Origin of the sequence: Hydrogenophaga atypica (assembly GCF_042665215.1) — a bacterium.
GTDB classification, from domain to species: domain Bacteria; phylum Pseudomonadota; class Gammaproteobacteria; order Burkholderiales; family Burkholderiaceae_C; genus Hydrogenophaga; species Hydrogenophaga defluvii_A.
On the sequence record NZ_JBHTCA010000014.1, the window covers coordinates 1 to 106,898 of the forward strand.

114 protein-coding genes and 1 pseudogene are annotated in these 106,898 nt (G+C 61.4%); 69 read left to right on the forward strand and 46 right to left on the reverse strand.

Annotation, left to right across the window (positions count from 1 at the left end; genetic code table 11):
- The 3 genes from ACFQPB_RS15685 to ACFQPB_RS15695 form a co-directional block, all read left to right on the forward strand.
- Positions 1 to 378, forward strand: a 378-nt coding sequence (locus ACFQPB_RS15685) for a TolC family protein (protein WP_382225175.1), incomplete at its 5' end; no start/stop codon positions are given.
- Positions 375 to 1,487, forward strand: a complete 1,113-nt coding sequence (locus ACFQPB_RS15690) for an efflux RND transporter periplasmic adaptor subunit (RefSeq protein WP_382225177.1) — start codon at positions 375 to 377, stop codon at positions 1,485 to 1,487. The genes ACFQPB_RS15685 and ACFQPB_RS15690, both read left to right, overlap by 4 nt.
- A gap of 9 nt (positions 1,488 to 1,496) precedes the next feature.
- Positions 1,497 to 4,643 carry an efflux RND transporter permease subunit gene (locus ACFQPB_RS15695; protein ID WP_382225180.1) on the forward strand — a complete coding sequence of 1,049 codons (3,147 nt, stop codon included), beginning with the start codon at positions 1,497 to 1,499 and terminating at the stop codon, positions 4,641 to 4,643.
- On the opposite strand, the gene ACFQPB_RS15700 is transcribed toward ACFQPB_RS15695, so the two are convergent.
- From ACFQPB_RS15700 to map, 3 genes are all read right to left on the reverse strand, one after another.
- The gene (locus ACFQPB_RS15700) at positions 4,612 to 6,177 is read right to left on the reverse strand and encodes a methyl-accepting chemotaxis protein (RefSeq protein WP_382225183.1); all 1,566 of its coding nucleotides are present in this window, start codon (positions 6,175 to 6,177) and stop codon (positions 4,612 to 4,614) included. The two genes, ACFQPB_RS15695 and ACFQPB_RS15700, sit on opposite strands and share 32 nt — an antisense overlap.
- 146 nt (positions 6,178 to 6,323) lie before the next feature.
- Positions 6,324 to 8,978 carry a [protein-PII] uridylyltransferase gene (locus ACFQPB_RS15705; protein WP_382225186.1) on the reverse strand — a complete coding sequence of 885 codons (2,655 nt, stop codon included), beginning with the start codon at positions 8,976 to 8,978 and terminating at the stop codon, positions 6,324 to 6,326.
- A 10-nt stretch (positions 8,979 to 8,988) separates the two neighbouring features.
- Positions 8,989 to 9,810, reverse strand: a complete 822-nt coding sequence (gene map, locus ACFQPB_RS15710) for a type I methionyl aminopeptidase (protein ID WP_382199419.1) — start codon at positions 9,808 to 9,810, stop codon at positions 8,989 to 8,991.
- Between the two features lie 229 nt (positions 9,811 to 10,039).
- Here map and ACFQPB_RS15715 point away from each other — a divergent pair, with 229 nt between their 5' ends.
- From ACFQPB_RS15715 to ACFQPB_RS15730, 4 genes are all read left to right on the forward strand, one after another.
- Positions 10,040 to 10,483, forward strand: coding sequence for a hypothetical protein (locus ACFQPB_RS15715; RefSeq protein WP_382225189.1), 444 nt, complete (start codon positions 10,040 to 10,042; stop codon positions 10,481 to 10,483).
- Between the two features lie 139 nt (positions 10,484 to 10,622).
- Positions 10,623 to 14,630: a phosphoribosylformylglycinamidine synthase gene (purL, locus tag ACFQPB_RS15720; RefSeq protein ID WP_382225192.1), complete on the forward strand. Its 4,008-nt coding sequence runs from the start codon at positions 10,623 to 10,625 to the stop codon at positions 14,628 to 14,630.
- Between the two features lie 101 nt (positions 14,631 to 14,731).
- The gene (locus tag ACFQPB_RS15725; protein WP_382225195.1) at positions 14,732 to 15,151 is read left to right on the forward strand and encodes a GtrA family protein; all 420 of its coding nucleotides are present in this window, start codon (positions 14,732 to 14,734) and stop codon (positions 15,149 to 15,151) included.
- A 19-nt stretch (positions 15,152 to 15,170) separates the two neighbouring features.
- Complete coding sequence (locus ACFQPB_RS15730; protein ID WP_382199423.1) at positions 15,171 to 16,088, forward strand: DUF808 domain-containing protein; 918 nt, start codon at positions 15,171 to 15,173, stop codon at positions 16,086 to 16,088.
- 6 nt (positions 16,089 to 16,094) lie between these two features.
- On the opposite strand, the gene ACFQPB_RS15735 is transcribed toward ACFQPB_RS15730, so the two are convergent.
- On the reverse strand, positions 16,095 to 18,071 hold the full coding sequence (locus ACFQPB_RS15735) for a peptidase U32 family protein (protein ID WP_382225197.1): 1,977 nt from the start codon (positions 18,069 to 18,071) through the stop codon (positions 16,095 to 16,097).
- 337 nt (positions 18,072 to 18,408) lie between these two features.
- Between ACFQPB_RS15735 and ACFQPB_RS15740 the strand changes: the two genes are divergently transcribed.
- A complete protein-coding gene (locus ACFQPB_RS15740) occupies positions 18,409 to 19,278 on the forward strand; it encodes a YbgC/FadM family acyl-CoA thioesterase (protein ID WP_382225200.1) in 870 nt (289 codons plus the stop codon).
- On the opposite strand, the gene ACFQPB_RS15745 is transcribed toward ACFQPB_RS15740, so the two are convergent.
- Both ACFQPB_RS15745 and ygfZ read right to left on the reverse strand, forming a co-directional pair.
- Positions 19,209 to 20,105 (reverse strand): NRDE family protein, encoded by an 897-nt coding sequence (locus ACFQPB_RS15745; RefSeq protein ID WP_382225203.1) that lies wholly within the window; start codon positions 20,103 to 20,105, stop codon positions 19,209 to 19,211. The genes ACFQPB_RS15740 and ACFQPB_RS15745 overlap by 70 nt on opposite strands.
- A 9-nt stretch (positions 20,106 to 20,114) precedes the next feature.
- Positions 20,115 to 21,050: a CAF17-like 4Fe-4S cluster assembly/insertion protein YgfZ gene (gene ygfZ, locus ACFQPB_RS15750; RefSeq protein ID WP_382225205.1), complete on the reverse strand. Its 936-nt coding sequence runs from the start codon at positions 21,048 to 21,050 to the stop codon at positions 20,115 to 20,117.
- Between the two features lie 68 nt (positions 21,051 to 21,118).
- On the opposite strand from ygfZ, the gene mltG reads away from it, so the two are divergent.
- The 8 genes from mltG (at position 21,119) to ACFQPB_RS15790 (ending at position 27,952) form a co-directional block, all read left to right on the forward strand.
- Positions 21,119 to 22,114, forward strand: coding sequence for an endolytic transglycosylase MltG (gene mltG / locus ACFQPB_RS15755; RefSeq protein WP_382225460.1), 996 nt, complete (start codon positions 21,119 to 21,121; stop codon positions 22,112 to 22,114).
- 5 nt (positions 22,115 to 22,119) lie between these two features.
- Positions 22,120 to 22,770 (forward strand): dTMP kinase, encoded by a 651-nt coding sequence (tmk, locus tag ACFQPB_RS15760; RefSeq protein ID WP_382225207.1) that lies wholly within the window; start codon positions 22,120 to 22,122, stop codon positions 22,768 to 22,770.
- Positions 22,767 to 23,768, forward strand: coding sequence for a DNA polymerase III subunit delta' (locus ACFQPB_RS15765; protein ID WP_382225210.1), 1,002 nt, complete (start codon positions 22,767 to 22,769; stop codon positions 23,766 to 23,768). The genes tmk and ACFQPB_RS15765 overlap by 4 nt, the downstream gene beginning before the upstream one ends.
- Positions 23,769 to 23,778: 10 nt before the next feature.
- Positions 23,779 to 24,219, forward strand: coding sequence for a PilZ domain-containing protein (locus tag ACFQPB_RS15770; RefSeq protein ID WP_382225213.1), 441 nt, complete (start codon positions 23,779 to 23,781; stop codon positions 24,217 to 24,219).
- A 45-nt stretch (positions 24,220 to 24,264) separates the two neighbouring features.
- Complete coding sequence (locus ACFQPB_RS15775; protein WP_382225216.1) at positions 24,265 to 25,062, forward strand: TatD family hydrolase; 798 nt, start codon at positions 24,265 to 24,267, stop codon at positions 25,060 to 25,062.
- A 94-nt stretch (positions 25,063 to 25,156) separates the two neighbouring features.
- A complete protein-coding gene (locus ACFQPB_RS15780; RefSeq protein WP_382199438.1) occupies positions 25,157 to 25,645 on the forward strand; it encodes a tripartite tricarboxylate transporter TctB family protein in 489 nt (162 codons plus the stop codon).
- A gap of 27 nt (positions 25,646 to 25,672) precedes the next feature.
- The gene (locus tag ACFQPB_RS15785; RefSeq protein WP_382225219.1) at positions 25,673 to 27,184 is read left to right on the forward strand and encodes a tripartite tricarboxylate transporter permease; all 1,512 of its coding nucleotides are present in this window, start codon (positions 25,673 to 25,675) and stop codon (positions 27,182 to 27,184) included.
- A 132-nt stretch (positions 27,185 to 27,316) separates the two neighbouring features.
- Positions 27,317 to 27,952 carry an ankyrin repeat domain-containing protein gene (locus tag ACFQPB_RS15790; RefSeq protein ID WP_382225222.1) on the forward strand — a complete coding sequence of 212 codons (636 nt, stop codon included), beginning with the start codon at positions 27,317 to 27,319 and terminating at the stop codon, positions 27,950 to 27,952.
- 236 nt (positions 27,953 to 28,188) lie between these two features.
- Here ACFQPB_RS15790 and mobH read toward each other — a convergent pair whose 3' ends face one another.
- Positions 28,189 to 30,672, reverse strand: coding sequence for a MobH family relaxase (gene mobH, locus ACFQPB_RS15795; protein ID WP_382225224.1), 2,484 nt, complete (start codon positions 30,670 to 30,672; stop codon positions 28,189 to 28,191).
- 39 nt (positions 30,673 to 30,711) lie between these two features.
- Complete coding sequence (locus ACFQPB_RS15800; RefSeq protein WP_382225227.1) at positions 30,712 to 31,305, reverse strand: hypothetical protein; 594 nt, start codon at positions 31,303 to 31,305, stop codon at positions 30,712 to 30,714.
- Positions 31,306 to 32,008: 703 nt separating this feature from the next.
- Between ACFQPB_RS15800 and pilL2 the strand changes: the two genes are divergently transcribed.
- From pilL2 to ACFQPB_RS15905, 21 genes are all read left to right on the forward strand, one after another.
- Positions 32,009 to 32,587, forward strand: coding sequence for a PFGI-1 class ICE element type IV pilus protein PilL2 (pilL2, locus tag ACFQPB_RS15805; RefSeq protein ID WP_382225229.1), 579 nt, complete (start codon positions 32,009 to 32,011; stop codon positions 32,585 to 32,587).
- A gap of 49 nt (positions 32,588 to 32,636) precedes the next feature.
- A complete protein-coding gene (locus ACFQPB_RS15810; protein ID WP_382225232.1) occupies positions 32,637 to 33,734 on the forward strand; it encodes a hypothetical protein in 1,098 nt (365 codons plus the stop codon).
- A gap of 2 nt (positions 33,735 to 33,736) precedes the next feature.
- Complete coding sequence (locus ACFQPB_RS15815; protein ID WP_382225234.1) at positions 33,737 to 34,279, forward strand: integrating conjugative element protein; 543 nt, start codon at positions 33,737 to 33,739, stop codon at positions 34,277 to 34,279.
- A gap of 16 nt (positions 34,280 to 34,295) precedes the next feature.
- Complete coding sequence (locus ACFQPB_RS15820; protein ID WP_382225237.1) at positions 34,296 to 35,123, forward strand: transglycosylase SLT domain-containing protein; 828 nt, start codon at positions 34,296 to 34,298, stop codon at positions 35,121 to 35,123.
- On the forward strand, positions 35,116 to 35,706 hold the full coding sequence (locus ACFQPB_RS15825) for a PFL_4695 family integrating conjugative element protein (RefSeq protein WP_382225239.1): 591 nt from the start codon (positions 35,116 to 35,118) through the stop codon (positions 35,704 to 35,706). The genes ACFQPB_RS15820 and ACFQPB_RS15825 overlap by 8 nt, the downstream gene beginning before the upstream one ends.
- A complete protein-coding gene (gene traD / locus ACFQPB_RS15830; protein ID WP_382225242.1) occupies positions 35,703 to 37,994 on the forward strand; it encodes a type IV conjugative transfer system coupling protein TraD in 2,292 nt (763 codons plus the stop codon). The genes ACFQPB_RS15825 and traD overlap by 4 nt, the downstream gene beginning before the upstream one ends.
- Positions 37,991 to 38,746, forward strand: coding sequence for a TIGR03747 family integrating conjugative element membrane protein (locus ACFQPB_RS15835; RefSeq protein ID WP_382225245.1), 756 nt, complete (start codon positions 37,991 to 37,993; stop codon positions 38,744 to 38,746). Before traD ends, ACFQPB_RS15835 begins: the two co-directional genes overlap by 4 nt.
- Before the next feature lie 47 nt (positions 38,747 to 38,793).
- Positions 38,794 to 39,174, forward strand: coding sequence for an integrative conjugative element protein, RAQPRD family (locus tag ACFQPB_RS15840; protein WP_382225248.1), 381 nt, complete (start codon positions 38,794 to 38,796; stop codon positions 39,172 to 39,174).
- A gap of 62 nt (positions 39,175 to 39,236) precedes the next feature.
- Positions 39,237 to 39,467: a DUF3262 family protein gene (locus ACFQPB_RS15845; protein WP_382225251.1), complete on the forward strand. Its 231-nt coding sequence runs from the start codon at positions 39,237 to 39,239 to the stop codon at positions 39,465 to 39,467.
- Positions 39,468 to 39,507: 40 nt separating this feature from the next.
- Positions 39,508 to 39,912, forward strand: a complete 405-nt coding sequence (locus ACFQPB_RS15850; protein WP_382225253.1) for a DUF2976 domain-containing protein — start codon at positions 39,508 to 39,510, stop codon at positions 39,910 to 39,912.
- 34 nt (positions 39,913 to 39,946) lie between these two features.
- The gene (locus ACFQPB_RS15855; protein ID WP_382225255.1) at positions 39,947 to 40,546 is read left to right on the forward strand and encodes a TIGR03750 family conjugal transfer protein; all 600 of its coding nucleotides are present in this window, start codon (positions 39,947 to 39,949) and stop codon (positions 40,544 to 40,546) included.
- A complete protein-coding gene (locus ACFQPB_RS15860; RefSeq protein WP_382225258.1) occupies positions 40,543 to 41,349 on the forward strand; it encodes a PFL_4703 family integrating conjugative element protein in 807 nt (268 codons plus the stop codon). The genes ACFQPB_RS15855 and ACFQPB_RS15860 overlap by 4 nt, the downstream gene beginning before the upstream one ends.
- A gap of 23 nt (positions 41,350 to 41,372) precedes the next feature.
- Complete coding sequence (locus ACFQPB_RS15865; RefSeq protein ID WP_382225260.1) at positions 41,373 to 42,467, forward strand: TIGR03749 family integrating conjugative element protein; 1,095 nt, start codon at positions 41,373 to 41,375, stop codon at positions 42,465 to 42,467.
- 10 nt (positions 42,468 to 42,477) lie between these two features.
- On the forward strand, positions 42,478 to 44,010 hold the full coding sequence (locus tag ACFQPB_RS15870; protein ID WP_382225263.1) for a TIGR03752 family integrating conjugative element protein: 1,533 nt from the start codon (positions 42,478 to 42,480) through the stop codon (positions 44,008 to 44,010).
- Positions 43,997 to 44,533 (forward strand): TIGR03751 family conjugal transfer lipoprotein, encoded by a 537-nt coding sequence (locus ACFQPB_RS15875; RefSeq protein ID WP_382225266.1) that lies wholly within the window; start codon positions 43,997 to 43,999, stop codon positions 44,531 to 44,533. Before ACFQPB_RS15870 ends, ACFQPB_RS15875 begins: the two co-directional genes overlap by 14 nt.
- 10 nt (positions 44,534 to 44,543) lie before the next feature.
- A complete protein-coding gene (locus ACFQPB_RS15880) occupies positions 44,544 to 47,468 on the forward strand; it encodes a conjugative transfer ATPase (protein ID WP_382225269.1) in 2,925 nt (974 codons plus the stop codon).
- Positions 47,469 to 47,502: 34 nt separating this feature from the next.
- A complete protein-coding gene (locus tag ACFQPB_RS15885; RefSeq protein WP_382225272.1) occupies positions 47,503 to 48,033 on the forward strand; it encodes a TIGR03757 family integrating conjugative element protein in 531 nt (176 codons plus the stop codon).
- Positions 48,030 to 49,334: a TraU family protein gene (locus ACFQPB_RS15890; protein ID WP_382225274.1), complete on the forward strand. Its 1,305-nt coding sequence runs from the start codon at positions 48,030 to 48,032 to the stop codon at positions 49,332 to 49,334. The genes ACFQPB_RS15885 and ACFQPB_RS15890 overlap by 4 nt, the downstream gene beginning before the upstream one ends.
- A gap of 92 nt (positions 49,335 to 49,426) precedes the next feature.
- Positions 49,427 to 50,812, forward strand: a complete 1,386-nt coding sequence (locus ACFQPB_RS15895; RefSeq protein ID WP_382225277.1) for an integrating conjugative element protein — start codon at positions 49,427 to 49,429, stop codon at positions 50,810 to 50,812.
- Between the two features lie 84 nt (positions 50,813 to 50,896).
- On the forward strand, positions 50,897 to 51,346 hold the full coding sequence (locus ACFQPB_RS15900) for a hypothetical protein (RefSeq protein ID WP_382225279.1): 450 nt from the start codon (positions 50,897 to 50,899) through the stop codon (positions 51,344 to 51,346).
- A gap of 15 nt (positions 51,347 to 51,361) precedes the next feature.
- Positions 51,362 to 52,987, forward strand: coding sequence for a conjugal transfer protein TraG N-terminal domain-containing protein (locus tag ACFQPB_RS15905; RefSeq protein ID WP_382225282.1), 1,626 nt, complete (start codon positions 51,362 to 51,364; stop codon positions 52,985 to 52,987).
- 13 nt (positions 52,988 to 53,000) lie between these two features.
- Here the strand turns inward: ACFQPB_RS15905 and ACFQPB_RS15910 are convergent, their stop codons facing one another.
- The 4 genes from ACFQPB_RS15910 to ACFQPB_RS15925 form a co-directional block, all read right to left on the reverse strand.
- Positions 53,001 to 53,315: a hypothetical protein gene (locus ACFQPB_RS15910; protein WP_382225284.1), complete on the reverse strand. Its 315-nt coding sequence runs from the start codon at positions 53,313 to 53,315 to the stop codon at positions 53,001 to 53,003.
- A gap of 142 nt (positions 53,316 to 53,457) precedes the next feature.
- Positions 53,458 to 53,877 (reverse strand): putative toxin-antitoxin system toxin component, PIN family, encoded by a 420-nt coding sequence (locus ACFQPB_RS15915; RefSeq protein ID WP_382225287.1) that lies wholly within the window; start codon positions 53,875 to 53,877, stop codon positions 53,458 to 53,460.
- Positions 53,877 to 54,116, reverse strand: coding sequence for a ribbon-helix-helix domain-containing protein (locus tag ACFQPB_RS15920; RefSeq protein ID WP_382225290.1), 240 nt, complete (start codon positions 54,114 to 54,116; stop codon positions 53,877 to 53,879). The genes ACFQPB_RS15915 and ACFQPB_RS15920 overlap by 1 nt, the downstream gene beginning before the upstream one ends.
- Before the next feature lie 87 nt (positions 54,117 to 54,203).
- Positions 54,204 to 55,016 (reverse strand): SprT-like domain-containing protein, encoded by an 813-nt coding sequence (locus tag ACFQPB_RS15925; RefSeq protein ID WP_382225292.1) that lies wholly within the window; start codon positions 55,014 to 55,016, stop codon positions 54,204 to 54,206.
- A 684-nt stretch (positions 55,017 to 55,700) separates the two neighbouring features.
- On the opposite strand from ACFQPB_RS15925, the gene ACFQPB_RS15930 reads away from it, so the two are divergent.
- The 7 genes from ACFQPB_RS15930 (at position 55,701) to ACFQPB_RS15960 (ending at position 60,128) form a co-directional block, all read left to right on the forward strand.
- Positions 55,701 to 56,246, forward strand: coding sequence for a hypothetical protein (locus tag ACFQPB_RS15930; protein WP_382225295.1), 546 nt, complete (start codon positions 55,701 to 55,703; stop codon positions 56,244 to 56,246).
- A gap of 60 nt (positions 56,247 to 56,306) precedes the next feature.
- A complete protein-coding gene (locus ACFQPB_RS15935) occupies positions 56,307 to 56,528 on the forward strand; it encodes a hypothetical protein (RefSeq protein WP_382225298.1) in 222 nt (73 codons plus the stop codon).
- Between the two features lie 151 nt (positions 56,529 to 56,679).
- Entirely contained in the window at positions 56,680 to 57,150 is a 471-nt protein-coding gene (locus tag ACFQPB_RS15940; protein ID WP_382225300.1) for a PH domain-containing protein, read from the forward strand.
- 161 nt (positions 57,151 to 57,311) lie between these two features.
- Positions 57,312 to 57,965 carry a DsbC family protein gene (locus tag ACFQPB_RS15945; protein WP_382225303.1) on the forward strand — a complete coding sequence of 218 codons (654 nt, stop codon included), beginning with the start codon at positions 57,312 to 57,314 and terminating at the stop codon, positions 57,963 to 57,965.
- Positions 57,966 to 58,005: 40 nt separating this feature from the next.
- Positions 58,006 to 58,644 carry a hypothetical protein gene (locus tag ACFQPB_RS15950; RefSeq protein WP_382225304.1) on the forward strand — a complete coding sequence of 213 codons (639 nt, stop codon included), beginning with the start codon at positions 58,006 to 58,008 and terminating at the stop codon, positions 58,642 to 58,644.
- A gap of 253 nt (positions 58,645 to 58,897) precedes the next feature.
- A complete protein-coding gene (locus ACFQPB_RS15955) occupies positions 58,898 to 59,581 on the forward strand; it encodes a hypothetical protein (protein WP_382225307.1) in 684 nt (227 codons plus the stop codon).
- Positions 59,582 to 59,651: 70 nt separating this feature from the next.
- On the forward strand, positions 59,652 to 60,128 hold the full coding sequence (locus ACFQPB_RS15960; RefSeq protein WP_382225309.1) for a hypothetical protein: 477 nt from the start codon (positions 59,652 to 59,654) through the stop codon (positions 60,126 to 60,128).
- 422 nt (positions 60,129 to 60,550) lie between these two features.
- On the opposite strand, the gene ACFQPB_RS15965 is transcribed toward ACFQPB_RS15960, so the two are convergent.
- A complete protein-coding gene (locus tag ACFQPB_RS15965; protein ID WP_382225312.1) occupies positions 60,551 to 60,997 on the reverse strand; it encodes an HAD domain-containing protein in 447 nt (148 codons plus the stop codon).
- A 113-nt stretch (positions 60,998 to 61,110) separates the two neighbouring features.
- Between ACFQPB_RS15965 and ACFQPB_RS15970 the strand changes: the two genes are divergently transcribed.
- Positions 61,111 to 61,410: a helix-turn-helix domain-containing protein gene (locus ACFQPB_RS15970; RefSeq protein ID WP_382225315.1), complete on the forward strand. Its 300-nt coding sequence runs from the start codon at positions 61,111 to 61,113 to the stop codon at positions 61,408 to 61,410.
- Here the strand turns inward: ACFQPB_RS15970 and ACFQPB_RS15975 are convergent.
- Entirely contained in the window at positions 61,407 to 61,835 is a 429-nt protein-coding gene (locus tag ACFQPB_RS15975; RefSeq protein WP_382225318.1) for a hypothetical protein, read from the reverse strand. The genes ACFQPB_RS15970 and ACFQPB_RS15975 overlap by 4 nt on opposite strands.
- Positions 61,836 to 62,182: 347 nt before the next feature.
- On the opposite strand from ACFQPB_RS15975, the gene ACFQPB_RS15980 reads away from it, so the two are divergent.
- Positions 62,183 to 62,347: a hypothetical protein gene (locus ACFQPB_RS15980; RefSeq protein WP_382225464.1), complete on the forward strand. Its 165-nt coding sequence runs from the start codon at positions 62,183 to 62,185 to the stop codon at positions 62,345 to 62,347.
- Positions 62,348 to 62,871: 524 nt separating this feature from the next.
- On the opposite strand, the gene ACFQPB_RS15985 is transcribed toward ACFQPB_RS15980, so the two are convergent.
- Complete coding sequence (locus ACFQPB_RS15985; RefSeq protein ID WP_382225320.1) at positions 62,872 to 63,294, reverse strand: Cd(II)/Pb(II)-responsive transcriptional regulator; 423 nt, start codon at positions 63,292 to 63,294, stop codon at positions 62,872 to 62,874.
- 78 nt (positions 63,295 to 63,372) lie between these two features.
- Here ACFQPB_RS15985 and ACFQPB_RS15990 point away from each other — a divergent pair, with 78 nt between their 5' ends.
- From ACFQPB_RS15990 to ACFQPB_RS16025, 8 genes are all read left to right on the forward strand, one after another.
- On the forward strand, positions 63,373 to 64,026 hold the full coding sequence (locus ACFQPB_RS15990; RefSeq protein ID WP_382225323.1) for a cation efflux transmembrane domain-containing protein: 654 nt from the start codon (positions 63,373 to 63,375) through the stop codon (positions 64,024 to 64,026).
- Complete coding sequence (locus ACFQPB_RS15995; protein ID WP_382225326.1) at positions 64,010 to 64,381, forward strand: DUF3703 domain-containing protein; 372 nt, start codon at positions 64,010 to 64,012, stop codon at positions 64,379 to 64,381. The genes ACFQPB_RS15990 and ACFQPB_RS15995 overlap by 17 nt, the downstream gene beginning before the upstream one ends.
- 25 nt (positions 64,382 to 64,406) lie before the next feature.
- Positions 64,407 to 64,781 carry a hypothetical protein gene (locus ACFQPB_RS16000; protein ID WP_382225329.1) on the forward strand — a complete coding sequence of 125 codons (375 nt, stop codon included), beginning with the start codon at positions 64,407 to 64,409 and terminating at the stop codon, positions 64,779 to 64,781.
- A 96-nt stretch (positions 64,782 to 64,877) separates the two neighbouring features.
- Positions 64,878 to 65,405, forward strand: coding sequence for a signal peptidase II (gene lspA / locus ACFQPB_RS16005; RefSeq protein WP_382225332.1), 528 nt, complete (start codon positions 64,878 to 64,880; stop codon positions 65,403 to 65,405).
- Between the two features lie 20 nt (positions 65,406 to 65,425).
- The gene (locus ACFQPB_RS16010; RefSeq protein WP_382225467.1) at positions 65,426 to 65,818 is read left to right on the forward strand and encodes a disulfide bond formation protein B; all 393 of its coding nucleotides are present in this window, start codon (positions 65,426 to 65,428) and stop codon (positions 65,816 to 65,818) included.
- Positions 65,815 to 66,471 (forward strand): DsbA family protein, encoded by a 657-nt coding sequence (locus ACFQPB_RS16015; RefSeq protein ID WP_382225335.1) that lies wholly within the window; start codon positions 65,815 to 65,817, stop codon positions 66,469 to 66,471. Before ACFQPB_RS16010 ends, ACFQPB_RS16015 begins: the two co-directional genes overlap by 4 nt.
- Complete coding sequence (locus tag ACFQPB_RS16020) at positions 66,468 to 67,100, forward strand: SCO family protein (protein WP_382225338.1); 633 nt, start codon at positions 66,468 to 66,470, stop codon at positions 67,098 to 67,100. Before ACFQPB_RS16015 ends, ACFQPB_RS16020 begins: the two co-directional genes overlap by 4 nt.
- Before the next feature lie 15 nt (positions 67,101 to 67,115).
- Positions 67,116 to 67,439 carry a YnfA family protein gene (locus ACFQPB_RS16025; protein ID WP_382225341.1) on the forward strand — a complete coding sequence of 108 codons (324 nt, stop codon included), beginning with the start codon at positions 67,116 to 67,118 and terminating at the stop codon, positions 67,437 to 67,439.
- A 59-nt stretch (positions 67,440 to 67,498) separates the two neighbouring features.
- On the opposite strand, the gene ACFQPB_RS16030 is transcribed toward ACFQPB_RS16025, so the two are convergent.
- On the reverse strand, positions 67,499 to 69,862 hold the full coding sequence (locus ACFQPB_RS16030) for a heavy metal translocating P-type ATPase (protein ID WP_382225344.1): 2,364 nt from the start codon (positions 69,860 to 69,862) through the stop codon (positions 67,499 to 67,501).
- Between ACFQPB_RS16030 and ACFQPB_RS16035 the strand changes: the two genes are divergently transcribed.
- The 5 genes from ACFQPB_RS16035 (at position 69,861) to ACFQPB_RS16055 (ending at position 77,265) form a co-directional block, all read left to right on the forward strand.
- Positions 69,861 to 70,016 carry a hypothetical protein gene (locus ACFQPB_RS16035; RefSeq protein ID WP_382225347.1) on the forward strand — a complete coding sequence of 52 codons (156 nt, stop codon included), beginning with the start codon at positions 69,861 to 69,863 and terminating at the stop codon, positions 70,014 to 70,016. The two genes, ACFQPB_RS16030 and ACFQPB_RS16035, sit on opposite strands and share 2 nt — an antisense overlap.
- Positions 70,017 to 70,642: 626 nt before the next feature.
- Positions 70,643 to 71,998 carry a TolC family protein gene (locus ACFQPB_RS16040; RefSeq protein ID WP_382225350.1) on the forward strand — a complete coding sequence of 452 codons (1,356 nt, stop codon included), beginning with the start codon at positions 70,643 to 70,645 and terminating at the stop codon, positions 71,996 to 71,998.
- Positions 71,999 to 72,000: 2 nt separating this feature from the next.
- The gene (locus tag ACFQPB_RS16045; protein ID WP_382225352.1) at positions 72,001 to 73,617 is read left to right on the forward strand and encodes an efflux RND transporter periplasmic adaptor subunit; all 1,617 of its coding nucleotides are present in this window, start codon (positions 72,001 to 72,003) and stop codon (positions 73,615 to 73,617) included.
- Between the two features lie 15 nt (positions 73,618 to 73,632).
- Positions 73,633 to 76,821: a CusA/CzcA family heavy metal efflux RND transporter gene (locus ACFQPB_RS16050; protein WP_382225355.1), complete on the forward strand. Its 3,189-nt coding sequence runs from the start codon at positions 73,633 to 73,635 to the stop codon at positions 76,819 to 76,821.
- A 63-nt stretch (positions 76,822 to 76,884) separates the two neighbouring features.
- A complete protein-coding gene (locus ACFQPB_RS16055; RefSeq protein WP_382225358.1) occupies positions 76,885 to 77,265 on the forward strand; it encodes a hypothetical protein in 381 nt (126 codons plus the stop codon).
- 44 nt (positions 77,266 to 77,309) lie between these two features.
- On the opposite strand, the pseudogene ACFQPB_RS16060 reads toward ACFQPB_RS16055, so the two are convergent.
- The 4 genes and pseudogenes from ACFQPB_RS16060 to ACFQPB_RS16075 all read right to left on the reverse strand — a co-directional run bounded on the left by ACFQPB_RS16060 (position 77,310) and on the right by ACFQPB_RS16075 (position 81,511).
- Positions 77,310 to 78,721 (reverse strand): annotated as a pseudogene (locus ACFQPB_RS16060) (IS701 family transposase).
- Positions 78,722 to 78,783: 62 nt separating this feature from the next.
- Positions 78,784 to 79,452, reverse strand: a complete 669-nt coding sequence (locus ACFQPB_RS16065) for a hypothetical protein (RefSeq protein ID WP_382225360.1) — start codon at positions 79,450 to 79,452, stop codon at positions 78,784 to 78,786.
- Between the two features lie 20 nt (positions 79,453 to 79,472).
- The gene (locus tag ACFQPB_RS16070; protein WP_382225362.1) at positions 79,473 to 80,831 is read right to left on the reverse strand and encodes a heavy metal sensor histidine kinase; all 1,359 of its coding nucleotides are present in this window, start codon (positions 80,829 to 80,831) and stop codon (positions 79,473 to 79,475) included.
- Positions 80,828 to 81,511, reverse strand: coding sequence for a heavy metal response regulator transcription factor (locus ACFQPB_RS16075; RefSeq protein WP_382225364.1), 684 nt, complete (start codon positions 81,509 to 81,511; stop codon positions 80,828 to 80,830). The genes ACFQPB_RS16070 and ACFQPB_RS16075 overlap by 4 nt, the downstream gene beginning before the upstream one ends.
- Before the next feature lie 159 nt (positions 81,512 to 81,670).
- Here ACFQPB_RS16075 and ACFQPB_RS16080 point away from each other — a divergent pair, with 159 nt between their 5' ends.
- Positions 81,671 to 81,994: a DUF4148 domain-containing protein gene (locus ACFQPB_RS16080; RefSeq protein ID WP_382225367.1), complete on the forward strand. Its 324-nt coding sequence runs from the start codon at positions 81,671 to 81,673 to the stop codon at positions 81,992 to 81,994.
- A 479-nt stretch (positions 81,995 to 82,473) separates the two neighbouring features.
- Here ACFQPB_RS16080 and ACFQPB_RS16085 read toward each other — a convergent pair whose 3' ends face one another.
- Positions 82,474 to 83,010, reverse strand: coding sequence for a hypothetical protein (locus tag ACFQPB_RS16085; protein WP_382225370.1), 537 nt, complete (start codon positions 83,008 to 83,010; stop codon positions 82,474 to 82,476).
- Entirely contained in the window at positions 83,007 to 83,774 is a 768-nt protein-coding gene (locus tag ACFQPB_RS16090; protein WP_382225373.1) for a helix-turn-helix domain-containing protein, read from the reverse strand. Before ACFQPB_RS16090 ends, ACFQPB_RS16085 begins: the two co-directional genes overlap by 4 nt.
- Between ACFQPB_RS16090 and ACFQPB_RS16095 the strand changes: the two genes are divergently transcribed.
- The 4 genes from ACFQPB_RS16095 to ACFQPB_RS16110 all read left to right on the forward strand — a co-directional run bounded on the left by ACFQPB_RS16095 (position 83,758) and on the right by ACFQPB_RS16110 (position 87,063).
- A complete protein-coding gene (locus tag ACFQPB_RS16095) occupies positions 83,758 to 84,024 on the forward strand; it encodes a helix-turn-helix domain-containing protein (protein ID WP_382225375.1) in 267 nt (88 codons plus the stop codon). The genes ACFQPB_RS16090 and ACFQPB_RS16095 overlap by 17 nt on opposite strands.
- Before the next feature lie 182 nt (positions 84,025 to 84,206).
- A complete protein-coding gene (gene istA, locus ACFQPB_RS16100; protein WP_382225377.1) occupies positions 84,207 to 85,712 on the forward strand; it encodes an IS21 family transposase in 1,506 nt (501 codons plus the stop codon).
- Between the two features lie 21 nt (positions 85,713 to 85,733).
- Positions 85,734 to 86,483: an IS21-like element helper ATPase IstB gene (gene istB / locus ACFQPB_RS16105; RefSeq protein ID WP_382225380.1), complete on the forward strand. Its 750-nt coding sequence runs from the start codon at positions 85,734 to 85,736 to the stop codon at positions 86,481 to 86,483.
- Positions 86,484 to 86,772: 289 nt separating this feature from the next.
- Complete coding sequence (locus ACFQPB_RS16110; protein ID WP_382225383.1) at positions 86,773 to 87,063, forward strand: hypothetical protein; 291 nt, start codon at positions 86,773 to 86,775, stop codon at positions 87,061 to 87,063.
- On the opposite strand, the gene ACFQPB_RS16115 is transcribed toward ACFQPB_RS16110, so the two are convergent.
- Positions 87,049 to 87,960, reverse strand: coding sequence for a tyrosine-type recombinase/integrase (locus tag ACFQPB_RS16115; RefSeq protein ID WP_382225385.1), 912 nt, complete (start codon positions 87,958 to 87,960; stop codon positions 87,049 to 87,051). The genes ACFQPB_RS16110 and ACFQPB_RS16115 overlap by 15 nt on opposite strands.
- Before the next feature lie 252 nt (positions 87,961 to 88,212).
- Here ACFQPB_RS16115 and ACFQPB_RS16120 point away from each other — a divergent pair, with 252 nt between their 5' ends.
- The 3 genes from ACFQPB_RS16120 to ACFQPB_RS16130 are packed head-to-tail and all read left to right on the forward strand — an operon-like array spanning position 88,213 to position 89,290.
- Positions 88,213 to 88,446, forward strand: a complete 234-nt coding sequence (locus ACFQPB_RS16120; protein WP_382225388.1) for a hypothetical protein — start codon at positions 88,213 to 88,215, stop codon at positions 88,444 to 88,446.
- Complete coding sequence (locus tag ACFQPB_RS16125) at positions 88,443 to 88,829, forward strand: hypothetical protein (RefSeq protein ID WP_382225391.1); 387 nt, start codon at positions 88,443 to 88,445, stop codon at positions 88,827 to 88,829. The genes ACFQPB_RS16120 and ACFQPB_RS16125 overlap by 4 nt, the downstream gene beginning before the upstream one ends.
- On the forward strand, positions 88,814 to 89,290 hold the full coding sequence (locus tag ACFQPB_RS16130) for a hypothetical protein (protein WP_382225394.1): 477 nt from the start codon (positions 88,814 to 88,816) through the stop codon (positions 89,288 to 89,290). Before ACFQPB_RS16125 ends, ACFQPB_RS16130 begins: the two co-directional genes overlap by 16 nt.
- Positions 89,291 to 89,374: 84 nt before the next feature.
- Here the strand turns inward: ACFQPB_RS16130 and ACFQPB_RS16135 are convergent, their stop codons facing one another.
- The 19 genes from ACFQPB_RS16135 to ACFQPB_RS16225 all read right to left on the reverse strand — a co-directional run bounded on the left by ACFQPB_RS16135 (position 89,375) and on the right by ACFQPB_RS16225 (position 102,196).
- Positions 89,375 to 91,699: a DEAD/DEAH box helicase family protein gene (locus tag ACFQPB_RS16135; RefSeq protein ID WP_382225397.1), complete on the reverse strand. Its 2,325-nt coding sequence runs from the start codon at positions 91,697 to 91,699 to the stop codon at positions 89,375 to 89,377.
- Between the two features lie 116 nt (positions 91,700 to 91,815).
- Complete coding sequence (locus tag ACFQPB_RS16140) at positions 91,816 to 92,043, reverse strand: hypothetical protein (protein ID WP_382225399.1); 228 nt, start codon at positions 92,041 to 92,043, stop codon at positions 91,816 to 91,818.
- Entirely contained in the window at positions 92,040 to 92,342 is a 303-nt protein-coding gene (locus tag ACFQPB_RS16145) for a hypothetical protein (protein WP_382225401.1), read from the reverse strand. Before ACFQPB_RS16145 ends, ACFQPB_RS16140 begins: the two co-directional genes overlap by 4 nt.
- Entirely contained in the window at positions 92,339 to 92,638 is a 300-nt protein-coding gene (locus ACFQPB_RS16150; protein ID WP_382225404.1) for a hypothetical protein, read from the reverse strand. The genes ACFQPB_RS16145 and ACFQPB_RS16150 overlap by 4 nt, the downstream gene beginning before the upstream one ends.
- 79 nt (positions 92,639 to 92,717) lie before the next feature.
- A complete protein-coding gene (locus ACFQPB_RS16155; protein ID WP_382225405.1) occupies positions 92,718 to 93,362 on the reverse strand; it encodes a hypothetical protein in 645 nt (214 codons plus the stop codon).
- Positions 93,363 to 93,442: 80 nt separating this feature from the next.
- Positions 93,443 to 93,658, reverse strand: coding sequence for a hypothetical protein (locus tag ACFQPB_RS16160; protein ID WP_382225408.1), 216 nt, complete (start codon positions 93,656 to 93,658; stop codon positions 93,443 to 93,445).
- Between the two features lie 7 nt (positions 93,659 to 93,665).
- Positions 93,666 to 93,854: a hypothetical protein gene (locus ACFQPB_RS16165; protein WP_382225410.1), complete on the reverse strand. Its 189-nt coding sequence runs from the start codon at positions 93,852 to 93,854 to the stop codon at positions 93,666 to 93,668.
- 23 nt (positions 93,855 to 93,877) lie between these two features.
- Positions 93,878 to 94,282, reverse strand: coding sequence for a hypothetical protein (locus ACFQPB_RS16170; RefSeq protein WP_382225413.1), 405 nt, complete (start codon positions 94,280 to 94,282; stop codon positions 93,878 to 93,880).
- A 104-nt stretch (positions 94,283 to 94,386) separates the two neighbouring features.
- The gene (locus tag ACFQPB_RS16175; protein WP_382225415.1) at positions 94,387 to 95,016 is read right to left on the reverse strand and encodes a JAB domain-containing protein; all 630 of its coding nucleotides are present in this window, start codon (positions 95,014 to 95,016) and stop codon (positions 94,387 to 94,389) included.
- 223 nt (positions 95,017 to 95,239) lie between these two features.
- A complete protein-coding gene (locus ACFQPB_RS16180) occupies positions 95,240 to 96,376 on the reverse strand; it encodes a DUF6094 domain-containing protein (RefSeq protein WP_382225417.1) in 1,137 nt (378 codons plus the stop codon).
- Between the two features lie 70 nt (positions 96,377 to 96,446).
- Entirely contained in the window at positions 96,447 to 96,941 is a 495-nt protein-coding gene (locus tag ACFQPB_RS16185; RefSeq protein WP_382225420.1) for a DUF6900 domain-containing protein, read from the reverse strand.
- Between the two features lie 35 nt (positions 96,942 to 96,976).
- Entirely contained in the window at positions 96,977 to 97,822 is an 846-nt protein-coding gene (locus tag ACFQPB_RS16190) for a hypothetical protein (RefSeq protein ID WP_382225422.1), read from the reverse strand.
- Positions 97,823 to 97,981: 159 nt separating this feature from the next.
- On the reverse strand, positions 97,982 to 98,254 hold the full coding sequence (locus ACFQPB_RS16195) for a hypothetical protein (protein WP_382225425.1): 273 nt from the start codon (positions 98,252 to 98,254) through the stop codon (positions 97,982 to 97,984).
- A gap of 77 nt (positions 98,255 to 98,331) precedes the next feature.
- The gene (locus ACFQPB_RS16200) at positions 98,332 to 98,697 is read right to left on the reverse strand and encodes a hypothetical protein (RefSeq protein ID WP_382225427.1); all 366 of its coding nucleotides are present in this window, start codon (positions 98,695 to 98,697) and stop codon (positions 98,332 to 98,334) included.
- A 531-nt stretch (positions 98,698 to 99,228) separates the two neighbouring features.
- Positions 99,229 to 99,906 carry a DUF3275 family protein gene (locus tag ACFQPB_RS16205; RefSeq protein ID WP_382225430.1) on the reverse strand — a complete coding sequence of 226 codons (678 nt, stop codon included), beginning with the start codon at positions 99,904 to 99,906 and terminating at the stop codon, positions 99,229 to 99,231.
- 424 nt (positions 99,907 to 100,330) lie between these two features.
- Positions 100,331 to 100,642, reverse strand: a complete 312-nt coding sequence (locus tag ACFQPB_RS16210; RefSeq protein WP_382225433.1) for a helix-turn-helix domain-containing transcriptional regulator — start codon at positions 100,640 to 100,642, stop codon at positions 100,331 to 100,333.
- A gap of 93 nt (positions 100,643 to 100,735) precedes the next feature.
- Positions 100,736 to 100,951, reverse strand: coding sequence for a hypothetical protein (locus tag ACFQPB_RS16215; protein WP_382225436.1), 216 nt, complete (start codon positions 100,949 to 100,951; stop codon positions 100,736 to 100,738).
- A 114-nt stretch (positions 100,952 to 101,065) separates the two neighbouring features.
- Positions 101,066 to 101,206, reverse strand: a complete 141-nt coding sequence (locus ACFQPB_RS16220; RefSeq protein WP_382225438.1) for a hypothetical protein — start codon at positions 101,204 to 101,206, stop codon at positions 101,066 to 101,068.
- Between the two features lie 318 nt (positions 101,207 to 101,524).
- Positions 101,525 to 102,196 carry a DUF3577 domain-containing protein gene (locus ACFQPB_RS16225; protein WP_382225441.1) on the reverse strand — a complete coding sequence of 224 codons (672 nt, stop codon included), beginning with the start codon at positions 102,194 to 102,196 and terminating at the stop codon, positions 101,525 to 101,527.
- Between the two features lie 335 nt (positions 102,197 to 102,531).
- Here ACFQPB_RS16225 and ACFQPB_RS16230 point away from each other — a divergent pair, with 335 nt between their 5' ends.
- The gene (locus tag ACFQPB_RS16230; protein WP_382225444.1) at positions 102,532 to 102,786 is read left to right on the forward strand and encodes a hypothetical protein; all 255 of its coding nucleotides are present in this window, start codon (positions 102,532 to 102,534) and stop codon (positions 102,784 to 102,786) included.
- A 21-nt stretch (positions 102,787 to 102,807) separates the two neighbouring features.
- Here the strand turns inward: ACFQPB_RS16230 and ACFQPB_RS16235 are convergent, their stop codons facing one another.
- From ACFQPB_RS16235 to ACFQPB_RS16250, 4 genes are all read right to left on the reverse strand, one after another.
- The gene (locus ACFQPB_RS16235) at positions 102,808 to 103,203 is read right to left on the reverse strand and encodes a DUF4156 domain-containing protein (RefSeq protein ID WP_382225447.1); all 396 of its coding nucleotides are present in this window, start codon (positions 103,201 to 103,203) and stop codon (positions 102,808 to 102,810) included.
- Between the two features lie 57 nt (positions 103,204 to 103,260).
- The gene (locus tag ACFQPB_RS16240; protein WP_382225450.1) at positions 103,261 to 103,797 is read right to left on the reverse strand and encodes a hypothetical protein; all 537 of its coding nucleotides are present in this window, start codon (positions 103,795 to 103,797) and stop codon (positions 103,261 to 103,263) included.
- Positions 103,798 to 103,939: 142 nt separating this feature from the next.
- Positions 103,940 to 105,925, reverse strand: coding sequence for a DEAD/DEAH box helicase (locus ACFQPB_RS16245; protein ID WP_382225452.1), 1,986 nt, complete (start codon positions 105,923 to 105,925; stop codon positions 103,940 to 103,942).
- A 19-nt stretch (positions 105,926 to 105,944) separates the two neighbouring features.
- A complete protein-coding gene (locus ACFQPB_RS16250) occupies positions 105,945 to 106,313 on the reverse strand; it encodes a hypothetical protein (protein ID WP_382225455.1) in 369 nt (122 codons plus the stop codon).
- Positions 106,314 to 106,606: 293 nt separating this feature from the next.
- On the opposite strand from ACFQPB_RS16250, the gene ACFQPB_RS16255 reads away from it, so the two are divergent.
- Positions 106,607 to 106,898, forward strand: a 292-nt coding sequence (locus tag ACFQPB_RS16255; protein WP_382225457.1) for a transposase, incomplete at its 3' end; no start/stop codon positions are given.

The following is a 106,898-nucleotide window of genomic DNA, read 5'->3' on the forward strand; positions in this document are numbered from 1 at the left end:
GTGGACGCTGCGCAGGCCCAGCTCGACGCAGCAGCGGTCGCGTATCAAGCCGTGGTGCGCCAGGCCGTGTCTGAGGTCGAGCAGTCCTTGGTGTCGTTGGCCGCCGTGCGTGAGCGTGTCGGGTCCGCCGCGCTGGCGGTGGAGGGCTACCGGCGCTCGCTGGACGGCACGACCTCGCGCTACCAGGCCGGCTTGGCCAGCTTGAACGAACTCGAAGACGCCCGGCGCTGGCTGCTGGCCGCCGACAACGCCGCTTTGGTGCTGCGGCAGGAACAGCTCGCCGCCTGGGTGCGGCTTTATGTGGCGCTGGGGGGCGGTTTCGAGCCCAGCTCCGCCAGCGACAAGGCCCAACAACCGATTGCCCGGGACGCTTCATGATGTTTTTTGCCCGTTCAAGCTTTCGCCAGCCTGGCTGGCCCTTCAGTGCTGTGCTGCTGGCGCTGACCTTGGCCGTGGCGGCGGTGCGCAGCCCGGCCGCCGATGCGCAGCCCGCCGCAGGCCCCGGCCCCAAACCCGCACTGACCGTGAGCGTGGCGCAACCCCTGCCGGCCAGCTTGCCCAATGGCTTGCAGGCCAATGGCAATGTGGCCGCCTGGCAAGAGGCCATCGTGGGTGCCGAAGTCAACGGCTTGCGGCTGACCGCCGTGCATGTCAACGTGGGTGACGTGGTCAAACGCGGGCAGGAGCTGGCCCGCTTTGCCGCTGAAACGGCCCAGGCCGAGCAGTTGCAGGCCCAGGCGGCGGTGATGCAGGCACAGGCTGCCCATGAAAGCGCCAAAGCCGAGGCCGACCGCGCGCGCTCCATTCAGGACAGCGGTGCCCTGTCGGCCTCTCAAATGGCCCAGTACCTCACGACCGAACGTGTGACACATGCCCAATGGGAGGCCGCACAAGCGCAACTGGCGGCGGTGCGGCTGCGGGTGGCCCACACCCGTGTGCTGGCCCCTGACGACGGGGTGGTGTCTGCCCGCGCCGCCACGGTGGGGGCGGTGGTGGGCGCGGGGCAGGAGCTGTTCCGGCTGCTGCGCCAGGGCCGCATGGAGTGGCGTGCCGAGGTCACGCCCACCGAGATCGCGCTCATCCGGCGTGGGGTGAAGGCCGAGGTCACGCTGGCAGGGGGCCAGACGCTGGCCGGCACCGTGCGTGCCATTGCGCCGACGGCCGATCCGCAGACGCGCAACATTCTGGTGTACGTGGACCTGCCGCGCCATGAGGCACTCAAAGCCAACACCTTTGCGCGTGGCCGCTTTGTGCTGCCCGCCAGCCAGGCGCTCACGGTGCCCGCGCCGGCCGTGGTGCTGCGCGATGGCCACAGCTACGTGTTTGTGGTGGATGCCCAGAACAAGGTGACGCCGCGCAAGGTGCAGACCGGCCGCCGGGTGACCGACGTGGTGGAGGTGTTGCAAGGGCTCAAGGCCGACGAGCGGGTGGCGGTACAGGGCGCCGGCTTTCTCAACGAAGGCGACCTGGTCAAAGTGGTTCGGTAAGGGTTGGCCATGAACGTTTCTGCGTGGTCCATCCGCAACCCCATCCCTGCGGCCATGTTGTTCGTCATGCTGACGCTGGCGGGCCTGTTCTCGTTCCAGGCCATGAAGGTGCAAAACTTTCCTGACCTGGACGTGCCCAACATCACCATCGTGGCCAACCTGCCCGGTGCCGCGCCCAACCAGCTCGAGAACGACGTCGCTCGCAAGATCGAGAACAGCCTGGCGTCGCTGCAGGGTTTGAAACACATCTACACCAAGGTGCAGGACGGCGCGGTGACCATCACGGCCGAATTCCGCATCGAAAAAAGCACCCAGGAGGCACTTGACGATGTGCGCTCGGCGGTGTCCAAGGTGCGGGGCGACCTGCCCGGCGACCTGCGCGACCCCATCATCAACAAGCTGGAACTGGCCGGGGGCGCGGTGCTCGCCTACACCGTGGCGTCGGACCGCATGGACGACGAGGCCATCTCGTGGTTTGTGGACAACGAGGTGTCCAAGCTGCTCTTGTCGGTGCGGGGTGTGGGGGCGATCAACCGCGTCGGCGGTGTGACGCGCGAGGTGCAGGTGCAGCTTGATCCGCTCAAGCTGCAGTCGCTCGGGGCCACGGCGGCCGATGTGTCGCGCCAACTGGCCCGGGTGCAGATCGAAAGCGCGGGTGGCAAGGCCGAGCTGGGCGGCAGCCAACAACCGCTGCGCACCTTGTCGGCCCTGGGCACGGCGCAGGAACTGGCCGGCATGCAGATTGCCCTGTCGGACGGCCGCAGCGTGCGGTTGGACCAGATCGCCAAGGTGCAAGACACCATTGCCGACCCGACCGCCGCCGCTTTCCTGGATGGCAAACCGGTGGTGGGCTTCGAGGTGGCGCGCAGCCGGGGCGCCAGCGAGGTGGAGGTGGGGCGCGGTGTGCGCCAGAAGCTGGCCGAGTTGCGCGAAGCCCGGCCCGATCTGCGCATCACCGAGTCCTTCGACTTCGTGACGCCGGTGGAGGAAGAATTCAACGCCTCGATGACCTTGCTGTACGAAGGTGCGCTGCTGGCGGTGCTGGTGGTGTGGCTGTTCCTGCGTGATCTGCGGGCCACCATCGTCTCGGCGGTGGCGCTGCCGCTGTCGGCCATTCCGGCCTTTATCGGCATGCACTACATGGGCTTCACCATCAACGTGGTGACGCTGCTGGCGCTGTCGCTGGTGATCGGCATCCTGGTGGACGACGCGATTGTCGAAGTCGAAAACATCGTGCGCCACATGCGCATGGGCAAGACACCCTACCAGGCGGCGATGGAAGCGGCCGACGAAATTGGCTTGGCGGTGATCGCCACCACCTTCACGCTGATCGCGGTGTTTCTGCCCACCGCCTTCATGTCGGGCATTCCCGGCAAGTTCTTCAAGCAGTTTGGCTGGACGGCCTCGTTTGCCGTTTTCGCCTCGCTGGTGGTGGCGCGCGCGCTCACGCCCATGATGGCGGCCTACCTGATGAAACCCGTGCTGGACGCCACACAACGCCCGGGCTGGGCCCAGCGCCACCGCCTGCTGGGCTGGGCCTGGAACTGGCTGCACAACCAGAAGGAGCCCGCCTGGCTGGACCGCTACCAAACCTGGGCCGCCTGGTGCATACGCCACCGCTGGATCACCATGATCGGTGCCGGGCTGTTTTTTGTCGGTTCGCTCATGCTGATCCCGCTGCTGCCGCAGGGCTTCATCCCGGCCGACGACAACTCGCAGACGCAGGTGTACCTGGAGCTGGCGCCCGGCGCCACCCTGGCGCAAACCGTGGCCACCTCAGAGCGCGCGCGCCTGCTGGTGGCGGCCGTGCCCCACGTCAAGTCGGTTTACACCACCATCGGCTCGGGTTCGGCGGGCACCGATCCGTTTGCGCCGCAGGGCACGGCGGAATCGCGCAAGGCGGCACTGACCATTCAGCTGGACCCGCGTGGCCAGCGCCCGCGCAAACAGGTGATCGAGAACCAGATCCGCGCGGCCATGGCCGAGCTGCCGGGCGTGCGCAGCAAGGTGGGTCTGGGCGGTTCGGGTGAGAAGTACATCCTGACGCTCACCGGCAACGACGCCACCGCCATGTTCGATGCCGCGCGTGGCATCGAGCGCGACTTGCGCACCATCCCTGGTGTGGGCAGTGTGCAATCCACCGCCGCGCTGGTGCGCACCGAAATCGTCGTGACGCCCGACCTGGCGCGCGCCGCCGACCTGGGCGTGACCAGCAGCGCCATCGCTGAAACCCTGCGCATCGCCACCGTGGGCGACTACGACAGTGCCTTGCCCAAGCTCAACCTTTCACAGCGCCAGATCCCCATTGTGGTCAAGCTGGACGAGGCGGCGCGCCACGACCTGTCCACCCTGGGCCGGCTCACCGTGCCCGGCTCACGAGGCCCCGTGATGCTGGAGCAGGTGGCCTCCCTGAGCTTCGGCGGCGGGCCGGCCGTGATCGACCGGTACGATCGCTCGCGCAACATCAATTTCGAGGTGGAGCTGGCCGGCATCGCGCTGGGCGACATGAAAACCGCGGTGGAGAAACTGCCCAGCGTGAACAACCTGCCTGCGGGCGTACAGGTCATTGAAATTGGCGACGCCGAGGTGCAGGGCGAGCTGTTTGCCAGCTTCGGCCTGGCCATGTTGACCGGCGTGTTGTGCATCTACATCGTGCTGGTGCTGCTGTTCAAGGCCTTTTTGCACCCCTTCACCATCCTCGCGGCCTTGCCGCTGTCGCTGGGCGGGGCCTTTGTGGCGCTGTTGCTGACCAACAAGAGCTTCTCCATGCCGTCGTTGATTGGGCTGATCATGCTCATGGGTGTGGCCACCAAAAATTCCATCCTGCTGGTGGAATACGCCATCGAGGCACGGCGCCTTCACGGCATGAGCCGGCTTGATGCCATTCTGGACGCCTGCCACAAACGCGCCCGGCCCATTGTGATGACCACCATCGCCATGGGCGCGGGCATGTTGCCCATTGCCGTGGGCTGGGGCGCGGCCGATGCCAGTTTTCGCTCGCCCATGGCCATCGCGGTCATCGGTGGGCTGATCACCTCCACCTTTTTGAGCCTGCTGGTCATCCCAGCGGTGTTCACCTTGGTGGACGACGTGGCACTGTTTTTTGCCCGCCTGTTCGGCGGGGTCAGAGGCGGAAGGCCGACACCCGCTCCGTGAGCTGACGCGCCTGGTCTTGCAGCGCCGACGAGGCGGCGCTGGCTTCCTCCACCAAAGCGGCATTCTGCTGAGTCACGCCGTCCATCAAGGCCACCGCGCTGTTGATCTGCGAAATGCCTTCGGACTGTTCACGGCTGGACGAGGCGATCTCGCGCATCAGCACCGTCACACGCTGGATGCTGTCCACAATTTCGCGCATGGTCTGGCCGGCCTGATCCACCTGTTCGGTGCCGCTGGTGACGTTGCGCACCGAGGTATCGATGAGCGCCTTGATTTCGCGCGCCGCAGCCGACGAGCGCTGGGCCAGCGAGCGCACTTCAGATGCCACCACCGCGAAGCCCCGGCCTTGCTCACCGGCACGCGCCGCTTCCACCGCCGCGTTCAACGCCAGGATGTTGGTCTGGAAGGCGATGCCGTCGATGACGCCAATGATGTCCACGATCTTGTGCGACGAGGTGTTGATCTCGTTCATGGTGTCCACCACCTGGGCCACCACCGCACCACCGCGCGCCGCCACTGCCGAGGCCGCTTCGGCCATGTCGTTGGCGGTGCGTGCGTGGTCCGCGTTCTGGCTCACCGTGCTGTTGAGTTCCTCTGTGGCAGAGGCGGTTTCTTCCAGGGAGCTGGCTTGCTGCTCGGTCCGCTGTGAGAGGTCCAGCGTGCCTGCTGCCACCTGGCTGGAGGCGCTGGCAATCGAGTCGGCGCCCGAGATGACTTGAGAGATCAACTGACGCAGGTTGTTCTGCATCAAGGCCATTTGTGTCAGCAGGTGCGTGATTTCGTCCGCGCCATTGGGCGAGATGTGGCGGGTCAGGTTGCCGGCTGCGATCGCGGTGGCGGTCTCGTCGGCCTCGCGGAAACCCAGTGTCATGCGGCTCAGCGTGGTCAGCATCAGCAAGGTCATGGGCACGGCGCCCAGCAGCACGATGGCGGCAAACACCAGCTTGCTGAGGCGGTAGCGGCGTTCGGCCGCCGTGGCTTCTTCGTCAGCCCGGGCGAGCTGGTGTTCGCGCAGCGCGGCGTAGGCGTTGAGCAAGGCCTGGCCCTCCGTGCGGCCGGCCACCAGAAAGGCCTGCATCACGTCGGGTGTGTACTGGTCGTTGCGCAACTGCTGCACCGTGGCCTGTATCTTGGCGCGCCACGCCTGTTGCCGGTCGGACGCTTCGGCCACCAGGGCCGATTCGGCCGCGTCCATGGGGCGCTCGCTGATGGCTTTCCACGCCACGTCGTTGGCCGCGGCGTTTTTGCCTATGGCCTCCAGATGCATGTTCAAGGGGTGATCGTGCAGGGTGGCCAGCGGGCCGTGCGGATCGTGCTGGAAGGACAACAACACGTTGAGGCGGCTGTCGTAAAAACGCTGGATCATGTCGCCCACCTGGCCGGCGGGCACCATGCGCTGCTGGTGGACATGCACCAGCGCATCGCGGGCGCTCATCATGCCCCACAAACCCACCACGATGGCGGCCAGAAACACCGCCCAATACACCACCACGCCGGCCCACACGCGGTGCGTCAGTTTGAATCGATCCAACATGTTCACGGGGCAGAGAAGTACCCCCAGGAGTTACAACGCCGGAATTATGTTTCTCGATTTGACACTTTCTGCGCCGCCAGGGGGCACCAGAACGCGCCGGGTTGACTTGCATCAACCGGTGTCAGCGTGCGGCGGTGGCGGTGGGCTCAGGCCGGGCTTTTGAGCACGTCCAGCAGCTCGGTTTCGATTTCGATCTGCGTGCGGTTGTGCTGCAGGTGCAGTCCACTGATGAGGAAGGTGTCTTCCACCCGTTCGCCCAAGGTGGTGATTTTGGCCAGTTGGAGGCTGATGCCGTGGCGTGCCAGCACGCGGGCGATGGAGTAGAGCAGGCCGGTGCGGTCGCTGGCCGACACGCTGAGCAGCCAACGCTGCGCTTTTTCGTCGGGGCGCAGGTCCACGCGGGGAATGACCGGGAAACTTTTGACCCGGCGCGACAGACGGCCGCGGCTGGGCGCAGGCAGCTCACCCCGCGCCTCGATGGCCTGGGTCAGGCCCGATTCCACCATGCTGATGAGTTCGCGGTAGTGGTCGGACAGGGTGGGCGCGACCACCTGAAAGGTGTCGAGCGCGTGGCCGTCGCGGGTGGTGTGCACCTTGGCGTCCAGGATGCTGAAACCGGCCTGATCAAAGTAACCGCAGATGCGGACAAACAGGTCGTTCTGGTCTTGCGCGTAGACCAGCACCTGCAAACCTTCGCCATCCGGGGAGATGCGCGCCCGCACCACGGTGCCGGTGAAGGGCTGGTCGGGCTGGCGCGAGAGCTCGCGCGACACCTGGCGCGTGTGCCAGGCGATGTCGCTGGCGTCGTGGCGCATGAAGTAGCTCACATCGAGCTGCTCCCACAAGGCCTTGTGGGCCATGTGGGGCAGGGCGTGCAGCGCCAGCAGGGTCAGGGCATCGCGTTTGCGGGCTTCGATCACCGCATCGGGGTCCGGTGCGCGCCCGCCCAGGGCACGCAGGGTGTAGCGGTACAGGTCCTCCAGCAGGCGCGCCTTCCAGGCGTTCCAGACCTTGGGGGAGGTGCCACGGATGTCGGCGACGGTCAGCAGGTAGAGCGCGGTCAGGCGCCGCTCGTTGCCCACGCGCTGCGCGAACGCGGCGATCACCTCGGGGTCGCTGAGATCGGCCTTTTGGGCGATCTGGCTCATGCTCAGGTGCTCCTGCACCAAAAACGCCACCAACTCGGCGTCCTCCTTGGCGATGTCGTGCTGGCGGCAGAACACGCGCACGTCCTTGGCGCCGAGGTCGGAGTGATCGCCGCCACGGCCTTTGGCGATGTCGTGGAACAGGGCGGCGATGTACAGAATCCAGGGCTTGTCCCAGCCGGCGGCCAGCTGCGAGCAAAACGGGTACTCGTGCGAGTGTTCGGCGATGAAGAAGCGGCGCACGTTGCGCAACACCATCAGGATGTGCTGGTCCACGGTGTAGACGTGGAACAGGTCGTGCTGCATCTGGCCCACGATGTGGCGGAACACCCAGAGGTAGCGGCCCAGCACCGAGGTCTGGTTCATCAGCCGCATGGCGTGGGTGATGCCCTCGGGTTCCATCAGGATGCGGCGGAAGGTGGCGCGGTTGACCGGGTCGGTGCGAAACTTCGCGTTCATCACCGGCCGGGCGTTGTAGAGCGCGCGCAGGGTGCGGGCCGACAGACCCTTGATGCCCACCGTGGTCTGGTAGAGCAAAAAGGTTTCCAGAATGGCGTGCGGTTGCTGCACATACAGGTGGTCGCTGGCCACCTCCAGCATGCCGCCACGGTCAAAAAAGCGCTCGTTGATGGGGCGCAACGCGGTCGGCCGCGCCTCGTCGCTGGACAGCCGTTCCTCGATGTTGAGCAACAGGATCTGGTTGAGCTGGCTGACCGCTTTGGCGGCCCAGTAGTAACGCCGCATCAAGGCCTCGCTGGCGCGGCGTGCACCCCGCGCGCTGGCGCTGCCTTCGGCCGGAGCCTGCGGCTTGAGGCCAAACGAGTCGGCCACCGCCGTCTGCAGGTCGAACACCAGCCGGTCTTCTCGCCGGTGGGCAATGAGGTGCAGGCGCGCTCGGATGAGGCTCAGCAAGGCTTCATTGGCCTTGATCTGGCGCGCCTCCAGCGGTGTGGCCAGGCCCTTGCGGGCCAGTTCGTCCCAGCTGCGGCCCAGGCCGGCCGCCTTCGCCACCCACAGGATGATTTGCAGGTCGCGCAGGCCGCCGGGCGACTCTTTGCAATTGGGTTCCAGCGCGTAGGGCGTGTTCTCGAACTTCTGGTGGCGCTGGCGCATTTCCAGCTGTTTCGCCACAAAAAAGGCCTTGGGGTCCATGGACTCGGCCAGGGCTTGGGACAAAGCGGCAAAACGCACCCGCTGGCCCACGATGAGCCGGCATTCCAGCAGGGAGGTCAACACCGTGACGTCTTTGCTGGCTTCGGCCACGCAGTCGGCCACAGAGCGCACGCTGGAACCGATGTCCAGACCCAAATCCCAGCAACTGCCGATGAACGCTTCGATGCGCGTTTTCAGTGTGGCGTCGGTCTCAGGACTGGCGCTGTCTGGCAACAGCAGCAGCACATCCACATCGGAGTAGGGAAACAGTTCACAGCGTCCATAGCCTCCCACGGCCACCAGGCAGAAGTCGGGGCCAAAGCCGGCCCGCGCCCAGAGGCGGGCCAAGGACTCGTCGGTCAGGCGTGCGAGTGCATGCAAGGCCGTGTGCACACCACGTGTGCTGCTGCCGCTGTGGGCCAGCCGCTCGAACAGGGCGGCCTTGTCCTGCTTGTAGCTCTGGCGCAGGGCCGCGAAATCGGTGTCGGTGACCACCTCGGACATGGGGGCGCTGTCAGGCCAGTGTTTTGGGGCCGTTGACCACGAAGGCGGGTGGCGCGGGGCAGCCTGCCGACAAGGTCATGACCTCGTAGCCACTGTCTGTCACCAGCACGGTGTGTTCCCATTGGGCAGACAAAGAGCGGTCTTTGGTGATGATGGTCCAGCCGTCGTTGCCCAGTTCCTTCACTTCACGCCGGCCCAGGTTGATCATGGGTTCGATGGTGAAGGTCATGCCCGGCACCAGCTCCACACCCGTGCCGGGGCGGCCGTAATGCAGCACCTGCGGGTCTTCGTGAAAGTTCTGGCCGATGCCGTGGCCACAGAACTCCCGCACCACGGAAAAACCGTTGCCTTCGGCAAAGGTCTGGATGGCGTGGCCGATGTCGCCCAAACGGATGCCGGGGCGCACCATGTCAATGCCTTTCCACATGGCGTCAAACGTCATCTGGCACAAACGCTTGGCCGCTATGGAGCACTCTCCCACCAGAAACATGCGGCTGGTGTCGCCGTACCAGCCGTCCTTGATGACGGTCACGTCGACGTTGACGATGTCGCCCTTTTTCAGCGGCTTGTCGTTGGGGATGCCGTGGCAGACCACGTGGTTGACCGACGTGCACAGGTGGGCGGGGTAGGGAGGGTAACCACCCGGCTGGTAGCCGATGGTCGCCGACACCGAACCCTGCTGTTTCATGACCTCGGCCGCCAGGCGGTCGATCTCCTTGGTCGTGATGCCGGGCACGATGAGCGGCGTCAGGTGGTCCAGCACCTCGGCGGCCAGTCGGCCGGCCAAGCGCATGCCGGCCACACCGGCCGCGTCCTTGTAAGTGATGTTCATGGGCGGCAATTATCGCAGTTGACATTGCCGGCTGCCTGGCGGCGGCCAGATGCCCACGCCCCGCCCGCTGCGATGGGATTCGAGGGCAGGGCAATTGACTCGTTTGACAAAATGTTGACTTATTTATTTAACTTTTATCGCCCTTCGATGGTGTAATTCTTCCCCATGAGACGCAGGGTCTGTCCATACGGCAGGCACCACAACAAGCGTCCACACAGGGAGAAGAAACATGTTCAAGGTCCGTTCAATCGTGGTGTTGGCCGCAGCGGTGGTGTTGGGGCAGCAGTTGGTGGCTTGCAGCTCGCAGGTCGCCGCCAACGAGTCTGAGCGACTGGCGTCGTTGTGGAACGGGTTCCATGCCGACGTGCGGTTGGTGGTCTATGACGACCTGAACGCCAACTTCAACCGCCGCAAGGTGGCCTACCAGACCGACATGTCGGTGGCCGGTGACGACGTCAAGGCCATGATCCATGGCCTGGCGCCCAACCACGGCAACCTGCACTGCAACGAAAGCAGCCCCGTCTACGTGCTGGAAATCACGGAAGCAGGCAAAAAGCGCAGGTACAGCAGCGACAACAACCACTGCGCACAAAACGCCAATTACGCAGGCTATGTGCCCACCCAGGCGATGGCCCAGCTGGCGCACGCATTGAGCAAAAGCCAGACCTACTGAGCCTTGCCTTGACGGGCCAGGGCAGACCTCCTTGCCCAGGCCCAACACGGCGGCGGCGGCGGATCGCGCAGGTAAAATTGCGGGTTTCCACCCATCCACGGGTGCACCCCGCGCCCCTCAGCCCCCAAGGCCACCCACTGTGACCCTGCACCTGCGCTTTTTTGACGGCGGCAATGCCGTCAGCGACTTCAAAGTCCAACAACTCCTGCCGCGCCTGCAAGCGGTGTCCGACAAGATCACCGGCCTGAGTGCGCGTTTTGTGCACTTGGCGTCCTTCGATACCGCGCCCGACACCGCCACCGAGGATCGCCTGACGCAGCTGTTGACCTACGGCGAGCCGGCAAGTGCTGCACACCTGGCGCTGGAGAAGGCCAGCGCACCGGCACTTGTGGTGATGCCACGTTTGGGCACGGTGTCACCGTGGGCCTCCAAAGCCACCGACATTGCGCACAACTGTGGCCTCGCGCTGCACCGCGTTGAACGCCTGGTCGAGTTCCGGCTTGGCCTCAAGAGCGGGCTGCTGGGCAAAGCGGCACTGTCGGACGATCAACTGCGGGCGGTGGCCGACCTGCTGCACGACCGCATGACCGAGGCCGTGAGCACCGAACGCAGCCAGGCTGAAGCCCTGTTCACGGAACTGCACCCTGCCCCGATGGAGCACGTGGACGTCCTGGCTGGCGGTCGCGCGGCGCTCGAGAAGGCCAACACCGACTGGGGTTTGGCGCTGGCCGACGATGAGATCGACTACCTGGTGAACGCCTTCAACGGCTTGAAGCGCAACCCGACCGACGTCGAGCTGATGATGTTTGCGCAGGCCAACAGCGAACACTGCCGCCACAAAATTTTCAACGCGCAGTTCACCATCGACGGTGTGGCACAGGACAAAAGCCTGTTCGGCATGATCCGACACACCCACCAGACCAGCCCGCAGCACACCATCGTGGCGTACTCGGACAACGCTTCCATCATGGAAGGCCACCAGTTGGAACGCTTCGTGGCCAAGGCCGGCGGCAACGCTTCGCCTGCCTATCAGGCGGAGGCCGCCACCCACCACATCCTGATGAAGGTGGAAACGCACAACCATCCGACCGCGATCTCGCCTTTCCCCGGCGCTTCCACCGGCGCGGGCGGCGAAATCCGCGACGAGGGTGCCACCGGCCGCGGCTCCAAGCCGAAGGCTGGCCTGACCGGCTTCACCGTGTCCAAACTGTGGGGGGGCATGAGCGACCAAGCCGGCGGCAAGCCGGAACACATTGCCAGCCCGCTGCAGATCATGACCGAGGGCCCGCTGGGTGGTGCGGCCTTCAACAACGAATTTGGCCGGCCCAACCTGCTGGGCTATTTCCGCGAATACGAACAGGACGTGGGCGGCGTGACGCGCGGCTACCACAAGCCCATCATGATCGCGGGCGGCCTGGGCCAGATCGATGCCACGCAAACCAAGAAGATCGATTTCCCCGCCGGCACGCTGCTGATCCAGCTCGGCGGCCCGGGAATGAAGATCGGCATGGGCGGCGGCGCCGCCAGCTCCATGGCCACCGGCACCAACGCCGCGTCGCTGGACTTCGACTCCGTGCAGCGCGGCAACCCCGAGATCGAGCGCCGCGCGCAGGAGGTCATCAACCACTGCTGGGCGCAGGGCGAGAAGAACCCGGTGCTTTTCATCCACGACGTGGGTGCGGGCGGCCTGTCCAACGCCTTCCCCGAGCTGGTGAACGACGCCGGCCGTGGCGCCCGCTTCGACCTGCGCGCCGTGCCGCTGGAAGAGAGTGGCCTGGCACCCAAGGAAATCTGGTGCAACGAGAGCCAAGAACGCTACGTGCTGGCCATCGCGCCCGAGTCGCTGGAGCAGTTCAAGGCCTTCTGCGAGCGTGAACGCTGCCCCTTCTCGGTCGTTGGCGTGGCCACCGAGGAACGGCACCTGTCGCTGGTGGACGAGGGCCACGAATCGCCCGTCGATATGCCCATGGATGTTCTCTTGGGCAAACCACCCAAGATGCACCGCGATGTCACCACCGTGTTGCGCCAGTTCCAGCCCATGGACCTGACGGGCGTGTCGCTGGAAAAGGCCGTCATCGACGTGCTGAGCCACCCCACCGTGGCCTCCAAGCGTTTCCTCGTCACCATCGGCGACCGCACTGTGGGTGGCCTGACCCACCGCGATCAGATGGTCGGCCCCTGGCAGGTGCCGGTGGCCGATTGCGCCGTGACCCTGGCCGACTACGTTGGCTTCGCGGGTGAGGCCATGAGCATGGGCGAACGCACCCCGCTGGCCGCCATCGACGCCGCCGCGTCGGGCCGCATGGCCGTGGCCGAAGCCATCACCAACCTGTTGGCCGCGCCCATCGAATTGCCGCGCGTCAAGCTCAGCGCCAACTGGATGGCCGCCTGCGGCGAGCCCGGTGAAGACGCCGACCTGTACGCGACCGTCAAGGCCATCGGCATGGAGCTGTGCCCGGCGTTGAATGTGTCGGTGCCCGTGGGCAAGGACAGCCTGTCCATGCGCACGCAATGGACGGCCGACGGTGAAAAGAAGAAGGTCACCTCGCCGGTGAGCCTCATCGTCACCGCCTTTGCCACCCTGGCCGACGTGCGTGGCACGCTCACGCCACAGCTCAACCGCGACACTGACGACACCACGCTGGTGCTGGTGGACTTGGGCAAGGGCCGAAACCGCATGGGCGGCAGCGTGCTGGGCCTGACACTGGACCAGCCGGGCAACGAAGTGCCCGATCTGGACAGCCCGCAGGATCTGATCAACCTGGTCAACGCCGTCAACGCCCTGCGCGCCCAGGGCCAGATCCTGGCCTACCACGACCGCTCCGACGGAGGCCTGCTGGCCGCCGTGGCCGAGATGGCCTTTGCCGGCCAGGTGGGCGTGTCGCTGAACGTGGACATGCTGGTCACCGAAGGCGATGGCATTTCCGACAGCCGCATGGACAGTGGTGACGCAAAAAACTGGGCGCAGCAGGTCAGCGCCCGGCGCGAGGAACTCACCCTCAAGGCCTTGTTCAACGAAGAACTGGGCGTGGTGCTGCAGGTGCGCACCGCCGAGCGCAACGCCGTCATGCAGACCCTGCGCGAGCACGGCCTGAGCAAACACAGCCACTTCATCGGCAAAACCCGCCCGGCGTCGTCGTCCATCGATGTGGGCAAGGGCCAACTGCAGGTCTGGCGCGACACCAAGGCCGTGTTCAGCGCCAGCCTGTCCGATCTGCAACAGGTCTGGGACAGCGTGAGCTGGAAGATCACCCAGCAGCGCGACAACCCCGCCTGCGCCGACAGCGAACACGCGGCGGCCGGCCAGCCGGCCGATCCGGGCCTGCACGTGGCCCTGACGTTCGATCCGACCGACAACGTGGCTGCCCCGTACCTTGGCTTGAGCAAGCCGAAGGTCGCCATCCTGCGCGAGCAGGGCGTGAACTCGCACGTGGAGATGGCTTACGCCTTCACCCAGGCCGGTTTCGAGGCTTACGACGTGCACATGACCGACCTGCAGTCGGGCCGCGCCCAGCTGGCCGACTTCAAGGGCGTGGTGGCCTGCGGTGGTTTCAGCTACGGTGACACGCTGGGTGCCGGCATCGGCTGGGCCCGCTCCATCACGTTCAACCCGGTGTTGTCCGAGCAGTTCCAGGCCTTCTTTGGCCGCGCCGACACCTTTGGTCTGGGCGTGTGCAACGGCTGCCAGATGTTTGCCGAACTGGCCGACATCATCCCCGGCGCCGAGGCCTGGCCGCGCTTCACCACCAACCAGAGCGAGCGCTTCGAGGCGCGGCTGTCGATGGTCGAAGTGCTGGCCTCGCCCAGCCTGTTCCTGCAAGGCATGGCCGGTAGCCGGTTGCCCATCGCGGTGGCGCACGGGGAAGGTTTTGCCAACTTCAAGCACCGAGGTAACCCGGCACAGGCCGTTGCCGCCATGCGTTTTGTGGACAACACAGGCGCCGCCACCGAACAGTACCCGTTCAACCCCAACGGCAGCCCGTCGGGTCTGACGGCGGTCACCACGCCGGACGGACGCTTCACCGCCATGATGCCCCACCCCGAGCGGGTGTTCCGCAACATCCAGATGGGCTGGACCAACGGCGACCCATCACAGCTCAGCCCGTGGATGCGCATCTGGCGCAACGCGCGCAAGTGGGTGGGGTGAGATGACCCACCTGGGCGCACAACCCGAGCGCTTGCCCGACGGCGCGCCCATGGGCGACGCCTGGTTTGCGCTGGACTGGCCAACGGCAGAGGCTGCCATTGGTGTTTGAGGCCCCACCACCACGGCCGCTGCGCACCCAGTTGTTGCGGTTTGGCGTGGCCGGTGTGCTGGGCCTTGGGGTGGACACCGCCGTTTTGTATGCGTTGATGGCGCTGGGCCTGCCGTTTGTGTGGGCGCGCGGGTTCTCGTTTGTGGCGGCGGCCAGCTTCACCTGGGCTTTCAACCGCCGGCTCACGTTTGCTGCGGGCATGTCGGTCCCGCCCACTTGGCGCGAATGGTCACACTATCTGCTGGCCATGGCCGGTGGCGGTGTGGCCAACTACACGGTGTCGGTGGCCACCTACCAGTGGTGGCCGCTGGTGCAGGCATATCCTGTGCTGGCGCTGGCCTTGGGGTCGGCGGTGGGCATGGTGTTCAATTTTGTGTCCGCGCGGTACTGGGTGTTCCGGCCGCCGCGCTAAACCTCTCAGGAAAGCTCCCATGGCCAGCAGCTTGCTCGCACTCATTGACGACATCGCCAGCGTACTGGACGACGTCGCGGTCCTCACCAAAGTTGCCACCAAAAAAACGGCCGGTGTGTTGGGCGATGACCTGGCGCTCAATGCCCAACAGGTCACTGGCGTGAATGCGGACCGCGAGTTGCCGGTGGTCTGGGCGGTGGCCAAGGGCTCCATGTTGAACAAGGCGATCCTGGTGCCGGCGGCACTGTTGATCAGCGCATTTGTGCCCTGGCTGGTAACGCCACTGCTGATGCTGGGAGGCGCGTTTCTGTGTTTTGAGGGCTTTGAAAAGTTGGCGCACAAGTTCCTGCACCGGGCTGAGGACGACAGCCAGCGCAAAGCCGAACTGGTGACCGCGCTGGCCGACGAGAAAGTGGACATGGTCGCTTTCGAGCGCGAGAAGGTCAAAGGTGCGGTGCGAACCGACTTCATCCTCTCGGCCGAGATCATTGCCATCACCCTGGGCACGGTCGCCAACGCCCCCTTTGGCACGCGCGTCGCGGTGCTGGTGGGCATTGCCATCATCATGACCGTGGGCGTCTACGGCCTGGTGGCCGGCATCGTCAAACTCGACGATGCGGGACTGCACCTGAGCCGGTCCACATCGAGCGCCGCGCAGCTTGTGGGACGTGGCATTCTGCGTGTGGCGCCCTGGCTCATGAAGGCGCTGTCGGTGGCCGGCACTGCTGCGATGTTTTTGGTCGGTGGCGGCATCTTGTCGCATGGCCTGCCGTTTCTGCACCACGCCAGCGAGGCGGCCACAGCGGCCGTGGGAACCGGCCTGGCCTGGATGGCCCCGACCTTGTTCGACGCGGTGGTGGGGATCGTGGCCGGCGCGCTGGCGGTGTTGCTCGTCAAGGCGCTCGGGGCGCTTCGCGCCAAGCCTGCGGCCACCTGATCCAGCTCAGTGCACCGGCGTCGCCGAGGGCCGGGTGCGGTAGAAGGTCAGCGGGCGTTCGGCGGCGGCGTTCAACACCGAACGCTTGATCTTGCCCACCACGTGCATTTCGCACGGCTTGCAGTCAAAACGCAGGGTGAGCTTTTCCTTGCCGTTGATCAATTGCAGCGGCTCGGCGCGCACCGTGCCTTGCACGCCGGTGACGCCCTTGGCCTGTTTGGGGCACAGGCTCAAACTGAAGCGCACGCAGTGTTTGGTGATCATGAGGCTGACTTCGCCTTCTTCCTCATGGCTTTCGTAGGCCGCCGCGATCACCTTGACGCCGTGTTTGGCGTAGAAGTCGCGCGCCTTCTGGTTGAACACGTTCGCCAGGTAGCTGAGCGTGTCTTCGGGGTAGGGCGTGGGCGGCTCGGCGGCGGGTGAGCGCACCAGGCGGGGCAGGGCGTCGAGCCGGGCCTGCTGCAACGCCGCCACCGCTTCGCGCCGCAGCGCGTTGAGTTGCGAGGCGGGCACAAACCAGGGGCGGGGCAAAGCGAGTTGGGTTTCGATGGGTTCGAATTCGGTGTCGCCCAGCCGGCCCAGGCTTTCGCGCAGTTTCGCTTCGGCCTGAGCGGCGTCTTTCGGCGCCTGCCACTCAAGCGCCAAGGTGGCGCTGGCGCTGTGGCCGTCTTCGTCGGTGAGTTGTAGTTGCAGGCCCGTTGCCGTTTCGCTCAGGCGCGGCCAGACGCCAATGCGCCGGTCAGACGACTTTTTCTCCAGCGTGCGCACCCAGTTCATGTCGCGGTTGCGGTTGACCTGGGTGCCTTTGCGCAAGTCCTTGAAACCGGCCATCGGGTCTTTGGGGAACACCTTCCAGCGACCGATGGCGCCCACCACCGGTTCGCAGCGGTTGGTTTGCAGGCCCACCAGCTCTTTCTGCAGGTCGAGGTAGCACAGGCCGTCGCCGTTGTGCAGCACGGTCTCGGGGCTCTCGGTCTCGATTTCCACATGGTCGGCCGCCACGCGCGTCACCCAGCCAATCGATCGGCCCGGGTTCTTGGGCGTGTCAAAGGCGCCGATGTCGTCCTTGCGGCCGTTGGTGAAGTAGTCGGTGAACTCGCGGTTGAAGTTCTGGTCGGGGTCGGGCGTGAAGCTGAAGGTGGTGTGGCCGCTGCTGGCGCGGGCCAACTCGGGGCGCTCTTCCAGAATCTCGTCGAACAGCTTGCGGTAGTGCGCGGTGATGTTCTTGACGTAGGCGAGGTCTTTGTAGCGGCCCTCGATCTTGAAGCAGCGCACCCCGGCATCGATCAGGGCGCGCAGGTTGTCGCTCTGGTTGTTGTCCTTCATGGACAGCACGTGTTTGTCGTGCGCCACGATGCGGCCCTGGCTGTCCTTCACCTCATAGGGCAGGCGACAGGCCTGCGAGCAGTCGCCCCGGTTGGCACTGCGCCCGGTGTGGGCGTGGCTGATAAAACACTGGCCGCTGTAGGCCACACACAAGGCGCCGTGGATGAAGTATTCAATGATGGTGCGATTGGCGTCGGTGGCGGCGCGGATGGCGGCGATCTGCTGCAGCGTCAGTTCGCGCGCCAGCACCAGGTGGGTGAGGCCCGCGTCTTGCAGAAAACGGGCCTTTTCAGGCGTGCGGATGTCGCACTGGGTGCTGGCGTGCAGCTGGATGGGCGGCAGGTCCAGCTCCAGCAGGCCCATGTCCTGCACGATGAGGGCGTCCACGCCGGCGTCGTAGAGCTGGTGGATGAGCTGACGCGCGGGCTCCAGCTCGTCGTCGCGCAGGATGGTGTTGACCGTGACGAAGATGCGGCTGTGGAAGCGGTGGGCTTCCTTGACCAGGCGGGCGATGTCGGCCAGCGAGTTGTCGGCGCTGGTGCGCGCACCAAACGACGGGCCGCCGATGTAGACGGCATCGGCGCCATGGTGGATCGCTTCAATGCCGATGTCGGCGGTGCGCGCGGGGGACAACAGTTCGAGCTGGTGGGGCAACATAATTCGCTACTTTTAAGATTGGGCCTGTTCACACTGCTTTTCCGAGATGCGTTGCGAGTCAAAAAAGCCATGCGCAAGGCGCGAAACGCCGCCGGGGTATGCCCCCGGCAAGGCTTCGCAACGCCGCCGGGGTATGCCCCCGGCAAGGCTTCGCAACGCCGCGCATGGCTTTTTTGGCCGCAACCCGAAGGGAACGGGGTGAAAACAGCGCCACCCGTCGTTGCTCTCCTAGGCCAGACGCCCAGTCTGGCCGTCGTCGTGCGCCTAGATTGGCGCTGTTTTCACCCCGTTCGCACTTGGAAAAGCAGTGTGAACAGGCCCTAACCCGCAATTGTCCATGAAACGTTCCGATTTCCGCTTTTTCCACCGCCTGCGCGTGCGCTGGGCCGAGGTGGACATGCAGAAGATTGTGTTCAACGCGCACTATCTGATGTATTTCGACACCGCCATCACCGAGTACTGGCGCGCCCTGGCCTTGCCCATGGAAGAGGTGTTTGCCCGCCTGGGCGGCGAGTTGTATGTGAAGAAGGCCACGGTGGAGTTCAACGCCTCGGCCCAGATGGACGACCTCATCGACGTGGCCCTGCGTTGCGAGCGCATCGGCAACTCGTCGATCCAGTTCATCGGCGCCATCTTCCACGGCGACAAGCACCTGATTTCGTCGGAAATCATCTACGTCTTCGCGGACCCCATCAGCCAGACCTCGCGCCCCGTGCCCGAGGCCTTGCGCAAGGCCTTCATGGCGCTGGAGGCCGGTGAGCCCATGGTGGAAATGAAAGTGGGCACCTGGGCCGAGTTGGGCCAGGACGCAGGCCAGGTCCGCAACGAGGTGTTCGTCGAGGAACAGAAAATCCCCAAAGAACTGGAGTGGGATGCGGCCGACGCCGACGCGGTGCACGCCGTGGCCTACAACCGTTTGGGCATGCCCCTGGCCACCGGGCGCTACCTGCCGTACGCGGCCGCGGGCCGAGCCGGTGTGGTGAAGGTGGGGCGCATGGCAGTCAAGCGCGTGATGCGTGGTGCGGGCGTGGGCCGCGAGGTGTTGTTCGCCCTCATGGACGCGGCCCGCAAACGCGGCGAACACGAGGTGGTGCTGCATGCGCAGCGCAGCGCCGAACCGTTTTACGCGCGCCTGGGTTACACCGTCAACGGCGAGCCGTTCGAGGAAGCCGGCATCCCGCACATCGAAATGCACATGCGCCTGTAGGTGCTGCGGGCCAGCGGCCAGCGGCTGGCCTCGGTGGCCGCCTCGGGCGGCGCGGTGCGTTCGTGGGTCCATTCCTCCATCTGCACTTCGTCGGCAGATGCACACACCAGCAGGCTGCTGCGGGTGCCGTAGCGCCGCTCGGCAAAGTCCACGAAGGGGCTGGACAAGGCCTGTTCCCACACCCGGGGTGCGCCGGTGGTGGGTAGCAATTCGGCGGCTGCTTGACGGCGGTCCAGCAACGCCGACAGCAACGGCTTGCGCCACTCGCATGTCAATGCAGATGTGCTCTGGTCCACCACCGATTGCATAGCCCGTTTGAGGCGGACCGTCTTGGGCCAGGGTGTGTCCAGTGCGGCATTGGACAGGCCATAAATCCCGGTCGCCAAAGACCGCCCCACCACGCTGCCCAGGGTGATCGCGTCGCCCGCGCCGTGCCGGCGGTTGCTGATCCAGGCCCATTCGCCGCGTGCCAAATCGCCCAACACCAGGTTGAAGCCGCTGTACAGATCGGCTTGCACGCCGTGGGCAAACGCCTGCCAGTCGGTGTCGCCTTGCAGCCAGCGCGTGACCAATTCGCCACGGCTTTGTGGTGCGTTAGGCACACTGGCCTCCCGCACATTGGTCAGCATGGCGACGCGTCCCTGGGGCGTCACGCCCAACCAGGTGCCGCCCGCGTGCTGGTCGCGCCCCGCCACCACCGGTGTGCCGTTGTCCAGCTGCCAGGCGTGCAGCGGCAGGGTGGGGCGGTCCAGGTGCTCATCGCGGTTGGCGGCGACCAACAGCGGATGCCCAGGCACCGCACCAATGGCAAAAGCGATCAGGCACATGCGGTGGGTTCAGATGTCGTCGCGCAGCGGGTAGGGCAGGGGCAGCAGTGTCAGGGTGGTGCCATCGGCGGCACCGACGGTCAGGCGGCCACCATCGGCCGAGCTGATTTGCATGGAGACGATGGCATCACAACCCGCCACCGGGTGCGCGGCCACCGCCACCACCGTGCCGGTGGGTTGTTCGGCATCGCTGGCGTGGAACACGTTGTCGCCCACCGCCATGGGGGCCTCGCCGTGCGCCAGGTAAGCCCGCCGCTTGAGCGTGCCCCGGAACTGGCTACGCGCCACCACCTCTTGCCCGGGGTAGCAGCCCTTTTTGAAGTTCACGCCGTCCACCGACTCGTAGTTCAGCATTTGTGGCACAAAGGCTTCCACCACCGGGGCGCTGACGGTGGCCACGCCGCTGTGCACGTCCAGCCATTGCCACAGGCTGGCGTCCAGCGCCGGCAGGTCAGGCACAACACCCGCCGGTGCCAGCCACAGCGCGCGGGCGCGGCCTTGCGCGTCGGGCAAACGCACCAGCGACACCTCGCCCTGATCGGTCTTGGCCCAGGTGGAGGCCGGCCAGCCTTGGCCATCGCCCACCAAGCCATACAGCGCAATCTCGCCGCTCGCGTCGCTGAGCTTGGCCTTGGCGCGCAGCACAAACATGGACAAACGCTTGAGCGTGGGTGCCAGCACATCCTGCGCGCACACCAGCCAGATTTCCTGGTGGCTGCGTTTGATGCCCACAAAGCTGGCCAACATGCGGCCCTTGGCCGAGCAGAACGCGGCCAGCCGTGCCTGCGACAGGCCCATCAGCGAGAAATCCTGCGTCAGTTGGCCATGCAGAAAGCTGGCTGCGTCTTCCCCCACCACCCGGATCACGCCCAGTTGTGGCAGCCGCACCGCACCGGCAAGGGTGCTGGCGTCAAAAGGAGCAAGGGCGGGGCGGTCGGTGGTCATGCAATGGGCCTCTTATATGATTTAGGTTGGACCATTTTCCCAAAGGCGCAAGGACCGTGCTCAGAGTGTTGAAAAGGCTTTTGCTGGCCGGGTTGTTGGGGGCGGTGCTGGCGGCGGCAGCGGGTGCCTGGTGGTGGCAACGGCCATTGCCCTTGCGCCCGCTGGCCGGGCAGACCGTGGTGGACGTGACCGTGCCGGCCGGCGCCTCGGCACGGGGTGTGGCCGAAGCCCTGGTGGCCGCGGGCGTGGACACGCCTGCCTGGCTGCTGCACCTCGGTTTTCGTGCCTCGGGCGAGTCGCGCCGCATCAAGGCGGGCAGTTACGAGTTGGAGGCCGGCGCCACGCCACAAAGTGTGCTCGACAAACTGGTGCGTGGTGACCAGGCGCTGCGGCAGGTGACGCTGGTGGAAGGCTGGACCTTTCGCCAGGTGCTGGCCGCCTTGCGCGCGGCCGAGCACCTGGAAGACGACATCGGCCGCAAGTCGCCGTCAGAGCTCATGGTGCAGCTGGGTTACGCCGGCCGCCATCCCGAGGGGCGCTTTTTCCCCGACACCTACCGCTACGCCAAGCGTTCACCGGCCTCGGTCGTGTTGCGCCAGGCCGCGCAGGCCATGCAGCAGCAACTTGACGCTGCCTGGGCACAACGCCAGCCCGGATTGCCGCTGAAAAATGCCGACGAGGCCTTGATTCTGGCCAGCATCGTCGAGAAAGAAACCGGCCAGGCGGCCGATCGTGGCCAAGTGGCCGCCGTGTTCATCAACCGCCTGCGCATCGGCATGCGCTTGCAAACCGACCCAACGGTCATCTACGGCTTGGGTGAGCGGTTTGACGGCAACCTGCGCAAACGCGACTTGCAGGCCGACACCCCCTACAACAGCTACACCCGCAGCGGCCTGCCCCCTACGCCGATTGCCATGCCGGGCAAGGCGGCGTTGCTGGCGGCAGTGCAGCCCGCGGCCAGCCAGGCCTTGTATTTTGTGGCGCGCGGCGATGGCAGCAGCCAATTCAGCGCCACACTCGACGACCACAACCGCGCCGTGCGGCAGTACCAGCTCAAGCGCTGAACACCATGCCATCTTCAGGAATTTTCATCAGCTTCGAAGGCATAGACGGTGCCGGCAAGTCCACCCACATCGAAGCCCTGGCCAGCGCCCTTCGTGCCCAGGGGCGCACCGTCGTCCTCACGCGCGAGCCAGGCGGCACCCCATTGGCCGAAAAGCTGCGTGCCTTGCTGTTGCACGACGCCATGGACCCCTTGTGCGAGGCCTTGCTCATGTTTGCCGCCCGCCGCGACCACCTGCAGCAGGTGATCGAGCCGGCCCTTGCCCGGGGCGAGGTGGTGCTGTGCGACCGTTTCACCGACGCCACATTTGCCTACCAGGGCCACGGCCGTGGTTTCGACCTGAACACGCTGGCCACACTGGAGCACTGGGTGCAGGCGCTGCCCCATGGCGGTGTACGCCAGCCAGACCTCACCTTGTGGTTCGATCTCGACCCGGCCATTGCCGCAGAGCGGCTGGCGGGCGCCCGTGTGCCCGACAAATTCGAAGCCCAGCCGGTGGCATTTTTCCGCCGTGTGGCGGCCGGCTACGCCGACAGGTTGTCCAAAGACCCTGGCCGGTTTGCCCGGGTTGACGCCCAGGGCACGCTGGAAACGGTGCGTGAAGCGGTGTTGGACGCCTGCAGAACCCGGCCCTGGTGGCAGGAGCAGGCCCCATGAGCGCCCCCGGCGTGCCCCCGTGGCAACAAAAGCAGCTGCGGGCCTTGCTGCAGCAGCGTGGCCATGCATTGCTGCTGACCGGGCCTTCAGGCCTGGGACAGTACCCGTTGGCGCTGGCCTTGGCCGCTGCATGGCTTTGTGAGCATGCCACCGCAGATGGCGCCTGCGGCCAGTGCGAGAGCTGCCACGCCATCGCCGTGCGCACCCACGCCGACCTGTGTGTGCTGATGCCCGAAACCCTGTCCATGGAACTGGGCTGGCCGCTGGACGAAAAGACCCAGGACAAGATCGACAAAAAAGAGATCAAGGCCAGCCGCATGATCCGCGTGGAGGCGGCGCGTCAGGCGGTGGCGTTCACGCAGTTCACGCGGTCACGCGGCACCACCAAGGTGGTGCTCATCTACCCCGCCGAGCGCATGAACCCAGAGGCGGCCAACACGCTGCTCAAGACGCTGGAGGAGCCCGCCGGTGCGGTGCGTTTTGTGCTGGCCACCGAGGCCGCCCACCAGCTGTTGCCCACCGTCCGCAGCCGATGCCAGAGCCACGCACTCACCTGGCCCGACGCTGCCGATGCGCTCGCGTGGCTGCAGGCCACCTGTGGCGGGGACGCAGCCCAAGCGCGGGTCTGGCTCAGTGCAGCCGGTGGCCGGCCTGACGATGCCCTGGCCTGGGCGCAGGCTGGGCTCACGGCCGACACGTGGCAGCGCTTGCCGCGTGCCTTGGCCAAGGGCGACTTTGCCGCCATGGCCGACTGGGGCCCCGCGCGGCAACTGGACGTGCAGCACAAGCTGTGTCACGACCTCATGGCGGTTGCCGCCGGTGGTGCGCCACGCTTTTTTGATGCAGGCTACCTGCCCAAACCGCCACCCATGGGCGCGCTGGCACAGTGGTCGCGCGAGTTGGCGCAAAACACGCGCACGGTGGAACACCCATTTCAGGGGCCTCTGATGATCGAGGCGTGGGCGGCGCGCGCACGCGACGTCTTGACCAAGGCTTAAACTCCGGCGAATGAACGCGTCCGATCTGCCCCTGAATTCGCCCGATCCCGCTTCGGGTGGTGGCCATGGTGCATCAACCGACGGGGTGGACGCAGGTGGCGAGGTGCCGTTTGTGCGGCCCACCGTCATCCAGTTGTCCATCAAGGAAAAGGCGGCGCTGTACGCGGCCTACATCCCCATCTTCACCGAGGGCGGCATTTTTGTCCCGTCCTCCAAAAGTTACCGCTTGGGGCAAGACGTGTACGTGTTGCTGACCCTGCCCGAGGACCCGCACCGCTACCCGATTGCCGGCAAGGTGGCCTGGATCACCCCACCCCACGCCACAGGCGCCCGAACCCAAGGCATAGGCATACGGTTTCCCAACGACGAGAAATCGGGGCTGCTCAAGAAGCGCATCGAGGAAATCCTCGGTGCCCACCTGGGCTCAGACCGCTCGACCCAAACCGTTTGATTTCCACTCGCTGCGGGCCGTCGCGCCTGCTGCGAGCAGTCAACCATGTTCACCGATTCCCACTGCCACCTGAATTTTCCCGAATTCAAAGACCGCATGCCCGAAGTGCTGACCGCCATGCGCGAGGCCCAGGTCACGCGTGCGCTTTGCATCTGCACCACGCTGGAAGAGTTTGACGACGTTCACGCGCTTGCCGAGCAGCACCCCCACCTCTGGGCCACCGTGGGTGTACATCCCGACAACGAAGGTGTGCGCGAACCCACCCTCGATGACCTGCTGCAGCGGGCTGCCTTGCCCAAGGTGGTGGGCATTGGCGAGACGGGGCTGGACTACTACCGCTTGAATGGCCGCAGCGTGGCCGACATGGCCTGGCAGCGCGAACGCTACCGTGTGCACATACAGGCGGCACGGCAAACCGGCCTGCCGCTGGTGATCCACACGCGCAGCAGCAGCGACGATACGCTGGCCATCCTGCGGGAGGAGGGCGGTGTGGGGCAGACAGATGCTGCGCGGGGCGTGTTTCATTGCTTCACCGAAACGACCGAGGTGGCGCGCGCCGCGCTGGACCTGGGTTTTTACCTTTCCTTCTCCGGCATCATCACGTTCAAGAGCGCGGCCGATCTGCGTGACGTGGTCGGTTTTGTGCCCATGGACCGATTGCTGATCGAAACCGACAGCCCTTACCTGGCGCCCGTTCCATACCGGGGCAAAACCAATTCACCGGCCTACGTGCCTTGGGTTGCCAAACAGGTGGCGGAACTCAAAGGCCTGTCCGTCGAATCGGTCGCCGAAGCGACAACGGCCAATTTCCTGTCGCTTTTTGATCGGGTGCAAGCGCCTTGAGCGACGAATACGGGCACAGGTAGGTGAAATCCACATGCAGTGCCCCCACAAAGACCCGCAAAATCAGCGGGTTCAACCATTGCAGGAGACGCGTGTGCTTATAAAAAGTCAGAAAGACTTCTATTCCGGTTTGATGTTCGCCGCCGTGGGGGTCGGATTTGCGATTGGTGCCACCAACTACACCATTGGCCAAGCATCGCGCATGGGACCGGGCTACTTCCCGTTGATTCTGGGGGTGATCCTGACCATTTTGGGTGCCGTCATCTCCCTGCAGTCTTTTGCCTCAAAGGCGCCCGACGGCGACAAGATTGGCAAGTGGGCTTGGAAGCCGCTCTTTTTTGTCCTGTCTTCCAACCTGGCCTTTGGCGCTTTGCTGGTGGGCCTTCCTTTTATTGGTTTTCCTTCTTTTGGTCTGATCGTTGCCATTTATGCGCTGGTGTTCATCGCCAGTCAGGCCGGTGAACGTGTCAGCATCAAGGAACTGTTGGTGTTGTCCACCATCTTGGCCATCGGCAGCTACCTGGCCTTCATCAAGCTGCTGAACTTGCAGTTCCCAGTCTGGCCGGCTTTTCTGGTCAATTGATAAAACAACAAGACCGGAGAGTCACAGATGGATTTGATCAACAACCTCACGCTGGGTTTTGGTGTCGCCTTCACCGTCCAGAACCTCATCTACGCCTTCATCGGCTGCCTGCTGGGCACGCTGATTGGCGTGTTGCCGGGTGTGGGCCCGGTGGCAACCATTGCGATGTTGCTGCCCGCCACCTACGCACTGCCCCCCGTGGCGGCGCTCATCATGCTGGCTGGTATTTACTACGGCGCGCAATACGGTGGCTCGACCACTGCCATCCTGGTCAACCTGCCGGGTGAAGCTTCGTCCGTGGTGACGGTGATCGACGGTCACCAGATGGCCAAAAAAGGCAGGGCAGGCCCGGCGCTGGCAGCTGCCGGCATCGGTTCCTTTTTTGCCGGGTGTGTGGGCACGCTGATCCTGGCCGCCTTCGCGCCGCCCCTGACCGAAGTGGCCTTCAAATTTGGCCCTGCCGAGTATTTCTCGCTGATGGTGCTGGGCCTCATCGGTGCCGTGGTGCTGGCCTCGGGCTCGCTGATCAAGGCCGTGGCCATGATCATCCTGGGCCTCCTGCTGGGCTTGGTGGGCACCGACGTGAACTCTGGTGTGGCGCGCTACAGCTTTGGCATTCCCGAACTGACCGACGGCATCAGCTTCATCGTGATTGCCATGGGTGTGTTCGGCTACGGTGAGATCATCCACAACCTGTCGCACCCACCCGAAACGCGCGACGTTGTCACCGGCAAGGTGGAAGGCATTTTCCCCACCGCAACCGACTTCAAGCGCATGTTCCCCGCCATCCTGCGTGGCACAGCATTGGGCTCGGCCTTGGGCATCCTGCCGGGCGGTGGTGCCTTGTTGTCGGCTTTCGCGGCCTACACCATTGAGAAGAAGACCAAGCTCAAGCCCGGTGAAGTACCCTTTGGTGAAGGCAACATCCGTGGCGTTGCTGCCCCTGAGGCGGCCAACAACGCCGGTTCGCAGACCTCCTTCATTCCGCTGCTGACGCTGGGTATTCCGCCCAATGCCGTGATGGCGCTGATGGTCGGCGCCATGACCATCCACAACATCCAGCCCGGCCCGCAGGTGATGACCAGCAACCCCGAGCTGTTCTGGGGTCTGATCGCCTCCATGTGGATTGGCAACCTGATGCTGGTGATCTTGAACCTGCCGCTGATCGGCATCTGGATCAAGCTGCTGACCGTGCCTTACCGCTGGCTCTTCCCCGCCATCGTGTTGTTCTGCGCCATCGGCGTCTACTCCACCAACAACAACACCTTCGATATCTGGATGGTGGCCATCTTTGGTTTCATCGGCTACACCTTCATCAAGCTGGGCTGCGAACCCGCGCCCTTGCTGCTGGGCTTGATTCTTGGCCCCATGATGGAAGAAAACCTGCGCCGCAGCCTGCTGTTGTCGCGGGGTGACTGGTCGGTGTTTGTCACCCGCCCGCTGTCCGCGTCCTTGCTGGCCGCTGCCGTGTTGCTGTTGGTGGTGGTGCTCAGTCCCTCCATCAAAAAGAAGAGCGAAGAGGCGTTTGTCGAAGACTGATACAGTCTGCGGATGGTCACTGATTGCACCCATCCAGATCGCAACAAGAGGCCCCGTGAGCGGGGCCTTTTTGTTCCTGTCCCTGGCAAAACGCTGTCCAGGCGGCACTGTTTTCAGCTGGGTCTGGGCGGCTTGATATGGTCTGTAATCCCGCTGGCGCGGGCCAACTCTTTTGACGAGTTTTTTCGTGCCATCGCCGCAGATTCGCCCCGCACGCTTCAGACCCTTGCCAACCGGGGGTTCGACCTCAACACCCGCAACGAAAAGTCCGACCCACCGCTGGTGCTCGCTTTGCGTCTCGACGCGCTGAAAGTCGTTGAATTTCTGCTGTCACGTCCTGAAGTGGACGTGGAGGCTCGGACCGCACAAGACGAAAGCCCACTGATGTTGGCGGCGTTGAAAGGGCGCCTTGCACAATGTGAGGCCTTGATTCAAAGAAAAGCCCACGTCAACAAGCCCGGCTGGACACCGCTGCACTACGCCGCGTCTCATCCAGGTGAACAGGCGCCAGCAGTGGTTCAACTGCTGCTGGATCACCACGCCTACATCGATGCCGCGTCGCCCAATGGATCGACCCCGCTCATGCTCGCCGCGATGTACGGCAACGCAAAGGTGGTGGCGCAGCTGCTCGACGCAGGCGCCGATGCGAGCCTCAAGAACGAGCAGGGTTTGACCGCACTCGATTTTGCACACCGTGCCGGACGGCCAACTGAGGCTGAGCGCATTGCGCGCAGCATCCGTGGCAACGCACCCAAAGGGCAATGGTGACTTGGTCGGTCGGCGCGGCAGTAGCAGGTCGTGCTGAAGTTTTTTCCTTGCTGTACATGAGTTAACATAATATACATCGTGGAATGTCAAGGGTATCAAAAAAACGCCCTTGAAGGCACGAAGTAAACAAGCTCAACCTACCGGCACCGTCCGACCTCGCCGAACGCACGGCCGCACTTTACCGCACATTTGGCAGGTGGTGTCAAACGTGTTCATCATTTGAGATAAGTTGACAATCAGAGCAGTTTCAACGCCTGATTGGCTGGCGGAACCGGCAGCACCCAGCGGTCGGGTTCGACCAGAACGACGGCTGAGAGCTTGCCGACGACAGCGTTGCCGCGTCCGATCACGCTGTACCGCAGAATGTTGACCTTGTTCGGACCCATGACGTGCCAACCGGCTTTGATGACCTCGCGCTGGACTTGAAGGCCGCGTGACTCGGCACCCGCTTCGGTTTCGCCTTCGGCCTCACGGCAGAACAGCTTGAAAATCAACGGCGACACCAGCGCCATGCCTTCGGTCGTGAAATGCACTGGTGCACCCGACTCGTTGTACTTGAGCTGACGCTGGGCCAGGCCTTGCTGCAGCCACTGCATGAAGGCTTGGGCGGTTTCACTGGGCTCAACCTTCTTGCTGGCCGATTCGTGTGGCAGTTCGGGCAGCAACGGAGCGAGCACCACGGGCACGGTCCTGGTTCTTGCAGCCATGGCAGGCAAAGCGCTCGGCGGCAACAACAGTTGACGCATGGCAGGCGAATCAACCAAAGCAGCAGGTTCCTGCTCGTCGGCGGGCATGGTGGCTGGGGCGGCCGGCTTTGGCGGCTTTGGCACTGTGGTTGCTGATGGCTTGTTGGCGGGCGGCTGGGTGCTACTTGCTGCAGGCTTCTGGATGGTGGGTGAAATTGCGGCAGCAGTCTGCTTTCGCTGGGCGGCTGGCACGCTTGCAGGTGGGGAAATTGCTGCAGGTGCCTTGTGGACCGCCTTGACCACCACCGCGCGAACATCGTCCTCGTCGCCCAGCAAATCCTCTCCATCGATCAGGTCGAAGCCGTCCACGCCGCCTGGGGCCAGTGGCGAAATATCCGCTTGCACAGCCTTAGCAATTGCAGCAGTCTTCGTGTTTGAAGTCTTTGCCGCAGCCGGTACAGCCGCAGCGGCTGAGGCAGTTTGTGCAGGCTTGTTGTCTGGCGTTGATGCAGGCTTGGGCTTGTTGAAGGCGGGCGCCTTCAGTGAAGCAACTTCATGTTCGGGTTTGCGCTTGGCTGGCTGGCCTGCAGCCTGGTGGGCGCTGGAGGACATCGCGGGCTGGGACTCGGCACCCGTGCCCTGTGGCACTTTGGTGGCAGCAACGCGCCCTTCCCTGGCGTTGCTGGCTGCAGACACGGTTGAAACTGTGGCAGTTTCCTCAGGCTCTTGCGTTGCGACAGGCGTCTGCACAGCATCGACCTCTGCGCCACGCTTTTCCTTGACCTGGATGGTGCCCATCATCTGGGGTGGATAGGCCTGGGGCGAATCAAACAGGCGCTCCAGCGGAAAACGCAGCATGGTCAAGGCATGTTCATAGGCCTCCCCTGCAGCAGCGCCCTCACCTGCCCCGCCTTTGACCACGACGTACCAGACAGCTTGCCCGGTCTGGGGGTTGGGTGTGATGCAGCCGTACTCTTGCCATGTGTCGAAAATCCGGTCGTTCTTCGCTTCACCAGGAACACTTTCATCCGGTGCGTGCTGTTTGATGTGCTGACGCACCGCATCGGCCACGCGCTTGGCCACGAACCAGACCGATCCGTCATACACCCAGCCGGCGGCGCCCGTGCGGTTGAGCGGCAGCACAGTGCCCAGGCGCAGCATGTCCCTGAGCGCCTGCATCAGGAGATCAATCAAAGGCGTGGCTGTGGCAGTGGCAAACCTCGCCCGACTGCCCTGCAGCAGCGCACGCTGTGTTGAGGCCTGGTCGGCCTTCTGAACGATCCTGGCGACCAGGCTGGTGCGATCCACGCCGCTGAGGTACTGGCTCAGCGCATCGAGCACATGCGGCCGACGTGAGAGAAACGACAAGGCGCTTGGAGGCGCGATCTGTTGCAGCAGCGTCACCGCCAGCCGCGAGTGCGCCTGGTAGTCGCGTGCTGACTTGGGAACGAACTCAACCAGGTACTCAGCGTCGGTGCCATGTGAGCGACAAACCTGCGGCAGTGATCCTGCAATCGGCACCCACTTGACCGAGTCGGCCATGCCGGGGCAGCGCCACTGAATGCGCAAGTCCGTCATCGGTTTGGCGATGTCGTGCAGGAGTGCCGCGAAAAACACCGCATAGGTCCACTCATCGCGCTCAGCGTCCATGGTCTCGACCGGCGCGTTCTCGGGCAGGAAATGACCGTTGCGCCAGGTCATCGCCGCCACCACCATCTCCAGCGTGTGCGACAGCAGACCGCCGACGTGGGCATGGTGATGGGCCTCGGAGGCTGGCATCAACTGCACAAACTCGGCGTAGCGATGAAGTGATGCCAGCAGATCGCGCTCCCAGACCACCTGCGCCAGGCGGGACTGGCGCCACATCGTCTCAATCGCCCGCTCGGCCCGCACCAAGGCGAGCAGATCGGCAGCTTGGATGACCTTCAGCCAGCCGGTGGCAGTGCCCTGGACGGAAGCCGAAGTGGGCGCAGGTGCAGCGGCAACAGGAGGGGCCTCGGGCGCGGCCTTAACTGGCTCGTTGCCTTTGCCCAACCATTTTCCCAATGACCGCCGAACCACCGAAAACATGGTTCAGGCCTCGACGCCCCACAGACGGTCTCGATGGGCCGCTCTGTCCAGCCCGGTGCTGCGCGTCACACGCAGATACACCATGCCCTGTTCGCGACTCGTGGTCAGCGATTCAACATCCTGCGTGTATGACAACCAGGACTGGTTCAGCGGATTCCAGAGATGAAGCCGATGCCCTGCGGGTTGCTGATCGGTACTTGGGGCCGAAGAATCACCTTCATGCGGTAGCCAATAGGCGATGTACTTGACGAAATCGGCATCGAGAAGGGCCGCTGTCACATCCTCCTTCAATTGGTTGCCATGGGCATCAGAGATGTGTCGGCCAGCGAGCACGAAGCTGTACAGGATTTGACGAACACAAGTCAGTGGCTCATGCTCTCGCGGGATGTGCGGCTCGATGCCATCAAATCGGGCAAGCCAGCTCAGCAGGTGGGTGGTCCAGCCACCCAAGCCCAGGGATTTGAGGTGCGCCACGATGGTGAAAGCGGCGTGTTGACGATCCAGCGCATCACGGCCAAAGTGAGGCCAGGCGGGGTCCGTCGTGTGTGTGGAGTGCTGCGCCATGGCGTCCGGCTCTTTGTAGGTCTTGTGAATCACGCGCGTAATGTAGGTGCCAAATAGCACTTTCGCTCTAAAAAAACCTGCGGCACGCAATGAGGCAATCGGCTTGCAAAGTGCGGCAGATTCTGATAGCGGACCATACTGCATCAACGTCTCCCTTTCACCAACGGCTGCTGGTTTTGTGGGCACGGTGCTGCAGGCCGCATGAACACAGGGCTGGGCGCACAGGGGGGCAGGATATCCACAGGCTTGGTCACAGAAAGCTGGGACAACTCCACCCGATGCGGGAGTCGGCCCCCGGCCGAGTCCCGCACTCATTACCCCGTAAGAGCCCTTTCCCTGTCCCAGTAGGCCCTTTGCGCGTTCGACGAACTTTGAGGAGAACGCGCGCCCTTTGGATTGGGCCATTAACCCGTAGAAAGCCTTTGCCCGTCGCCGACCGCCCCCGGTCGGCTGCATCCCGCCAGGTGATTGCTGCCAAACGGCAAGGCTCATCAAAGCCGGCTACAACTTTTTTGAAGGCTCGTCAAGCCGAAACCTGTTTTTTGTGCCGCAGGGTTTCGGCTTGAATCCGTCGCTGCCAAAAATGACACTGCTTGCACTGGTCGGTTGTGCAGCGTCAAGCCGCATGACCGTGGCCCAGTCGCTGGTTGTGCGCCCGTCCCCCTTGTAACCCTTCGTCTTGGATTGAGCCTCAGACACCAGCGTCTGGGGTGGCTTCAAATCCAATGGTGAACTAATGCAAATGCAATCGTTGCAGCGACAGGGTCTTGTGGGCACGCTGGCCCTTGTCATCGCGTCGGGCGCCTTCGCCCAGACCAAACTGGTCGATGGGGGCACACAGGTCCAGGTGGGCCGCTACACCACGCAGGCCGCACGGCCTGCACCTGGGTTGCAGGAGCCTCTGGAGGTGTACGCGCAACTGCGGTTCCCGAGATCGACGGTGCGCAGCGTTGGCGATGCCATCCAACACACGTTGATGCGCACCGGTTACCAGTTGCTCAGCACCGATTTGTTGAGCGAAGAAGCCCGGCACTTCCTGACCTTGCCGCTGCCCGAGTCGCAACGCGAACTCGGTCCCTTCGAAGTCAAAGAGATTCTCCAGGTCATCCTGGGCAAGGCCTGGCGCCTGCAGCAAGACCCCGTCAAGCGCTTGGTCTGGTTTGAACTCGCCGCCGGAACGGGCAGCACGGGCGCACATGTGAACTCGGCAACGGAGGCCGCGAGCGCCTCCCCGTCTGCACCCGCCCCCAGCAGCACGCCGAATCCGGCCCTTGAGCAGCGCTCGGATTCAACCAGCGGCCTCTACATGAATTGAGCCAGTGCGACTCGGACACACCAGCACGCACACCAGAAAGGCACCCCACATGAACGACGATCAAGAACGCGAACGCCAAGAGCAACAAGACCAGGAACGTCGCCGCGAACAGGATGAACTGGAGCGCAGTGAGATGGCGCAGCAGGCCATGGGCGCCGGTTCGCCTGCGATGCGCGAAGCTGCTGGATCGAGCGCCGCACACCGGCCAGCGTTCGGGCAAGCACCCGTCGTTGCCAGTGTGGGAGCCATGGGGCAGGACACAAAGCCTGGCCAGCAGTCCGAACAAAAGGGTGTGCTGCCCCGTGGGCGCAGCATGCTGGGTATCGGTTTGCTCGCTGTGGCGATCACGGGCGTGGCCATGGGCGCCGTGTGGTGGAAGAAGTCACGCCAGCCATTGCCGACGTTGATCGGCCAGACCGAAACGGCCGCATTGCCCGATGTCCTGGACTCGGTCAAAGCAGTAAACACAACCCCTCCCAGTGCACCGGCTCTGCCGCCATCGGAGGACACCCACGCGATGGGGGTGCCATCGTCCTCAGACGGCGAGGCACCCGCCCCAGTCGCTATCGCCCCGGTTGAGCGGGCTGCTGTTACGGCCACGCCCATGGACACAGTGGCCTCACCTGCCGGAAACAACCCACTTCAAGTCGATGAGGGAGAGCCCAAGCCGCCCAGCGCAAGCTCTGCGGTTGCCCCTCAGGTTCAGCCTGAGGCGGGGGCCAATTCCGACCTGGTCAGGCAAGACCAAGAGCAGCGCATTGCTCGGCTGGAACAGCAGGTGGCGCAACTGATGGAGTCGGCCAAGCCGCGCCAGGTCGCGCCCCGCCCTGTTTCGTCGGCTGGTCGCACGGCACAAGGCCGCAGCTCTGCGGCTGGCAGCGCCAAAGCTGACGCAACGCGTAAGTCGGCACAGAAAACCCAGGGGAGCGCAGACGCAAGCCATGGCGTGGCCTTGTTGTCGGTTGATCTGTGGGACGGCAAGCCTTCGGTGGTGGTGGGGACCACGGACCCCGCCAATCCCCAGGTGCGCGTGCTCAAACCAGGCGACAGCCTCTCTGGCGTGACGCTCAAACAGGTGGACATGTCTGGGCAAAAGGCGACGTTTGAAGTCGGTGGCCGAATCATTGAACTGTCACGGGCGAACTGAGCATGTCATTGATCCGACTCTCCCTCGCGCTCACGGCCTTGCTCGTGACCTCCTCTGTCTTGGCGCAGCGGCAAACACAGACCGAAGTGAGCGCCGTGCAGGAACGCACATCGCAGGCGGCCAGTTCGGCAAACGCCACCACGGGACTGAACGCCACGGACTTGGTTGTGGCGCAAATCTGGGGACTGACCCAGGAGGAAATGCAGCGGGCCAAGCTGTTGCTGAAGGGGCCGCGCGCCAGTTTTTCGGTAGAGCAGTTGTCCCCTGTTGAAGCGCTGGGCATCCACGCCCGCACCGACGCCGAACGGCGCAAGTACGCCGAAATGTTCGCGCGGGCCTTCCACCAGGACGTGGAGCGTTCGATTGCCTGGAACGCCGCTTTCCAGGAAGCGATGCAGCGTCTGTACCCCAACGAAGCGATGGTGGACTACCGCGGCCTGCCCAAGGTGGTTGCCCCCATCGGCTCGGCCGATGCCGCAGGTGTGCCGCGCTCGGTCGTGGCCGATCCTGCCCCTTCGGCTCGGCCGCTGCCGGCCCGCCGTTGACGTGGGAGCCTGACACATGCTGCGCCTTGCCCCTCGGCCTTGTGTTGTGCGTCTGGATCGCCGCTGCGTGATCCAGGGCCTGGCCGTTGCCTGTTGTCTGCCCCAATCCTTCGGTTCGTGGGCGCAGACCAAAGTCATCCAGCCCACGCTGACAGGGCAAGACATGGTCCGCGACCTCATGCCGCAAGGACAGGAATGGTCCGGTCTGGGCTACAAGCGGGTCGAGGCCGCGAACAACACGCCAACGGTGTCGGCGCTGACACAACCCGTCCCAACCAGCACGCAGACGCCTCGGGCCAATGTGCCGCAGGCGGCGCGTGGCAACGCCACGCCGATTTCGCAGCCGCCGCTGGCCTATCGCCGCACCGCTGACGCCATTGGCGTGCCGGCTTGGATTCTGTACGGGGTGGCCTTGCAGGAGTCGGTGTTGAAGTTTGGTCGGCTGGCTTTGCCGTATCCCTGGACCTTGTGTGTCCGTGGACAAGGGCAACGTTTTGCGTCCTACGAGCAAGCGCTCTCGGCTCTGAAGCGGCACTTGAGCCAGGGCATCACCAACGTGGACTGCGGGGCCATGCAGGTCAACTGGCATTGGCACAAACAGCGCTTGGTGTCGCTGGAGCGGGCGCTGGACCCCTACCCCAATCTGGCGATTGGCGCACAGATTCTGGCCGAGCATTTCAGCGCACACCGCAACTGGTTTCGTGCAGTGGCGCTTTACCACGCGGGCTCAATCAATCCTGCCAACAGGGCCCGTGCCACCGGGTATGCCCAGAACGTGGTGCGTCACCTTCAAAGGCAAGGGGTGGACACCCGCCGCTGGTTCGACGGAGTGACCCATGTTTAAGCGTGACCTCTGGGTGTCTCTGGCTTGCACGCTGGTTGCCGCATGGCTTGGCTTGGTGCTGGGCACCCGCCTGAGCCACGCGCAGGCGGTGCCGAGCGCAAATTCATCTGCCGTGACCGTGATTCACGACTCGGGCGAGGCGCTGCCCTTGGCGCCGTACATCTCGCACCTCCTGGCCGGCACGGACCAGCCTGGTGTGTTGCCAGGCCTTGTGTTCCCTCTGCGCACGCAGTTGCGTGCCGGTGTGCTGCCCCAGGATGAGGTGCAGGTGTTCGCGCCCCGTTGGATGACACAGGCGGTGTTTGTGGTGGGCGACGACGACGTGTCGGTGAAATGGCTGCGACACAACGAGGCCAAGCTGCGTCACATGGACGCCTGGGGTCTGGTGGTGCAGGCGCGTGATACCCGTCATTTCAAGGCCATGCAGAAGCTGTTTGAAGGCATGCCTTTGGCACCCGTGCAAAGCCCATGGCTGGAGCAACGCTTGATGGAAAAAGGCGCCGGGGTGTTTCCGTTGTTGATTCAGGCAGACGGTGTGGCTCGGCAGATCGTCCCCAGCCAGGCAGGCGGGTCCAACCCATGAAACAAGACAACAACACCGCGCTGGAGGCGATGCTGCGCCCTCCGATTGAGTTGTGGAGCACGGCCATTGCGTGGGGATGCGCCTTGGTCGCCATCACAGCGCCATGGGCCTTGATGATGCCGCCCTTGCTGGGCTGGGTGGTCGCAGTCATCGCACTGGCCTTTGGCTGGAAGCGTGCTCGTCAGGCCATGAGTGTGCTGCGCTACCAGCACGGCCTCAAGTATTACAAGGTGACGCGCATCGCACCGCACAAGATCCCGGTCGGCAAGGACGAGTATTACCTGGGCGAGGGTTTCGAGTGGAAGCAGATCCACACCCAGCGCAAACACGATGCCCGCACCAAAGATGCCGAACCCTTCGTTCGTCCGAGCGTCCAAGAAAAAGCCCTGCAGCGGCTGGGCACCCGTTGGGCCAAGTCGTTGGAGGAGCGCATCAAGGCGCAGCCCAAGCCCGGTGTGATGCCTCGGCTGTTGCAAGCAACTGTGGGCAGCAATGCCTGGTTCAACCCACTCAAGCCGCACGCTGACCTCGGTGGCACGTCCATCTTGCACGGGGTGGGTTCGCTGGATGAGGCCCCAGTCAAGATGCGCCAGTCGGCCCGCACCGGCCACATGATCGTGCTGGGCACCACCCGCGTGGGCAAGACACGCATGCTGGAGATGCTGGCCACACAGGACATCCATGCCGGCCATGTGACCATCGTCATCGACCCCAAGGGCGACGCTGAACTGATGCTGCGCCTGTATGCCGAAGCGCGCCGCGCCGGCCGTGCTGACCAGTTCTACCTGTTCCATCTGGGCTACCCGGAGATTTCTGCCCGCTACAACGGCATCGGCAACTTCTCGCGCATCACCGAAGTCGCGGCACGCGCCACCAACGCCCTGCCCTCGTCCGGCAATTCGGCGGCGTTCAAAGAGTTTTCCTGGCGTTTCACCAACATCGTCGCGCAAGCGCAGGTGGCTTTGGGTCGGGTGCCCACCTACGAGACGCTGCTGGCCGACGTGACCGGCATTGAACCCCTGTTTATGGACTACGCCCACATGGTCTATCGCCGCCTGGCGGCCGAGGGCCGATTTGTGGACTACCAGGACAAGCTGGCCACGCTGGAGGCGCAGGTGATGGCGAAGAAGGCGCCCGTGGCACGCAGCCTGAGCGACCGCGCGCCGGACATCGTGGCCATGATCCTGTGGATCAAGGAAACCCGCGTCAGCGACAAGGTGCTGACTGGTCTGGCTGCTGCCGTGTCCTACGAGCGCAGCTTCTACGAAAAGATCATTGCCAGCCTCGGCCCGTTCCTGGAGAAACTGACCTCGGGCGCGGTCGGCAAACTGATCTCGCCGGACTACTTCGACCCTGAGGACAAGCGGCCCATCTTCGACTGGATGAGCGTGATGCGCCAGGGCGGCATCGTCTACGCGGGTCTGGATGCGCTGTCCGATTCGGTGGTGTCGTCGGCGGTGGGCAACTCCATGCTGTCCGACCTGGTGTCGGTGGGCGGCAAGCTCTACAAGACCGGGCTGGACCCGCACCACCCCGAGGGCAAGATCGTATTGCCCACGGTGTGCTGCCACTTCGACGAGGTCAACGAGATTTGTGGCCCTGAGTTCGTGCCCATGGTCAACAAGCTGGGTGGCTCGGGTTTTCGGATCACGGCTTACACCCAGTCGATGTTCGACCTGGAGGCCAAGGTGGGTGACAAGGCCAAGGCCGGGCAAATCCTGGACAACTTCAACCACCTGGTGATGTTGCGGGTGCGTTCCGTGACCACGGCCAACCTGTTGGCCGAGCAAGTGCCCAAGGTTGATGTCTACAAGCTCATGCCCATGTCCGGTGTCACCGACACAGCCGCGCAAGGCACCGGGGTGGACTTCACGAGCCGCAACGACGACATCATCACCAGCACCCAGGTGCCCATGATCGAAGCGTCTGACGTGCTGGAACTGCCGCAGGGCCAGGCCTTCGCCCTCCTGGAAGGCAACCGGCGCTTCAAGATGCGCATACCGCTGGCCGACTCGACCAACGATCCGTTTGTGCCCGAGTCGCTGCTCAAGGTCGCCAACGACATGAAGGGGCGCTATCGCACCAGCGAGCACTGGGCCAAAGAAACCGACTGGCTTGGCGATCAACCGCTGGGCCTGCGCAGCGAGGGCCTGATCGACCCCAGCCTGGCGATGGTGGCGGCCATGTCCGAGGACGACACGCAGGACGCCTCCGCAGGCGACAACGAGCGCGACAGCGGCTCTGTGGGCGGCGTCATGTATGGCAACTTGATGGGGCACCAACTGTGAGCACACCTGCACCCCGTGGACCGGTGCGTCCCCGCACCCGTGGGCCGATTGAAATCGTGCTTGAAGTCACGCTGGGCTTGTTTTTCCTGGCCTTGTTCAGTTGGTTTGTCGGTCTGTTGATTGAAATCGGTGGCATGTACACCCTCTGGAAAGGGGAAGGCTCCAAGCACATCGAAAAGATCGTGCAGCAGGACCTGGAGCACATCGCCGCTGCCCCACGCAGCCTGTTGATCCGGGACACGGTGGGCTTCTCGCACAAGGTGGTGCGCTGGGTTCACAAGCCCTACGAGCGCAGCGGTCTGCTGCGCTGGTACGCCTCGCACCGCCAGAACCCGGACACGGCCCAGGTGCCCACCCTGGAGGGGCAACCGTCCGGCATCACCCGAGGCACCCGAGTGCTGGGGCGCATGTTCAGCGAGTGGGTCTACATCTCGATGTGGGTGCTCATGGATGTGCTGCTGCGCCTGTCTGTGGCGATGTTCGCCCTGCCCGCTTTCGTGTTGGCCTGCATGGTCGGTGTGGTCGATGGCCTGGTGCGGCGCGACCTGCGCCGCTGGGGCGGTGGGCGCGAGTCCTCGTTCATCTACCACCACGCCAAGCGCTACACGGGCTGGGCCTTGACCGGTGGCTTCGGTCTGTACCTGACCTGGCCCTTCGGCGGGTTCAACCCCGCTTACATGGTCCTGGTTTTCACGGTGCTGGTCGCCTTCACCCTGTCCACCACGGTCGGCGCGTTCAAGAAGTACGCATGACCCTGCCTCAGTTTCAACCTCATTCCTTGTTTTTTTCAGGAGAGCCTATGACACCCATTTGCCACACATCCTGCCAATCCCAGGATGCCGCAGCCGCTGTCCCAAAGGAGGGCAAACCCTCTGTGCACCGCGCCTGGATGCTGGCCGTGCTGCTGGCGTGCGGTGCTGTGACCACCACGGCGCATGCCGATGAGGATGTTGACCGAGAAAACCTCGCTCGCATCGCTCACGAGATTTCCCGCGTGAAGCTCATGGTCGCCGAAGCCGCCAAGGCCTCGGACCAAGGCCACCAGCCTCAGCGCATCAAGTTTCGCTACGACTGGCTTGTCCAGGATCTGCAGATGCTGCAAGACGGGGTGACCACGCATGTGGATGCCCCCCGGCAGCCCAGACCTGTGGCGCCACTGCGTGGTGACTACCGCCAGTGAAGCAGCGCAGGCAGTGGGCTGGTCCGATCTGGATCGTTGAAAAAAGCGGAGCGTAGAGCGTCATGAACAGTGACATGAGCGATGGGTTCAGGGTGGGCTCGGGGGTGGACCCTGCCAACCTCAAATTGATCCTGAGCCTGATCGGCAGCGGTGTCATCTTGCTGGTCTTTGCCGCCCTCGTGCTTCAACTATTCAACGCGTACAGCGACGGAAAGCTCACTTCCAGCGAGGCCATCTGGGGCGGCATCAAGTTGTTGGCCCTGCTCGGGGTCATCTTCGTGGCCGTCTTCTGACCTTGTGTTCTCAGTTCCTCAATTCATTCAGGGAGTTCTTATGAAAAAACAACTGCAACAGCTCAAACAGTTCCAGGCACGCGTGAGCGAGAAGATCGCCCGTGCGGCCCTTGTGCCCGCCGTGGCTCTGATGTGCAGCCCGGTCATGGCGGGGTTGCCGACCATGCCCACCCCACAAGGCGGCGGCATTGGTGGTGCCACGGTTGCGAACGACGACTGGCTCGGTCAGATGGGCGCCTGGTTCAAGGCCGGCATCACCATCCTGGCGCTGGTTCTCGCGGGTCTGGGCTTCATCTACGTCGTGATGGGCGGCCTGTCCAAGTGGCGCGCCTACTCGCAAGGTCGCGCGGAAATCGCCGACCTGAAAGAGTATTTCATCCTTGGCGCGGTGTTCGCGGTGTTCCTGGTCGTGATGGTGACCTACGCGATGCAAGTCCTTGAATAACCGTCATTGACCGCGAAAGCAGGAGCACCCATCCATGGCGAACCCAATCGACCAGCACGACGATCCCACGGTCGGCGGCAAGGCGCCGCTGACCGACCGGGTCAACGTTGAGCCACCCATTCTCAATGGCATGACCGTCACCGAGGCCCAGGTGATCGGTGGTGTGTCGATGGTGGTGTTTCTCTTGGTGGGTGCTCTTGTGTTCGCGGTCACCGGTTATTGGCAGGCCATCCTCGTGCTGGGCATGTTCGGCACGGGGGGCACCCTGTGGTTTGCCTCGCAATACCTGGCCGGGATCAAACGTGATCGACCAGACGGTTACTACACCCAGCGCATGTGGATGTGGATGTCCGACCGAGGCTTGATCAAGTCCAAGCTCATCACGCACAGCGGCTACTGGGAACTGGGGCGCTCACTGGATTTGCACCTGAGTGCCGATCTGGACGGCGAGCTGCCCGAGGCCATTTCGACCATTGCGCCCAGTGCGACCGCACCAGCCGATGAACCAGCCAACGAGCCATTGACGGCGTCCGGCTTGCCCGCACCCCATCCCACGGCGAAGTCCTCAAACAGCGCATCCAGCGCGACCACTCGCTCCCCTCTCCAACCCTCCACCCAGTGGGTGACCACATGAGTCAAAAATACCTGGACGCTCTGGCGTCCGAGCGTCAACACAACGCCGTACTGCGCAAAGTGATGCTGTTGGTGGCCGGGCTGGGCGCCATCGGCATGTTCCTCACCTACAGCCTGCCCAAGCACCTGGAGCTGCACGTTGCGCCCGACATGAAGGCCGGTGACACGGTGTCCTTCAAAGGCGGGCAGGCCCCGGTGCCGACCGTGAACGTCTACGGCTTTGCCTACTACATCTGGCAGCAGATCAACCGCTGGCAAGCCGATGGCGCGGTGGACTACGGCAAGCAGATTTACGACTTTCAGGCCTACCTGACGCCGCGTTGCCAGGCTCAGCTCCAGGGTGACATGGAGGGTCGATTCAAAAAGGGCGAACTCCGCCAGCGAACCCGCCAGATCACCGAGGTGCCGGGGTTTTCGTTTGCCGAGAACCGGGTCATCACCGAAAGCACCAGCGCCTGGACGGTCTTGCTGGACATGCAGGTGATGGAGAGCTACCGGGGTCAAGCGATCAAGGACGTGTTCATCCGGTACCCCGTGCGCGTGGTCCGTTACGACGTGGACCGTCAGCGCAACCCGTGGCGACTGGCCGTCGACTGCTTCGGCTCCAACCGGCCAGCGCGGCTGGATGCCGAGGAAATCAAGGCGGTGCAGTCCGGCAAGCCTGGTACAGCCCTGGCCCTGCCGCAAACGGTCACCCCGGCCGCGTTGCCCAAAACCACCGACCAGAGCATCGACCCGTCTTCTGAAATGCAGCCCACGCCGCTTGAGGCTCCGGCTGCGCCCAGCACGCCTGCTCAACGTTGATTCCAGATAAGGCGCATACCACCATGACCACCAACAAGCTCATGAAGTCTCCCATCCGTGCGCTGCTGCGGGTGCTGCCATTGGCCTTGGCGCTCTCGGGCATTGGCCAGGCTCCAGCGATGGCTCAAACCGTGCAGAACCTGAACCTGACCAACGTACCGCCCGACCTCATTCCTGAGGAGGCCGGTGCCCACACCACCGCTGCGCCGACCGAGGTCGATCTGGGCCAGGTGCCCACGTCCTCCAACGGTCGCGCCCCGACGCACAGCCGGGCGCCTGCGGGGGGAACCGCCCAACAAGCGGCGCGCAGCGCACGCAGCCCAACGGTGGCCAGCGCTGCGGCTGCTGCCCCCAGCGCCAAGTCGGTGCGCCCCGCTCGCGCGCAGGCCAGCGCCGGCATCGAGCGCGCGGTGTTTGAGCGTGTGCCCGTCCGTGTGGCCTTGCCTGTGGGCAAAGAACGCTTGGTCACACTGCCCGCTGTCGCTGCCCTGCACGTGCCCACCGACATCGAATCGGTGGCGCGTATCGAAGTGATCGACCGCACGATGTACGTGACCGCGCTGCTGCCCTTCGTGCCGTTGCGCATCGTGGCCGAACTGGTGGATGACGGCACACAAATCCCCTTGGATTTGGTGGCCAGCCCTGCCACGGCCGGCGCAACGTCCGAACTGCAGGTGTTTCTGAGTGGTAAACCTGGCAACGCTGGGCCCGGCGCAACCGATGCGCAAGAGCCGGCCGAAGAAAAGCCTCTGCCAGCGGCCGACATGGTCCAGCTCACCCGCCATGCAGCACAAATGATCTACGCGCCTCGTCGGCTGATCCAGCCAACGGCGGCCATCCAACAGGTGCCGGTGGCACAGGACGTTGTCTCCGGTCTGTTGCGGGGTGCCCTGGTGGAAACCGCGCCGCTGGGCCAGTGGCGATCCGGCAACCTGTTCGTGACCGCCGTGCGGGTCACCAACTTGTCAGCTCACCCCTACGAGATCGCTCTGGAGCAGATGCGTGGCCGGTGGATCGCAGCCACCACTCAGCACGGACGCCTGGGCCCCAAGGGCAGCGACCGCGACACGACCGCGGTCTACCTGGTCTGCGACCGTTCTTTCGAAGCCTGCTTGTGAGGACTCCATCATGGCTGTGACAAGAAACATGCTGATTCCGGTCCTGGGCATCTCCGGCCTGGTCATCGTTGGCACCATCCTTTACCAACAGTTCGCCACCGACGGCCCGGTCCGACCGGCCGGCGACCTCAAGGCCATCCCCACGCCGGAGGCTGCGTCGTTGCCCACACCGCGCGGCGCGGACAACGACAACCCTTCCGAGACCCTCAAAACGGTGGTGGCCAGCAACGCCGAGTTGCGCGACCAGGTGCAGCGCGTGATCGACCAGAACAACAAGCTGGTTCAAGAAAACCAGCGCCTGGCGCGGCTCAGGGGGACAGACACCCCGGTTGGGGCCACGCCGGCTGTGGAGGCCGTCCCTGCCTCGACAGGGCTGACGGAAACACCGACCCAGACCACCTCGACAAGGATTGACGAAAAGTCTCCCTTTGACAGCCTGGGCAAGGCCATCGGACAGGCCGCAACCACCGTGCAGGACATGGTGGACACCTACCCCAGTGGCGCGGGCAAACCCACTGCTGGCAAGGCGAAGCAGCCCGTGCATGAAATCGTTGAGGCAGACGCACCGGAAGTCCCCCACGGCGCCATTGCCTACAAAACCGTGGCGCCCATGGGCTTCAGTGCGCACACCGAGGAGTCGCGTGGGCGCAATGGCGGCCGAGGGCCTGCCATGACACGTTTTGTCCGCACCAGCGGCAACACCGAAGCCGCTGACCCCCAAGCGAACGGTACGGCCAGCCGCGCAGCACAAGCGGCCGTTGCAGCAAAACCGGTGGATGAACCCTACTTCACCATCCCGGAGAACGCCACCCTGGTGGGCGTGACCGCCATGACCAGCCTGATCGGCCGGGTGCCCATCGACGGCCGCGTCACCGATCCCATGCAATTCAAGGCCATGGTGGGCCGAGACAACCTGGCCGCCAACGGCTGGGAGTTGCCCGACGACCTGGCCGGCATGATCGTGACCGGTGTGGCCATCGGTGACATGGCGCTGTCCTGCAGCGAAGGCAAGGTGCGCTCGGTCACGTTTGTGTTCAACGACGGCACGATCCGCACCGTGTCGAACCGCAAACGCGGCGGCAACGCCACGGGCGGCGGTTCTTCCTCGGGGGACATCGGCTTCATCTCCGACGTGCGGGGCAACCCCTGCATCGTTGGCAAGTTCGTGACCAATGCACCCGCCTACCTGACCGACATCGTGGGCCTCAAGGCCTTGGGTGTGGCATCACAAGCGTATTCGGACGCCCAGCGCTCGATCACGCAAAACCAGACCACCGGCAACACCACGTCGCAGGTGACCGGAAGCATGAGCAAGTACGTCATGGGGCAGGCCACGGCCGGCGCCACGGACGAGGTGACCGCCTGGATGCTCAGTCGCTTGAAGAACAGCTTTGACGCCGTGGTCACCCCTGCTGGCCAGCAGCTGGTGGTGCACATCGACCAAGAGATCCAGCTCGACAAGCCGGCCAAGTCCCGCAAGCTGGTTCACAAACAACAAACCGCAAGCAACGCACAACGTGGAGACCGCCATGGCCTGGAATGACCATCCGATTCACCTGACCGTGGGCGTGGCCCTCGCAAGCGCCTTCCTGAGCGCGTGCTCGGTGACCGGCCCCCGTGAATCACCCCTGAACGAGGTCGTCCGCGATGCGCCCACCGTGGTGGACATCTACCGGGGCCACCCCGGACGAGCCGGCGCAGCCGAGGAGGCTCGCGCACGACTTGGGGCGGCTGCGCATCGCACGCCGTCCTATGACGATGCCGACACCCAACGGTATTGGTCTGCTCTGGAGCCGCTGAAACAGCAGTTCGCACGCGTGCCCAACCCCGATCTGGTGATGGTGGTCTATCCCCACCTGGCGCAGGGCCGGTATCCGGTGCCCGGCTACGTGACCACGTTCCCGATGTACGAGCAGAACCACTACGCCTTGCCTGGTGAAGCGCAGGAGAACCGTGCGCTGGACCTGGTCAAACCCAAGCAGATGGCCAGCCAGGCTCCGAAGGACAACCAGAAGGTGATCCAGGAGCGGCGATCCGCCACGTCCCGTGTCGAACTGGCCAACTGAGGAGCCACCCATGTCCATCCTCGAAAAACTCGGTCTGGGCCGCAAGACCACGGCCCCTTCCCCGCAGGCGAAGGCCCAGCGTACAGAAGCAGCCAAAGACAAGGGGGCGGCCCCCGGCCTGGAGTCGGTGTCGCAACGCCGCCGCATGGCGGGGCGTGCACCCTCCTTCACCGACATGCTGCCCTACACCAGCTACGACCTCAAGGACGATGTCTTTGTGATGAAGGACGGCGCCACCCTGGGCGCCATGTTTGAACTCTCGCCCATCCCAACCGAGGCGCAGTCCACCCAGTACCTGCTGGAGCGTGCGCGCAAGGTGCAGGAGGCGCTGCAGGCGATCCAGGAATCCGACGCCTCGCCCTGGATCGTGCAGTTCTTCGTCAACGACGACCGCAACATCGACACGCTCAACGACTACCTGGTCAACTACATCCGCCAGGTGCACAAGGCCTACCCCGAGCGCGCCGAGGCGATCCTGAACTCGCCCTTCACCCAGTCAGTCCTGAAGGAGTTTGAAAAGCACCTGGACCTGGTATCGCGCCCCCAAGGCCTGTTCGTGGACACGCTGGTGACCGGTCAACCCTGGCGCGGGCAGATGCGCCGTGTGCGCTGCTGCATCTACAAGCGCTTCAAGCGCCTGGCCGAGGAGCCGGCGCCGGCCATTTCCCAGCTCAACGCTGTGGCCATGACCTTGATGGCCACGCTCACCGAAGCCGGGGCGAGTCCGCGCCGCGCCAATGCCCGCGACCTGTACGAATGGTTGCTGCCGTTCTTCAACCGCGATGTGCCCTGGGCATCGAAGAACGCCGGCGATCTGCTGCGCCAGTTGCCTTTCCAAGACCCGTCTGCTGTCGCGGGTGAGGACGATGCGCCGGTCATGGGCTGGGATTTGGGGGAAATGCTCAACCTGTCACAACCCATGTCGGACCTGGAGGCTGGGCTGTTCGAGTTCGACGGCGTGCCCGTCAAGGCCTTGACCATGCAGGGTCTGCGCGCTCAGCCCAGCATCGGGCACTTTTCTGCGGAGCTGGCTTCGGGCAAGGAACGCTTTGCGCGTTTTGACCGCCTGCCCGAAGGGTCGATGTTGTCCATCACGGTCACCGTGGCCCCCCAGTACAAGCTGGAGCGGCACATCGAACGGATTCGGGACGCATCGCGCGCCAACACCTCGCACGCCATCGAGTCGCACGGCGAATGTGTGGGTGTGCTGCAGCGCATGGCCAAGGGCGACAAGCTCTACCCGCTGTTTCTCACGCTGTATCTCACGGGAAAGAACCGGGAAGAACTCAACGCCGGCATTGCCCAGGTCAATGCCTTGCTGATCCCCACCGGGATGCGCTTCATCGAGCACCGCCACGACCTGACCCCGCTGGACGCCTTCATGCGGGGTCTGCCCTTCAATTTCGATCCCGCCTTTGACAACAAGAGTCTGCGGCGTTCGCGCCTGGTGTTTGCCTCACACGTGGCCAGCTTGCTGCCGGTGTATGGGCGTGCGCGGGGCACGCCCAACCCCGGCATGTGGTTCTGGAACCGGGGCGGCGAGCCGATCTGGCTGGACCCGCTGAACAAAAACGACCGAAAGAAGAACGCCCACATGCTGGTGCTCGGCCCCACGGGCGCCGGCAAATCGGCCACGTTGAACTACTTGGCCATGCTCACGATGGCGGTGCACCGGCCACGCCTGGTGATTGCCGACGCCGGCAAGTCCTTCGCCCTGCTGTTGAACTACTTCAAACACATGGGCCTGAGCACCCACAGCGTTACGTTGACCAGTGAGGCCGACGTTTCGCTGCCCCCCTTCGTGCACGCCTACAAGCTGCTGGAGGACCGTGATGTGATGCAGTCCTACCACGCGGCCGAACAGCAGGCCAAGGTCAACGCAGGCCTGCCCGACGACGTGGGCATCGAGGCGCTGCTGGGCAACACCGAAGTGTTGGGCGCGCCAACGGCCAGCGCCGAAGGGGGCGACGCATCGGATGAGGATGAATCGGGCACCGACAAGCGCGACTTGCTCGGCGAGATGCTGATCGCAGCCATCATGATGATCACGGGCGGTGAACCCGATGAAGTGGCCCGCATGAGCCGGGCCGACCGCTACCTGGTCTCGCGCGCCATCATCCGCGCGGCCGTGCGCGCCCGTGCCGAGAACCGTGCCCACCCGCTGACGCAGGACGTGGCCATTGAACTCATGGGCATGCACAAGGACGGCTCCCTGTCGGCCGCGCGCCAGGCGCGCGCCGAGGAAATGGGTCAGTCCATGATGAGCTTCACCCAGGCGCTGCGCGGCAAGCTGTTCAACCGTGAGGGCAGCGACTGGCCTGACGCCGATGTCACCCTGGTGGAAATGGGCACGCTGACCCAGGACGGCTACGAGGACGCCCTGGCGGTGGCCTACACCTCGTTGATCGACTCGGTGCAGTCGCGCGGAGAACGCGCCCAGGCCGAGGACCGGCCCATGATCTTCCTGACCGACGAAGGTCACTTGATCACCACCAACGAGCTGCTGGGGCCCAAGATCGCCAAGGGCACCAAGATGTGGCGCAAGCTCAACATCTGGTTCTGGCTGGCCACCCAGAACTTGAAGGACTTCCCGGATTCCATGAGCCGCGTGCTGTCCATGTGCGAATACTGGATGCTGCTGACCATGGACCGTTCCGAGATCGAGGAAGTGGCCCGCTTTCGGTCCCTGACGACCGAGCAGCGTCACTTGATGGAGTCGGCCTGCAAGCTGCCGCCGAAGTACACCGAGGGGGTGGTGATGTCGGCAACAGGGCAGATGCTGTTTCGCAACGTGCCCCCTGCCCTGCCGATTGCCCTGGCCATGACCGAGGGCCACGAGAAGGCTCACAGGCGCCGTTTGATGGAAAAGCACGGGTGCAATGAGATGGAGGCTGCGCAAATGGTGGCCGAAGAACTCTCTCGCAGCCGGTCCTGATCCACGACAAGAAGAACGCCAGGGAGAACACAACATGAGTCAAACGCAGGGGTGGATGTCCACCCAGGTGAGCGGGCACATCACGAGGCGGGTCGGCGTTGGTGCGCTGCTCTGCAGCCTCGCACTGTCGGGTGCTGTGCAGGCACAAGGGAGTCCTCTGGGGCGGCCCCGGCCTGCGGCCACTGCAGCGGGCGGCATCACCTCTGTGGAGGTGTTTGCCAACTCCGCCATGAACGTGGTTGCGCCCACGGCCGAGGCGCCTTATCTGGTCAAGGTCTACCGTGTCGATGGCCTTGCGCTGATCGAGGGGGATCTCAAGCGGAACATGCCCAAGGACGAGAAACAGGCCCAGGCGTATTTCCAGGCCAACCAGGCCGCGATCAAGAAGCGCTACGCGCCCGTGGCCACCAACGCCGCCAACGGCATCACCCGCGCCATCCACTACAAGCTAGACCGCATCCCCGCTGTCGTCATCAACCAACGCTCTGTGGTGTACGGCGTGACCAATGTGGAGCAAGCCGTGACCTTGTACATGGATGCTCGCGAGACAGGACGGGTCAAATGAAGAAATCCAGCAAATGGACCGCTCGCGTCACGGCCATGACCTACTTGGTGGCCAGCCTGTGGGCACCCAGCCAGGCCACGGCAGGGACCAACACGTCCGCCATCGTTTCAAACACCTTCAAGGGGATTCCATCGTGCGTGTCCTTCCAGGTTGAGGGGGTGTGCTTTTTCCTGTTCTGCACCCCGTTTGGCTGCGATATCAAAACCTCGATCCGCGTCGCTCACTTCGTGCCCGATGCCGTGGTCAGCACCTACAACGAACCCATGCTGCACCCCTGGAAAGAAGTCGGGTCGGTGGTGGCCAAGACCTTGAACAAAGCCGGGTCCTCGATGCTGGGCGTGTCCCTCTCGGATTCATCGGCGGGAAGTCAAGACGAGCATTCACCCATCACCTTGTTCAAGGGCGGTGACGTGGTGGGCAATCCGGCCGGCCTGTTTGCACAGTGGCTGTCCGGCTCCTCGATGTCAGATATGGGGAGCAGTTTCAGCATACCGTCGACGGAGGAATTGCAGAAGTTTCCCTCGGAGGAGCTGCCCAACATCGTCAACGAGTGGAGCAGCGTGCCCAAGGACTTTGCGGGTGGCATCGCTGAGGAGTTCAGGGCCCTCGCGAGTTCCCCTGGAAAGTTGCTGAGTTCCATCAACAACATCGGCAGCACCCTGCAAGGCGTTCAACAGCAACTCGGGGATCTCGGAGAAGTGTTCAGTGGGGGGAGCCTGAAAGGCATCGACTCCAGCAGCCTGATGGAGCTTGCCCAGTTGGCCCAGTCGATGTCCAGCGACTCTTACTTCTGCCCAGGCGGTGCATCCATGTTCACGCTTCATTTCCAGTCGGAAGTGGATTCATATTTCTGGCGCAGTGTGATCCCGCTGGAAATGCTGTACCCGGCCTCGTGGTTGCCCGGCAGGAGTGAGATTGGCAGTGGCGCCACGCAGACCTGGGGTGGTCGGTATCCCCGCACGGGGGAATTGGTTCAGGCACATCCCGTCAAGGCCTCCGCTGTTTTGGCGGAGCGCATGGCTTCTATCGTGGGCAAGTCGGCTCAACCGCACATCTACAAAAAGATAGAAGCGGCCAATCAAGGGGGGTTTGTGTATTTCGAGACTGGACAAACACACAAGTGGCAGGCGCTCTATCCCATGGCTTCCACCGGGTGCGTGACCTTTGGCTCAAACGACAGCCTCTCGCTCGCGTCGTGGGGGGATGGCAAAACCTCGCAGGAAGACGGCTACGCCTGGAACCTTTGGCGGCGCTACAGCTGCTGCCAACGCAAAGGCGTATTCCTGTTCAGTGTTCCCTGAGCGTGGCGCCAGTGTCTCGCTGACTTGTGTCGGGTTTTAGCTTCCCGACCCAAATTTGTCAAATTTTCTCATCGTTCATGGAGATTCCGATCATGAAGCCCATGCGTTTCAGACCCACCCACACCGCACTTGCCTGCGTCTTCGCCATCACGCTGGGCTGCGTGTCCTTGGCTCCAACACCCGTTCACGCGCAGGCGGTCTCCAACTCCTCGCTCTACTACCGTCTCGGTGGTGGTGATCCGGCCGCACGGGCAAACAACAAGAGCCAGACCGCCTTGCGCCTGGGACTGAGCTTGAACATCCGGGCCAACTATTCGTGTGGCAAGTTCGATATCGGCCTGTCCTGGTCCAACGTCATGAACGGGTTTTCGCAGTTGGGGCAGACCATCGCCAACGCCATCAAGGCCGGTATCGCCTCACTGCCCCTCTACGCGTTCCAGCGCGCCCAACCAGGCCTCTACCAGCTGTTTCAGAACTTCTCGCAGAAGGCCGACGCCATGGTTTCGGCGTCACTCAAAACCTGCGAGGAGATGGAGGCCTTGATCAAGCAGGGCAAGAACCCGTATGAGGACTGGATCTCGATGGCCAAGGGTGAATCCTGGCGCGGCAAGGCTCAGGCCAGCGGTGACGTGGTTCAGGCCAAGCTGGACATCAACAAAAACGAGGAAGCCCAACGCTACGGCGTGACCTGGGTGTTTGGCCAAAAGGCCGGCGGCGCGCAGACCCCGCCGATTCAGCCGATCCGTGACCTGGCCGTGGCCGGGTACAACGCCACTTTGAACAAGCCCACGACAACCTCGGCCACCGCGACGTACACCTCAGGTGCCGAGGGCAGCACGCGCCTGGCTCAGGCATTCAAGTCCCCCGAAGAAATGGCGACCTTCGGCACCGAAGTCCTGGGCGATCAGAAGGTGGTTCTGTGCACCACCGGTTCCGACTGCCCCGAGTCCACCGCCGTGAGCACGGCATCGGGACTGGGACCGAAGTACGAGGCCGAAATCGCGCTGGTTCAGCCTACGCTGGCCACGCTGGTATCGGCACCCCGCGCCAACTACACGGACATGAAGCAGATTTCTGCGCCTGGCATGGCGGTCAGCCCTGCCTTGGTCGATTCGATCCGCAAGCTGCCACCCGATGCCCGCTCGATGGCCGTGGGCCGACTGTCGCAAGAGTTGGCCATGCACCGGGTGATCGACAAGGCCTTGGTGTTGCGCAATGCGCTGGTGACCTCTCTGAGCTTGCCCGAGGTCTCGGCTGCAGGCGATGTTTCCAAGGAAGTGCAATCCAAGATCGACCGACTGACGCAGTACATCAACGACATGATGTTTGAGTTCCGCATCCGCAAGGAGATGACGGCGGAAACGGCCCTCACCCTGATGAGCAACCAGGAAAGCCGAGACAGCGGTGCGGCCCGCGTGCGTGATGGTGGCCTGAACGATCCGATGCCACTTGAAGGTGGTCGCGTCAAGTCGCAGTGACCGTGAACGAGTGCCACAACGCCTTGCCGAGTTCACCCCATACCGCCACCACACGTCCTATCCACCCCACAGGCTCCAGACACCATGCGCCTATCCACCCGTTCGCACGCAGCCGCCTCATCGGCGGGTCTACCTGACGCCCCCGCTGAGGTGCCGGCGCCGTCCTTGCCAAGGCGCGCCTGGCGGGGCGCCTGGCGCGGCGTGGGCTGGATGTTGGTGTTCGTGGCCATCGCTGCAGCCGTGGGTGGCGTGGCATGGATCAGTGTCCAGCTCGGCGTCACCCAGTCCGACCTGTTGCGCTGGCAAGAGGTGGTGGGTCGCTGGCGGACGTGGTCGGCACTGGCCCACACCGTGGTCGTCATGCTGATCGGGTGGCGTTGGTCAGCCATCGTGGCCTGGGGCCATCGCAAGGGCATCGTCAAGGCGTCGGAGTACGAACAAGTCCTGGCTTTGCGAGACAAGGTGCTGCTGTTCCTGGCGGTGTATGTGCTGGCCGTGGTTATCGGTCCTGCCACGCTGGCCAGGCTGTTTTGATCGGGAGAAAACAACATGAGTCTGGACAGCTATCTCGAAATCTTCACCACCTTCTACGGCTGGGCCTTTGCCAACATCATTGGCGAGGTACTGGTCGGAACCGGGCTGGTGGTTCTGCCCTTCGCCATCATGGTGTTCCAGGCTTGGTACGAGGCCAAGGACCAGGGCAACGAGACCAACACCGTCATGGGCCTGATTGATCGCATCGGCTTGCGCCTGTGGTCGTGCCTGTTTGTGATGAGCGTGTGTTTTGCGAGCAACCCGGTCACCAGCCTGCACAGGGTCAACCTGACGTACACCCCACCGGCTTCGCTGGCAGATCCGAACCCTGACACGTCCAGCAGTCAGTCAGGCACAGGCTCTGGCTTCGACCAGGCCATGGCCAATGCACAGGATGGTACGGTCAGTGCTGTGGGCGAACTGACCTACGTGCCGGCGTGGTGGTATTCGGTGATGGCCATCTCCTCAGGTTTGAACCAGTCCGTCAAGGCAGGCCTGGCCAACGCAGGCGGCAACCTGCGCATGGTGGAAGAGTCGGCGCGTCAAGCGACCATCAGCGACCCGAAGCTGCGCGCGGACGTGCAGCGCTTCTACTCGGAGTGCTTCATGCCGGCGCGCAGCCAGTTCCTGCGCGCCGACGGTGCGGGCATCAGCAGCAGCGGCGCGGCCCTCCTCGCCCCCACCAACACGGCCTATGGCCCAACGGATGTGGACTGGATGGGAAGCCAGTTTTTCCGCACCGAACCGGGTTACTACATGGACAACCGGTCTTACAACCCGGTGCCTGGATTTGCCATCGACTATTCGCGTGACACCGAGTATTACAACGGCGCCCCCCCGGCCGATGGTTCTGTCATCAACCCCGAGTGGGGGCGGCCCACCTGCTCACAGTGGTGGGAGGACAGCACGCAGGGCATCCGCACCCGCCTGGTCAATCACGCTGGCACCTGGCAGGAGTTGCTTGCCCGTCTGGGCACGGTGGCCAGTGGCATGACAGATGACCAGAAAACTGACATGGTGGCGCGCCTGGCAGCCACCAAAACCAACCCGCAGTATGTCGATCCCACGGGCTTGGGCCAGGAGAGTGGCAGCGTGTCCGACTTCCTGCGCAACGCAGGGAGTGCGTTCGGTGTGTTCGGTCTGGGTATGTCGAACCTCCTGGCCTCGATCACTTTCGTTCCGCTTGTCACCGGCTTGCTGATGATGCAGGCCCTGATCCTCATGGGCATGTACATGTTCTTGCCCCTCGTGACCTTCTTCAGCGGTTTCAACCTGAAGGTGATGTTCCTGGGCGCTGTGGCCATCTTCACCGTGAAGTTCTGGGCAGTGATGTGGGCCATCGCGATCTGGGTGGATGCTCACCTGGTCAGCGCGATGTACCCGAGCCTGGTCAACTGGAGCCAGATCGCCGAGTTCTTCAGCACTGGCATCACCGCACCGCTCAACAACGGCTACAAGCGCATGCTGCTCAACCTGTTGTTGATAGGGATGCTGGTGGGCTTGCCGACGTTGTGGACCTCGATGATGGTTTGGGCTGGGGCAAAACTCGGCCATCAGATCGACGGCATGATGGGCAAAGCAGATAGCACTGCGCAGCAAATTCCTGGAAGGACACCAATTGCAGGGCGCTTTATGAAATGACGTGATGTGCTGTCTACTTGTCGCCGTAAAGGCTTTCCCAATCCGAGTGGGTAATATCTGAAGGACCATCGCACGGCCGCCATAGGGCGGAGTTGTCCGATTGGGTATCCCCATGGTCCGAATCCGGTGGTGGGTTTCTGAAGTGCCAGAGGACCATGTTGACCAGCGCCCCCAGCACCACCGGTACCAGGATGGCGGTCAGGCGCCATATGAGCTTGACCAGCTCTCGCAGCACGAGCCAAGTGGCCTTGAGCACGGTCAGCAGCGCTGCGCTGATCGCGGGCCAGGGCTCCAGTTGGGTTTCGTAGGGTGGGCGGTTGCTTTGCACGGGCTTTTCCTCTCTGGTCTTCTTGATGTTCTGGGCCCAGTGTGCAAAGGGTGTCGTGGGCAGGCCCGGTTTGTGGTGTCAATCGTAGCAGTTTGCACGCCGTGATGGACGTGGCGGTTGGTGATTCAACTGTGTCTTTGCGTCACAACATGGTTGCGCAGAAAACAGCCGGTGTCATTGTCTGAGTGCGGCCAAAACGCCGCATTTGCAGCAGGCCGGCGCGGCGGTCGCCGGTGACCAGAAAGTCTGCATCGGCAGTCAAAGCCATGGCCACCAAAAAAACGTCATTGGGATCGGCCAGATCGATGTCTTCGGGCACCGACTTGAGTTCATCCAGGACCACGGCTCGGTGCATGTTGTTGATCATCGCTCCTACGCGATGCGCGGGGACAATGCTTTTGAGTTTGGGGTAGCGACTGGCTCGCCGCAACTCATCCAGCTGGTGCCGTGAGGTCACCAACTCAAATCTCCCCGCGCGCCAAGCCCGGTAAATCGTGTCGGGGGCGCCCGAGGGCGAGATGAGTGCGCCCAGCAAGACGTTGGTGTCGAGAATGACCCGCATCAATGCTCACGCGCCCACACCACGGCCTCGTCGATCAGTTCGCTCAACTCGGTTTCGCTCATGCCTGCGGCTGCCGACTTGGCCTGCTCGGCCGCTTGTTCAAGCATGTAGGCGCGCACCGCCTCCTCAATGAAACGCGAGAGGTCCCCCTTGCGGCCCCCGCCGTTTGCAGCAATGAACATTCGGACCGACTGATCGATGTCAGGTGACACGGCCAGATTCCAGCGCACGGTACTCATGGGCATACCCTCAGTCGAAAATAGGCGCTTATGCGCTTAGGTGTATATGTGCTTATTTTAGTGGATACCCTCGCCCGTTCATACTGCCTACGTCCCGACGTCTGTGAAAGGGGCACCACACTCCGCACACAGAATGCGCAGCCCAGGTTTGCCCCACACCTGGTGGCCACAGCCACAGCGGTATTTCTGCCGGTTGGACTTGTTGACCGCTGCCGGCGCTGCGGCCGCGCCCTCGTTGTTCATGGACGTGGCCAGGCTGGCCATGACCACAGCACTCTGCGCCGGCACCGCCCCACCGCCAACGTCGGCCGCTAGGTGCATGGCCATGCTGACCTGACCGGCCTGGATGTGTTCGCGTGCCGGGAATCGGTCGAACCAGCTGATGCGAAAGTCCTCGGTGAACAGGTCTTTGCAGGCCCTCAAGAAGACACCGCCCTCGATGGCGTAGTCGGCCATCAGGTCACCAGTGCGCGCACCACCTGGTTGGCCAGTGCTCGAAGGCATCAGGCCTATGGCTTCCATCTTTTCGGCCCACTCGGCGTTGTGATACCGGCCTCGGCCAGGCTTGCCAAAGTGGTGCTGCCACAGGTGGACCATCTCGTGCACCAGTGTCTGCATGACCTCGGTCAGGGGCACTACGGCGAAGTACGAGGGGTTGATGGCGATCTCGTCAGTGGTCTGCCCATCCAGGCTGGCAAAGCGCTGTGCTGAGAAGTAGCCGCAGGTGCGCTTTTCACGCTGCAGCGTGATGAGACATGCCGGCAGTTGGCCACCAAACAGCCGCTCATTGAAAAATCCGTAGGCCTGCTGCAGCTCCGAGTACGTCTCGTGCGTCGGCCGCAGCGTTGCCACGGCCGCATGTGCTCCCCTCACGGCTTGCCCTGATGGCGCAACACCCATTGCTGATCCCCCCTGTTTTTGAATGTTTGTATTGTGCATTACAAATGAATTGCACATTACAAATTTAACCAACTTGACCGCGCCCTGGGGAGCAGCCTGGTGGTTCCATGGGGGGTACTGGTGGCCTGGACACGCGCTGAGGGCTGGCGTGATGCGCCGCCCCAAAAGCAGTTCAGGCGGGGTGTGTTGCGCCTTCCCGGATCTCTCGATCCCGCAACACACGCCCGCCCGTCTGTCTTTTCTACGTCGCTCTGTGGCGCCCTTCCCTTTTTCTCTCCCTTGGCTTCTTCTTCTCTCTGACTTCTTGTTATTGCTCCCTGCTGAGTCCGTACTGTGCCTGAGAGTGTCAGAAAACAATTCCGCCTTCGTGACATTCATGTCAATTTCAATCGTCCAATGGCTGACGTTTGAACGGGCTGCGCGACGGATGAGCTGATCGGTTGAAGGACCGGCCGAGCGACCTGTTGCCGGTTGGCATATCGCTGCTACGATTGCCCCGTGAACTGCTCTTTGAGCGCCACGCGGCATCTCGACTCTTGAAAGATGCACGGATCGACTCCCAAGGTTGGTCCCAGAGTTCCTGTCCTTTTGTAAACCCGGATAGGGAAGATTTCGCTTCCCTATCACGGCCTTCGGGCTGGGGTTTGGTTGCGTGCTTCCCATCCACCTTTGATGGAGAAACCCATGTTCGCAACCGAAAAAAACCGCCCGACCAGCCACTTCGCCCGCAATCAACAAAGCGGCGCGTCACGTGCGCAAGACAACTCACTGTGGGCACCTCTGGTGGACAACATTGGCAACCCGGACACGGCGCGCCTGATCGTTGACCTCTTTGAGCAACACCCGAGTCTGAAACAGCAAAACCCCGCTGTGTTCCTGCGGGCCCAGCACACCTTGACCCAACAGGTCAAGGTGCAAGCCAAGCCGGCAGCGGTCAGCACGGGGTACACCCTGGGCAAAGCCGCTGCCAGCCTGTTCAATGGCTTGCTCAGTATCGTGGCGGCCACCGGTCAAGGCCTCTCTGTCGTGGCCCAACTGCTGATGCAGTGGGTCCAGGACAAGAAGGTACAGATCGAAGCCCGCCGCAATGCTTCTGACAAGTCCTCATCGGCGATCCCGGCCGTGGTTGTCTCCACCACCGGAGCAGTCGCGCAGGAGGAAGTCGTTAGCGCGTGGCCGGAAATCCATCCAGCCCTGTCTACCGACGACGCACAGGCAATGCGCCACTGAGATCTTGACCTATCTGGCCACCTTCGGGTGGCCCATTCTTTTGACCAGGGAGAACCGAAGATGACAACACCCACCGTCCACATCAATGCTGCCGGCGCTACCCTCTGGGTGCGCAAGCAGGATGGGCACATGAGAGAGTTCAACAATGCCTCGGCCAAGGTTGTCGATGGCCATTTGGTCGTTCGGCAGTCCAACCGCGGCGACCCCCTTGGTGACAAGGAGGTGACCGTGATCCTGGCGCCTGGCGCCTGGGCTTCTGCGGCCTTGGACAACACGATCTGAGCCGCTTACTGAACCGCCCACCCCACCCTGCTTCGGCAGGGTGTTTTTTTTTGCTTATGTGATTTTTGTCGCGGCGTCAAGCCGAAACCCCGATGCACGTGCGCGAGGTTTCGGGCTGACTGGATGCCAGCCGGTGGATAGATTGCAGGCCATGGACAACAGCTCACTTCAAAGCATGGCCGAGTTGAATCAGGCAAGGCATGCGCCCGAGGCCCGAGAACTGTGGTCGGACACCGAGGGACAAATCTCCAACGCCGGGCTCTACTTGCTGTGCCTTCTGACGTTCTGGTTGGTGGTGCCGGTGCTGTACGCAGGCTGGCGTTATCTGTGGACGGCCCGTCATCGCTACACCCTGACGGATCAGCGGTTACTGATCGAGAGTGGCGTGCTGGTTCGGGACATGGAAAGCCTGGAGTTGTACCGGGTGCGCGATCTGAGTGTGCAGGGCACGCTCCTGCAGACCCTCGTCGGCCGAGGGCGGATCGTGCTGCAAACCACCGATGTCACCACCCCCGTCGTTTCGCTCAACGCGATTTCCAACGCGAAGGCGGTTGCGCAGCTCGTGCGCGATGCGGTGGAGCGTTGCCGGGTAGACAAAGGGGTTCGGGCATTCGATGTCTGAGCCTTGGCCACCGTTCATTGAATCATCCAGACAAGACAGGGAGTTCTCCGATGCAAGCATCCACCATTCACCCGTTCGGCCGCAGGCGGCTCATCTTGGCCACGGCCGTCGCGCTTTCACTGAGCAGCTTTGCCGCACAGGCCGCACCCGCCTCGCCGGCTGTGGCCGAGCGTTTGCGCTCGGCCATTGAATCGCAGACAGGGGGCAAGGTGCCCGTGACGAGCATCAACGACACGCCGATCAAGGGGATTTATGAGGTGGTCAGCGAGAAAGAGGTGTTCTACGTGGACGAGTCTGGCCGCTACGGCTTTGTCGATGGCCGCCTGGTGGACCTGCGCACTCAGCGAGACCTGACCGCTGCAAGACTGGACCAGATCACGGCCATTCCCTTCAACAGCTTGCCGCTGCAGCATGCGATCAAGGAGGTCCGGGGCAACGGTCAACGCCGCATGGCCGTGTTTGAAGACCCCAACTGTCCGATTTGCCGGGTGTTCAACAAGTTCGTGGCCCAGCTAGATGACGTGACCGTTTACCGCTTCATGTTCCCTGTCATCGACCCTTCTTCGGGCGCGCTGGCCCGCGTGGCCTGGTGCTCACGTGACCGCGCCGCCTCGTGGGACGCGATCATGAATGGCGCGCGTCCGCAGGGCAACGAGAACTGCGATGTTCAAGGCCTGGTCAGCATTCTCAAATTTGGTGAAACGCACCAGATGAACAACACGCCGACGGTTATTCTGCCCAATGGAAAGCGCCTGGTCGGTGCAACGCCGCCTGAGCAGTTCATTGCTGAGCTGGATGCAGCGAACAAGAAATAAGCACTACTGCACGGCCCTACAAAAGAAAAGGATGATCCCCATGATCCGCACGCTTCAAAAAAACATTCCCGCAATCGCTCTGGGTGCGCTGGTCGCCTTTGCAGCCTGGGCACCTTCGGGGGACGCAATCGCGCAAAATCAGCCGCCCAAAGTTCTTTCAGGAAATCAAGTGGTTTTTCCTGCCGGACTGAAATGGGAGCGGCTGGTTGAAACCACTACCAACTTTGACGCGAAATCTGAAAGCGCGCCAGAGAAATCTGACCTTATGTCGCTGAGTCAGCGCGTCTGGTCTGATGAAGTTCAAAAGGCACTCAAAAGCAACCCGAATACAGGCATTTTCTTTCTGACAGCCAGGCTGAATCTGATTGGCAAGAAGGGCGCAATATCGATTGCCAAATTTCCGTTCAACTACGAACTGTGTATACCTCCTGCGAATGGGAAAAATGCCTATGACATGTTCAGCATGTGTAACGCACGAGTGGCAGTGTCCAATGGAGACATCAATCAGGTATTCCAGATTTCTGAAATATGCTATCTGAATATCGATTTCGATACGAATAACCCGGTTGAAAAAAATCACACTGCTGTCGCCACTGACCCAAAGTCATCAACAATTTACCTGCGTGTGATTCAGTACGGCAAGTCCGTGCCTGGCTGCAACCGCGCCATTCGCCTCTGAGAGTGAGGCTGTCATGGTCTCCGACGCTCTGCAGCGCGTCCTGCGCTTGCTGTTGCTTGCTACCGTTTGCATCGGCTCTTGGACTTACGCCCAGACCAGCACACGTGTCACAGCCGATCAGGTGGCACAAGCCATTCTGAACTCCCCGACCGCCAGCGCTGAGCTGAAGTCATACGCGCAGGCGGTTGGCAACCTGGCCATGTTTGAGAGCGGTGGCCAACTGTCCGTCTACAACGGCTCGTGCTGCTACGGCGTGCTGCAGATGAACACAGACAACATCTATAGCACGCTCAAGATCAAGCCAGATGTATTCCGAAACCTGCCACTCCAAGATCAGGTCAACGCTTGGGCAACCGTGATGTCAGAGGCCTTGAAATACCCCGGCATCAACAAGCTGCAGGCCCTGGGCACCTTTGACGGTCGCGTGGTAGACGGCAACCTGGTGCTGGCCTGTGTGCAGTTGGGCATCGGCAACTGCGACAAGATGCGCAAATCAGGTAGCTGCTCGGGTTTTGCAGACATCAACGGCACCACCATCTGCAAGATGGCCGACAAGATCGCTGGCGGTACTGCGTCATCCACCGTGGGGTCGGTTGCACAAACCGGATCTCAAGACCCTTACTCGAACGGCGCCCTGCCTCGCCCGCCTCAGATGTTCTTCAACAACTGTGTGCGCAACTCAGCGGGAGAGTGTTCGTCTCTGACAGACGCCATCAACAGTGGTTTTCAGCAGGGCTCCAGCGTCAGCCCTGCGAGCTTGCGCTTCACCATCCAAGGGCTGACCATGGCCATCACGTTCCTGGTGGTGGCCAGCATGATGCTTTCACTTTGGCGTGGGTATAGCCGTGGTGTCATCGAGCACGGCGCATTCATCTACAGCACCAAGCGGCTTTTCCTGATCGTGATTGCGATGGTGATTGTTCTTTCAATCGCTTGACCGGGTGCATCACAATTCGATGTCTCCCTCGGGGCAATTTCAATTTGCACGCAACATGAACACGTTCCCCATGAGCACGGCAGCACTGGACGCAGAGACCTACAAGAGCACACTGAATCTTTTGGCAGAGGTGGCCGACTACTTGTCTCGCATGCCTGTGAACCACATGACCATGGCCATGCACCGCAAGCTCACCGATCACCTGGCCAGCCCACAGGTGCTGGCCATGAAGGCTCACAGCGATTGGACTGCCGATCATGAGGCGCGCGCAGCCCTGGTGCGATCAGGCTTGCAGCTCACAGGCTCCGTGTGGGGAGACAACTCGGACGGTGCGCCGCTCATCATGGCCAACCTGGTGTACCCCGAACTCCGATTGGAATCGCCGTTTTGCGCTTCAGAGGACATTGCCGCCCAGAAAAAAGAGGACGCATGGATGGACATTGGCAAGGCGATTGCCAAAGGCGTGACACTTCGACTTGGCCCTCAACCCGAGATGCCGAGTCGGGGCACTCGCCGACCCGCTGAGCACCGCCGCGCACCTGCCTGATTCCGCACGTTCGGCACCCAACATCAGCAACTACGCATCGTTTTCGCGTGCTCGCACTACCCTGGTGAACATGGACACCCAGACTTCCATGTGAAGGCTTGAATTGTTATGCACTGCGCAACGATCCTAAGGCACGCGGCAGGCGTCAGGCTGCTGGAAGAAACCAACACGAGTTGGGTTAAGTGCGTATTCCAGTGCAAAAGCACCAGCGATTCCGACTCAAAGGCGCCACTTGCTCCGATTCAAACCTGCCAGCTATTCCAGTTCAAAACCGCCATCCACTGCGTGAGGGCACCGATAACTCGACACAGACAGTCATGCGGTGGTCGCTCCAGTTCGCCTGGCCACCCGATCCGATGTCATGGTCAAAATGGACGGCGTTATCACCTATCAGAAGGTGGGGTCTTTGTGACTCGGGCCTGTCAGGAGCTTCGCAACTTGCAAAGAAGCTGCTTGCCCATTGCAGAGGTCAGACCAGTTCGGCCAACAACCAAAAACAAATTCGGGGAAAATGGCCTGAAGAGCCAAGAGCGATCATCGACCGCCAACCATGGCAAATGCGCCCGCCCATTCGCCCGCAGCCAAGCCTGGCACTCGGCTTCCCGCTCGTAGCTGAACAGTGTGTCGGGAACACTCTTGAGGTCACGGAACCGAGGCGTCGCACCAACAACTCTTGCCGCCACGTCAGATGAAAATCTCTCTCGCAGGCGGTCCAATGTCAAATCAAGACGCCAGGTACTGGAGATCACCACTTCGCAGTCCTGGAGTTGCCGTACGACTTGCTCTAAGACGGGAAGGCGACAGAAATGTCGAGACTCGTGAGAGAACTCAGGGTGAAGGACACCATCAAAGTCCAAGAACAGGATCATGATTTTTTGATACCCAGCGCGACTTGCGGCGGTAGTGAAATTTTTATATATAGCCCGCTAATGGGACCATTTGGTCGTGGCCTTTTAGGTCTCATTGCGCGGAAATCGAGGGGATGCGTCGAAACAATGTCCCTCGTCATGCCAGCTTCGGCTCCGCGCTTCAGCGACTGCGCGCTGCCCGTGGCCTGACCCAAGAGGACATGCTTATGGCCACCAGTCGGCGACACATGAGCCGCATTGAGCAGGGCCACCAGATGCCAAGCATTCGTGTCGTCGAAAGCCTAGCGGAAAACCTTCGGCTTCACCCGCTGTCGCTCCTTGCTGCAGCCTACTGCCCAGATGGAGATCTTGAGTCGGTACAGGAGCTACTTCAGACTGTGCAAGCTGATATCGCCGGGTTGATCAACAGTTAACCCAAGCTGAGCGCTTCTGCGGACGAGTGCTTTTGGTGCACGATCCCCTTCATGGTTTCCATGAGGTCCGAACCAGTGAAGCGGTCTCGGTTTTGAATCATTCGGTTCACGATCTCGTGATCTGCAGCGATGCTGAGCAGCATCATGACTTCACGCAGCATGTCCATATCGGTCACCAAATCGTGGTCGGTGGCACCAGCCTTCGACAGCAAAAGCAGCGTCATCGGTAGAGCAGCACTGCCTTTACCGCGCCCCGCATCCCACGCTCTGCCGGACAGTAGGTCTCGAAGCTGATCGGACAGTTGAAGCAACTGTTCATCCCCCAAGGCACTAGGCAGCATGGATTTCCAGCTCTTCGATTTGATCAAGGCTTTAAGCTCTTCTTCTCCAAACGGTACTAGGGTAGCTTTTTCAACGCACAGCATCAGTCGGCACTTTAGGTAGTTGCGGGACTATTTGGTCCCGTTAAGATCAGGGGAGGCGAGGATAGCCCCGCTTACGGCGGCGATGCCGGCCTCCGAGTCGTCCATCCACCAATAGAAAGTACCTGGTTGCCAGTTTTTTCCCGCCCAGCAACCCCACTGTTGTCTTCCCCTGGAAATCGCGAGCTACCTTGAAAACCCGTCTGGATCTCACCCGCTTGGCAGAACTGGATCGCCAGTTCTGCGAGTTCACCAAACTGCGGTCCCACGCCACACCTCGGTGCGGCTGGGCGAAGACCGTCCGGTTAGCGTTGGGCATGAGTTCAAAAGCTCTTGGTGATCGGCTGGGCATGACCGCACAGGGCGTACGCAAGCTGGAGCAGGCGGAGGCAGATGGCTCGATCTCCCTCCGGACCCTTGCCCGACTCGCGAACGGGATGGATGTGAGGTTCACTATGTGCTACTGCCTCGGACAAACTTGTTCAATCAAGTGCTCAAGCGGGCACAGGAGCTGACTGGCAGCACGTCTGAATTGCCCATTGAGCCTGAGATGCTGGACACTTTTGCTGCGCTTTTCGCGCAGGTGAATCGACGAGGTTTTTGGTAGGTGTTTGGCGACACTTGAGCGCTGCCTATTTCGGAGCCACTATCTGTGGTCTTCGTCTGGCGGCACCACCTACAGGGCCTACTGTCAACAGCGGTTCTGTGGTCAAGAATTTGACGAGACGCACGTACCAGCTCCGCGAAAACTCCAGCGACGCGGGTTTGACCGGAAACCAGAGGCGGTCTTGAACGTGGGTAATCTATCGCCCCAGCATCCTGCCCACCAACGCGCACAGCACCTTGCCCACGCTGGCCACCGGCAGCCGGATTTCCACAGGCTGTTTCTGCGCCGAAACCAATCCCGCCAACATCGCTTAGGAAGCGGTGGGTAGCTGCCCCGAATGGGCCAGGCCAGACGTCGCTCAGCTTTTTGGCCAACTTCAAAGTCACTTCCTTGCACTCTAAAGGAACCAAAGAAAACGTCCTTACTTCGGCATCAGCGCGAATGGCAAGCGCACGCCTCGCCGTGAGCTGCCGAAACCAGTTCATCCAATATCCCGCAGTGCCCGTCGTGCGTCCCCGAGCAACGCGCGCGCAACTGCAACAGCTGTTTTTCCAGAGCCCGCATGCTTTTGAGTCGGGCTCGAACGCGCACCAACTGTTGGTCCACCAGAACATCCACCTCACCCAAGTTCTCTTCGGACGCATCGACAAATCCAAGCAACCGCTTGACATCAAGGAGTGGCATGTCCAACGCACGGCAATGGCGGATGAACGCCAAGCGTTCTAGGTGAACGGCTTCGTAAACGCGGTACCCGTTCTCGCGCCGCGCTGGCGCAGGCAGCAAGCTTTGCTTTTCATAGAACCGAATCGTTTCTACATCCACGCCGGTGGTTCGGGATAGGTCCTTGATCTGCATTGCAAAACCTCAGTCGAAAAAGACTTGACATTGTAGTAACTACAGGGTTTTCAATAGGAGTATCGAAAGGCAAAAACCATGTCCGCCCATTGTGACCATCACGCACCTCAGACAGAGAAAATTGTCAATCTGTCCCGGTACCGCCAGATCCTTTGGATTGCACTTGTCGTCAACTTTGTCATGTTCCTGGTTGAGATAGGCGCAGGGGTTCAGGCCGGCTCGCTCTCGCTGCTGGCCGACGCTGTCGACTTTGCCGGCGACGCACTCAACTACGCGGTGTCACTTGCGGTACTTGCCTCAGCTTTGGCGTGGCGTGCCCGAGCAGCTGTCTTCAAGGCGGCCACCATGATCGGCTTCGGCCTGTATGTACTTGGTTCGACAGTTTGGTCGGTGTGGAATGGCGAGTTGCCACAAGCCGTGACAATGGGTGCGGTCGCTTTGCTCGCACTGGCCGCCAACGTGGCCGTTGCATGGATGCTTTACGCATTCAGGGAGGGGGATGCCAATATGCGAAGCGTTTGGCTGTGCTCACGAAACGACGCTATCGGAAACGTGGCGGTGTTGCTGGCTGCGCTTGGCGTGTTCGGCACTGGGTCTGCCTGGCCTGATTTGGTGGTCGCAAGCTTGATGGCGACATTGGCCCTGCATGGGGGCTGGACGGTGCTGCGGCAAGCCCGCAACGAAATTGATAACAATGCTGCTGAAGGAGATCGTCATGGGCACGTTCACTGAACCACAAACCGGTCACCAGTTCAAGCAAGCGGCATTTGCGCATCTGATCAGCGAAGCCCAGGCTGCCAGCTCGACAGAGCAAGCCTGGCTGTACCTTGAAGCAGCCCACGTTGTGGGACAGCTCTTTTTCAGGCCCCATCTGCTGACACACGCGCACATGCTGCGCTTGTCCTTTCGCACCCGCGATTGGCCGGAGATGGCAGGCCAACTGGTCAGGCTGGCCCTCGTGCCCCTGGGCCACCTGAGCGGTCGCCTGCCGCTGGGCAATCCGGGGCGGGCCAACGTGAGCGCCTTCGAGCCCCTGCCGGTGCGCCCGGAACTGGCCGCTTTGATCGCCCAGGCCCAGGAGCGGTGATCGCCGACAAACTAAAATCAAACGCATGCGCGCCTTCCTGGTCATGCTGATGCTCACCCTGCTGCCGCTTCAGTTTTCTGTTGCGGCGGCAGGTACTTGTTGCGAGCACGTCGCGGCAACGCCAGAGACACATGCCAATCATCATCAGCCCGGCCATCCCTCGGTCATCGACGCTGCTGACGCATTGGTGCCTGGGGATGTCGGCTTTGATCTGGACTGCGGCACCTGTCATGCCAACTGTGCAGCGGCCATGCTGGTGCCCGTTGTCCCCATGATGGCCCGCGCAGACACTGTACGCGTCGAACGCATCACGGCACACAACATGCCAGCGTGGCCTGCGCGACCCTACCGCCCCAAATGGCCCTCTCCGATGGATTCGGGGCGGCATGCATTCGCCTGATGCGCTGAGCGGCGCGCGACTTCCCCGATCCTCTGACCCCCAATGACCCTGTCTCGGACAGGTGTCTCCCTGGATCGTTTTTGGAAGGACTCTCACATGACCGTTCGCTGGACACAGCGGTACCCGCGATGGACTTGGCTCGTCGCCGTCGCCATCCTCTTGGCCTTGGATCAGGCAAGCAAGTCGTTTTTTTCAACCACGCTGGCGCTTGGTGAATCGGTCCCAGTGACCGACTGGCTCAACTTCGTGCATGTGCTCAACAAAGGCGCCGCCTTCTCGTTTCTCGCCGATGCAGGTGGCTGGCAGCGCTGGTTCTTCATTGGCGTGTCGACACTGGTGGTGGGCGCTGTTTCAGTGATGTGCCTGACCCAAGAAGTGGGGCCATTGGATCGCTGGGTGGGCGCCTTCGTGGCAGGAGGCGGCGGGGGCAACCTCGTGGACCGTGTCCAGATCGGCGCCGTGGTGGACTTTCTCGACTTTCACTGGCGTGGCATCCACTGGCCCGCATTCAACCTTGCTGATGTCTTCGTCGTCTGCGCAGCCCTGGTCTGGTGCATCGCGTCGATGAAAGCGCCACCCCGTCAACCCAAGCCGCAAAAGACTGCGGAGGAGTTGCACCGATGAAGCTGGGATGGTTCTGGATCATGACTGCATGGTGTGTGGCATTGATCGCCACGACAGGTGCGCTGTTCATCGGCGAGGTGATGGGCATGACGCCCTGTCTGCTCTGCTGGTATCAACGCATCTTCATGTTCCCGCTGGCTCTTATCCTGGGCATGTCCGCCTTTGCCGACGACCGCCGTGGCGCTGTCTACGCATTGCCATTGGCGCTGGGTGGCGCCGCGATGGCCGCCTACCACACGGCCTTGGTGGCTGGATGGGTGCCCAAGTGGTGGGTGCCCTGCGGGACAGGGCCGTCCTGCAGCGATCAAAACCTTGAAATCTTGGGCGGCATCCAGATCCCGTGGTTGTCCCTGCTGGCCTTCACCGCCATTGCCCTGCTGCTGTTTGTTTATTTGAGAAAGACCCGTTCATGAACACCAAAAAAATCACCGTCATTGGCCTGGTGGCCATCGTTGCCTTGTTCTTCTTCCTGGGGATGAACGCCTACCAGAAGCGTGTGCAAAGCGCGCAGGACGTGCAGGTGAGGGCCGAGCAGAGCCGGCTGGTTCGCATGCACTCTCCTGTTTTCGGACCCCAAGCGGCTCCGGTCACCATCGTCGAGTTTTTTGACCCGGCCTGCGAGACCTGCCGCGCTTTCTACCCGCTGGTCAAGGACCTGATGGCCAAGTACCCCAACGAAGTGAAACTCGTGATCCGCTACGCGCCGTTCCACCAGGGGTCGGATCAGGTGGTCAAGCTGCTGGAGGCCGCCAAGGCCCAGAGCAAGTACCAAACGGTGCTGGAAGCGGTGTTGGCGGCGCAACCAACGTGGGCCGACCATGGCCAACCCAACATCGAGATCGCTTTCAAGGTGGCCGAACAAGCCGGGCTGGACTTGGCGAAAGCAAGGCAAGACATCGAGAAGCCAGGCATGCAGTCCTTGTTGCAACAGGACATCGAAGATCTCACCGCACTGCAGGTCACCAAGACGCCCACCTTCTTTGTCAATGGCCGCAGCCTGGCGAGCTTTGGCCCAGATCAACTGACGGCGCTGGTGGCCGAAGAAGTTGCCAAGGCGAGGAAATGACGCAGTCGACACGTACGAAGGCTTTGAGTCGCCGCACAGCACTGGCAGCAGGAGCTGCTTGGCTGGGTGGAAGTGCGATTCTGATGGGTTGTTCACCTCAAGCGCCCACATTCAAAAACACCGACATCACCGGTGCCACTTTCGCTCAAGACCTGAAGCTGATCGATCACAACGGGCAGTTGCGCACTCTGGCTGACTTTCGTGGAAACGTCGCCGTCGTGTTTTTTGGTTTCACTCAGTGCCCCGACGTGTGCCCCACGTCCATGGTCACACTGGCCGAAGTCAAACGCCTCATGGGCGATCAAGGCAAGCGCTTGCAGGTGCTTTTCATCACGGTGGACCCGGAGCGCGACACGCTGCCGCTGCTCAAAGACTACATGGCGAATTTCGATCCGACATTTCTGGCACTGCGCCCCACATCGGAAGAGCTCAAAGCCGTGGCAGATAACTTCAAAATTCACTACAACAAAGTGGAAGGTGCCACACCGACCTCGTACACGATGGACCATTCGGCAGGTAAGTACGTGTTCGACACCGCTGGCGCCGTTAGGCTGTTCTCAAGCTATGGCACCGAGCCCAGCGTCATCGCCGAAGACATCTTGAAGCTGTTGAAATCCATGAAGGGTTGAAAGCTCGGAGCCGAAATGAAAACGCTGCTGCTGTACATCGCCACGGCCATCGCCGAAATTGTGGGTTGCTATCTACCACTGATGTGGCTACGCGGACACGGCTCGGGCTGGGTGCTGCTACCGGCTGCTGCGTTGAGTCTGGCGGCGTTCGCATGGCTCTTGACCCTGCACGACGCGCCATCGGGGCGGGTCTATGCAGCCTACGGGGGGGTCTATGTGGCAGTGGCACTGGCTTGGCTATGGAAGGTGGATGGCATCCGCCCGTCCACATGGGACTGGTTGGGCGTGGCGATTACACTTCTGGGTATGGCTGTTATTGCATTCCAACCAAAGGCGTAGTCGCCCAGTGGTTGGATTCTGGTACGGCGCAAACAGGGTTGACCGTTTCCCGTTGTTCGTCAACGGCGGGGCGCCGACGATGACTCTACGCGTGCTTCACGAAGTAGCCGCAAGCCGTTAGCAACCACCAACAGGCTCGCGCCCATATCCGCAAACACCGCCATCCACATGGTCGCAGTGCCGAAGACCGCCAGCACCAAAAACACACTCTTGATTCCGAGTGCTATAGTGATATTCTGCCAAAGTACAGCGTATGTGCGCCGGGACAACTTTACGGTCTCTGCAACACGCTGCAAGTTGTCATTCATGATCACCACGTCGGCCGCTTCCATGGCTATATCCGTTCCTGCACCGCCCATTGCAAAGCCAATGTCGGCTTGAGCCAAGGCCGGGGCATCATTGATACCGTCGCCTGCCATGCCGGTGGCGCCATAGCGAGTTTGCATTTCCTTGATCGCGTCAAGCTTGGCCTCGGGCAACAAGTCACCACGCGCATCTTCGATGCCGGCCTGCGCAGCGATAGCCTCTGCCGTGGCCGTGTTGTCACCGGTCAGCATCACCGACGTCACTCCCAGCGCTTTGAGATCAACGATGGCCTGTTTGGATGTCTCTCGGATGGTGTCTGCTACTGCGAATAGCGCCAGGACGCGGGAGTCGTTCGCTAGGAGGGTTACCGTTCGTCCTTGCTTCTCGTGAATAGCCAGCTCTGCCTCCAGTTCTGGGCTACACAACCCTTGCTCATGGATCAGGCGGTGATTTCCCAGTACCGACCGCACTCCGTTGACCATGCCTTCCACGCCGCGCCCGGGCCGCGCGTTGAAGTTTTCCGCCTCGGGTCCCTTTACATCCAGCCCCTGGACGATTGCCTTGGAGACAGGGTGGTCGGAACGAGCCGCCAGGCTGGCAGCCATTTGCTGGACTGCTGCCTCATCAGCGGCACCCCACACCTGCCACTTCACCAGCTTGGGTTTACCTTCGGTGATGGTGCCGGTTTTGTCGAGCGCTACTGCTTTCAGGAGCCGGGCATCTTCCAGGTAGGTTCCGCCCTTGATCAGAATCCCGCGACGCGCTCCAGCAGCCAATCCGCTGACCACCGTGACTGGCGTGGAAATGACCAGAGCGCAAGGGCAGGCGATTACCAGCAAAACCAGGGCCTTGTAGAGCGCATCCAGCCAGGGAAGGCCCATCAGGAAAGGTGTGAGCATCGCCACCGCCACGGCAATGATAAAGACTGCCGGGGTGTAGATGGCAGCGAACCGATCGACAAAGCGCTGCGTTGGAGCGCGCGTTCCTTGCGCTTGTTCGACGGCTTGGATGATTCTGGCCAAGGTGGTATTGTTCGACAAGGCCGTAACCTCGAACTCCAGTTCACCGGTCTGGTTGATCGTACCGGCGAATACCTGGTCGCCAGGTGCCTTGTCCACGGGGATGCTCTCGCCAGTCACGGGTGCCTGGTTGATGGCGCCATTGCCCTTGGTCACCTTACCGTCCAGCGGCACGCGTTTCCCTGGCGTGATGCGCACGGTCGCTCCGATGGCCACCGACGCCACTGATGTAGCGACCCATGCGCCGTTGGAGTCCAGCACCAAAGCCTCTTCGGGCGCCAGCTCCAGCAAGCCCTTGATAGCGTTTCGGGCCCGGTCCACCGCCTTGGCTTCGATGAGTTCGGCAATCGCGTACAGGGCCATTACCATCGCGGCTTCCGGCCATTGCCCAATGAGGAACGCGCCAGTGACAGCTACCGACATCAGAGCATTGATGTTCAACTTGCCGCGCAGCAGTGCCGCAATGCCTTTTTTGTAGGTGTCGATCCCAGCCAGCCAGATGGCCAGCGCAGCGATCGACATGCCGGCCACTTTCCAGGCCATCTGGTCAGGCGCGAAGAACGCGAGAGCCTCAGCCCCAGTGGCGAACACCAGTGCGGCCACCAAACGGGAGATGCCGCCTGTAAAACCTTGCCCATGGTCGTCGCCTTCGGCGGATCCAACCACATGTCCCCCCTTGGTTTCGCTCGCGTCTGCAACCGGTTGCGGATCGAAGCCCGCATTGCGGATGGCGTCGAGTGCCAATGGGTGGGTGCTTTCCTCGGCCTCTATCTTCAGCGTCCGCACGCCCAGCTGAAAACCCAGAGAACGAATTCCATCCAGAGGTTCCAGAGCACGGCGAATCTCAGCCTCCTCCGCGCTGCAATCCATGGTCGCAATGCGAAACAACCGGCTTTGGCTGCTCTGGGAGGGTGCTGCGGTAGCGACCGGCCGTGGGTCGAAGCCCGCCTTGCGGATTGCATCGAGCGCTAGGGGCAAGGCGTGATCCTCCGCATCGATCTTCAGAGTACGCGCGCTGAGCTGGAAGCCCAGTGAGCGGATACCCTGCACAGACTCCAAAGCCCGCCGTATCTCAGCTTCTTCGGCACTGCAGTCCATGGCGGCGATCCTGAACAGCTTGGTTTGGTTCGGGTTGCTTGGTGAAGGACGCGAAGTTGGGACACTCGCACAGCTCGAGGAGAAGCAGGTGTCAACAGCGCTGGGAGGTGTGTTTGTTTCTGATTTCATGGCCCAATTGGAAACCTTGAAGTGACTTCAAAGTCAAGTGCGATAAGCCGGCCTCTCCGAGGCCATTGCGCAGGTACTCTGCCAGCTTGACCTCTTCTTTGATGAGTAGAGTTTTGAGAGTTCTCTTCTCGAGGAATACGACGCGCTCGTAGGTTACGAATTTGTCATCAAGCTGTTGGCAAATTGTCAGGAGCGCCTCTTTAAAGTTCAGCCCATGTCAAAAGACATAGTTGAGGCAAGTGGCCAAAAACTCACTGATACCGGAGAAACCCATGACTGTTCGCAATGGTCAGGCCGAAAAGTCCAGTCAGGGTGGGCGTGCATTTGATGTTGACTGTTCAGTTTGCCATGGCACGGGTATCGGGGTCTTGAGCTGGTCAGATGCAAAGCCAGCCTTTTGCCATGACAGCCGTGTGGGGCCTCCCTCAGGCGAGCGCCTGCTGGCTGTAACCCCCACGCCCCCTGATCGCCCTCAGTGGTCCGTCCTCGCCTGATCGGCGGTGGCATCTCACTTTTCTTTTTCAGTCTTGTCCGCCATCGCGGCGAAAGCAGGTGCGTGTATTGCAGCTGAGGTGACTGACGAGATGCCAAGCAACTGAACGGTTGCCAGTCCGCCGATTCCCTCATTTTTTGAAATCACTGGAGAGTCGGATGTTCAAGGGTACTTACCTTCAAGAGATACCGCACGCATGGCGCGGTCATAGAAAGATCAAGCTCGCGGCAGGCGCCGCAGCTATATGGCTGAGCGCCTCGGGCGGTGCCTTTTCCCAAGGCCTGCCACAAGGGTCAGTCGTTGGCGAAGGAACACCTCAGGCTGTTGCAGCGGCCGCAGTTGAACCTTTGTCGCTGGCCAAGGCCATCGAACTGGCCCTGGAGGGGAATCCGGAGGTGGCTGCGGCAAAGCGCCAATTGGAGGCAACCGAAGGACAGGTTCTTCAAGGACGCTCGCGCCCCAACCCAGACCTCGCGTACTCGCTGGAAGACGCACGCTCCAAGACGCGTACGCAGAGCTGGCAACTCAATCTTCCCTTGGAACTGGGTGGGAAACGTGCGGCGCGCACCAAGGCAGCCGAAAAATCGCGCGAACAAGCACAAGCCCAACTCGCCGAACTGAAAGCTACCGTGCGGGCCAATATCGCTGCAGCTTACTTTGACGTTCTAACTGCGCAGGAACGATTGGTGCTTGCCAAAGACAGCGCAGCGCTGGCCAAGTCTTCAACGGACTCTGTCGCCAAGCGTGTTGAGGCTGGCAAGGTGTCTCCCGTTGAAGAGTCCAAGGCCCGGGTTGCCGAAGCCGGCGTGCGCGTTGAGCTGGCCCAGGCCGCGAGCGAACAACGCAATGCTCTGTCCCGCCTGTTCGCGTTGTTGGGACGAATCGACGCGCCTTTCACCGTCCTGGAGGGCAAGGCTGAGAACCTTCCCTCTGTCCCGAGCCTGGTAGATCTGCAGCCACTGATTTCTTCTTCGTCAGGCGTTGTCCTGGCGCGAATCGAGGTGGATCGACGCAAAGCCTTGACCGACCTGGAGGAAAGCAAGCGCGTGCCCGATGTCTCCGTCAGCGTCGGCATGCAGCGCAGCAACGAGACGCAGCGCAACGTCCTTCTTTTCGGGGTCTCTGTGCCTCTTCCCGTCTTCGACCGCAACCAAGGCAACCTCCTGGAGGCGCTGAAACTTGAAGACAAGGCCCGCGATGAGCTGCAAGCGGCCACCGTGCGCCTGCACAGCGAAGTGGCGCAGGCACGAGAGCGCCTTTCCACGATCACCGCAGAGGTTCAGTCACTGCAGCAGGAGGTTCTGCCCGGTGCGAAGTCGGCCTATGACGCCGCCACCATCGGTTTCGAGAACGGTAAGTTCAATTTCCTGGAAGTGCTCGATGCCCAACGCACTTACTTCACAGCCAAATCCCAGTACCTCAAAGCCCTTGGCGAAGCACACCGTGCAGCGGCTGATATCGACCGCCTGCTCGGGGCCAGCATGGTTCCCGGCCTGATCGCAACGCAACACTGAGCATGACCATGAACATGAACTCCAGCAAATCCACCATCAGTAAAAAACACCTGATCGCCATTGCAGTAGTCCTCGCACTAGGGGTCGGCGCGGGAACCTTCATCTTGCAAGGTGGCGGCAAGCCCAAAGCTGCGGCCGCCGAGGGCGATGGCCACGGGCACGGCGGCCACACCGAGGCCAAGGGACACGGCGACGGCGAGCACCATGGCAAGGGTGGCGAAAAGGGCCACGACGATGACAAGGGGCATGCCGATGGTGAACACCACGAAAAGAGCGAAGCCAAGGGCCCACATGGCGGTACTGTGTTCAAGGAAGGCGACTTTAGCTTGGAAGCGCTGCTATCTGAAGACGGTGGCGAGCCTCGACTGCGAATCTGGCTGTCCGATAAAGAAAAGCCGCTCCCCCTGAATGCAGCGACGGTCACGGCGACCGTGACCCGCCCGACAGATGAAAAGCTGAAACTGTCGTTTGCAGTTGATAAAGACAGTCTGGTCAGCCGAGAGATCGTTGCTGAACCACATGCGTTCGACATTGAGATCATTGCGCAGACTGCCACAGAGCCCTTCATGTTCGTGATGAGCCAGGAAGAAGGAAAGATCGAACTGACCGATGCCCAGATAAAGGCTGCATCCATCAGCCTAGACGCTGCGGTGAAAGCCAACATCAAAACGGCGTTGCTTCTTCCCGGCGAGATACGCTTGAACGAGGATCGCACTTCGCACGTTGTTCCCCGGCTTGCGGGGGTCGTGGAAAACGTGAATGCCAGCTTGGGCCAAGTGGTCAAGAAAGGTCAAGTCCTGGCGGTGATAGTGAGCCCGACTGCTTCCGAGCAACGCAGCGAGCTGCAGACGGCCCAAAAGCGCCTAACGCTGGCAAAGACCACCTACGAGCGAGAGAAAAAGCTGTGGGAGCAGAAGGTGTCTGCCGAGCAGGACTACCTGCAGGCCAAGCAGGCCTTGAGCGAAGCAGAAGTTGGTGTCGCCAACGCCCATCAGAAGCTGAGCGCCATGGGGTTGTCCGCCTCATCAGTGTCTGGACTCAATCGCATAGAACTGCGTGCGCCCTTTGACGGCATCGTCATCGAGAAGCACCTGAGTCTCGGCGAAGCGGTGAAGGAAGATGCTGCGGTTTTCACCATCTCGGACCTTTCCCAGGTGTGGGCCGAGATCAATGTTCCGGCAAAAGACTTACCAGCGGTGCGTGTGGGTGAAAAGGTCACGATCAAGGCCACCGCCTTTGACGCCTCCGCTACAGGCACTGTCGCTTTTGTAGGAGCGCTCATTGGCGAGCAAACCCGTACGGCAAAAGCCCGCGTGGTTCTTGACAACCCCAAGGGCGCTTGGCGCCCCGGCCTGTTCGTCAATGTTGAGGTGGTGTCCGAAGAAACGGCAGCGCCTGTAACCATCTCGGCCGACGCCGTCCAAAACGTCGGGGAAAAGCCGGTGGTCTTCCTCAAGGTTGATGGAGGCTTTATCGCCCAGCCTGTGAAGCTGGGCCGAAGCGATGGCAAGCGGGTCGAAGTCCTATCGGGTCTCAAAGCCGGGATGCCCTACGCCTCGACCGGCAGCTTCGTTGTGAAGTCCGAACTCGGCAAGGGATCTGCCGAACACACGCACTGATCGCGGAGCGCATACATGTTTGAAAAACTCATTCGATTCTCGATCGAGCAGCGATGGCTGGTGTTGCTGGCGGCGTTGGGCATGGCGGCTCTTGGCGTCTTCAGCTACCAAAAGCTGCCTATCGATGCGGTCCCTGACATCACGAACGTCCAGGTTCAGATCAACACCCAGGCCGCAGGTTACTCGCCTTTGGAGACTGAGCAGCGGGTTACATATCCCATTGAGACGGTCATGGCTGGCCTGCCAAACCTGGAGCAGACCAGGTCGCTTTCGCGGTACGGTCTGTCGCAGGTGACCGTCATTTTTAAAGACGGAACCGACATCTATTTTGCTCGCCAGCTTGTCAACGAGCGTATCCAGGAGGCGCGCGACAAGCTGCCTGCCGGCATCACGCCAGCGCTGGGGCCCATCTCGACCGGGCTGGGCGAAATCTATCTCTGGACTGTAGAAACCAAGGACGGGGCGAAGAAGCCTGACGGCTCGCCCTATACCGCGACAGACCTGCGCGAGATTCAGGACTGGATCATCAAGCCACAGCTGCGAAATGTTCCAGGCGTGACCGAGATCAACTCCATTGGTGGCTTTGCCAAGGAGTACCAGATTGCACCCATCCCAGAACGACTGGCATCCCTGGGCGTGACATTGCAGGATGTAGTCACTGCGCTGGACCGCAATAACGGCAACGTGGGCGCGGGCTATATCGAAAAGCGCGGCGAGCAGTACCTCATTCGCGCGCCCGGTCAAGTCAAATCGCTGGAAGACATTGGAAACGTGATCCTGAGCAGTGCCAACGGTGTTCCTGTGCGCGTGCGCGACGTGGCAGAGGTGGGCATTGGCCGAGAGCTGCGCACCGGTGCCGCAACCGACAACGGGCGCGAAGTGGTCCTCGGCACGGTGTTCATGCTCATCGGTGAGAACAGCCGGACCGTCTCGCAGGCAGTGGACAAGAAGATGTTGGAAGTCAACAAGAGCCTCCCAGAGGGAGTGCACGCCGTGACTGTCTACGACCGTACCGTGCTTGTTGACAAAGCCATCAGCACGGTGAAGAAGAACCTGCTGGAGGGCGCGGTTCTCGTGATCGTGATCCTGTTCCTCTTTCTGGGCAACATCCGCGCCGCCATCATCACGGCAATGGTCATCCCCTTGTCGATGCTCTTCACCTTCACGGGTATGGTCCAGTACAAGGTGAGCGCCAACCTGATGAGCCTGGGAGCGCTGGACTTCGGCATCATCATCGATGGCGCAGTGGTGATCGTAGAGAACTGCGTACGGCGCCTTGCCCATGCACAAACGCACCACGGTCGGCCACTGACGCGGGCCGAGCGCTTCCATGAGGTGTTTTTGGCATCCCAGGAGTCAAGGCGCCCATTGCTGTTCGGACAGCTCATCATCATGGTGGTGTACCTGCCCATCTTCGCGCTCACGGGTGTGGAAGGAAAGATGTTCCACCCCATGGCCTTCACTGTGGTCGCTGCTTTGGTGGGCGCAATGATCCTGTCGGTAACCTTCATCCCCGCAGCGGTGGCCCTGTTCATCGGCAATCGGGTCAGCGAGAAGGAAAACTTCCTGCTGGGCCATGCCAAGCGCTTGTACGGTCCGCTACTCGACCGTGTCATGGCCGCCAAGGTGGTCGTACTGACCGCAGCCGCAGTTGCGGTGGTCTTGTGCGGCTTGATCGCCACGCGCATGGGCAGCGAGTTTGTGCCCAATCTCAATGAAGGCGACTTTGCCATCCAGGCGCTGCGCATCCCAGGCACCAGTCTTTCACAGTCAATCGAAATGCAGCAGCAGATCGAAAGGACGCTGAAAGAGAAATTCCCCGAGATCGAACGCATCTTCGCCAGAACCGGAACAGCGGAGATCGCCTCAGACCCCATGCCGCCGAACATTTCGGACGGGTACATCATGCTCAAGCCAACGGCCGAATGGCCCGAACCTCGAAAAACCCGCGACGAATTGCTCGCGGCGATTCAGGAGGTCATCGGGAAAATCCCTGGCAACAACTATGAGTTCTCCCAGCCCATTCAGCTACGTTTCAACGAACTGATATCGGGCGTGCGCAGTGACGTGGCCGTGAAGATCTTCGGTGACGACATGGATGTTCTGAACAAGTCCGCAGAAGAAGTCTCCGCAATGCTGCAGAAGATCCAGGGCTCTTCTGAGGTGAAGGTTGAGCAGACGACGGGGCTTCCGATGCTCACTGTGAACATCGACCGCCAGAAGGCTGCTCGCTATGGTCTGAACGTTGCAGACATTCAAGACACCGTGGCCACCGCCATTGGTGGTCGCGAGGCCGGCACCATGTTCGAGGGCGACCGCCGATTCGACATCCTGGTTCGTCTGCCTGAGGCTGTGCGCAACGATCTTGAAGGGATGAAGCGGCTGCCTATCCCGCTGCCGCGTTCTGCCAGTGGCACAGAGGCCAAGACAAACTTCATCCCGCTGGGTGAGGTCGCGACTTTCGAGCTTGCTCCTGGCCCCAACCAGGTGAGCCGAGAAAACGGCAAGCGCCGCATCGTCGTGAGCACCAACGTGCGCGGGCGCGATGTGGGCTCTTTCGTCGCAGAGGCTGAGCAAGGCCTCGCCCAGATCAAGATTCCCACTGGCTATTGGACGAGCTGGGGCGGAACCTTCGAGAACCTGCAGTCGGCGACGCAGCGCCTGCAGATCGTCGTGCCGGTGTCCCTGCTGCTGGTTTTCGTGCTGTTATTCGCTATGTTCGGAAACGTCAAGGATGGTCTGCTGGTCTTCACTGGCATCCCATTCGCATTGACGGGGGGCATCCTGGCGCTTTGGCTTCGGGACATTCCGATGTCTATCTCTGCGGCTGTCGGTTTCATCGCACTTTCAGGGGTAGCCGTGCTCAACGGACTGGTGATGATTTCGTACATTCGCAGCTTGAGGGAAGGCGGTGTTGGTCTTGACGAAGCAATCCATGACGGCGCTCTCACCCGGCTACGGCCGGTTCTGATGACGGCACTGGTGGCCTCGCTGGGATTCATTCCAATGGCCATTGCGACAGGCACCGGCGCCGAAGTCCAGCGTCCCCTGGCCACCGTGGTGATCGGTGGAATTCTCTCATCCACGCTTCTCACGCTTCTCGTGCTGCCGATTCTTTACCGCCTGGCCCATCGGCCCGATGAAGAAGATGAGGACGTGTCTGCTGAGCCCTCGCATCCCCCGGACGTGTCCGCGCCCGCGTAGTTGAAACGGTCCCGTTCGCTAATCGCGGGACCTTCCCTTTTATCCAGTCCCAAAGGAACATTCATGAAACTCTCCCAACTCATTCTCGCCTTGTCAGTGTCGATCTCGGGCGCAGCCTTCGCTGCGGACAATCACGGGCACGACCTAAAGCCGATGCATGGTGGTGCTGTTGCAGAAGCCAAGGAGGTCGAGTACGAATTCGTTGCTAGTGCCGAGAAGCTGCACCTCTATGTGCGCGACCACGGAAAGCCCGCTGTTGTGGCGGGAATGACCGCTAAGGTCACTCTACTCGCTGGCGGCGAGAAGCAGGAAGTTCAACTTCAAGCAGGCGATGGCAAGCTGGAAGCGTCAGGCAGTTTCAAAGTTCCCACAGGCACTAAAGCCGTCGTTGCCGTCTCGAAGGCGGGCAAATCGGTTGCCTCCGTCCGCTTCACGCTGAAGTAGTACGCGAAGGCTGGCTGGGGAAATCGCCCTCGCGGGGCCTAGTCTTACTGTGTCATAAAAGTAGTCGAACGTGTACTGCGGCGCAATGCGGGCAATATCCCAAGGCGCGTGCCAGTGTGACGCTCAACTCAAGACGCAACGTCCTGATTGAGTCCGGCACGTGACGCTGCGCGCGCTGGGCTTCCCCGAGGGATGTAATCCGGGGAAACGGCAGGTACTTGGCGTTCGACGAAGTTTTTTTTTACCGCCTGCATCGCTGCCGACTTTCAGCCGCTGGGCCATCAGGAAGCCATACGCGGCGATGCTCAGGCTGGCGTGATGGTGAAAGCCTCGCCAACCTCTTCCCTCATAGTGGCCCAGCCCCAGGTCCTGCTTGAGATCCTGATAATCGCGCTCGATGCGCCAGCGCATGTGCGCGGCGCGTACCAGGTCGTTCAGTGCCGTGGTTTCGGGCAACGTGGACAGGTAGTACTTCTCGGGCTCGGCCTGATCTGCGGGCCACTCGATGAGCAGCCACTGCTGGGGCAGAAGACGCGCCTTGCCGACGTTGCCCCCGGCGCAGCGTACCCGCAGCGCCGCAAAGCAGCCCGTCAGGCGCTCGTTTGTGCCTTCGCGCCAACTGATGTTCTGGAATGCGCTGTCGGGCAAGGACTGCGCCAATGCCTTGACGCTCACAGGCTGTCTCTTGGCGGTGCGCCGTGGCATCACCGGTGGACGGCCCATGCCGCTGTAGGGCTTCGGCGGCAGGGGCTCCACTCCGGGTGGCCAGACCACCACGGCCGAGGTGATCCCGACCACGTAGGGCAAGCCCAGATCGGTCAGCCCCTGACGAAACGCGTAGTCGATCCCGTAGCCGGCGTCGGCCAGCACACAGTGTCTGGGTGCTCCTTCGCAGAGCAGGCCCCGCAGCTGTGCCAGGGCAATTTGTGGCTTGGTCGCAAACTCGATGCCCTCAGGAATCCCCGCCTTGAGTCTGCGCTCTGCGTCTTCGGCCCAGTTGCGGGGCAAGTACAGCTGCCAGGCCACCGGCAGGCTGCCTTGTTCGCAGGCCAACGAAACACTGACCGCCACTTGGCAGTTGTCTTGCTTGCCCAGAACCCCACAGTATTGACGCGTCACGCCCACCGAGTGAACTCCCTTCTTGGGAAAGCCCGTGTCATCGACGATCCACCAGCCGCCAGCGCTGAAGTCCATGTGCGGCACCACCCACTGCGCCACGCGATTGAGCAGTTGCTGATCGCTCCATTGGGCCTTGGCGACCAAGTGATGCAGGGCTTGGTGCCGGGCGCTGGCTCGAAGCGGATCGACGCGGGCGGCCATGGGCTCGACGCTCTTGCGCGACAGCGGCAGCATCAGACCGGTGCAATACCCGGCCAATCCTGCGTGACGGTCGGGCATGACCCAGCCCGTCGGCTAGGTGGGCCATGTAGAGACCAAACTCTTTGGATATGTCCATCGCACCCCCATCACAGGGAAAAGATGGGCATATCATGGCTTACTTTTTATGACACAGTAAGATTAAGCGACCTGACGGGTCTGGGAAGCGTTCGCGCATGGCATCCTGGAAAGCGCTGCCAGTCGCCGTGGCGTGAGTTCACCGTTCAACGCAGCCACACGAACTTGAACGAGATGGTGTGCCCCTTCGTTGGTCCAGCGCATCTGCTGCTTCTTGGCCATTCGGTGACGCACCAACAGGTTGACGGCCGACTCCGCGATGCTGCTGCTGATCGGCAGGCCCTTGCGGTACCTGGCACCGTAGTTGACCAGGGTCGAATCGTTGTTGTCGATGTAGAAATACAGTCGGCGCAGGTTCCACCACAGGGTCGAGTCCTCGTGCTCGGGTCTGGCCAACAGCTCTTCGTCGATGCCCTTGATCCTGGCTACAGCCTGGCGGCCATTGCCGTGCCAGACGAGCCAATTGGCCTTGTGCAACCAATCGCACACCCTATCTCGCTCATGCGGCTCGAAGTGCTTGCTGCCTCGAACAGAATTCTCTGCTGCCTTGAACTTCATCGCTATGTGAAACCAATCCAGAATGCGACCTCTTGCCAGTTCGCTGCCCCGGACGGCCTTGACGAACTCACCCGCATCGTCACTGATCACGGTGACACGCTCGTCGGGCTGGACGCCACCAGCACGCAAGAACTGATCAAGCCTATCGGCTGCTGAGGCAACCTCTTTGTGCACGTAGCCTCCCACAGTTTGGATCACTCTCCTTCACGGCTGCCCTCCATGTCGGCTTGCATGTGACGTTTGAGCGTCAAACCCACCGTTGTCAAACCGTTCTCAGAGCGGGCAAATACCTGCCCGCCATGCATGCGCGCGATGGCCGCGACAATCGCCAGGCCAAGCCCGTGGTTCTGTACCGAGCCCGCTCTGGCGACGTCTGCGCGGTAAAACCGATCAAAAATATGGGGCACGTGCTTGGGGTCTATGGCGATGCCACGATTGACCACCGTCAGGCGTGCCTCATCATCCGACAGGGCAATGTGAATTTCCACGGCAGTTCCACGGTCCGCGAATCGGGTGGCATTGCTCACCAGGTTGGATAGCGCTCGGTTCAGGAGCCCCACGTCGAATTCACCAGCCCCGTTACCAACAATTTTGAGCTCCAGACCGGCTGCTTCGATTGCGTCCTCATGAAACTCGGCCACGTCCGAGGCGATTGCAGCAAGACTTCCCACAGCGACCCTGCGCGCCAATGCACCGCAATCCGCTCGCGACAAAAAGAGCATGTCTTGGACGATGCTGGCCATGCGCTGTAGGTCTTCGAGGTTGGCGGCAAGCACCTCGCGCAGTTCCTGGTTGTCGCGTGGTTTGCGCAACGCGACTTCTGCGCTTGTGATGAGCGTTGTCAATGGCGTACAAAGCTCGTGCGCCACGTCGGCATTGAAGTTTTCTGATTGCTCGTAGGCGCGCTCCAGCCGGGTCAGAAGCTCGTTGAACTGAGTGACCAGTGGAACCAGCTCGGCTGGTTGCGCTGAGCCGTCCAGCCGATGGTGGAGGGTATCGGCAGCCAGTCTGGCCGTCTGGTCAGCCAAATGCTGCACGGGCCTTAGCCCTGCGCGCACAAGGAAGAAGCCACCAGCGCCGATCACTCCGACGCCACATGCAGCCGCTGCCACCAGAATCATTCCGACCTTGTGCAACAACCGTTGCTCATCCCGCGTGTCCAGAGTCAGCGTTGCTTCCAACTGCCCGTCAGACAGCTCGGTAGACACAACCTCGAAACGCAACGTTCGCAAGTTCTCTGTCGGAATAGGGGCTGGGCGCTTTTCATAGTGAAGACGCCCATCTCGATCCTGCAAGCTGAGCCAGAGGTTCACATGACCGACCAGGAAATCATCCAGCTTGTGTTGCAACAGTGCCGGGTCGGCACTCGACATGGTCTCGGCCAGAAGGTGGCGTACTTGCGTCGCCTTTTGCTGCAAAAGCTCGTCTTGTTGAATGGTGAAGCTGTAGGACGTTGCCGCATACACGATGGCGCACACCGCAGCCAATCCTGCGAAACTCAGCGCCATGAGCCACCGTGAAAGACGAAGCCCGAGCGACAAAACAGGCTTCACTGGGTGCGCTCCTCAAGCACATACCCCACGCCCCGGGCTGTGTGCAAAAGCTGCGTCGGGTATGGGCCATCGAGTTTGTTTCGCAAGCGCCGTATGGCCACATCAATGACATTGGTGCCGTGGTCGAAGTTGGCGTCCCAGACTTGCTCGGCAATTTCGGTCCGGCTCAACACCTCGCCCTGCCTGCGAAGTAGCAGCGCCAGCAGCTTGAACTCCTTGGCGGTGAGGTCCAGCCGCTGACCGCCTCGACTCGCCTTGCGGCGCAGCAAGTCCAGCTCAAGATCACCCATGACGAGCAGATGAACCGCTGGCGCGCTCAGCGGGTGGTGTCGTCGAAGCAGCACTTCGATACGCGCGACCAACTCGGAAAAGGCAAACGGCTTGACCAGGTAGTCGTCTGCCCCCGCCCTCAGACCCTGCACCCTGTCCTCAACCCGACCCCGTGCCGTCAGCATCAGTACCGGTATGGATTTGGTGTGACGCAGGGCCGTCAAAAGACTCAAGCCATCCAGGCCCGGCAACATGCCGTCAAGTATCACCAAGTCGCATTGACCCTCCATCGCCAGGTGCAATCCATCGACGCCGTTGTGAGCAACTTCAACAACATACCCCTCCTCGCACAAACCTTTTTGGAGGTAGGTCGCGAGCCGGATCTCATCTTCGATCACCAGAATCTTCATAGGCGCTGATTGTAGGAAGCGAAAAGGCGCCACAGATCAACCTGTCTGAATTGTCATTTTCTCGTCCGAGTTCTGACAGAGGGAACTTCATACGATGGCGACGCCTTTCGGCAAAAGCTGCAAGCCAGCTCGCACCCATCTCTGATTCAAAGGACATATATGAACGCGATGCAAAAGTTTTCTCTCGCTGCCAGCCTTGTAATGATCATGCCGTTGGCTGCTCAAGCCAATTCATTGACCCACGACGTGGGTGGTGAAGCTGGCTTCACATTCCACCCTGATCATGTCGCCTCGACACTAACCCGTGCAGCCGTGCGCGCTGAAATTGAGACCGCGCGTAAGGACGGCACTCTGGCGCTCCTTCAGCGAGGCATCCCGTTGCCCGGCAAGGTTGTCGGCCCATCAAAGTCGAGGGCTGACGTGATTGCGGAGCTGGAAAAAGCACGCCGTACTGGCTGGGTGCCGCTGTCTGGCGAGCAATGAGGCAAGACAAGCCTGCACACCTTCCACGAACCCTACCAAAGTGAGTTCCGGGTCAATGTGCATCTCTTGAATTACATGTCTAAATTGCGCTCAATCCCAACCCTGCGTCGCTTGACGTTTTATTGACGCGAAACAGTGAATAAATAATCGAGTCCAAACATCTCTCGTTATGAACTATCGACGCGAACCAATTTTCAACGACGAACAGCTTGACAAGCCACGAAGCATGAAAACCAGACTTCTACTTTCTACCGCACTGCTCTCCGGCGTCATGATGATGGCTGGGTGCGCAATTTCCTCACCCGAGAAAACTGGCTCTGCGAAAATCCACCCATGCCACCAGGCTCACGGGGGCAAGGCTCCCGCCCAGCATGGAGATTGTTCAAAACTAAACTGATGCGTTTGGGGGCGTTGTATCCAGCAGCTCGTCAATGCCCCACTCGCCGGAGTCTGTGTACTGGGAGACTCCGCCTTAAGCACTAGAGTCGAAGGCTCTTTACCCTGCGCCAAGGTGCCAAAAAGAGCCTGTTCGTAGCCCACATGGATCCGAACCAGAGTCCAGTGACGGCAACCGAGCCCAGCAACTGCTTCCAAGAGGGCATGCCGGAAAAGTTGATCATCAGTAAGCTACTGCCAAAAAAGAGTGCCTGGATGACCGCATAGAACCACCCCGCAGCCGGGACCAGACGATCAGGCTCCAACTTCGCACCTTCACGGGTAATAGGAAACTGTCCCGAACGGTGCAGCCATCGGCACTCGGTATCCGTCAACCCATGCTGGCGTTTAAGCGCGATCACCTGTTCACGGACAGCTCGCTGCACGTCGACACCGAAGCGATAGTAGAAGAGGCGCTCGTTGTCGATTGCCTCTTCATCAAGCCGGTCTGATGCCGTGGTGGCCAAGTACACCTTGATGGAGTCGGGAATGCGTCCCTCGTAATAGTCGCGCCCAGCGATGCGACTGCGCTCCCCCAGGTTGAACTGAGTAATGGCCGGTTCGTGTTCGCCGGAAGTCATCGCTTGCGTCTAACGTGCTCGTGAAAATCGCGCCCAGCAACACGCTGGCCTTTTCCGGTGTTGACCTGTACGAGTGGTGCATTGTCATCAGTACCAGTCAGTGCCGCTAGACGGTCCACAGGCTTGCGGGCGTCGAAGTGCGCGACAGCGGCTGCCAGCAGATTGCGCCGCTGGGAGACCGGATCGGTGGCCCACTGGTGACCGTTATATAGCTCTACGGTCAGATCGAGATCACCGTCCTCAGGCACTACTTGATCCAAAAATTCCTTGAATACAGGCTCCTCGCTTGCAGCGGCCAACTGGCCCTCTCTGATCAGAAGCAGCAGCGCTCTTGCGGTTGGATTTTGGTCCACTACTGCAGACCGGGCCACAGCAATTTGCAGGCGGATTGTAAAAAAGAGGTCATTGCGGATGCCAGTCCCGCCGGTCATTGTGCCCTCGCCTGAAAGCAGCCAGTCCACGGATACACCAAAGGCTTCGCGCAAGCCCATGAGCATTTCCACCCCGGGTCGCTTTACGCCGCGAAGGACATCGCTGACAAAACCAGCGGACGCTCCGATTCGCCGAGCAAGTTCCGCCTGACTTATCCCGGCGAAGGCAAGAACCTGGGCCAAGCGACCAGGAACCGCCGCCAACGGGTCGTTAGCAGATTGCATCGATGATCGCTTAGGCGTATATTCCGTTTCCATAGAGAACAATTCTTTACTGATTGTGCTTAATTTACTCGCAAATGACGCGGCTGTCGCAATGGACGGGATCGACATCGCCTACCGCCTGAAGCGCCTAGGTCTCAGCCAGTCGGCCATCGCGCGAGATTTGGGTGTATCCGCCAGCGTGGTCGGCAACGTGATCCACGGTCGGATTTCGTCCTTTGAGGTGGCGTGTCATGTCGCCAAGCTGCTCGGGATGCGACCGAGCGAACTCTGGCCACAGCGATACACGTTTCGGCCTCGCGGACGATCACCCCGCCGGCAAGGCGAGATAACAGGAGAAGCAGCCATGCCGACAGACTGATACTCAACCGTAGACGCCTAGTAGAGCCCAAACGCAAGCGGCCCACAGCGAAAGCTGTGGGCCGCCTACGGGATTGGATCCAGTGAAGTGGGGACTTCAAACTGGATTCTCCGACCTGTCGTTTGGACTGTCAAGAACGACTTGGAAACCGTCGAGGGACGATGGTCAATCGGAGAATTCACATGCGCAAGATCCGGGAGGTTCTGCGGCTGTCTCACGGCTCGCTGCTGAGCCGCCGTGCTGTTGCCGCCAGCCTGGGTATCTCACGCGACGCCGTGGCGGACTACCTCGTGCGCGCCTCAAGTGCGGGGCTAACGTGGCCACTGCCTGACAGTCTGGATGACGCCCAACTTGAGAAAAGACTGTATCCAGTTGAACCTGGGACGCGAGCACGCCGTCCAGAGCCAAACTGGACCGACGTGCACCGCGACATGCAGCTACCTGGGGCAACGCTCCAGCAACTGCACGCCGAGTACCTTGTTGCTCACCCCAACGGGATGCAACGCAGTCAATTTTCCGCCCTCTATCGCAAGTGGTGCCGAAGCCTCAAAAGCTATATGAGGCAGACTCACCTGGCCGGGGAAAAGGTATTCGTCGACTATGCTGGGCCGACCGTCCCAATCCATGATCCCGTCTCAGGTTGCGTCCATCGCGCGCAGATATTCGTCAGCGTACTTGGGGCGTCGAACTACACCTACGCCGAGGCCCATTGGTCGCAAACGCTGCCAGACTGGATTGCCGCAAACGTGCGGATGCTGGAGTTCTTCGGAGGCGTGCCCAAATTTATCGTCTGCGACAACTTGAAATCGGCAGTAACCAGAGCGAGTTTGACGGAGCCGCTTGTCAACGACAGCTATCAGAACTTCGCCGCCCACTATGGTACGACGATCCAACCGGCCCGATCTCGTCATCCGAAGGACAAGGCCAAGGTAGAGGGACATGTGTTGATCGTTGAGCGCTGGATATTGTTCCGGTTGCGCCGACGCGTCTTCACCAGCTTAGGCGAGCTCAACTGCGCGATTCGCGAACTGCTCGATGAGCTGAACAGCCGTCCCTTTCAGAAGCTAGCAGGCAATCGGCGTAGTGCCTTTGAAAATCTGGATGCACCACTGCTACGCAGCCTGCCCGTAACCTCCTATGAATACGTCGAGTTCCGCCGCGCTCGGGTGGACATGAGCAAGATGGTGAACGTGGCAGGACGGCTGTTCTCTGCTCCTGCACGACTTGTCTCACAGGTTGTCGACATTCGGGTGACGGCGACACTTGTCGAACTGGTTTTCGATGGTCGTCGGGTAGCGAGCCACGTTAAAACGCCAGGTGACGATCCGGTCATCGATCCGGCTCACCTGACGCCAGCCGAACACGCGTATGGTCTTTGGACGCCTGAACGCGAACTGCAGTGGGCCAATGGTATTGGTCCGCAAACCACAGCGTTTGTGGAACAACGGCTGGCGGCCAATGGTGGCAAGACAGCGGGTTACCGGCTCGGCATTGGTATGCGCAAGTTGAGCGCTGAATTCGGAGTAGATCGTGTCGAGGCTGCGTGCACCAAAGCGATCCACAGCGGAGCAACATCTGTATCCAGCCTGCGCGCGATCCTGGTTAACCGACTGGATATGCACGGTTTGGATATCACCGAAGCCAATTTCCCTCACGAAAACCTGCGTGGCCCTAAGCACTACCACTGACCTTGCATGGAGAACCAGACCATGATGACAAACGACACGATCCGAAAGCTTAACGAGCTCAAACTCTTTGGCATGGTCCATGCCTTCTCGCAGCAGATCGAATCCGCTGTCGCCGGGCACTTGAGCTTCGAGGAAAGAGTCGGCCTGATGGTCGATCACGAAGTGACTTATCGCGATGAAAAGCGCCTTCGGAGGCTGCTGACCAACGCAAAGCTACGTGAGCCGGCCTGCATGGAAGACATTGACTACGAGGCCAAGCGAGGCCTTGATCGATCGGTGATGGCGTCACTGGCACTGTGCAACTGGATCAGACATGGCGTCAATGTAATCGTGACTGGCGCAACTGGCTTGGGCAAGACATGGATTGCTTGTGCACTGGGGAACCAAGCCTGCAGGCATGGGATGACGGTCAAATTCGAGCGTGTGCCATTGCTTTTGGAGGAGCTGGCCATTGCGCATTCCGATGGCACCTTTAGAAAGCGGATTGCGGCGATCGGCAAGCACGATCTGCTGATCCTTGACGACCTGGGTATCAACACGCTTACGGCCGAGCGACGAGCAGACCTCCTAGAGGTCGTTGAGAGTCGCTCAGGTACCAAAGCGACTGTTGTGACCAGCCAGTTGCCTGTCAGGCGCTGGCACGACTATCTTGCGGATGGAAATCCGACCGTTGCCGACGCCATCATGGACCGGGTGGTCAGCGATTCCTATCGAATCGATCTCGTTGGCGAATCACTACGGCCGAAGCGGCGGCGCTCGGCAAACTCATAAACTGAGGTGACGTAAGTCACAGCGTCCGAATAGAGAGCGTGCTGGGAAACTGACCAGTACATCCTGCGCTGTGAACACGAGTTGCCCACCGCGTTGGTCGGTCGGTTCGTCGCAAGCGCCGACCGACCAACGCCGTGGACAACTCTGCACCGGCTTCAACCAATAGGTCAATCCGATGAGGTGATCCCGAATCGGAGTCTGCGGTCGGTTTGAACTGGAATTGCTGGTGGGTTTGGATCGGAATAGATGGCGGGTTTAGTCGGAATACGCAGTTAAGCGGCTGTACGTCGTGATCGACCATCCCGACGACGGCGTTGATCCCAGGCGGCTGTATGTCGGACTGGCGGAGGAAGTCTCCGAGCAAGAACTTGAACAAGCCATGAACCATGGCAAGGCGATTGCCTCGCGGTATCTGCGCCGCCAGTTCACAGCCTGGACAAACGCACATCAGAAGCATGTTGAACGTGCTGCTGCAGGAAAGGACGCTGCCGCCAAGCGAGCCGAGCGTTTCAGTTTCCGGGGCGTCGTGTACTCCATTGATGGTCCTGTCGTTCATCCACGAAGTTCACCTGGACTTTGACCGGGGATGGTGTTTGTTGAGCAGATCGCGCAGGTGCTGTGTGGTGCACTGGGTGTAGACCGTGGTGGTGGTCAGTTGACTGTGACCGAGCAGCATCTGGATCACTCTCAAATTGGCGCCATTCTGGTACAGGTGCGTGGCGAACGCGTGTCGCAGTGAATGCGGGGTCATCAGCGCCAGGCCGGCGCTGGCGGCGTGTTTCCGCACCAATGCCAGCAAGGCGTGGTAGGTCAGTTCGCCGCTTTGCGTTGGTGCCAGGAACAGCTTGCTGCCCACCCTGCCCCAGCGCCCTTCGGTCAAAACCGGGCGGCTCACTTCCAGATAGCGATCCACCCAGTGTTGGGCCTCACGTCCAAAAACCGTGATTCGTTCCTTGTTGCCCTTGCCACTGACCTGCAGGCACCGGGTTTTCAGGCAGAAGTGGTGCAGCTCGACATTCAGCAATTCCCGCGCACGCAAGCCGGTGGCGTACAGAAGCTCCATGATGGTTCTGTCGCGCACGCCTATTACGGTCCTGGTGTTCGGCTGCGCGAGCAGGCTCTCGATGTCTTTGACCGTTGGAATGAATTGGGGCGGATTCTGCGGCCGCCGATTTGCAGGGCTTGTGCCCTGGAAGGGATTGGCACAATAACCCTCTCGACTGGCCCACGCATAAAAGGTTTTGAGGCTCCAGAGTTTTCTGCCGACGGATGCCGGGGCATACGCGGCGGTCAGCATCTCCAAATACTCCCACAGCATTTGCTGGGTAACCTTCAGGAGGCATTCGCGTTTTGGACGGAGCCAGTTGGCCAGCCTGTCGATATCGTGTGTGGCACCTGAGACGCTGGCGTCGGCCAAACCTCGTTCATGCAGCAGATAAAAACCAAACAGTTCCCTGACATTTTCTTCTTCCTCCATCCATCGCTTTGTCCGAGATGGTAGGGGGGAGTCGTGGCATCAGGCCAATGGTCGAATTGCAAAGGAAACGTCACGGCGCGGGAGTTCCCATTCACTGTCGCGGTCCACATCGATCCGCCCCGGACAGCGGCGGCTGGTGGCCCGCGTGAAGGCAGATAATGGTGTCAAACGAAAGGGAGGTCAAAAACAATGAGCACCGAGAGCTGGGTCAAGAGATGGGAATTCTTTCCCTCACCCCGCAGCCCAAACACCATGGCCATGGCCACGTGCGACATCGCCGTCGAGGATTTGAACAACTGCTTGTCGGTCCTGGACCTCAAGCGCAATCATCTCCATCCGGTCCAGCGCGAACTGCTTGATCGTTTCATTGGGGTATCACAAGACTTCGTGCGTGACATGCGGGCTGTCAATGGCGATCCCGATGCGCTACGTGCCCTGCTTGGCCTGCCCGTTCCCGGCAAAAAGGACAACGAGGGGCGCGCATGATCGGCTGGTGGTTCATTGTCTCCACACAAACCCCTGATGAAATTGACCAGGCAGACCAGATCAACCGCCGTGCGGCCGCGCTGGCTCAATGGGAAATCCGAGCCGATGGCATCCGCTGGATCGAGGACTTGGTTCAAGCTGGCAAGGCCACCAAACTGTCCGGCTCGGGCTATCCGAACCGTTACACCGCCCTGGCCGCTGATGTGCTGCCGCTGATTTCAGCCCGTTACGCAACACCGGCTTCGCTGGCCAGGCTCAGTCTCGCTGACGACGAATACGTGCCACTGTGGAAGCAACACAAGCTGATCGAGTGGCAGGTTGAACGCATCGAGGCGTGCCCGCCTGAGAAGCTGCTGACAATTGTTGTTTGGGATCTGAGCTGATGGACTGCCCGAACTGCTCCTCATCACACGTCAAGCGCTGCGAAATGCTGTACGCGCAAGGCACGTCGGTTTCCTACGGCACCGATTCGACCTCGTTCAACATTTCGGGGTTGGCTTCTCGCGTTTCACCCCCAGCGCCACCACTCCATCCTCGCTACTTCAAAAGGCGGCTGTTTCTGCTCGGCGTGCCTGGCCTGCTTCTTTGCCTAATAGCTGTCGCCTTTTTTTTGCTAATGCTTGATAAACGCGGGCCGTCTTTTGCAGCCGGCGCCCTCATACCTGGCATATTGGGTGGCTATCTGCTGTGGCAGGCCTGGCCACCACCAGGAGCCTTGGACAAGGCGGCTCACGACCAACGGTATGGGGAGTACATGGCGAATCTGCGCCTCTACAGCATGCTGTGGGCCTGCCTGGATTGTGGCCATGTGTTCAAACCGTCTGGCGGATCGAACAGCCAGTAACTGCGAAGGCAGATGTGCGCCCATGCTGGGCGCCAAAAAAAAATCCCAGTCCTTTTCAGGACCGGGATCAATGTTGAGGCGAAATCAGTTTAGCAACTTCTTGGCCAACGCCACCTCCAGGCTGTCGCCGCTGTCGTTGAGCACGTCCAGCCCGCTGTCAGGCATGTCGCCGGACGTGGACTGAGACACGGCGATCTTCTTGGCCATGAGCTTGAGACAGTCCATTTGTGCACTGCCAACGTAGCCCAGGAAGATCACGCGCACATCCTGCTTTTGGCCGATGCGCCATGAGCGCCTGGCGGCCTGCTGCACGGTGTAGACGTTGTAGCCCGACTGCATGAACACGATGGTGGGGAAGTCCAGCAGATCCAGGCCGGTTTTCACCAGCTCGGGGTTGCAGATCAGGACATCAATGCCCTTCTCCACCTGCTCGGCCACCCAGTCCTCACGTTTGGCCGCGTCCACGCTGGCACGCAGCACTGCCACCTTGAGACCCCGGATTTCCAGTTGCGTTTTCAGACGCGACGTGGTGTCACGGGTGCCCGAGTAGACCGAGTAGGCCAGCACCTTGCGGCCGAGAGCTTTCTCGGCCAGGCAGATGCGAAGCAACTCGGCTTCCTTGGGTGACGTGTCGCCTTCAGCGAACACCGCGCCCTGGTGATGAAGCAGCGCTTTGGTGCGCGGATGCCGAACCACCTCCTCGCGGAAGCAGCAATCTGGCCAGGCCAGCAGCACGTTCATGACCACCCCCAACAAGCTGTTGTCACCTGTCACCAGTGCCTGCTTGAGCATCTGCACGAGCTTGAGTGACATCGCCTTGTAGGCCTGCGCCTGGGTCTCGGTCATGGCCACCTCCAGGAACTGCTCCTCGTAAGGAGGCAGCACCTTCTGGCCAATGTCCCGAAGCTTCAGGAACACCGTCATCGGCAGCACGTAGCGCATGATGCCCACCGGGCCGAAGCCTGGTGCCTTGCTGGTTCGCACACTCACCTGTTTGCCCTTCGCCGTGCGATGGGAGGACTCGCTGGACTCCTTGTAGATGTCCTTGAGCACCCCATGCTCACGCATGAAAGACATGGTGGCATTGGCCATGGAACCGTTCTTCGCCGGTTTGAAGCCATCTTCCAACATGGCTGCGGGGTTGAGCCGCCACAGCAGGTGAAACAGATCGTCGGCATAGCCGCCCATGAGGGTGCCGGTCAACAGCAGTGCTTTTTGGCACTGGCTGGCCAACACGCCCATGGCCTGGCCTTGGGCCGAACCTTCGTTCTTGTACTCGTGCCCCTCGTCCACCACCAGCAACCCAAAGTAGCCGCGTGGCAGGTAGCGCTTGATGAACTCGGTGGGCTGGTAACCGCCCTCCCCTATGCTGAACTCGAACGTGGCCAGGGATCGCTCCATGCGCCGCGCCTGCTTGTCAGAAAACACCAGGTCGCCGTTCTCGTCCATCAGGTTCAAGAACTCGTAGACGTTGTCTCCGAGCATCGCGCCCAAAGCCTCCTCGCCGAAGGCCTTGAGCAGCTTCTGGGCGGTTTTTTCGCCGATGGTGGGCATCTGCTTCAACGCACCCAGAACGAGGTCGTATTGCGACTCTATGGGCCTTCCGGCCCGGATCAGGGTCCACAGCGCACTTCCACAGTGGGGGCACTTCATCCGCTTGTCGCTCAGGCTGGCCTTGGCCAGCTCGAAAGACATCGGCATCGGGTGCCCTTCTTTGTCATCCTGGGTCAGCATTTGCATGCAGTCAGGACAGGCGCCGGCCACGAAGGGCTGGCCGTCAAACGACGTTCTGCGACTGATCACCGAGGGACGCCAGTGGAAGCCCATCCGCATCCGCACGCGCCCGAGCACAAAGAACTCGGGCTGGTTGGTCTTGTAACTGAGCGCCTGACGCAACTTGAGCAACTTGCGCAAGGTGTCAGGGCCATTGAGCACCCAGACCTTGGCACCAGGCACCGTCTCCAGGATCTCGCGCCGCCACTTGTAGACCAGGTGGGGCGGTGAAATCACCAGGGTGCGAGGGTGGGTCCGTTGCATCACGGCCGCAGCACAGATCGCCATCATGGTTTTGCCGGTGCCCATTTCCGCGTTGATGACGGCCGCAGGCTGATTTTCATCGGCCAGCAACTTCACCACCGCATGAACGGCATCGGCTTGCGCCTTGAAGGGTTTGCGTTTGAGGCCATCGAGCACCGCCTGGCGTTGCCGGTGGATCTCACTGACTTCATCGAGCACCGGGTCATAGACCGGAGGGTTCTGAGACCGAACCTGGGCCAGCAAGCCTTCACCGAACTCGTCAATGAAAGCAGCCAGGCTCATGTTGCGGCCATCGTTGGCGCCGGCGCCAGAGGTGTCAGGCACGCCGGCGACGGCGGTGTTTTCGACAGGATTCATTTCAAGGGTCGTCATGTGTTTCTCCATAGGAAAAAAAAGCAGGCGCCCTCCCCTGCGGGAGAGACACCCACAGGGTTGAAAAAGAAAAAATCAAGCGGCGGCCGTCAAGCCGCTGCAGGTCGTGAAAAGGGTCAGGAGACCCGTTGTAGCGCTGCGCCGTCGACGGTCAACTGGCGCGCGTTGAACGTGGCCATGAACAAGACAGCCTGTGCAACCACAAAGGGAAGCCCGCATTGCGGACAACTCAAGGTGGTGGCGTCAGGTTCATCCTGGCCATGGCCAACTTCGCATTGCACGGACACTGGGAGTCCGTCGTACAGGTACCGCTTGGTGATCGGTGGTCTGATGAGCGTGCTCATCCCAACTCCAGCATGAAGCCCTTGAGGTAGCGCTTGAGGTCGCGCATCCCCTTCGGGCTGATGTTCCAAGCAGGGACAGCGCCATCAAGCGCCAGGCCATGCCGAAAGTCGATGCCCAGCAACGTCGTGCTGTGGTACCGGGTGATGAACTGGCCGCGCCGCCCATACCTGGGTGAGTCGATCTTGGCGTCGTAGAACTCGACCAAGGGCTCATCGAGGATGTGCAACTGGCAGCCGCCCTCACCGTACATCTCACCAGACTCGATGAGGCAAATGTTGAAGCCCTCGATCTGGATCATCGGGCTTCTCCATCCACCTGTGCGTCGCCCGAGGGCGCCGCATCTTCACCGTATTTGCGAACCATCTGGGACTGGATGTCCTTGGCCACCCCGATCCAGGACTGCTCGCTGATCAGCGGGTGGTTGATCTGGTTCGGCTTCATCGCGGCCACGCGGTCGGCGTGCTTGCGAATGGCATCAATGATGAAAATCTGAGCCAGTACACCGTACCGGCTGAAGTTCATCATCTCGGCCACGAACTCGACGTTCGACATGCGTTTGATGTCGTCCTCGCGGTCATCTTCAAATTGGGACATGGATTGCTCCTTACAGGTAAGAAGCGGGAGCCATGCCCAGCGGGCAAGGACACCCGCAGGGTTGAAAAAAGAAGGTCGATCAGGCCCGCAGCAAACCGCTGCGCACGCTGTCGCTGATGAAGGTCAGGTAGTGGTCCGAAAGACTGACCCGGATGGCCGAGACAGGCCCAAGGGCCGGGTACACAGGATCGTTCAAAGCATCAATGGCGCCCTTGTCCAGGCACCACTGCATCACCGGCTCACGCCAGTGCTCCAGCAGCGCCACGGGCGACAAGCGCACCAGGGTTTGCCAAACGCGGTCGGACATGACCCCGTGGTTCAAGGCCGGCAGGCTGTTGCCAGTGGCCAATGAAGGCTCCACGGCAGGCACTTCGGCATGCTGGAGTACCCAGGCGATGCGATTCGCCTTGTCCTCCTGCTGCAGCGTCTTGTCGAACAGCCACATGTGGCTGAGTGGGCCGAACAGGTTCTGCTTGGGCAACCTGCCGGTGTGCTTGTTCAACCGGCTGGTGCCGTTCACATCGACCGGGTGCCGTGCGCCCTGGCTGTTGACCAGGTGGAACCTGTCGGCTCCACCACGTTCAGCACCCCCCAGATCGAGGGCCGCCATGAGTTGCATCAATGAACCATCCCGGCCGTAGGCCGAGAGGAACATCAATCGCCCTTCGCTGCTGCGCAAGCAGGCATCGACCCAGACCTCGGGAAATTCTTCAATTCGGTACATCTCGTTTCCTGGAAAGGGAGCGAGACACACACACCCAGCGGGTGCGCGCGTCCCGCTGGTGGGTTGAATCCACAGGTCCGTTAGAACTCTGTGGTGAGTTCGCCCGAGGGCAAACGCTTCATGACATCGACACCAGGACCATCGACCTTGCGGGCCTCGGTCAGTGCGTGTTGGTACGTGGCGAAGTCATCAACAACCGTTTGGATGTCAGTTCCTGCGCCAGTGACAAGTACCCAAGGATGGGCGATCTTGTCTAGTTTGCCGCTCGGGCAAGGTCGTGAGAAAGTGGCTCGCATGTGCCCCTCAGAACCACGGCCGCTGGATGCGGCGACGCGGTGCACTGATGGGAAGTAGACTCGCCGCTTCTTCCTTAACCGTGATGGTCCATCGGTCATCGCACTCGGGCATGACCTCGAACCACACACTGTCCTTGACCAGCTTGACCGCCAGTGCTGTCGCAGCGACTTCACCGGCGATGGTTGCCTCAATCATGGCTATTGGCTTGCACATGTGGCTCAACCTTGGTGGACCGCTGTGGGCTCAGGGTGCTCGGCCGTGCTTTTCACACTGGCGTAGTGCGCCCTGATCTGCGCCTGAATGGTCTCCAGGTGTGCCAGGCCTCGACGTTGCTGCTCCTCGACCACCTTCTCCGTCACCCGTGCAGGCTTGGAGGAAATGACTGTCGAAGAAAAGTCGCCTTTGCCAGGAATGCCCAGACCGAAAGCATGCGTCATGTAACCGTCTTTGGTGGTGTACACCGTGGCGGTCGTGGCCAGCGTGCCGTTGGACCGTTTGCTGGTGCGAATCTGCAATTCGCGGTTGTCCGGCAACGTGATGCTCGACTTGGCGTTCCAACCGTCCCGATCTTTGATCAGGCGGATCTGGACCGATTGGGTCTGGGTGTGAACTGCGTTGTTCATGGCTAATGCTCCAAAAAAAGAGCGAAGCCCGGCCCCAGCGGGACACAGGCCCCGCATGGGTTGAAAAAAAGTTCTGTCAGTGCCCAAGGGCCACTGACGATGGTTCACATGAGGCCTGATTCGGCCATGGATTTGACCTCTTGATCTGAAACGATCAGGTGATCAATTACGCGGACATCAATCAGCGCCAGAGCGGCTTTGATCGTGTTCGTCAGGTGGCAATCCGCATGGGAAGGCGTGCAGTCACCCGAGGGGTGGTTGTGCGCCAACACGACGGAAGCCGCGTGGTGGTCAAGGGCACGTCGCACCAGTTCTCGGGGGTAAACCGAGGTCTGGTTCAAGGTGCCACGAAACAACTCCTCGGCCGCGAGCAGCCGGTGTTGAGAATCCAGCCAGACGACCCAGAAGGCCTCATGAGCCAGCCCACCCAGTTTGACGCGCAGAAAGGTTTTCATTGCGTTTGGCGAGTTCAGATCGGGGCGCTCCCGAAGGTTTTCATACAGCGCACGCTCTACCAACTCACGTGCACACCGAAGACGGATGCATTGATCCTGGGGAAGCCCAAGCTCATCGCAGTCGCCATCACTGGCTTCGTGGGGATACAGGTGCAGCCCGAACAGCCTGGCAAGGCTGGGAGGTCTGCGCACCAGGTCAACTCCCAGCACCTGACCGATCAGGTCGGCGTCGGAACTGCGGCGGATGTCGATGGAATCGGTGGCCACCACAATACTCATGGATTTCTCCTTGAAGGTAGTGATGCCATGCCCCACGGGGCATGGCCCCACTGGGTTGATGAAATGACATGAACTCGGTGCCGTGAGACACCTGGTGCGCTTTCAGAGTTGAGCGCACCTCGAAACCTACTTTGGTTTGATTCAGAAGGTTTCCCCGGTGGCCCTCCACATCAAGCGTGGTGGACCACCGGGGAACCCATCTGGGTTCCACTGGAAAACGTGCTTAGCTGATCTTGACGATCTCGCCCAGCCGTTCACCTGGTGTCAGTTCGATGGCATTGATGACCGGAACAAACCGGTCCAACATTACCACCGTCTGACTGACGTTGCCGTCGCCATCGACTTCCGTGCTCACCGTGCGCTCCTTGCGTTTGAACGTGTCCCCCTTGATCAGGAAAACACGCCCGCCGGCAGAGCGGATTTTTCCGGTGACCTGGCCAGCAGCCAAAGCCAGCGCCAGGTGCCACTTGGTCATGTCGCGCAGCGGCCGACGATGCTCGCCCTTGGCCTGGTTGAAAAACCCGTCAAAACCCTGCCACAGCAAGCTGTGGCGGTGCTTCTCCAGCTCGTCTTTCAACTGAGGCCCGTCGATGCGAACCGCATGGAAGTCAAAGGCCGCATCGGACTGGCCAGCGACCAGCTCGTAAGGTGCCTCCTCCCAATAGGGGGGCAGCACCTGGTCCTTGAACTCCCCGGCCTGAGCCCGTGAGAGCATCTGCAGCACGTCCTTGGGTGGGTGTCCTGGGCGCGTCTTGACGCCCACGATCACACACTGTTGGAACTTCTGTTCTGGCGCCATGAAGAAACGCAAGCGCGTGAAGTTGCGCGCCAGGTAGAGCCTGATTTCGTCATCGAGCGCGTAGAACGGCACGATGTAGACCAGCACACCACCCAGCGCCAGCAACGGCGCGGTCTTTTTCAGGAAAGTCCGCTCCAGGCGCTCGGCCCGCTCCCCACCGTCTGGCCCCGCACTGTTGGCGGCATCTTTGACGCCGTAGCCATAGGGCGGGTTCAGGAACAGCAGCGAGATGGAACGCGGCTTGATGACGACATCGTGGACATCGGCATGGATCACACGGTCCAGCACGCTTTTGGCGTGCCAGGCCCGCTCTGCATCGAACTCCACGCCCAAGGACTCCAGGCTGGCCTGGTTGTCTGGTGTGTCATTCGACCGCAGCGCGGCCGTGATGTCGGCCAGCGCGGCGCCTTCTCCACAGCAGGGATCAAGCAGCCGCGCGATGCTGGCGCCAGGGGTGGGAGGCACCAGCATTTGCTGGATGCGTTCCAGGGTGTCGTCATCGGTCGGGAAATACCCGTTCTTGACGAAGTTGCGGGCGAGCCGCGAAAACATGAGTGCCATGGGCACAGCCTCCTTGAGTGAGACGGAGGCCCCCAACGGGGGCGCCCCGTCGGGTGGTTTAAAAAAGGGGTCAGCGCTTGCTGCCCACGTCTATACGGCCGGCGTTGTATGCCGCAACCAACGCAGTGCGCAGTTGCTCAACGTTGAGTGTGTGGAAGTCCAAAGCGTCGCTATTGCGGCTGCGCAAGGTCTCCAGATGCAAGATGCTGTTGGCCACCAGTCCGGCGACTTCTTCAGCTCTTGAGTCCATTTGCTGCATCAGCGCGGACAGGTCGATCACGCCATCGGCAATGGCTTGCAAGGACTTGTCACCGAGAGAACTCAGGACGACGCACTGACGTGCCACCCACTGGTCAGCAGCAGCTTGACGCCACTGCTCTGCCCGCAACGCTTTCAACGCCAGCCGTTGTGGTTCGCCTTGAGAACGCCAAAAGCCTCCCAAAACTTCGACCACTTCAACAGTCAATTCAGACACTTCGTTCGACATAAGGTACTCCCTGAAAAAACAAAAATTCAAGGGGCACCTCCCCCAAGGGGTCAGTACCCCTTGGGTGGTGATGCTCATGGGCCGAAGCCGCTGAGCCTTATGGTGAGATTGCTCTACACCTCTTTGGAACCGGCAGCTTGTTTTTCAACAAGCGCCGTGACAGTAGCGATCAGATCCTCGCGCTTGCCGCCGTGATGCTCAAAGTCATCCAACAGCGCAGCGAAGTCATCGGCTTGCCACTGTTTTTCTTCTTCGTCAGTTTCACGGCTCTCCAAGTCATCGATGTCGATCGCTAGATGGCCATGAGCACGTTGCACCCATTGCTCAGCGAAATCACGTTCGTCACTGCCGTTGCTGCCGTAACCATCTGCACGAGGGTTGCGGACAAAGTTTTGGATGCCCGCCAGGTCTCCCACGAAACTGCGAAGCAGTTGAGACGGCGTCATTTGGTAACGCCGGCACTCACGGACAAACTCAGGCGGCACCCGAAGCGTGACTTCAACGGTGGTGTCAGGAACAAAAAAGCCATGCTCTCCAGGAATCAGGCCAACTGGCGCTCGAAATCCATTGGGTTGGGTATCACAACGCCACCCGACAACACACTGTTGACTTGGAACCAGTGCTGGTTCGCACCCGGCAGTGTGTTGCGAACTGTCCAGCTCTGGCACCCTTTGCAGGCTCTGATCGACGTACGCTCGAAAGTAGCGAGCGCCCTCTTGGACTGCCTCAACAATGTTGGTGGCCAGTTCGACATAGCCAAACTTGCCCACATCCCTGCGGCTGAACTGCTCATTCCATGGACTAGGCGAAGGCAATTGGTGCTGCTTGCCCTCATAGAAAACGAGCCACTGCTCCTTCCCCTCGGAAGTTGGCTGCACATCGACCAGCAGCACGTTATGAACCGTCGTTGCGTGTGCGAACACATCGAAGTCAGGCGGTAAGGTTTCTTCAGAACTCATTCGAATGCTCCTTGCTGGATGAAGAAAGTACGCGGACGTGCGACACTTGCCCGATGGACAAGACATCGCCGTTCCGCGTGATTGAAGGTGGCCACCAGGGCTATGAAGCCGAAGTAGCCAGGTTGTTGGAAATGCCCGTTGATGAGGCCTTCCCCCTGCTCAGGCAGCTATCGCGGCGGATGAAGGCCGCAGCCAATTCCGTTCACGAAGTAGTTGAACCAGGGTCTCAGGCAACGCAGAGCGCAGATCCTGATTTGCCAGACAACCACGCACGAGCGTGACCATCGAACAAACCTGAAACGGCGCGTACCGGGTTTTGGCGGTCTCCAGCTGGCCGAAGTCGGCGTCGCTGGCATTGACCATCCAGTCATTGAAGATGGCGTGGAATTGCTTGCGCGTTTCGTCGGCCAAAGGGGGCAGTTGGGATTGCATGGTTGTCTCCAGATAAATGGGGACAACCGGCCCTGGTGGGGACGATTGTCCCCAGAGGGTGGGTAATGAAAGCGGCGTTAGCCGATCAGCTTGAACAGGCCCAACATGGCGCCGTTGATGACCACAACGAACGTGACCAGTTTCCAGGTCTGATCGTTCATGGCTCTCAGCAGGCGGGATTCCATTTCGGAGATGTCCACCTTGACGCCGGCAATATCTGCCTTGAGCTCGGTCTTGAGTTCGGCCATGTCCGCCTTGGTGGCCAATCGCAGTTCTGCGAGGTCCGCCTTGGTGGCCAACTGCTCGTACATTTCTGCACGAACCGCATCCTGGCCAGCCTCAATGGCCGCTTCCATCTGACGTTCGACCTTTCTCGCCGCGTCCGGCTTGACGCCGATCTCGGTGAGGGCTTCGAACATACTGAGCTGAACACGCATGTTCATCAGTCTACTCCTGTGAAGGCGCAGATGTCACCCTTGCGGATGAACACCCGCAAGGGTTGATAAAGGGATAGCACGTGAACTCCAGCAGTCAGACTGCCGGGCGCGTTTTCAGAGTTGAACGCGCCTTGAAACCGATCTTTGGTTTGGGTCAGATGGTTTCCCTCGATGGCCGCTGTGCCGGTGGCCACCGGGGGAACCCATCTGGGTTCGGGCTTGAAAAAAATCCTTGTACATCACCCCCGCGCTGCTGAGGCCGAGGCCTGCGCATGCGGATCGCCGACGTTGGGGGTCAAGGCGATCAAAAAATGGCGCGGGAGTCATGTCTTGGGTTTGCGTCCCCAAAAACGGCTCCATTCGCAAAGCTGCGGCACATGAGGTTGCCGCCACCCAGGTTGCAGTTTGCCAGCGAACGGTGGACCCCGTTAGAGGGCCGCTCGGCGGCGGTGGACTGTCCGATGCCGCGCATTTGTGCGCGAGCATGGGACAGTCCACCCATGGTGGACTGATGTGTCTTGCGACACGGTTGATGGCTTACGTCTTAAACACCCACGTCTGGTTCTGGTGTGCCCGGAACTCATACCCAGCCGCGCGAAGCGCTGCCGCCTGAGAGCGAAGCATCACCCGATCCACGGTGGCGTCGAGTTTGACGTTCTCACGGCGCTCAATCTGGCCTCGAATCTCGTCACTGAACAAATCTGCTGAGGCACCCGACGTGTCCGGTGCGGGCGCAGCTTGTACAGGCGATGTTGACTCAGCGGCTGGCTTGGGCGCTGTCGGCGCGTCACCTGGTGTTGACGTTGGCTTGGGCCGCTTAAAGTCGGCCCAACTCTTTTTGGCTGCGCCCTCGCCGCTGGCGGATGCCGGCGACTCGGGACGCTCAGCGTTGACAGGCCGTCGTGGCGTTTCGTCAAGCGGGTCGGGGTCAGATGGTTCAGGCGGTGGTACTCGCCTTCTGTCCTCGGCCGTGATCTGAAGATCATGCAGACGGGCGCGCATTTCGGTCACTGCTTTGCCGTAGGCAATGTACTGGGACAGGTAAATTTCACTGATCCAGATGGTGCCCTGGTATTCCCCCTCATCGAACTGGTCGAGCAAGGGATCTTTGACTTTGAACTCACCGAAATCGGTGGTCAAGTCCGCGATGCAGAAAGCACCGTTTCGGCTTTGGCGAATGCGCTTGATGCGCAATGTGCCTTCACAACGAATCATGGGATGGTCTCCAAAAGAAAGTCGAGACCATCTCGGCAACGGCCGGGCATGGTGTCCCGACTGGGTTGCAGAAAAGAAAAGGAATGAGCCTGACCAACCGAGGTCAGCCAGGCGCACCCGTGGCTTTGATGTACTGACAGGCTTCCGACCTGGCAGTGCTGACGCGCTCAATTGGTTGTGCGTCCGGCAGGAGCGCGATGGCGACAGTGACCCCAGCTCCGAGGAGCGTCCACGCTTCAGGGGTTGACGTGGATCGGGTAGTCAGGGGTAACCTGACCTGGGCTTATCAAGCGATGCCCGCGAACGCTCGGAAAGTCTTGAGGATACCGGAAAACACCGTTTCACGAACAGCGACAACACCCCAAGTAGACGAAAAAATACCCCCGGACTTGCATGCGCAAGCGCTGGGGGTTGGTGGTGCCAATCAGGCTTGACGTGCGATAGGCTGTACAACCAAACGCTTACCCATGGCCTTGAGCAGCGCACGCAAGTTGCGCAGTTCAGGGTTGCCCTTGGTGGAGAGCATCCGGTACAGCAATTCGGCATTGTGTTCAGCCTGTTCAGCCAACTGCGGGACCCCGCTGTAGGCCTTGGCCATGCGCCGCATGGCCAGCATGAGGTCTTCCTGGTCGCCATCCTCAAGAAGGGCGTTCAGGTAGCCTGCCACGAACTCTGGATCGTCTCGCAGTTTCTCAATGACGACCTCCTCATCCGGGCGCGATGGTTCAATCTGCATTCAAGCCTCCTTACAAGTTGTTGCCTGTGTTCCCAGTAGCCGGCAGCGCGAACAGTGTCGGCACACGGGGAGCATAAGCGACCAGTTTGCAACTCACGGCGTCCCCTTCTGCGTCCATGAACCCGTTTCGAGAGCCTGCTGGGCTTTTTCCTTGGTAGGGAAATACTCAAGCGACTCCCGAGAGCACGGCGCGCATGCCTCATCGTCAAAGGTGCCGATGTAGTGGCCCGCACGGGTTTGCAGGATCTGAAGGGGCAATGCCTTGCCGCAGTAGGTCATGGCCAGGTGGCCAGTGGTTTGGATAGACATGTGGAACTCCCTGTGTAGAAAACAAAAAACCCTTGGCCGCCACAAGGGCGAACAAGGGTTTTGACTGAGCACCTCAGACCGTAAGGTCAGGGTGCAGTTTGTTGAGCAGATGCGTTACAGCAAATCGGGCTGCTTGCCTTGCTCCATCAGTTTGCGGTCAGACTCAACGAGAGGGTTGCCATGCTTGATATTCATGTAACCCAGCCAGATGCCCATGGCAGCCAGCAAGCCCACAGCGATAAAAAAGCCGGTCATTTTGTACCTCCGTCAAGTTTGATGTTCACAGCGATCATAAGACCGAGACCCAAGACGAGCAACACCCACCAATAGTGGGCCCTGCCATCCGTAAGAATCGGTACGACGATGCTGTTTCCGATCAGGAGGGCGGCCAGTGTGCGAAGCACTGTTGCAAACCCAGCCCTGTCAATTTTGAACTGAAATTTCATTTTTGGTTCACTCGTGAAGTGCGCTGCACGCACCTCACGCCCTGCGTGAAGTGCGGTTCACGCGGGTATCAAAGGAACAAACCCCCGACCGCTTGCGCGGACCGAGGGCTTGGTTGAGTCTTACGACTTACGCCTGCATCGACTGACGACTACCCTGACGGGCGCCGTAGAACGATGGGCGGGTCGCTTGTTGCGCACGAGGCGTTTGAGCGACTGGCTGGGCTGCACGCTGTTGAGGCGCTTGCGGTTGCCGAGGCTGCTGCTGATCTTCCTCATCAAAATGACCACCGTCACCGTACTGCCCTTCCTCCACACCTGCTTGAGATGTTTCGGGCGGGGTATCGGTGTCTTGCGGTGCGCCCGAAGCGTCCTCGGAAGGACGCTCGTAGACGCGTTCGCCATCGATGGTGATGCTGTTGATCAGGAGCAGGCGCCCCTTGATGAGGCAGGCCTTTTCCTTCGCTCCGGTCTTGCGACCCTGGGCATCACGAACATCGCGGTCATACAAGTGCGGGTAGATGTCGCCGAGCTTGAAGCTCACAACCACCTTGCGGCGGTTTTCGACATCCTTGATCAGGCGTTCACAGAGTTCCTGGGCTTCTTCCCCGACGACTTTGCAGTCGAAGTAGGTGTAGTCCAATTCCTCAGGATCACCTCGCATGGCCGAGATGCTGCAAGCCAGGAACGGCTTTGCGCGGCGGCCACCGTTACCAACAGGTACCCAGCGGATGCGGTTGATGTAGCCGACGCCGCTGACGTGCAGGTTGAAATGGTTGTTTGCTTGAGTGGTTGCATTCATGGTGATCTCCAAAAAGAATGGACGGGAGATCACGCAACCAAACCCCAGCCCGAAGGGCTGTGATAGGGAAGTGCAATCTTCCCTATCCGGGTTTACAAAAGGACAGGAACTCTGGGATCAACCTTGGGGGTCGATCCGTGCATCTTTCAAGAGTCGAGATGCCGCGTGGCGCTCAAAGAGCAGTTCACGCAAGCAGGTTAATTTCTCTCCTGATTTGCTGTCAAGAAGTCAATTGTCAAACAAGCACAACGCCGATCATTGGTCACGCTACAGCGCCGGCTGGCGCTTCCCAGAAGCCGCCTCCCCCCTGTACGCTCACCTGGGAGGAAAATTTCATGCAGCTATTCGGCATAGTGTCCCGAGTCAGCGATTCGAATCGACGATTCGTGGTCGAGCTTCAACCAGGCGGACATGCGGTCTTTGAGATGCTGGGGGGTAGTAGCCCTGTCACAGTGGATGACGCCATCGCCGGCCGCTTGGCGGCTCCAGGCGTTCAGAAGCTGGCGAATCTGAGCGAAGGCGCGGCATTCACAGCCTTCGGTGTAACGGGGTTCTGCACGGACGTGGTGGCGATGCACCACGTCGCGTAAGTCAGGCTTCAGTCCGATGAATCACTTCGCTGGGCATGCAAAAACGTTACCTACCACCGTGCTTTTGACTGCGCCACTGCTGTAGGGGTGTGCGGCGTTCAACGTGTTTTGCACCTGGACCACATTGCCGCCCATGGATGCGGCCTTGTTGCGCAGATCATTTCGCGCGCCGATCATCAGGTTTTCGTTGGTGGTGAAGTCACCGCTGAACACATTGCCTTGGCTCCCCACCGCCTCACCCAGTAGGCGGCAACCTGCTGGCTTCTGCGTGACCAGCTCCACCTGTGCGCCTTGCTGCGTGGCCTGCGTTGCTGCGCATCCAGCCAGCACAGTTGCCGAGGCCAGCACGGCCCAAGTGACGATACGAACATTCATTTTTCTCTCCCTGTCGGCCGCTTTTTTGATGTGCTTGCGCACGCTGGCCAGGCTCTACGCAAGATGGCAATCATAGGCAACACTCGCCCGCCGACTCTGCTACCGCGCAAACCTCTTGGCCGTGAGCATCGCCTTCAAAACATCTGCCGGCGCAATGCCTGGATCGCAGGCCAGCTCGCCATCAAGAACCCTGCTCGCCATCTCTACCGCCCACTTCCCGGTCAACCCTTGAGCAGCCGTCATCCATGAACCATTCCCAATCCCTGCCAAGCGCAACTTGTGCGCCGCAGCCTTCATGTCCGTCATGGCTTGTTGAGCGTCTGCCTCCGACTCAGGACTACCAGCAGCGAGCATCACCGAGAAATAGCCCATCAGCTTTTTCCGATCAGCTTCCAGCTTTCGCGCTGCCGTCGCAGTGACAGGCAGATAGCCGAGCAGTGCTGGAGCGTGTGCAGGGCCAAAGGGCGTGATGAAACGCTCAATGTCGCTCCCGCCAATCTGACGAACGACCACGGGCTTTCGCCTGGCTTCGGAGGCCTTTGCGGCATCCACCTCGGCGACTTCCAAACTGGACCAGACCAACAAAGGGGCGGTTGCAGATCCCTCTGCGACCCACCGGCCGTTGATGTTCAGCATCCGTTGGCTCAGGGAACCGCCGTAAAGGGCTTGCTCACGCTCGGGTCCACCATGGTCAGCAAGACACAAGACGCTGTAAAGCGATAGTGCTTTAGAAATTGGCTTCATTACGCTTGTCCGTTTTGGGCTGAATCAAGCCACATCATGCCGCTTGAACCAGCCTGCCCACGTTTGCCGCGTCAACAGCGCCAGCTAGTTCACCTGGCAGCGCGCTTCGCACTGCCTCGACAACATCCCGCTCGGTCTCCTGCTTGGCGTCCAGCAACTTCCATATCCCGTCGTCCAGCGTGCGCTCGATCAGAGGCACGATCACGATGACGTTGCGCTTCTGACCCAAGCGGTAGGCCCGGTCTTCTGCCTGGCGCATCAATGCAGGCGTCCAAGGCAAGGACGCAAACGCCACGTAGTTCGCGGCCGTCAACGTGATGCCCACACCGGCCGCAGAGGTGGTGCCGAGGAACACCGTGATTGCGGGATCGTTCTGGAAGGCGTCAACGGCTTTCTGCCGCTTGGTTTGCGAGTCCGACCCGACCAGGGTGACACACCCGATGCCCGCGTCTGCGAATGCCCGGCGCATCTGGTCCACCGACGCCATGTACTCGCAGAAGATGATGATCTTGTCGCCAACGGACAGGTTCTGAACGGTCTCGATCAGGAAGGGGGTTTTGAGGGTTTCCAGGGCCTGACGCAGCTTGACGATCTTGGGCATGGTCAACAAGCTCATGTCCTGGTAGATCGCCTGGTAGGTGCCGAGGCCTTGCTCGGGCGAGATGTAGCGCACTTGGCGGGTTTTGGTGCCCAGATCGGTCAGGACATCCTTGCGCCTGCGCAGCATCCAGCCCTTGAGTGCCGCGGCTAACTCGGCACGTTTGTCGGCGCTACCGGTGTAGGACTTGCGGAAGTCACGCAACGAAAGCGCGCCCAGGCGGTGGCCTGTCATGCGCAGCAGGGTGTGGAGCTCAACCTCGCGGCTCAGCAAGGGTGTACCGGTGACCACGTAGCGCCGGGGGATGCGCGTGGCCATGATGAAAGCGTTGCGCGTGCGGCCCGCATGGTGCTCCTTCAGGTAGTGGGCCTCATCAACTGCCATGACAGCGAAGTCCAGTTCTGGTTCTTTGACCAACCCGCCCAGGCGCTCGTAGTTGGCGATGACCCATTCGCAGCCGTACAAGGTGCCCAGGCGGTCCTCGCCTACCATCCCGACCACCGCGTTCGGGTAGACCGCGTGAATCTCACGCTCCCAGTTGATGCGCAATGTGGCCGGACAGAGGATCAGCACCCTGCCCTCGCCTGCCGCCATGCGCGTGGCCACAACGGTCTGCCGGCTCTTGCCCAGGCCCATGTCGTCACCGAGACAAGCACCAGCCTGCGACAGCAAATGCCGAACACCCTGCACCTGGTAGTCCCGCAGCCCAGCACGCTCGGCCGTGGCCTGCAGCACCGACTCCTCGATGCGATAGAAAACGGATTCATCGAGCACCGCCGACATGAAGCCAGCACCTTCGCCCTCGCCGTCGCTGGTCCCGTCGCCTCGCTCGGGCACAGCGGCCGGCACGCTGATCGGAGATTGGGTGGCCGGTGGCGCAACCAGATCCTCCAGCACCACCGCGCGCTCGTGCACAAAGACGAAAGTGGGGTCCACGCCGGCCAGCTCAGCCAGGCACCGCAGCACCTCTGTGTCGGTGCCACGCACTTGCCAGGCCTTCGCGTGCGGGTGATATCGGCCACCCAGTGCCTGCATCGCACGCACACAGGGTTTGTCGTAGGCAAAGCTGACGGCCAACTGGCCACGGGACAGATCGCCCGAGGCCAAGGGGAACACCTGCACGTCCAAGCGCTGCGTGAAGAAGTCAACTTGTGGCGCCGAGACAGCGGCGTCCAGCATCGTGAGGCCCGGCTGCAGATCAACAAACTGCCCCCGGTACTGCAGGTCCAGCCACGACAGCAATTGACCTGGTGAGGCCTGATCCAGCACCCACTGGCGACCTGGCGCGAACCACCATGCGCCGGCCTTGGCCAAGTGTTTGCCCATACCCTCCACGTAGTGAACTTGCAAGCCCACGCGACGGCCATCGGCCACGGCATTGAGCACCAACTCTGGCGGGGCCAGGGACACAGGAGCCAACATCACCACACGATTCTCCCTGTCACCATGTCGAAGCAAGCAGCCACAGGTGGTGCCGCACTGGCACACTCAATGGCTGTTGATCGACATTTGGTGCAAACCATTTTTCTATTTGCGAAGCATCGTATTGGCTCATTCGAGCCAAGTCCGAATGTGACAGCGCACGCTGAAAACAGTGCAGATGCCTGGCACTCAGCACCGCATAAAAACTGCTGGCGCTCAACGTCAGTGACTTGTCCCAACTCAGAAATTCGAACTTGGGCGCAAGGCGCTTGAACGCGGGAACGCCTGAGCGATGACGCCGCTGCGTTACAGCACTTTCGGAGTGCCCCGTCAATCGGGCCACTTCGGCATCTGACATGGTGCCCAGCAATGCGATGTGTTCAGGCATCCATGGATTCAACGCACGAGACCTATCGACACAACAGGGCTCGATGCCCAGTTTCTTACGCCGACTCGCAACGCACGCATTGGTGACGCCCCACTGCTGAGCAAGAAACAGGTCCGTGCCTTTCCCGAGCATGGCCTCTTTCTCTGGCGTCCAGCCGACTTTTCCGACAGTCATCCGCTTCCCTCTATTTCCGCACAAACTCTGTCACTAACAGGCCGTTGAAAAATCCCCTGCGAGCGTCCGCGTCGGCCGCTACGATCTGAAGCCATCCCGCAACAACTGCGACAAGAAAGATGAGAGGCAACCAAGACTTCCAGGGGGCGATGTTCAGCTACATCAGCCTTGAAGAAAGAGTGCCAGCGGCACACCCGCTGCGCAAGTTGCGCGCCGTGGTGGATGCGTTGCTGGCGACGATGAGCAGCGAGTTCGAAGCGGTGTATGCCCGCCGTGGCCGACCGTCGGTGCCGCCGGAGATGCTGCTCAAGGCCTTGCTGCTGCAAATCCTGTTCTCCATCCGCAGCGAACGCCAGCTGGTCGAGGCGGTCAACTACAACCTGCTGTACCGCTGGTTCGTGGGCCTGAACA

Bases quoted from the DNA above. Each gene is read 5' to 3' on its own strand.
- ACFQPB_RS15690 (WP_382225177.1), top strand. From the start codon at position 375: ATGATGTTTTTTGCCCGTTCAAGCTTTCGCCAGCCTGGCTGGCCCTTC.
- ACFQPB_RS15695 (WP_382225180.1), top strand. From the start codon at position 1,497: ATGAACGTTTCTGCGTGGTCCATCCGCAACCCCATCCCTGCGGCCATG.
- ACFQPB_RS15700 (WP_382225183.1), bottom strand. From the start codon at position 6,177: ATGTTGGATCGATTCAAACTGACGCACCGCGTGTGGGCCGGCGTGGTG.
- ACFQPB_RS15705 (WP_382225186.1), bottom strand. From the start codon at position 8,978: ATGTCCGAGGTGGTCACCGACACCGATTTCGCGGCCCTGCGCCAGAGC.
- map (WP_382199419.1), bottom strand. From the start codon at position 9,810: ATGAACATCACTTACAAGGACGCGGCCGGTGTGGCCGGCATGCGCTTG.
- ACFQPB_RS15715 (WP_382225189.1), top strand. From the start codon at position 10,040: ATGTTCAAGGTCCGTTCAATCGTGGTGTTGGCCGCAGCGGTGGTGTTG.
- ACFQPB_RS15730 (WP_382199423.1), top strand. From the start codon at position 15,171: ATGGCCAGCAGCTTGCTCGCACTCATTGACGACATCGCCAGCGTACTG.
- ACFQPB_RS15735 (WP_382225197.1), bottom strand. From the start codon at position 18,071: ATGTTGCCCCACCAGCTCGAACTGTTGTCCCCCGCGCGCACCGCCGAC.
- ACFQPB_RS15740 (WP_382225200.1), top strand. From the start codon at position 18,409: ATGAAACGTTCCGATTTCCGCTTTTTCCACCGCCTGCGCGTGCGCTGG.
- ACFQPB_RS15745 (WP_382225203.1), bottom strand. From the start codon at position 20,105: ATGTGCCTGATCGCTTTTGCCATTGGTGCGGTGCCTGGGCATCCGCTG.
- ygfZ (WP_382225205.1), bottom strand. From the start codon at position 21,050: ATGACCACCGACCGCCCCGCCCTTGCTCCTTTTGACGCCAGCACCCTT.
- tmk (WP_382225207.1), top strand. From the start codon at position 22,120: ATGCCATCTTCAGGAATTTTCATCAGCTTCGAAGGCATAGACGGTGCC.
- ACFQPB_RS15765 (WP_382225210.1), top strand. From the start codon at position 22,767: ATGAGCGCCCCCGGCGTGCCCCCGTGGCAACAAAAGCAGCTGCGGGCC.
- ACFQPB_RS15770 (WP_382225213.1), top strand. From the start codon at position 23,779: ATGAACGCGTCCGATCTGCCCCTGAATTCGCCCGATCCCGCTTCGGGT.
- ACFQPB_RS15775 (WP_382225216.1), top strand. From the start codon at position 24,265: ATGTTCACCGATTCCCACTGCCACCTGAATTTTCCCGAATTCAAAGAC.
- ACFQPB_RS15785 (WP_382225219.1), top strand. From the start codon at position 25,673: ATGGATTTGATCAACAACCTCACGCTGGGTTTTGGTGTCGCCTTCACC.
- pilL2 (WP_382225229.1), top strand. From the start codon at position 32,009: ATGCAAATGCAATCGTTGCAGCGACAGGGTCTTGTGGGCACGCTGGCC.
- ACFQPB_RS15810 (WP_382225232.1), top strand. From the start codon at position 32,637: ATGAACGACGATCAAGAACGCGAACGCCAAGAGCAACAAGACCAGGAA.
- ACFQPB_RS15815 (WP_382225234.1), top strand. From the start codon at position 33,737: ATGTCATTGATCCGACTCTCCCTCGCGCTCACGGCCTTGCTCGTGACC.
- ACFQPB_RS15820 (WP_382225237.1), top strand. From the start codon at position 34,296: ATGCTGCGCCTTGCCCCTCGGCCTTGTGTTGTGCGTCTGGATCGCCGC.
- ACFQPB_RS15825 (WP_382225239.1), top strand. From the start codon at position 35,116: ATGTTTAAGCGTGACCTCTGGGTGTCTCTGGCTTGCACGCTGGTTGCC.
- traD (WP_382225242.1), top strand. From the start codon at position 35,703: ATGAAACAAGACAACAACACCGCGCTGGAGGCGATGCTGCGCCCTCCG.
- ACFQPB_RS15840 (WP_382225248.1), top strand. From the start codon at position 38,794: ATGACACCCATTTGCCACACATCCTGCCAATCCCAGGATGCCGCAGCC.
- ACFQPB_RS15845 (WP_382225251.1), top strand. From the start codon at position 39,237: ATGAACAGTGACATGAGCGATGGGTTCAGGGTGGGCTCGGGGGTGGAC.
- ACFQPB_RS15850 (WP_382225253.1), top strand. From the start codon at position 39,508: ATGAAAAAACAACTGCAACAGCTCAAACAGTTCCAGGCACGCGTGAGC.
- ACFQPB_RS15855 (WP_382225255.1), top strand. From the start codon at position 39,947: ATGGCGAACCCAATCGACCAGCACGACGATCCCACGGTCGGCGGCAAG.
- ACFQPB_RS15860 (WP_382225258.1), top strand. From the start codon at position 40,543: ATGAGTCAAAAATACCTGGACGCTCTGGCGTCCGAGCGTCAACACAAC.
- ACFQPB_RS15865 (WP_382225260.1), top strand. From the start codon at position 41,373: ATGACCACCAACAAGCTCATGAAGTCTCCCATCCGTGCGCTGCTGCGG.
- ACFQPB_RS15870 (WP_382225263.1), top strand. From the start codon at position 42,478: ATGGCTGTGACAAGAAACATGCTGATTCCGGTCCTGGGCATCTCCGGC.
- ACFQPB_RS15875 (WP_382225266.1), top strand. From the start codon at position 43,997: ATGGCCTGGAATGACCATCCGATTCACCTGACCGTGGGCGTGGCCCTC.
- ACFQPB_RS15880 (WP_382225269.1), top strand. From the start codon at position 44,544: ATGTCCATCCTCGAAAAACTCGGTCTGGGCCGCAAGACCACGGCCCCT.
- ACFQPB_RS15885 (WP_382225272.1), top strand. From the start codon at position 47,503: ATGAGTCAAACGCAGGGGTGGATGTCCACCCAGGTGAGCGGGCACATC.
- ACFQPB_RS15890 (WP_382225274.1), top strand. From the start codon at position 48,030: ATGAAGAAATCCAGCAAATGGACCGCTCGCGTCACGGCCATGACCTAC.
- ACFQPB_RS15895 (WP_382225277.1), top strand. From the start codon at position 49,427: ATGAAGCCCATGCGTTTCAGACCCACCCACACCGCACTTGCCTGCGTC.
- ACFQPB_RS15900 (WP_382225279.1), top strand. From the start codon at position 50,897: ATGCGCCTATCCACCCGTTCGCACGCAGCCGCCTCATCGGCGGGTCTA.
- ACFQPB_RS15905 (WP_382225282.1), top strand. From the start codon at position 51,362: ATGAGTCTGGACAGCTATCTCGAAATCTTCACCACCTTCTACGGCTGG.
- ACFQPB_RS15915 (WP_382225287.1), bottom strand. From the start codon at position 53,877: ATGCGGGTCATTCTCGACACCAACGTCTTGCTGGGCGCACTCATCTCG.
- ACFQPB_RS15920 (WP_382225290.1), bottom strand. From the start codon at position 54,116: ATGAGTACCGTGCGCTGGAATCTGGCCGTGTCACCTGACATCGATCAG.
- ACFQPB_RS15925 (WP_382225292.1), bottom strand. From the start codon at position 55,016: ATGGGTGTTGCGCCATCAGGGCAAGCCGTGAGGGGAGCACATGCGGCC.
- ACFQPB_RS15930 (WP_382225295.1), top strand. From the start codon at position 55,701: ATGTTCGCAACCGAAAAAAACCGCCCGACCAGCCACTTCGCCCGCAAT.
- ACFQPB_RS15935 (WP_382225298.1), top strand. From the start codon at position 56,307: ATGACAACACCCACCGTCCACATCAATGCTGCCGGCGCTACCCTCTGG.
- ACFQPB_RS15940 (WP_382225300.1), top strand. From the start codon at position 56,680: ATGGACAACAGCTCACTTCAAAGCATGGCCGAGTTGAATCAGGCAAGG.
- ACFQPB_RS15950 (WP_382225304.1), top strand. From the start codon at position 58,006: ATGATCCGCACGCTTCAAAAAAACATTCCCGCAATCGCTCTGGGTGCG.
- ACFQPB_RS15960 (WP_382225309.1), top strand. From the start codon at position 59,652: ATGAGCACGGCAGCACTGGACGCAGAGACCTACAAGAGCACACTGAAT.
- ACFQPB_RS15965 (WP_382225312.1), bottom strand. From the start codon at position 60,997: ATGATCCTGTTCTTGGACTTTGATGGTGTCCTTCACCCTGAGTTCTCT.
- ACFQPB_RS15970 (WP_382225315.1), top strand. From the start codon at position 61,111: ATGCGTCGAAACAATGTCCCTCGTCATGCCAGCTTCGGCTCCGCGCTT.
- ACFQPB_RS15975 (WP_382225318.1), bottom strand. From the start codon at position 61,835: ATGCTGTGCGTTGAAAAAGCTACCCTAGTACCGTTTGGAGAAGAAGAG.
- ACFQPB_RS15980 (WP_382225464.1), top strand. From the start codon at position 62,183: ATGACCGCACAGGGCGTACGCAAGCTGGAGCAGGCGGAGGCAGATGGC.
- ACFQPB_RS15985 (WP_382225320.1), bottom strand. From the start codon at position 63,294: ATGCAGATCAAGGACCTATCCCGAACCACCGGCGTGGATGTAGAAACG.
- ACFQPB_RS15990 (WP_382225323.1), top strand. From the start codon at position 63,373: ATGTCCGCCCATTGTGACCATCACGCACCTCAGACAGAGAAAATTGTC.
- ACFQPB_RS15995 (WP_382225326.1), top strand. From the start codon at position 64,010: ATGGGCACGTTCACTGAACCACAAACCGGTCACCAGTTCAAGCAAGCG.
- ACFQPB_RS16000 (WP_382225329.1), top strand. From the start codon at position 64,407: ATGCGCGCCTTCCTGGTCATGCTGATGCTCACCCTGCTGCCGCTTCAG.
- lspA (WP_382225332.1), top strand. From the start codon at position 64,878: ATGACCGTTCGCTGGACACAGCGGTACCCGCGATGGACTTGGCTCGTC.
- ACFQPB_RS16010 (WP_382225467.1), top strand. From the start codon at position 65,426: ATGACTGCATGGTGTGTGGCATTGATCGCCACGACAGGTGCGCTGTTC.
- ACFQPB_RS16015 (WP_382225335.1), top strand. From the start codon at position 65,815: ATGAACACCAAAAAAATCACCGTCATTGGCCTGGTGGCCATCGTTGCC.
- ACFQPB_RS16020 (WP_382225338.1), top strand. From the start codon at position 66,468: ATGACGCAGTCGACACGTACGAAGGCTTTGAGTCGCCGCACAGCACTG.
- ACFQPB_RS16025 (WP_382225341.1), top strand. From the start codon at position 67,116: ATGAAAACGCTGCTGCTGTACATCGCCACGGCCATCGCCGAAATTGTG.
- ACFQPB_RS16035 (WP_382225347.1), top strand. From the start codon at position 69,861: ATGGCGGCGATCCTGAACAGCTTGGTTTGGTTCGGGTTGCTTGGTGAA.
- ACFQPB_RS16030 (WP_382225344.1), bottom strand. From the start codon at position 69,862: ATGGACTGCAGTGCCGAAGAAGCTGAGATACGGCGGGCTTTGGAGTCT.
- ACFQPB_RS16040 (WP_382225350.1), top strand. From the start codon at position 70,643: ATGTTCAAGGGTACTTACCTTCAAGAGATACCGCACGCATGGCGCGGT.
- ACFQPB_RS16045 (WP_382225352.1), top strand. From the start codon at position 72,001: ATGACCATGAACATGAACTCCAGCAAATCCACCATCAGTAAAAAACAC.
- ACFQPB_RS16050 (WP_382225355.1), top strand. From the start codon at position 73,633: ATGTTTGAAAAACTCATTCGATTCTCGATCGAGCAGCGATGGCTGGTG.
- ACFQPB_RS16055 (WP_382225358.1), top strand. From the start codon at position 76,885: ATGAAACTCTCCCAACTCATTCTCGCCTTGTCAGTGTCGATCTCGGGC.
- ACFQPB_RS16075 (WP_382225364.1), bottom strand. From the start codon at position 81,511: ATGAAGATTCTGGTGATCGAAGATGAGATCCGGCTCGCGACCTACCTC.
- ACFQPB_RS16080 (WP_382225367.1), top strand. From the start codon at position 81,671: ATGAACGCGATGCAAAAGTTTTCTCTCGCTGCCAGCCTTGTAATGATC.
- ACFQPB_RS16085 (WP_382225370.1), bottom strand. From the start codon at position 83,010: ATGACTTCCGGCGAACACGAACCGGCCATTACTCAGTTCAACCTGGGG.
- ACFQPB_RS16095 (WP_382225375.1), top strand. From the start codon at position 83,758: ATGGACGGGATCGACATCGCCTACCGCCTGAAGCGCCTAGGTCTCAGC.
- ACFQPB_RS16090 (WP_382225373.1), bottom strand. From the start codon at position 83,774: ATGTCGATCCCGTCCATTGCGACAGCCGCGTCATTTGCGAGTAAATTA.
- istA (WP_382225377.1), top strand. From the start codon at position 84,207: ATGCGCAAGATCCGGGAGGTTCTGCGGCTGTCTCACGGCTCGCTGCTG.
- istB (WP_382225380.1), top strand. From the start codon at position 85,734: ATGATGACAAACGACACGATCCGAAAGCTTAACGAGCTCAAACTCTTT.
- ACFQPB_RS16115 (WP_382225385.1), bottom strand. From the start codon at position 87,960: ATGGAGGAAGAAGAAAATGTCAGGGAACTGTTTGGTTTTTATCTGCTG.
- ACFQPB_RS16120 (WP_382225388.1), top strand. From the start codon at position 88,213: ATGGCCATGGCCACGTGCGACATCGCCGTCGAGGATTTGAACAACTGC.
- ACFQPB_RS16125 (WP_382225391.1), top strand. From the start codon at position 88,443: ATGATCGGCTGGTGGTTCATTGTCTCCACACAAACCCCTGATGAAATT.
- ACFQPB_RS16135 (WP_382225397.1), bottom strand. From the start codon at position 91,699: ATGACGACCCTTGAAATGAATCCTGTCGAAAACACCGCCGTCGCCGGC.
- ACFQPB_RS16140 (WP_382225399.1), bottom strand. From the start codon at position 92,043: ATGAGCACGCTCATCAGACCACCGATCACCAAGCGGTACCTGTACGAC.
- ACFQPB_RS16145 (WP_382225401.1), bottom strand. From the start codon at position 92,342: ATGATCCAGATCGAGGGCTTCAACATTTGCCTCATCGAGTCTGGTGAG.
- ACFQPB_RS16150 (WP_382225404.1), bottom strand. From the start codon at position 92,638: ATGTCCCAATTTGAAGATGACCGCGAGGACGACATCAAACGCATGTCG.
- ACFQPB_RS16155 (WP_382225405.1), bottom strand. From the start codon at position 93,362: ATGTACCGAATTGAAGAATTTCCCGAGGTCTGGGTCGATGCCTGCTTG.
- ACFQPB_RS16160 (WP_382225408.1), bottom strand. From the start codon at position 93,658: ATGCGAGCCACTTTCTCACGACCTTGCCCGAGCGGCAAACTAGACAAG.
- ACFQPB_RS16165 (WP_382225410.1), bottom strand. From the start codon at position 93,854: ATGATTGAGGCAACCATCGCCGGTGAAGTCGCTGCGACAGCACTGGCG.
- ACFQPB_RS16170 (WP_382225413.1), bottom strand. From the start codon at position 94,282: ATGAACAACGCAGTTCACACCCAGACCCAATCGGTCCAGATCCGCCTG.
- ACFQPB_RS16175 (WP_382225415.1), bottom strand. From the start codon at position 95,016: ATGAGTATTGTGGTGGCCACCGATTCCATCGACATCCGCCGCAGTTCC.
- ACFQPB_RS16180 (WP_382225417.1), bottom strand. From the start codon at position 96,376: ATGGCACTCATGTTTTCGCGGCTCGCCCGCAACTTCGTCAAGAACGGG.
- ACFQPB_RS16185 (WP_382225420.1), bottom strand. From the start codon at position 96,941: ATGAGCATCACCACCCAAGGGGTACTGACCCCTTGGGGGAGGTGCCCC.
- ACFQPB_RS16190 (WP_382225422.1), bottom strand. From the start codon at position 97,822: ATGAGTTCTGAAGAAACCTTACCGCCTGACTTCGATGTGTTCGCACAC.
- ACFQPB_RS16195 (WP_382225425.1), bottom strand. From the start codon at position 98,254: ATGCAATCCCAACTGCCCCCTTTGGCCGACGAAACGCGCAAGCAATTC.
- ACFQPB_RS16200 (WP_382225427.1), bottom strand. From the start codon at position 98,697: ATGAACATGCGTGTTCAGCTCAGTATGTTCGAAGCCCTCACCGAGATC.
- ACFQPB_RS16205 (WP_382225430.1), bottom strand. From the start codon at position 99,906: ATGATTCGTTGTGAAGGCACATTGCGCATCAAGCGCATTCGCCAAAGC.
- ACFQPB_RS16210 (WP_382225433.1), bottom strand. From the start codon at position 100,642: ATGCAGATTGAACCATCGCGCCCGGATGAGGAGGTCGTCATTGAGAAA.
- ACFQPB_RS16215 (WP_382225436.1), bottom strand. From the start codon at position 100,951: ATGTCTATCCAAACCACTGGCCACCTGGCCATGACCTACTGCGGCAAG.
- ACFQPB_RS16220 (WP_382225438.1), bottom strand. From the start codon at position 101,206: ATGACCGGCTTTTTTATCGCTGTGGGCTTGCTGGCTGCCATGGGCATC.
- ACFQPB_RS16225 (WP_382225441.1), bottom strand. From the start codon at position 102,196: ATGAATGCAACCACTCAAGCAAACAACCATTTCAACCTGCACGTCAGC.
- ACFQPB_RS16230 (WP_382225444.1), top strand. From the start codon at position 102,532: ATGCAGCTATTCGGCATAGTGTCCCGAGTCAGCGATTCGAATCGACGA.
- ACFQPB_RS16240 (WP_382225450.1), bottom strand. From the start codon at position 103,797: ATGCTGAACATCAACGGCCGGTGGGTCGCAGAGGGATCTGCAACCGCC.
- ACFQPB_RS16245 (WP_382225452.1), bottom strand. From the start codon at position 105,925: ATGTTGGCTCCTGTGTCCCTGGCCCCGCCAGAGTTGGTGCTCAATGCC.
- ACFQPB_RS16250 (WP_382225455.1), bottom strand. From the start codon at position 106,313: ATGCCTGAACACATCGCATTGCTGGGCACCATGTCAGATGCCGAAGTG.